At 71.3% G+C, this 112,055-nt stretch carries 102 protein-coding genes, 10 pseudogenes and 1 riboswitch (2 of these 113 cut by a window edge); of the genes and pseudogenes, 55 read left to right on the top strand and 57 right to left on the bottom strand.

Features of this window, described 5'->3' with window-relative positions; genetic code table 11:
* Window positions 1–94, top strand: partial view of a serine/threonine-protein kinase gene (locus ACKTSN_RS40955; protein WP_409473688.1) — the end only. 1,730 nt of this gene lie to the left of the window's left edge; 94 of the gene's 1,824 nt are visible here — the last part of the coding sequence; its start codon lies off the left edge, out of view; its stop codon occupies window positions 92–94.
* Between the two features lie 13 nt (window positions 95–107).
* A complete protein-coding gene (locus ACKTSN_RS40950) occupies window positions 108–278 on the top strand; it encodes a hypothetical protein (RefSeq protein WP_129796602.1) in 171 nt (56 codons plus the stop codon).
* Window positions 279–293: 15 nt separating this feature from the next.
* Here ACKTSN_RS40950 and ACKTSN_RS40945 read toward each other — a convergent pair whose 3' ends face one another.
* Genes ACKTSN_RS40945 through ACKTSN_RS40930 form a run of 4 tightly spaced genes read right to left on the bottom strand, consistent with a single transcriptional unit; the run spans window position 294 to window position 4,386 of the window.
* Window positions 294–1,499, bottom strand: a complete 1,206-nt coding sequence (locus tag ACKTSN_RS40945; protein WP_409473687.1) for a sensor histidine kinase — start codon at window positions 1,497–1,499, stop codon at window positions 294–296.
* Window positions 1,496–3,205: a cation acetate symporter gene (locus ACKTSN_RS40940; protein ID WP_409473686.1), complete on the bottom strand. Its 1,710-nt coding sequence runs from the start codon at window positions 3,203–3,205 to the stop codon at window positions 1,496–1,498. The genes ACKTSN_RS40945 and ACKTSN_RS40940 overlap by 4 nt, the downstream gene beginning before the upstream one ends.
* A 20-nt stretch (window positions 3,206–3,225) precedes the next feature.
* The gene (locus ACKTSN_RS40935; RefSeq protein WP_409473685.1) at window positions 3,226–3,621 is read right to left on the bottom strand and encodes a hypothetical protein; all 396 of its coding nucleotides are present in this window, start codon (window positions 3,619–3,621) and stop codon (window positions 3,226–3,228) included.
* Between the two features lie 9 nt (window positions 3,622–3,630).
* On the bottom strand, window positions 3,631–4,386 hold the full coding sequence (locus ACKTSN_RS40930) for a LytR/AlgR family response regulator transcription factor (RefSeq protein WP_409475044.1): 756 nt from the start codon (window positions 4,384–4,386) through the stop codon (window positions 3,631–3,633).
* Window positions 4,387–4,463: 77 nt separating this feature from the next.
* On the opposite strand from ACKTSN_RS40930, the gene ACKTSN_RS40925 reads away from it, so the two are divergent.
* From ACKTSN_RS40925 to ACKTSN_RS40905, 5 genes are all read left to right on the top strand, one after another.
* Window positions 4,464–4,967 carry an Lrp/AsnC family transcriptional regulator gene (locus tag ACKTSN_RS40925; protein WP_224738984.1) on the top strand — a complete coding sequence of 168 codons (504 nt, stop codon included), beginning with the start codon at window positions 4,464–4,466 and terminating at the stop codon, window positions 4,965–4,967.
* 124 nt (window positions 4,968–5,091) lie between these two features.
* Entirely contained in the window at window positions 5,092–5,904 is an 813-nt protein-coding gene (gene ddaH, locus ACKTSN_RS40920) for a dimethylargininase (protein WP_385508986.1), read from the top strand.
* The gene (gene rocD / locus ACKTSN_RS40915; protein WP_409473684.1) at window positions 5,901–7,127 is read left to right on the top strand and encodes an ornithine--oxo-acid transaminase; all 1,227 of its coding nucleotides are present in this window, start codon (window positions 5,901–5,903) and stop codon (window positions 7,125–7,127) included. The genes ddaH and rocD overlap by 4 nt, the downstream gene beginning before the upstream one ends.
* A gap of 155 nt (window positions 7,128–7,282) precedes the next feature.
* Complete coding sequence (locus ACKTSN_RS40910; protein ID WP_409473683.1) at window positions 7,283–9,886, top strand: SpoIIE family protein phosphatase; 2,604 nt, start codon at window positions 7,283–7,285, stop codon at window positions 9,884–9,886.
* A 505-nt stretch (window positions 9,887–10,391) separates the two neighbouring features.
* Window positions 10,392–13,178: an NACHT domain-containing protein gene (locus tag ACKTSN_RS40905; RefSeq protein WP_409473682.1), complete on the top strand. Its 2,787-nt coding sequence runs from the start codon at window positions 10,392–10,394 to the stop codon at window positions 13,176–13,178.
* A 56-nt stretch (window positions 13,179–13,234) separates the two neighbouring features.
* On the opposite strand, the gene ACKTSN_RS40900 is transcribed toward ACKTSN_RS40905, so the two are convergent.
* From ACKTSN_RS40900 to ACKTSN_RS40890, 3 genes are all read right to left on the bottom strand, one after another.
* A complete protein-coding gene (locus ACKTSN_RS40900; protein ID WP_409473681.1) occupies window positions 13,235–14,050 on the bottom strand; it encodes an SAM-dependent methyltransferase in 816 nt (271 codons plus the stop codon).
* Window positions 14,051–14,113: 63 nt separating this feature from the next.
* Window positions 14,114–14,326, bottom strand: a complete 213-nt coding sequence (locus tag ACKTSN_RS40895; RefSeq protein WP_409475043.1) for a DUF397 domain-containing protein — start codon at window positions 14,324–14,326, stop codon at window positions 14,114–14,116.
* A gap of 25 nt (window positions 14,327–14,351) precedes the next feature.
* Complete coding sequence (locus ACKTSN_RS40890) at window positions 14,352–15,182, bottom strand: helix-turn-helix domain-containing protein (RefSeq protein ID WP_409475042.1); 831 nt, start codon at window positions 15,180–15,182, stop codon at window positions 14,352–14,354.
* A gap of 306 nt (window positions 15,183–15,488) precedes the next feature.
* Here ACKTSN_RS40890 and ACKTSN_RS40885 point away from each other — a divergent pair, with 306 nt between their 5' ends.
* From ACKTSN_RS40885 to ACKTSN_RS40875, 3 genes are all read left to right on the top strand, one after another.
* Window positions 15,489–16,229, top strand: a complete 741-nt coding sequence (locus ACKTSN_RS40885) for an ATP-binding protein (protein ID WP_409473680.1) — start codon at window positions 15,489–15,491, stop codon at window positions 16,227–16,229.
* A gap of 142 nt (window positions 16,230–16,371) precedes the next feature.
* Window positions 16,372–17,097: a lysophospholipid acyltransferase family protein gene (locus tag ACKTSN_RS40880; RefSeq protein ID WP_409473679.1), complete on the top strand. Its 726-nt coding sequence runs from the start codon at window positions 16,372–16,374 to the stop codon at window positions 17,095–17,097.
* Window positions 17,098–17,155: 58 nt separating this feature from the next.
* A complete protein-coding gene (locus tag ACKTSN_RS40875) occupies window positions 17,156–18,184 on the top strand; it encodes an NAD-dependent epimerase/dehydratase family protein (protein ID WP_409473678.1) in 1,029 nt (342 codons plus the stop codon).
* A 54-nt stretch (window positions 18,185–18,238) separates the two neighbouring features.
* On the opposite strand, the gene ACKTSN_RS40870 is transcribed toward ACKTSN_RS40875, so the two are convergent.
* The 8 genes from ACKTSN_RS40870 to ACKTSN_RS40835 all read right to left on the bottom strand — a co-directional run bounded on the left by ACKTSN_RS40870 (window position 18,239) and on the right by ACKTSN_RS40835 (window position 25,346).
* Window positions 18,239–19,840 carry an alpha/beta hydrolase gene (locus ACKTSN_RS40870; RefSeq protein ID WP_409473677.1) on the bottom strand — a complete coding sequence of 534 codons (1,602 nt, stop codon included), beginning with the start codon at window positions 19,838–19,840 and terminating at the stop codon, window positions 18,239–18,241.
* A 130-nt stretch (window positions 19,841–19,970) separates the two neighbouring features.
* A complete protein-coding gene (locus ACKTSN_RS40865) occupies window positions 19,971–20,738 on the bottom strand; it encodes an urease accessory protein UreD (protein WP_409473676.1) in 768 nt (255 codons plus the stop codon).
* Window positions 20,726–21,403 carry an urease accessory protein UreG gene (gene ureG, locus ACKTSN_RS40860; protein WP_409473675.1) on the bottom strand — a complete coding sequence of 226 codons (678 nt, stop codon included), beginning with the start codon at window positions 21,401–21,403 and terminating at the stop codon, window positions 20,726–20,728. The genes ACKTSN_RS40865 and ureG overlap by 13 nt, the downstream gene beginning before the upstream one ends.
* A gap of 171 nt (window positions 21,404–21,574) precedes the next feature.
* A complete protein-coding gene (locus ACKTSN_RS40855) occupies window positions 21,575–22,249 on the bottom strand; it encodes an urease accessory protein UreF (protein WP_409473674.1) in 675 nt (224 codons plus the stop codon).
* Entirely contained in the window at window positions 22,249–23,970 is a 1,722-nt protein-coding gene (locus ACKTSN_RS40850) for an urease subunit alpha (protein ID WP_409473673.1), read from the bottom strand. Before ACKTSN_RS40850 ends, ACKTSN_RS40855 begins: the two co-directional genes overlap by 1 nt.
* On the bottom strand, window positions 23,963–24,274 hold the full coding sequence (locus ACKTSN_RS40845; RefSeq protein ID WP_224738827.1) for an urease subunit beta: 312 nt from the start codon (window positions 24,272–24,274) through the stop codon (window positions 23,963–23,965). The genes ACKTSN_RS40850 and ACKTSN_RS40845 overlap by 8 nt, the downstream gene beginning before the upstream one ends.
* Before the next feature lie 9 nt (window positions 24,275–24,283).
* A complete protein-coding gene (locus ACKTSN_RS40840) occupies window positions 24,284–24,586 on the bottom strand; it encodes an urease subunit gamma (RefSeq protein ID WP_224738826.1) in 303 nt (100 codons plus the stop codon).
* A gap of 112 nt (window positions 24,587–24,698) precedes the next feature.
* Entirely contained in the window at window positions 24,699–25,346 is a 648-nt protein-coding gene (locus tag ACKTSN_RS40835; RefSeq protein ID WP_409473672.1) for a TetR/AcrR family transcriptional regulator, read from the bottom strand.
* A 116-nt stretch (window positions 25,347–25,462) separates the two neighbouring features.
* Here ACKTSN_RS40835 and ACKTSN_RS40830 point away from each other — a divergent pair, with 116 nt between their 5' ends.
* The gene (locus ACKTSN_RS40830; RefSeq protein WP_409473671.1) at window positions 25,463–26,467 is read left to right on the top strand and encodes an ABC transporter permease; all 1,005 of its coding nucleotides are present in this window, start codon (window positions 25,463–25,465) and stop codon (window positions 26,465–26,467) included.
* Between the two features lie 82 nt (window positions 26,468–26,549).
* Here ACKTSN_RS40830 and ACKTSN_RS40825 read toward each other — a convergent pair whose 3' ends face one another.
* A complete protein-coding gene (locus tag ACKTSN_RS40825) occupies window positions 26,550–26,837 on the bottom strand; it encodes a type II toxin-antitoxin system Phd/YefM family antitoxin (RefSeq protein ID WP_409473670.1) in 288 nt (95 codons plus the stop codon).
* An 88-nt stretch (window positions 26,838–26,925) separates the two neighbouring features.
* Between ACKTSN_RS40825 and ACKTSN_RS40820 the strand changes: the two genes are divergently transcribed.
* The 3 genes from ACKTSN_RS40820 (at window position 26,926) to ACKTSN_RS40810 (ending at window position 28,894) form a co-directional block, all read left to right on the top strand.
* Complete coding sequence (locus tag ACKTSN_RS40820; protein ID WP_409473669.1) at window positions 26,926–27,561, top strand: ATP-dependent Clp protease proteolytic subunit; 636 nt, start codon at window positions 26,926–26,928, stop codon at window positions 27,559–27,561.
* Window positions 27,562–27,568: 7 nt separating this feature from the next.
* Window positions 27,569–27,877 carry a hypothetical protein gene (locus ACKTSN_RS40815; protein ID WP_385509008.1) on the top strand — a complete coding sequence of 103 codons (309 nt, stop codon included), beginning with the start codon at window positions 27,569–27,571 and terminating at the stop codon, window positions 27,875–27,877.
* 349 nt (window positions 27,878–28,226) lie between these two features.
* A riboswitch (cyclic di-AMP (ydaO/yuaA leader) is annotated at window positions 28,227–28,416 on the top strand.
* 4 nt (window positions 28,417–28,420) lie between these two features.
* Window positions 28,421–28,894 (top strand): C40 family peptidase, encoded by a 474-nt coding sequence (locus ACKTSN_RS40810; protein WP_409473668.1) that lies wholly within the window; start codon window positions 28,421–28,423, stop codon window positions 28,892–28,894.
* Between the two features lie 157 nt (window positions 28,895–29,051).
* Here the strand turns inward: ACKTSN_RS40810 and ACKTSN_RS40805 are convergent, their stop codons facing one another.
* On the bottom strand, window positions 29,052–29,510 hold the full coding sequence (locus ACKTSN_RS40805) for an ATP-binding protein (protein ID WP_409473667.1): 459 nt from the start codon (window positions 29,508–29,510) through the stop codon (window positions 29,052–29,054).
* A 212-nt stretch (window positions 29,511–29,722) separates the two neighbouring features.
* Between ACKTSN_RS40805 and ACKTSN_RS40800 the strand changes: the two genes are divergently transcribed.
* Window positions 29,723–30,580: a helix-turn-helix domain-containing protein gene (locus tag ACKTSN_RS40800; protein ID WP_409473666.1), complete on the top strand. Its 858-nt coding sequence runs from the start codon at window positions 29,723–29,725 to the stop codon at window positions 30,578–30,580.
* A 9-nt stretch (window positions 30,581–30,589) separates the two neighbouring features.
* Window positions 30,590–30,814: a DUF397 domain-containing protein gene (locus tag ACKTSN_RS40795; protein ID WP_385509014.1), complete on the top strand. Its 225-nt coding sequence runs from the start codon at window positions 30,590–30,592 to the stop codon at window positions 30,812–30,814.
* Window positions 30,815–30,908: 94 nt separating this feature from the next.
* Here the strand turns inward: ACKTSN_RS40795 and ACKTSN_RS40790 are convergent, their stop codons facing one another.
* Window positions 30,909–32,036: an 8-amino-7-oxononanoate synthase gene (locus ACKTSN_RS40790; RefSeq protein WP_409473665.1), complete on the bottom strand. Its 1,128-nt coding sequence runs from the start codon at window positions 32,034–32,036 to the stop codon at window positions 30,909–30,911.
* A gap of 147 nt (window positions 32,037–32,183) precedes the next feature.
* On the opposite strand from ACKTSN_RS40790, the gene bioB reads away from it, so the two are divergent.
* The 6 genes from bioB to ACKTSN_RS40760 all read left to right on the top strand — a co-directional run bounded on the left by bioB (window position 32,184) and on the right by ACKTSN_RS40760 (window position 37,743).
* Window positions 32,184–33,317, top strand: coding sequence for a biotin synthase BioB (gene bioB / locus ACKTSN_RS40785; RefSeq protein ID WP_409473664.1), 1,134 nt, complete (start codon window positions 32,184–32,186; stop codon window positions 33,315–33,317).
* Window positions 33,310–34,590 (top strand): adenosylmethionine--8-amino-7-oxononanoate transaminase, encoded by a 1,281-nt coding sequence (locus ACKTSN_RS40780; protein WP_409473663.1) that lies wholly within the window; start codon window positions 33,310–33,312, stop codon window positions 34,588–34,590. The genes bioB and ACKTSN_RS40780 overlap by 8 nt, the downstream gene beginning before the upstream one ends.
* A 1-nt stretch (window position 34,591) precedes the next feature.
* Window positions 34,592–35,320: a dethiobiotin synthase gene (bioD, locus tag ACKTSN_RS40775; RefSeq protein ID WP_409473662.1), complete on the top strand. Its 729-nt coding sequence runs from the start codon at window positions 34,592–34,594 to the stop codon at window positions 35,318–35,320.
* Complete coding sequence (locus ACKTSN_RS40770) at window positions 35,226–35,735, top strand: lasso peptide biosynthesis B2 protein (protein ID WP_409473661.1); 510 nt, start codon at window positions 35,226–35,228, stop codon at window positions 35,733–35,735. Before bioD ends, ACKTSN_RS40770 begins: the two co-directional genes overlap by 95 nt.
* A 2-nt stretch (window positions 35,736–35,737) precedes the next feature.
* The gene (locus ACKTSN_RS40765; protein WP_409475041.1) at window positions 35,738–36,802 is read left to right on the top strand and encodes a phytanoyl-CoA dioxygenase family protein; all 1,065 of its coding nucleotides are present in this window, start codon (window positions 35,738–35,740) and stop codon (window positions 36,800–36,802) included.
* Between the two features lie 224 nt (window positions 36,803–37,026).
* On the top strand, window positions 37,027–37,743 hold the full coding sequence (locus ACKTSN_RS40760) for a hypothetical protein (RefSeq protein WP_409473660.1): 717 nt from the start codon (window positions 37,027–37,029) through the stop codon (window positions 37,741–37,743).
* Here the strand turns inward: ACKTSN_RS40760 and ACKTSN_RS40755 are convergent.
* Window positions 37,695–38,681, bottom strand: coding sequence for a COX15/CtaA family protein (locus ACKTSN_RS40755; protein WP_409473659.1), 987 nt, complete (start codon window positions 38,679–38,681; stop codon window positions 37,695–37,697). The two genes, ACKTSN_RS40760 and ACKTSN_RS40755, sit on opposite strands and share 49 nt — an antisense overlap.
* 176 nt (window positions 38,682–38,857) lie before the next feature.
* Between ACKTSN_RS40755 and ACKTSN_RS40750 the strand changes: the two genes are divergently transcribed.
* The gene (locus ACKTSN_RS40750) at window positions 38,858–39,538 is read left to right on the top strand and encodes a class I SAM-dependent methyltransferase (RefSeq protein WP_409473658.1); all 681 of its coding nucleotides are present in this window, start codon (window positions 38,858–38,860) and stop codon (window positions 39,536–39,538) included.
* 9 nt (window positions 39,539–39,547) lie between these two features.
* Here ACKTSN_RS40750 and ACKTSN_RS40745 read toward each other — a convergent pair whose 3' ends face one another.
* Both ACKTSN_RS40745 and ACKTSN_RS40740 read right to left on the bottom strand, forming a co-directional pair.
* Window positions 39,548–39,922 (bottom strand): fic family toxin-antitoxin system, toxin component, encoded by a 375-nt coding sequence (locus tag ACKTSN_RS40745; RefSeq protein WP_409473657.1) that lies wholly within the window; start codon window positions 39,920–39,922, stop codon window positions 39,548–39,550.
* A gap of 4 nt (window positions 39,923–39,926) precedes the next feature.
* Complete coding sequence (locus ACKTSN_RS40740) at window positions 39,927–40,241, bottom strand: toxin-antitoxin system HicB family antitoxin (RefSeq protein WP_409473656.1); 315 nt, start codon at window positions 40,239–40,241, stop codon at window positions 39,927–39,929.
* Window positions 40,242–40,449: 208 nt separating this feature from the next.
* On the opposite strand from ACKTSN_RS40740, the gene ACKTSN_RS40735 reads away from it, so the two are divergent.
* The 3 genes and pseudogenes from ACKTSN_RS40735 to ACKTSN_RS40725 all read left to right on the top strand — a co-directional run.
* Entirely contained in the window at window positions 40,450–41,262 is an 813-nt protein-coding gene (locus ACKTSN_RS40735) for an ABC transporter ATP-binding protein (RefSeq protein ID WP_409473655.1), read from the top strand.
* A gap of 5 nt (window positions 41,263–41,267) precedes the next feature.
* Window positions 41,268–43,832: an FtsX-like permease family protein gene (locus ACKTSN_RS40730; protein WP_409473654.1), complete on the top strand. Its 2,565-nt coding sequence runs from the start codon at window positions 41,268–41,270 to the stop codon at window positions 43,830–43,832.
* A gap of 77 nt (window positions 43,833–43,909) precedes the next feature.
* Window positions 43,910–44,146 (top strand): annotated as a pseudogene (locus tag ACKTSN_RS40725) (GNAT family N-acetyltransferase); the annotation flags it as partial.
* Window positions 44,147–44,470: 324 nt separating this feature from the next.
* On the opposite strand, the gene ACKTSN_RS40720 reads toward ACKTSN_RS40725, so the two are convergent.
* The 3 genes from ACKTSN_RS40720 to ACKTSN_RS40710 form a co-directional block, all read right to left on the bottom strand.
* The gene (locus ACKTSN_RS40720) at window positions 44,471–46,240 is read right to left on the bottom strand and encodes an ATP-binding SpoIIE family protein phosphatase (protein ID WP_409473653.1); all 1,770 of its coding nucleotides are present in this window, start codon (window positions 46,238–46,240) and stop codon (window positions 44,471–44,473) included.
* Between the two features lie 620 nt (window positions 46,241–46,860).
* The gene (locus ACKTSN_RS40715) at window positions 46,861–51,036 is read right to left on the bottom strand and encodes a tetratricopeptide repeat protein (RefSeq protein WP_409473652.1); all 4,176 of its coding nucleotides are present in this window, start codon (window positions 51,034–51,036) and stop codon (window positions 46,861–46,863) included.
* On the bottom strand, window positions 51,033–51,458 hold the full coding sequence (locus ACKTSN_RS40710; protein WP_409473651.1) for a hypothetical protein: 426 nt from the start codon (window positions 51,456–51,458) through the stop codon (window positions 51,033–51,035). The genes ACKTSN_RS40715 and ACKTSN_RS40710 overlap by 4 nt, the downstream gene beginning before the upstream one ends.
* A gap of 486 nt (window positions 51,459–51,944) precedes the next feature.
* On the opposite strand from ACKTSN_RS40710, the pseudogene ACKTSN_RS40705 reads away from it, so the two are divergent.
* Window positions 51,945–52,145: pseudogene (locus ACKTSN_RS40705) on the top strand (GNAT family N-acetyltransferase); the annotation flags it as partial.
* Window positions 52,146–52,470: 325 nt separating this feature from the next.
* On the opposite strand, the gene ACKTSN_RS40700 reads toward ACKTSN_RS40705, so the two are convergent.
* The gene (locus tag ACKTSN_RS40700; protein WP_409473650.1) at window positions 52,471–52,821 is read right to left on the bottom strand and encodes a DUF1330 domain-containing protein; all 351 of its coding nucleotides are present in this window, start codon (window positions 52,819–52,821) and stop codon (window positions 52,471–52,473) included.
* Window positions 52,822–53,337: 516 nt separating this feature from the next.
* Here ACKTSN_RS40700 and ACKTSN_RS40695 point away from each other — a divergent pair.
* From ACKTSN_RS40695 to ACKTSN_RS40680, 4 genes are read left to right on the top strand one after another with little or no spacing between them, the layout of a single operon-like run.
* Window positions 53,338–54,645, top strand: coding sequence for a hypothetical protein (locus ACKTSN_RS40695; RefSeq protein WP_409473649.1), 1,308 nt, complete (start codon window positions 53,338–53,340; stop codon window positions 54,643–54,645).
* On the top strand, window positions 54,632–55,222 hold the full coding sequence (locus ACKTSN_RS40690; RefSeq protein WP_409473648.1) for a hypothetical protein: 591 nt from the start codon (window positions 54,632–54,634) through the stop codon (window positions 55,220–55,222). Before ACKTSN_RS40695 ends, ACKTSN_RS40690 begins: the two co-directional genes overlap by 14 nt.
* Window positions 55,215–55,871: a hypothetical protein gene (locus ACKTSN_RS40685; RefSeq protein ID WP_409473647.1), complete on the top strand. Its 657-nt coding sequence runs from the start codon at window positions 55,215–55,217 to the stop codon at window positions 55,869–55,871. The genes ACKTSN_RS40690 and ACKTSN_RS40685 overlap by 8 nt, the downstream gene beginning before the upstream one ends.
* Before the next feature lie 47 nt (window positions 55,872–55,918).
* Window positions 55,919–58,981: a hypothetical protein gene (locus tag ACKTSN_RS40680; RefSeq protein ID WP_409473646.1), complete on the top strand. Its 3,063-nt coding sequence runs from the start codon at window positions 55,919–55,921 to the stop codon at window positions 58,979–58,981.
* 59 nt (window positions 58,982–59,040) lie between these two features.
* Here ACKTSN_RS40680 and ACKTSN_RS40675 read toward each other — a convergent pair whose 3' ends face one another.
* On the bottom strand, window positions 59,041–59,493 hold the full coding sequence (locus ACKTSN_RS40675; protein WP_409473645.1) for a YbhB/YbcL family Raf kinase inhibitor-like protein: 453 nt from the start codon (window positions 59,491–59,493) through the stop codon (window positions 59,041–59,043).
* Between the two features lie 123 nt (window positions 59,494–59,616).
* Here ACKTSN_RS40675 and ACKTSN_RS40670 point away from each other — a divergent pair, with 123 nt between their 5' ends.
* Together ACKTSN_RS40670 and ACKTSN_RS40665 are read left to right on the top strand one after the other, a co-directional pair.
* The gene (locus tag ACKTSN_RS40670; RefSeq protein WP_409473644.1) at window positions 59,617–60,150 is read left to right on the top strand and encodes an NTPase; all 534 of its coding nucleotides are present in this window, start codon (window positions 59,617–59,619) and stop codon (window positions 60,148–60,150) included.
* Between the two features lie 302 nt (window positions 60,151–60,452).
* Window positions 60,453–61,304: an IS5 family transposase gene (locus tag ACKTSN_RS40665; RefSeq protein ID WP_409473643.1), complete on the top strand. Its 852-nt coding sequence runs from the start codon at window positions 60,453–60,455 to the stop codon at window positions 61,302–61,304.
* Between the two features lie 192 nt (window positions 61,305–61,496).
* On the opposite strand, the gene ACKTSN_RS40660 is transcribed toward ACKTSN_RS40665, so the two are convergent.
* The 7 genes and pseudogenes from ACKTSN_RS40660 to ACKTSN_RS40630 form a co-directional block, all read right to left on the bottom strand.
* Window positions 61,497–62,621, bottom strand: coding sequence for a hypothetical protein (locus ACKTSN_RS40660; RefSeq protein ID WP_409473642.1), 1,125 nt, complete (start codon window positions 62,619–62,621; stop codon window positions 61,497–61,499).
* Window positions 62,622–62,666: 45 nt separating this feature from the next.
* Window positions 62,667–63,149 (bottom strand): annotated as a pseudogene (locus ACKTSN_RS40655) (transposase family protein); the annotation flags it as partial.
* A gap of 1,005 nt (window positions 63,150–64,154) precedes the next feature.
* Window positions 64,155–64,709, bottom strand: coding sequence for a hypothetical protein (locus tag ACKTSN_RS40650; protein ID WP_409473641.1), 555 nt, complete (start codon window positions 64,707–64,709; stop codon window positions 64,155–64,157).
* A 280-nt stretch (window positions 64,710–64,989) separates the two neighbouring features.
* A complete protein-coding gene (locus ACKTSN_RS40645; RefSeq protein WP_409473640.1) occupies window positions 64,990–66,297 on the bottom strand; it encodes a serine/threonine-protein kinase in 1,308 nt (435 codons plus the stop codon).
* A 188-nt stretch (window positions 66,298–66,485) separates the two neighbouring features.
* On the bottom strand, window positions 66,486–66,752 hold the full coding sequence (locus ACKTSN_RS40640; RefSeq protein ID WP_409473639.1) for a MerR family DNA-binding protein: 267 nt from the start codon (window positions 66,750–66,752) through the stop codon (window positions 66,486–66,488).
* Between the two features lie 3 nt (window positions 66,753–66,755).
* Complete coding sequence (locus ACKTSN_RS40635) at window positions 66,756–66,896, bottom strand: MerR family DNA-binding transcriptional regulator (RefSeq protein WP_409473638.1); 141 nt, start codon at window positions 66,894–66,896, stop codon at window positions 66,756–66,758.
* Between the two features lie 381 nt (window positions 66,897–67,277).
* Window positions 67,278–67,532, bottom strand: a complete 255-nt coding sequence (locus ACKTSN_RS40630) for a hypothetical protein (protein ID WP_409473637.1) — start codon at window positions 67,530–67,532, stop codon at window positions 67,278–67,280.
* A 161-nt stretch (window positions 67,533–67,693) separates the two neighbouring features.
* On the opposite strand from ACKTSN_RS40630, the gene ACKTSN_RS40625 reads away from it, so the two are divergent.
* Together ACKTSN_RS40625 and ACKTSN_RS40620 are read left to right on the top strand one after the other, a co-directional pair.
* Entirely contained in the window at window positions 67,694–67,897 is a 204-nt protein-coding gene (locus ACKTSN_RS40625; protein WP_409473636.1) for a cold-shock protein, read from the top strand.
* Window positions 67,898–68,602: 705 nt separating this feature from the next.
* The gene (locus tag ACKTSN_RS40620; protein WP_409473635.1) at window positions 68,603–69,136 is read left to right on the top strand and encodes a cupin domain-containing protein; all 534 of its coding nucleotides are present in this window, start codon (window positions 68,603–68,605) and stop codon (window positions 69,134–69,136) included.
* Between the two features lie 33 nt (window positions 69,137–69,169).
* Here ACKTSN_RS40620 and ACKTSN_RS40615 read toward each other — a convergent pair.
* From ACKTSN_RS40615 to ACKTSN_RS40600, 4 genes and pseudogenes are all read right to left on the bottom strand, one after another.
* A pseudogene (locus ACKTSN_RS40615) lies at window positions 69,170–69,529 on the bottom strand (alcohol dehydrogenase catalytic domain-containing protein); the annotation flags it as partial.
* A 63-nt stretch (window positions 69,530–69,592) separates the two neighbouring features.
* Window positions 69,593–69,961: a DUF4232 domain-containing protein gene (locus tag ACKTSN_RS40610; protein ID WP_409475040.1), complete on the bottom strand. Its 369-nt coding sequence runs from the start codon at window positions 69,959–69,961 to the stop codon at window positions 69,593–69,595.
* Window positions 69,855–70,163 (bottom strand): annotated as a pseudogene (locus ACKTSN_RS40605) (DUF4232 domain-containing protein); the annotation flags it as partial. The gene ACKTSN_RS40610 and the pseudogene ACKTSN_RS40605, both read right to left, overlap by 107 nt.
* A gap of 94 nt (window positions 70,164–70,257) precedes the next feature.
* Complete coding sequence (locus ACKTSN_RS40600) at window positions 70,258–70,533, bottom strand: hypothetical protein (RefSeq protein ID WP_409473634.1); 276 nt, start codon at window positions 70,531–70,533, stop codon at window positions 70,258–70,260.
* A 100-nt stretch (window positions 70,534–70,633) separates the two neighbouring features.
* On the opposite strand from ACKTSN_RS40600, the gene ACKTSN_RS40595 reads away from it, so the two are divergent.
* Window positions 70,634–70,792: a hypothetical protein gene (locus ACKTSN_RS40595; RefSeq protein ID WP_409473633.1), complete on the top strand. Its 159-nt coding sequence runs from the start codon at window positions 70,634–70,636 to the stop codon at window positions 70,790–70,792.
* Window positions 70,793–71,240: 448 nt separating this feature from the next.
* Here the strand turns inward: ACKTSN_RS40595 and ACKTSN_RS40590 are convergent, their stop codons facing one another.
* Window positions 71,241–71,609, bottom strand: coding sequence for an SPW repeat domain-containing protein (locus ACKTSN_RS40590; protein ID WP_409473632.1), 369 nt, complete (start codon window positions 71,607–71,609; stop codon window positions 71,241–71,243).
* An 81-nt stretch (window positions 71,610–71,690) separates the two neighbouring features.
* Window positions 71,691–72,155 (bottom strand): copper chaperone PCu(A)C, encoded by a 465-nt coding sequence (locus ACKTSN_RS40585; RefSeq protein ID WP_409473631.1) that lies wholly within the window; start codon window positions 72,153–72,155, stop codon window positions 71,691–71,693.
* Between the two features lie 280 nt (window positions 72,156–72,435).
* Here ACKTSN_RS40585 and ACKTSN_RS40580 point away from each other — a divergent pair, with 280 nt between their 5' ends.
* Together ACKTSN_RS40580 and ACKTSN_RS40575 are read left to right on the top strand one after the other, a co-directional pair.
* On the top strand, window positions 72,436–73,530 hold the full coding sequence (locus ACKTSN_RS40580) for a PP2C family protein-serine/threonine phosphatase (RefSeq protein WP_409473630.1): 1,095 nt from the start codon (window positions 72,436–72,438) through the stop codon (window positions 73,528–73,530).
* Window positions 73,520–74,084, top strand: a pseudogene (locus ACKTSN_RS40575) (MarR family winged helix-turn-helix transcriptional regulator). Before ACKTSN_RS40580 ends, ACKTSN_RS40575 begins: the two are co-directional and overlap by 11 nt.
* A 37-nt stretch (window positions 74,085–74,121) precedes the next feature.
* Here the strand turns inward: ACKTSN_RS40575 and ACKTSN_RS40570 are convergent.
* From ACKTSN_RS40570 to ACKTSN_RS40555, 4 genes are all read right to left on the bottom strand, one after another.
* Window positions 74,122–74,667 carry a retropepsin-like aspartic protease gene (locus tag ACKTSN_RS40570; protein WP_409473629.1) on the bottom strand — a complete coding sequence of 182 codons (546 nt, stop codon included), beginning with the start codon at window positions 74,665–74,667 and terminating at the stop codon, window positions 74,122–74,124.
* A 950-nt stretch (window positions 74,668–75,617) separates the two neighbouring features.
* Window positions 75,618–75,743, bottom strand: a complete 126-nt coding sequence (locus ACKTSN_RS40565; protein WP_409473628.1) for a hypothetical protein — start codon at window positions 75,741–75,743, stop codon at window positions 75,618–75,620.
* A 23-nt stretch (window positions 75,744–75,766) separates the two neighbouring features.
* Complete coding sequence (locus ACKTSN_RS40560) at window positions 75,767–76,042, bottom strand: site-2 protease family protein (protein WP_409473627.1); 276 nt, start codon at window positions 76,040–76,042, stop codon at window positions 75,767–75,769.
* Window positions 76,043–76,484: 442 nt separating this feature from the next.
* Window positions 76,485–76,640 (bottom strand): hypothetical protein, encoded by a 156-nt coding sequence (locus tag ACKTSN_RS40555; RefSeq protein ID WP_409473626.1) that lies wholly within the window; start codon window positions 76,638–76,640, stop codon window positions 76,485–76,487.
* Window positions 76,641–76,731: 91 nt separating this feature from the next.
* Between ACKTSN_RS40555 and ACKTSN_RS40550 the strand changes: the two genes are divergently transcribed.
* The gene (locus ACKTSN_RS40550; RefSeq protein WP_409473625.1) at window positions 76,732–77,163 is read left to right on the top strand and encodes a MerR family transcriptional regulator; all 432 of its coding nucleotides are present in this window, start codon (window positions 76,732–76,734) and stop codon (window positions 77,161–77,163) included.
* Here the strand turns inward: ACKTSN_RS40550 and ACKTSN_RS40545 are convergent.
* A pseudogene (locus ACKTSN_RS40545) lies at window positions 77,111–77,687 on the bottom strand (tyrosine-type recombinase/integrase); the annotation flags it as partial. The gene ACKTSN_RS40550 and the pseudogene ACKTSN_RS40545 overlap by 53 nt on opposite strands.
* Before the next feature lie 709 nt (window positions 77,688–78,396).
* On the opposite strand from ACKTSN_RS40545, the gene ACKTSN_RS40540 reads away from it, so the two are divergent.
* The 6 genes from ACKTSN_RS40540 to mug all read left to right on the top strand — a co-directional run bounded on the left by ACKTSN_RS40540 (window position 78,397) and on the right by mug (window position 84,496).
* Window positions 78,397–78,825: a GNAT family N-acetyltransferase gene (locus ACKTSN_RS40540; protein WP_409473624.1), complete on the top strand. Its 429-nt coding sequence runs from the start codon at window positions 78,397–78,399 to the stop codon at window positions 78,823–78,825.
* A gap of 148 nt (window positions 78,826–78,973) precedes the next feature.
* The gene (locus tag ACKTSN_RS40535; protein WP_409473623.1) at window positions 78,974–80,302 is read left to right on the top strand and encodes a hemolysin family protein; all 1,329 of its coding nucleotides are present in this window, start codon (window positions 78,974–78,976) and stop codon (window positions 80,300–80,302) included.
* Window positions 80,299–81,312 carry a hemolysin family protein gene (locus ACKTSN_RS40530; RefSeq protein ID WP_409473622.1) on the top strand — a complete coding sequence of 338 codons (1,014 nt, stop codon included), beginning with the start codon at window positions 80,299–80,301 and terminating at the stop codon, window positions 81,310–81,312. The genes ACKTSN_RS40535 and ACKTSN_RS40530 overlap by 4 nt, the downstream gene beginning before the upstream one ends.
* A gap of 65 nt (window positions 81,313–81,377) precedes the next feature.
* Window positions 81,378–82,166, top strand: coding sequence for an SGNH/GDSL hydrolase family protein (locus ACKTSN_RS40525; protein WP_409473621.1), 789 nt, complete (start codon window positions 81,378–81,380; stop codon window positions 82,164–82,166).
* 309 nt (window positions 82,167–82,475) lie between these two features.
* Window positions 82,476–83,918: an adenylosuccinate lyase gene (gene purB / locus ACKTSN_RS40520; protein ID WP_409473620.1), complete on the top strand. Its 1,443-nt coding sequence runs from the start codon at window positions 82,476–82,478 to the stop codon at window positions 83,916–83,918.
* Window positions 83,915–84,496 (top strand): G/U mismatch-specific DNA glycosylase, encoded by a 582-nt coding sequence (gene mug, locus ACKTSN_RS40515; protein WP_409475039.1) that lies wholly within the window; start codon window positions 83,915–83,917, stop codon window positions 84,494–84,496. Before purB ends, mug begins: the two co-directional genes overlap by 4 nt.
* Window positions 84,497–84,514: 18 nt before the next feature.
* Here the strand turns inward: mug and ACKTSN_RS40510 are convergent, their stop codons facing one another.
* The 3 genes from ACKTSN_RS40510 to ACKTSN_RS40500 are packed head-to-tail and all read right to left on the bottom strand — an operon-like array spanning window position 84,515 to window position 86,518.
* The gene (locus ACKTSN_RS40510) at window positions 84,515–84,832 is read right to left on the bottom strand and encodes a hypothetical protein (protein WP_409473619.1); all 318 of its coding nucleotides are present in this window, start codon (window positions 84,830–84,832) and stop codon (window positions 84,515–84,517) included.
* A gap of 40 nt (window positions 84,833–84,872) precedes the next feature.
* Window positions 84,873–85,595: an ABC transporter permease gene (locus ACKTSN_RS40505; RefSeq protein WP_409473618.1), complete on the bottom strand. Its 723-nt coding sequence runs from the start codon at window positions 85,593–85,595 to the stop codon at window positions 84,873–84,875.
* Window positions 85,596–85,597: 2 nt separating this feature from the next.
* Window positions 85,598–86,518, bottom strand: coding sequence for an ABC transporter ATP-binding protein (locus ACKTSN_RS40500; protein ID WP_409473617.1), 921 nt, complete (start codon window positions 86,516–86,518; stop codon window positions 85,598–85,600).
* 108 nt (window positions 86,519–86,626) lie between these two features.
* Between ACKTSN_RS40500 and ACKTSN_RS40495 the strand changes: the two genes are divergently transcribed.
* The 3 genes from ACKTSN_RS40495 (at window position 86,627) to ACKTSN_RS40485 (ending at window position 89,731) form a co-directional block, all read left to right on the top strand.
* Window positions 86,627–87,796, top strand: a complete 1,170-nt coding sequence (locus ACKTSN_RS40495) for a sensor histidine kinase (RefSeq protein WP_409473616.1) — start codon at window positions 86,627–86,629, stop codon at window positions 87,794–87,796.
* Window positions 87,797–87,810: 14 nt separating this feature from the next.
* The gene (locus ACKTSN_RS40490; protein ID WP_385509034.1) at window positions 87,811–88,473 is read left to right on the top strand and encodes a response regulator; all 663 of its coding nucleotides are present in this window, start codon (window positions 87,811–87,813) and stop codon (window positions 88,471–88,473) included.
* A gap of 100 nt (window positions 88,474–88,573) precedes the next feature.
* Window positions 88,574–89,731: an ROK family transcriptional regulator gene (locus tag ACKTSN_RS40485; RefSeq protein ID WP_409473615.1), complete on the top strand. Its 1,158-nt coding sequence runs from the start codon at window positions 88,574–88,576 to the stop codon at window positions 89,729–89,731.
* A gap of 75 nt (window positions 89,732–89,806) precedes the next feature.
* On the opposite strand, the gene ACKTSN_RS40480 is transcribed toward ACKTSN_RS40485, so the two are convergent.
* Entirely contained in the window at window positions 89,807–90,568 is a 762-nt protein-coding gene (locus ACKTSN_RS40480; protein ID WP_409473614.1) for a GntR family transcriptional regulator, read from the bottom strand.
* 206 nt (window positions 90,569–90,774) lie between these two features.
* Window positions 90,775–91,659 (bottom strand): RNA polymerase sigma-70 factor, encoded by an 885-nt coding sequence (locus ACKTSN_RS40475; protein ID WP_409473613.1) that lies wholly within the window; start codon window positions 91,657–91,659, stop codon window positions 90,775–90,777.
* Between the two features lie 170 nt (window positions 91,660–91,829).
* Between ACKTSN_RS40475 and ACKTSN_RS40470 the strand changes: the two are divergent.
* The 3 genes and pseudogenes from ACKTSN_RS40470 to ACKTSN_RS40460 all read left to right on the top strand — a co-directional run bounded on the left by ACKTSN_RS40470 (window position 91,830) and on the right by ACKTSN_RS40460 (window position 95,975).
* Window positions 91,830–92,658 (top strand): annotated as a pseudogene (locus ACKTSN_RS40470) (alpha/beta fold hydrolase).
* A gap of 167 nt (window positions 92,659–92,825) precedes the next feature.
* Entirely contained in the window at window positions 92,826–94,400 is a 1,575-nt protein-coding gene (locus ACKTSN_RS40465) for an alkaline phosphatase D family protein (RefSeq protein ID WP_409473612.1), read from the top strand.
* Between the two features lie 147 nt (window positions 94,401–94,547).
* Window positions 94,548–95,975 (top strand): GNAT family N-acetyltransferase, encoded by a 1,428-nt coding sequence (locus ACKTSN_RS40460; protein WP_409473611.1) that lies wholly within the window; start codon window positions 94,548–94,550, stop codon window positions 95,973–95,975.
* Between the two features lie 64 nt (window positions 95,976–96,039).
* Here ACKTSN_RS40460 and ACKTSN_RS40455 read toward each other — a convergent pair whose 3' ends face one another.
* Window positions 96,040–97,215 (bottom strand): trans-sulfuration enzyme family protein, encoded by a 1,176-nt coding sequence (locus ACKTSN_RS40455; RefSeq protein WP_409473610.1) that lies wholly within the window; start codon window positions 97,213–97,215, stop codon window positions 96,040–96,042.
* Between the two features lie 60 nt (window positions 97,216–97,275).
* On the opposite strand from ACKTSN_RS40455, the gene ACKTSN_RS40450 reads away from it, so the two are divergent.
* Window positions 97,276–97,767: an Lrp/AsnC family transcriptional regulator gene (locus ACKTSN_RS40450; RefSeq protein ID WP_224737214.1), complete on the top strand. Its 492-nt coding sequence runs from the start codon at window positions 97,276–97,278 to the stop codon at window positions 97,765–97,767.
* 33 nt (window positions 97,768–97,800) lie between these two features.
* Window positions 97,801–99,492 carry a DUF885 domain-containing protein gene (locus ACKTSN_RS40445; RefSeq protein ID WP_409473609.1) on the top strand — a complete coding sequence of 564 codons (1,692 nt, stop codon included), beginning with the start codon at window positions 97,801–97,803 and terminating at the stop codon, window positions 99,490–99,492.
* Here ACKTSN_RS40445 and ACKTSN_RS40440 read toward each other — a convergent pair.
* Both ACKTSN_RS40440 and ACKTSN_RS40435 read right to left on the bottom strand, forming a co-directional pair.
* Window positions 99,493–100,375 (bottom strand): annotated as a pseudogene (locus tag ACKTSN_RS40440) (SDR family oxidoreductase).
* 98 nt (window positions 100,376–100,473) lie between these two features.
* Entirely contained in the window at window positions 100,474–100,992 is a 519-nt protein-coding gene (locus ACKTSN_RS40435; RefSeq protein WP_409473608.1) for a rhodanese-like domain-containing protein, read from the bottom strand.
* Window positions 100,993–101,113: 121 nt separating this feature from the next.
* On the opposite strand from ACKTSN_RS40435, the gene ACKTSN_RS40430 reads away from it, so the two are divergent.
* Window positions 101,114–101,560 carry an Lrp/AsnC family transcriptional regulator gene (locus tag ACKTSN_RS40430; RefSeq protein WP_129796659.1) on the top strand — a complete coding sequence of 149 codons (447 nt, stop codon included), beginning with the start codon at window positions 101,114–101,116 and terminating at the stop codon, window positions 101,558–101,560.
* Window positions 101,561–101,562: 2 nt separating this feature from the next.
* Here the strand turns inward: ACKTSN_RS40430 and ACKTSN_RS40425 are convergent, their stop codons facing one another.
* From ACKTSN_RS40425 to ACKTSN_RS40405, 5 genes are all read right to left on the bottom strand, one after another.
* Window positions 101,563–104,556: an AAA family ATPase gene (locus ACKTSN_RS40425; RefSeq protein ID WP_409473607.1), complete on the bottom strand. Its 2,994-nt coding sequence runs from the start codon at window positions 104,554–104,556 to the stop codon at window positions 101,563–101,565.
* Between the two features lie 28 nt (window positions 104,557–104,584).
* On the bottom strand, window positions 104,585–105,748 hold the full coding sequence (locus ACKTSN_RS40420; RefSeq protein ID WP_409473606.1) for an exonuclease SbcCD subunit D: 1,164 nt from the start codon (window positions 105,746–105,748) through the stop codon (window positions 104,585–104,587).
* 1,129 nt (window positions 105,749–106,877) lie between these two features.
* Window positions 106,878–108,797, bottom strand: a complete 1,920-nt coding sequence (locus ACKTSN_RS40415) for an FHA domain-containing protein (protein ID WP_409473605.1) — start codon at window positions 108,795–108,797, stop codon at window positions 106,878–106,880.
* A 61-nt stretch (window positions 108,798–108,858) separates the two neighbouring features.
* Window positions 108,859–110,745, bottom strand: coding sequence for a serine/threonine-protein kinase (locus tag ACKTSN_RS40410; protein WP_409473604.1), 1,887 nt, complete (start codon window positions 110,743–110,745; stop codon window positions 108,859–108,861).
* Between the two features lie 255 nt (window positions 110,746–111,000).
* Entirely contained in the window at window positions 111,001–111,129 is a 129-nt protein-coding gene (locus ACKTSN_RS40405) for a hypothetical protein (RefSeq protein ID WP_409473603.1), read from the bottom strand.
* 669 nt (window positions 111,130–111,798) lie between these two features.
* Here ACKTSN_RS40405 and ACKTSN_RS40400 point away from each other — a divergent pair.
* Window positions 111,799–112,055: pseudogene (locus tag ACKTSN_RS40400) on the top strand (ISAs1 family transposase) (its annotated part continues 305 nt past the right edge of the window); the annotation flags it as partial.

Here is a 112,055-nt window from a genome sequence, read left to right as displayed (position 1 = left end):
GACCGGTGAGGGTTCCTGGAAATCCGGCACTCATTTCGTCGTGTGCACCGTCCGGAAGCAGAACGGGGGCACCATGGAGGGGGACGAACCATGAGGAGGGTGTTGCGATGCCCGGTTCCACGGACGGTTCTACGAAGGCGATGGGGGTGCTCACCGTTGGTGGGCTCGTCGTGGTGACGGGCTACACGGTGGCGCTCGGCAGCAACGGCTGGCTGTGGTTCGGCTGGGTCGTGCTGGGTCTGATCACCCTCGGTATGGTCGCCACGCGCAGCACCTGAGCTCCCGGCGAGTCTTCACTCGCGGGTGAGCCGCCCCGCCGAGTGCACGCCCGGCTGGTATTTCGGCAGCCGGGCGGTGACTTTCATGCCCGCACCGACCGCGGTCTCGATGACCAGGCCGTAGTCGTCGCCGTAGACCTGGCGGAGCCGGTCGTCGACGTTGGACAGGCCGATGCCGCCCGACGGGCTGACCTCCCCGGCAAGGATGCGGCGCAGCAGGTCGGGATCCATTCCGGCGCCGTCGTCCTCGATGACGACCAGGGCCTCGGCGCCGGTGTCCTGCGCGGTGATGCTGATGTGGCACTTGTCGGACTTGCCCTCGAGTCCGTGCTTGACGGCGTTCTCGACGAGCGGCTGGAGGCAGAGGAACGGCAGGGCGACCGGGAGCACCTCGGGGGCGATCTGCAGGGTGACGGAGAGGCGGTCGCCGAAGCGTGCCCGCACGAGCGCCAAGTAGTGGTCGATGGCGTGGAGTTCGTCGGCGAGGGTGGTGAAGTCGCCGTGTCTGCGGAACGAGTAGCGGGTGAAGTCGGCGAACTCCAGGAGCAGTTCGCGGGCACGTTCGGGGTCGGTGCGGACGAACGAGGCGATCACCGCGAGCGAGTTGAAGATGAAGTGCGGGGATATCTGGGCGCGCAGGGCCTTGATCTCGGCCTCGATCAGACGGGTGCGGGACTGGTCCAGGTCCGCGAGTTCCAGCTGGACGGAGACCCAGCGGGCGACCTCGCCGGCCGCCCGGACGAGGACGGCGGACTCGCGGGGCGCGCAGGCGACGAGGGCGCCGTGCACACGGTCGTCGACGGTGAGGGGGGCCACGACCGCCCAGCGCAGTGGGCAGTCGGGGGCGTCGCAGGTGAGGCGGAACGCCTCGCCGCGGCCGGTCTCCAGCGGGCCGGCGAGCCGTTCCATGATCTCGGCGCGGTGGTGGTCGCCCACTCCGTCCCAGACGAGGACGTGGGTGTCGTCGGTGAGGCACAGCGCGTCCGTGCCGAGCAGGGTGCGCAGCCTGCGGGCCGACTTGCGGGCGGTCTCCTCGGTGAGGCCCGCCCGCAGCGGGGGTGCGGCGAGGGAGGCGGTGTGCAGGGTCTGGAAGGTGGCGTGCTCGACGGGGGTGCCCAGGCCTCCGAGGCTCTCCGGGCGGTTCGTACGCCGGCCCAGCCAGAAGCCCGCGGCCAGCAGCGGCAGAACGGCGACGCACAGGCCGGCCAGGAAACCGCTCATGCCTTCACCTCCGTCCGCAGTTCCTCCGGCAGATGGAACCGCGCCAGGATCGCCGCCGTCCCCGCCGGGACCCGGCCCGGGGTCGCCAGGGAGACCAGCACCATCGTGAGGAAGCCCAGCGGCACCGACCACAGCGCGGGCCAGGCGAGCAGGGCGTGCAGCGGGCCTGCCCCGGGGAGTCCGGCCATGGTCGCGCCCACGGCCAGGAACGCCGAGCCGCCGCCCACCAGCATCCCGGCGGCCGCGCCGGGCGGGGTGAGCCGCCGCCACCAGATGCCGAGCACGAGCAGCGGACAGAACGACGAGGCGGACACGGCGAAGGCCAGCCCGACCGCGTCGGCCACCGGCAGCCCGCCGACCAGGGCGCTCGCCGCGAGCGGCACCGCCATGGCGAGCACCGTGCCGAGCCGGAAGTGACGCACGCCGCGGGTCGGCAGGACGTCCTGCGTCAGCACGCCCGCGACGGCCATGGTCAGCCCCGACGCCGTGGACAGGAACGCGGCGAAGGCGCCGCCCGCGACCAGCGCGCCGAGCAGATCGCCGCCGACGCCGCCGATCATCCGCTCGGGCAGCAGCAGGACCGCCGCGTCCGCGTCGCCGGTGAGGGTGAGTTCGGGGGCGTACAGCCGGCCGAGGGCGCCGTACACGGGCGGCAGCAGGTAGAAGCCGCCGATCAGCGCCAGCACGGCCACCGTCGTACGGCGCGCGGCCACGCCGTGGGGGCTGGTGTAGAAGCGGACGACGACATGCGGCAGGCCCATGGTGCCGAGGAAGGTGGCGAGGATCAGACCGTACGTGGCGTACAGCGGGCGTTCCTCGCGGCTCTCGGCCCGGGAGGGCGACATGCCGCCGCCGGCCGAGTCGGCCGTGGGGACGGGATCGCCCTTGTCGAAGGTCAGGCGGGTGCTCTGCTCGATGCGGTGGGTGCCGGCGGGGAGCCGCAGGCTGTCGTCCTGGTACCTGCGGCCGTCGACCGTGCCGGTCACCGTCACCGTCAGCGGTTCTTCGAGCTTCAGGTCGAGGGTGTCGTCGACGCGGACGACGCGCTGTTCGCGGAAGCCGGCCGGTTCGTCGAAGACGTTGCGGGGGGCTCCGTCGCCCTGCCAGGCGAGGACCAGGAACAGGGCGGGGACCAGGAGGGCGGTGAGTTTGAGCCAGTACTGGAAGGCCTGCACGAAGGTGATGCTGCGCATGCCGCCCGCGGCGACGATCGCGGTCACGACGACGGCGACGATGATCCCGCCGAGCGAGTCGGGCGCGCCCGTCAGTACGGTCAACGTCAGCCCGGCGCCCTGGAGTTGGGGCAGCAGGTACAGCCAGCCGACGCCGACGACGAAGGCGCCCGCGAGCCGCCGCACCGCCGGGGAGGCGAGCCGGGCCTCGGCGAAGTCGGGCAGCGTGTAGGCGCCGGAGCGGCGGAGGGGGGCGGCGACGAAGAGCAGGAGGACGAGGTATCCGGCGGTGTAGCCGACGGGGTACCAGAGCATGTCGGGCCCCTGGACGAGGACCAGGCCGGCGATGCCGAGGAAGGAGGCGGCGGAGAGGTACTCGCCGCTGATGGCGGCGGCGTTCAGGCGCGGGCCCACGGTGCGGGAGGCGACGTAGAAGTCGGAGGTCGTTCGGGAGATGCGCAGGCCGAACGCGCCGACGAGGACGGTCGCGACGACGACCAGGGCGACGGCGGGGACGGCGTATCCGGAGTACACGGGCGTGGGCCTCGGCCGTCTCAGCGGTCCTCGACGAGACGGGCGAAGTCCCGTTCGTTGCGCTCTGCGCGCCGCACATACCAGCGGGCGAGCAGCACCAGGGGCGCGTACAGGCCGAAGCCGAGCACCAGCCACTCCAGACGGCGGGCGTTCGGGGTCGTCGCGAACACCAGGGGCAGCGGTCCGACCAGCAGGCCGAGCACGGCGAACACGGTGAGCGCGGCGCGCAGTTGGGTGCGCATCAGGGAGCGCACATAGGTGTGACCGAGGGTGGTCTGCTCGTCGATCTCGGTGCGGGGACGGTAGTAGCCGGAGGCATGGGAGTACCGCCCGCGCGAGCGAAGCCGAGCGTGGGGGAGGGTGCGGCGGGGCGGTCCGGTGACGACGACGCGGCGTTCGGTCTGGTCCTGGGGCATGCGTTCCCCCTAGCTCGTGGTCCGGCGCATCAGCAGGTCCCGCAGCTCACGGGCGTGGCGGCGGCTGACCTGGAGTTCCTCGGAGCCGACCAGGACGCTGACCGTGCCCGCGTCCAGGTGGAGTTCGCCGATGTGGCGCAGGGCGACCAGATGGCGGCGGTGGATGCGGACGAAGCCGCGGGAGCGCCAGCGGTCCTCCAGGGTGGACAGCGGGATGCGCACCAGGTGGCTGCCCTTGCCGGTGTGCAGTCGGGCGTAGTCGCCCTGCGCCTCGACGTGGGTGATGTCGTCGACGGCGACGAAGCGGGTCACGCCGCCCAGTTCGACGGGTATGTGGTCGGGGTCGGGCTCGTGCACGGGGATGCGCGGTGTGGTGCCGCGCAGTTCGGCGGCCCGGCGCACGGCCTCGGCGAGGCGCTCCTTGCGGACCGGCTTGAGCACGTAATCGACCGCCTTGAGGTCGAAGGCCTGGACGGCGAAGTCCTCGTGGGCGGTGACGAAGACGACCAGCGGCGGCTGGGCGAATCCGGTCAGCAAGCGGGCCAGGTCCAGTCCGTCGAGGCCGGGCATGTTGATGTCGAGGAAGACGACGTCGATGGCCTCCGGCCCGTCCGGCCCGGACTCCAGGGCGCGGTTGATGCGGCGCAGCGCCTCGGTCGCGTCGCCGGCGCCCTCCGCGCTGCTGATCCGCGGATCCGCGTTCAGCAGGTACACGAGTTCCTCGAGCGAGGGGCGTTCGTCGTCGACAGCCAGGGCGCGCAGCATGAACGTGGAGTCTAGGAGCATTCCGTACGCCTGCACACGGGCCGGACGTGGACGTTTCCGCTGGATACAGTGCCCGCATGAACAGCAGGCCGGCATCCTTCGACGAGCTCGACCGGAAGATCATCACCGCGTTGATGGCGAACTCCAGGACCAGTTTCGCCGAGATCGGCACGGCGATCGGGCTGTCCGCGACCGCCGTCAAGCGCCGGGTGGACCGGCTGCGCGAGACGGGCGTGATCACCGGGTTCACGGCGACGGTGCAGCCGTCGGCACTGGGCTGGCGCACGGAGGCGTACGTCGAGGTGTACTGCGAGGGCGCCGCACCGCCCCGACGGCTGGCGGAGGTCGTGCGCCATCACCCCGAGATCACGGCGGCGATGACGGTGACCGGTGGAGCGGACGCGCTGCTGCATGTGCGGGCGAGGGACGTGGAGCACTTCGAGGAGGTACTCGAGCGGATCCGTGCGGAGCCGTTCATCAGGAAGACGATCAGCGTGATGGTGCTGTCCCATCTGATCCCGGAGAGCCCTGAGGCGGGTGCCAGCCACCCTGCCCCGCAGGCCGCACCAGACGTGCGCTGAGGGCGTTCAGAACGCAGCATTCCTGCGCGGACACGCAGCTCTTGTTGCTTGTCGCCCGTCGCGGTCGCTTCCTACCTTGGTGTCACCCCTCAGTCGACACCGCTGGAAGCGGAGGTACCCCTCTGTGCCCACAAGCCGTGTGCCGCGCCGACGGCGCTTCCTCGTCTGCGAACCCAGACACTTCGCCGTGCAGTACGCGATCAATCCCTGGATGCATCCCGACGTCCGCGTAGACCTCGATCTCGCCCAGGAGCAGTGGCAGGCACTGATCCACACCTACCGGGCCCACGGCCACACGGTCGAGACCGTGCCGCCGGTGCCCGGGCTGCCGGACATGGTCTTCGCCGCGAACTCGGCGGTCGTCGTCGACGGCCGCGTCTTCGGCTCCCTCTTCCACGCACCCGAGCGCCGCCCCGAGTCCACCCACTACGAGACCTGGTTCAAGGCGGCGGGCTACGACGTCTACCGGCCCGAGAACGTGTGCGAGGGCGAGGGCGACCTCGTCTTCACCGGCCGGTACCTGCTGGCCGGCACCGGCTTCCGCACCACCCGCGAGGCGCATCGCGAGGTGCAGGAGTTCTTCGGCGTCCCGGTGATCTCGCTGACGCTGGTGGACCCGTACTTCTACCACCTGGACACGGCGCTGTTCGTGCTCGACGACGAGAACATCGCGTACTTCCCGGAGGCGTTCTCGCCCGGCAGCCGCGAGGTGCTGGAGCGGCTGTACCCGGACGCGGTGCTCGGCACCCGCGAGGACGCGATGGCCTTCGGGCTGAACTCCGTATCCGACGGACACCACGTCTTCGTCCCGCCCCGCGCCGAGGGCCTCGCCTCGCGGCTGGCCGACCGCGGTTACGTCCCCGTCCCCGTCGACCTGTCGGAGTTCCACAAGGCCGGCGGCGGCATCAAGTGCTGCACCCAGGAGATCCGCCCATGACCGCACCCGCCCGTACCCGTGACTCCGTAGAGCTGATCCGCGCCGAGGAGCCGGTGCTCGCGCACAACTACCACCCGCTGCCCGTGGTCGTCGCCCGCGCCGAGGGCACCTGGGTGGAGGACGTCGAGGGCCGTCGCTACCTCGACATGCTGGCCGGCTACTCCGCCCTCAACTTCGGCCACCGGCACCCCGCGCTGATCGACGCGGCGCACCGCCAGCTGGACCGCCTGACCCTGACCTCGCGTGCCTTCCACAACGACCGGCTCGCCGAGTTCGCCGAGCGGCTGGCCGGGCTGACCGGCCTGGACATGGTGCTGCCCATGAACACGGGCGCGGAGGCGGTCGAGAGCGGCATCAAGGTGGCGCGCAAGTGGGCGTACGACGTGAAGGGCGTCCCCGCCGACCGGGCCACGATCGTGGTCGCGGCGGAGAACTTCCACGGCCGTACGACGACCATCGTCAGTTTCTCCACGGACGAGACCGCGCGCACGGGCTTCGGCCCCTTCACGCCGGGCTTCCGGATCGTGCCGTACAACGACCTGGCGGCGCTGGAGGCGGCGATCGACGAGACGACAGCGGCGGTGCTGATCGAGCCGATCCAGGGCGAGGCCGGGGTGGTGATCCCGGACGACGGCTATCTGGCGGGCGTCCGCGACCTGACCCGTCGCAAGGGTTGCCTGTGGATGGCGGACGAGATCCAGTCGGGCCTCGGCCGTACCGGCCGTACCCTCGCCGTCGAGCACGAGGGCGTCGTCCCGGACGTGCTGCTCCTCGGCAAGGCGCTGGGCGGTGGCATCGTGCCGGTGTCGGCGGTGGTCGCGCGCCGGGAGGTCCTCGGTGTGCTGCGGCCGGGTGAGCACGGTTCGACGTTCGGCGGCAACCCGCTGGCGGCGGCGGTCGGCACGGCGGTGGTGGACCTGCTGGAGACGGGCGAGTTCCAGCGCCGGGCGGCGGAGCTGGGCGTGGTCCTGCGGGACGGCCTGGCGAAGCTCGTCGGCCAGGGTGTCGTCGGCTTCCGGGCGCGCGGGCTGTGGGCGGGCGTCGACATCGACCCGTCCCTCGGCACCGGCCGCGAGGTCAGCGAGCGCCTCATGCGGGAGGGCGTTCTGGTCAAGGACACCCACGGCTCCACGATCCGCCTGGCACCCCCACTGACCATCACGGAAGAGGAGCTCCGCTCCGCCCTCGACGCACTGGAGGCGGTGTTGCTGCGAGGCGCGTGAGGGCACCCACTCCGGCGAGGGCCCTTCATGAGCGAGGTCCGCTTCGATCCCACTCGTCTGCCCGGCACGTGCCTCCGCGCGGCAGGGGCGACGGGCGAAGGATGAAGATGGGTGGGAGAGGTGGTAGACCACTCTCAGCGACAGAGAGGTCGGCCGTGGGCACTTACGAGGACCGCGACGTCACCCGTCGACGGTTCGACGTGGCGGATGCCGCGCCCCTGCTGCTGGACGCACGGGGCGTGGTGACGAGCTGGACCCGGGACGCCGAGCGGATGCTGGCGTACGGGGCCGCCGAAGCCGTGGGCACCAACCTGGCCGACCTGCTGACCGCCGAGGACGCCCCGCGGGTGCCGGAGGTCGTCGAGCACTGCCGCAGGGACGGTGAATGGGCCGGGCTGCTGACGGCCCGGCGCAAGGACGGACTGCCCGTCCGGGTGATGGTGCGGATCACCTCCGGGCGGGAGACGCGCGGCCCCTCGCAGTGGCTCGCGCTGATGTCGGAGCTGGCGGACGCGCCCGGCTGGGACATGAGCCGCACCATGCTGGAACAGATCGTCGAACGCTCCCCCGTCGGCATAGCGATCGTCGACACGGACCTGCGCTACGTCTGGTCGAACGCGGCCCTCGCCCAGTTCGGCGGCGGACCCCCGCACCGTCGGCTGGGACTGAGGCTGGCGGACATCCAGCCGGGCCTGGACACCGAGGCGATCGAAGCGCAGATGCGGCACGTGCTGGTGACCGGCGAATCCGTGGTCGGGTTCGAGCACGTGGGCAGGGTCCGGTCCGCTCCGTTCCGGGAGACCTCGCACATGATGTCGTTCACCCGGCTCGACGACGGCCAGGGTCACCCGGTGGGCGTGTACTACGTCGTCGTGGACATCAGCGACCGGCACCGCGCCCGGCAGCGGCTGGCGCTGCTCGACCGGGCCGGCGAGCACATCGGCCGCACCCTGGACATCACGCGGACCGCGCAGGAGCTGGCCGACGTGGCCGTGCCGGAGCTCGCCGACTTCGTCACCGTGGACCTGCTGGAGTCGGTGCTGGGCGGCGCGGAGCCCGCCCCCGGGCCGTTGAGCGCCTCGGAACCCGTGCCGCTGCGCCGCGCGGGACACCGGTCGGTGGACGTGGTCCCGAGGGCCGTCCGCGCCGTCGGCGAGGTGGCCACGTATCTGGCGGGATCGCCCCCCATCCGCTGCCTGACGACGGGCAGCTCCTGGCTCGAGGAGCGGCTCGACCCGCTCGGCGAGGAGTGGGTCACGGACACACACGGTGGCCGGAGGTCCATCTTCCTGGAGCTGGGCCTGCACAGCGCGATGATCGTGCCGATCCGGGCACGGGGCGTCACCCTGGGTGTCACCTCCTTCTTCCGGCGCCGCCGCCACGAGGCCTTCGACACGGACGACCTGAGCCTGGCCGAGGACCTCGTCTCCCGGGCGGCCGTCTGTGTGGACAACGCCCGGCGCTACACCCGCGAGCGGGACGCGGCCCTGGTGTTGCAGCGCAGCCTGCTCCCGCACCGGCTGCCCGAGCAGGACGCCGTGGAGGTGGCGGCCTGCTACCGGCCCGCCGACGAGCTGACCGGCGTCGGCGGGGACTGGTACGACCTCATCCCGCTGTCCGGTGCGCGGGTCGCCCTCGTGGTGGGCGAGGTGGCCGGCCACGGCATCGACGCGGCAGCGGCCATGGGACGGCTGCGTACCGCTGTACGGACTCTGGCCGCCCTGGACCTGCCGCCCGAGGAGGTGCTCGGTCACCTCGATGACGTGGTGGCACGTTCCGATCACGAGGAGGGCATCGCACCGGACACGGGAGCGACGGACCGGGCCCAGGCGGGCGTACCGGATGCGGAGGGAGCGGCGCACGCCCGTGGACCGGACGCAACCGGCCCCGACGACACCACGGGCACCGCACCCGACGCCGAAGAGACCGACGGCACCCGCCCCTCCGCGCCGGTCACCGGCAGGCCCGCCGACGGGTCCGGCGCCGGATGTGTGTACGTCGTCTACGACCCGGTCGACGGGCGGTGCGCGATGGCCGCCGCCGGGCATCCGGCGCCCGCGGTGATCCTGCCCGACGGCACGGCCACCTTCGTGGAACTCCCCCAGGGGCCGCCCCTCGGCGTGGGCGGACCGCCCTTCGAGTCGGTCGAGGTGACGCTCCCACCGGGCAGCACGCTCGCGTTGTACACCGACGGGCTGCTCGCCGACGGGGTGGGGGCCTGGGCCGTCGACGCGGACCGGGACCGGCTGCGGCTGGCCCTGGAGCGGCCGGGGCCCTCGCTCACCGTCCGGTGCCGTTCCGTGGTCGACGCCCTGGTCCCCTCCCGCCCGTACGACGACGTGGCCCTGCTGATGGCCCGTACCCGCCGGCTCGGCGCCGACCAGGTCGCGGACTGGGAGCTGCCCATGGATCCGGCCGTCGTCGCCGAAGCCCGCAAGGCGGCCATGCGGCAGCTCGCGGAGTGGGGGCTGGAGGAGCTGGCGTTCACGACGGAACTCGTCGTGAGCGAACTGGTCACCAACGCCATCCGGTACGCCCCCGGCCCCATCCGGCTGCGGCTGATCAGGGGGCGGGCCCTGGCCTGCGAGGTCTTCGACGGCGGTGCGACCGCTCCGCATCTGCGCCATCCCCGCACCACGGACGAGGGCGGGCGCGGGCTGTTGCTGGTCGCGCAGCTCACCCAGCGGTGGGGCACCCGTTTCGTACCCGACGGAAAGATCATCTGGGCGGAGCAAACGCTGACGGAACCTCCTGCGTAACAGGGGGACACGCCGCGAACCAGTGCGCACAGCACCTCCGCAGACGCACCACCGCCGCGAACACCCGTCCCGTCGGTCACCCGTGGCGGCGAAGATCGTCGATCCTTCCCTTCGGGGGGCGAACCGCCGTGTGAGCGTGGTCGTGTGCTTCGCCGTCTCGGACTGGGAGTGGCCGGTGCCGCGTCGGTCGCGCTGGTCGTCGCCCTCGTACGCCACAGCGACGACAAGGACGCGGCCTCGCTGTGGGTCTCGGTGGTCTCCGCAGCGCTGGCGGTGTGCGCGTTCGCCGCGGGCCTCCTGCGTGGACAGAGTGGCGCCGAGACCGCCGCTGCGGGGAACCGGCGGCTGCAAGCGGCCGACGACCTCGCCGAGGCGGTGCGGGTCCAGTGGGCCGCGGAGGCCCGGCTGCGCCGGTTGCAGGACCCCGGCGCCACTGGACGTCCACTGGTCCCGCGTCGGTCCGCCGCTCGCCGACCACCCGCGCAACATCGCGTGCGGGCTGCCGTTGCCGGCACCACGCGACGGGGACGAGCGGCTCGACCGGATCGTCGGGACGTTCCGGGCCGTTCCCTCGGGCCGGCTCGTCGTGCTGGGCGATCCGGGCGCGGGGAAGACCATCCTCGCCGTGCGCTTCGTGCTGGGCTCACTCGCCGTACGGCGACCGGGCGACCCGGTGCCGGTGCTCTTCCCCCTGGCGAGCTGGGACCCCCGGTCCGCACCGCTGCGCGGCCGGCTGGCCGAGCGGCTGGCCGCGGAGTACCGGCCGCTGGCCGCCGTCCGTGACGGGCGCACGCTGGCCCGCGAGTTGCTGGACGAAGGTCTCGTGCTTCCCGTGCTCGACGGCCTCGACGAACTGCCGGAGGCCACCCGCGAGGACGCGCTGCGGCGCCTGAACGCCGAACTGGACGAGCGGCTGCCGGTCCTGCTCACCTGCCGCACCGCGGAATGGGCAAGCGCCGTGTGCGGCGGCGATGTGCTGACCGCGGCGGAGGTCGTACGGTTGCGACCGCTGGACTTCGACACCGCACGGAACTACCTGGAGCGCACGGCCCGTTCGAGCCCTGACGGCTCCACGGCGTGGACGCCGGTGCTGGCGGCCCCCACGCCACCGCTCACGGACGTACTGACCACACCCCTGATGGTGACCTTGGCGCGCACGGTGTACGGCGACACCTCCCGCGACCCAGGCGAACTGGCCGATCCCGGCCGCTTCCCCACGGCGCAGGCCATCGAGGAACACCTGCTGGACGCGTTCGTACCGGCGGCCTTCGCGGACGCGGAGGGCACCTGGCGCCCGGGCGCGGCCCACCACTGGCTGAGCCGCCTCGCTCGTGACCTCGGGCACCGTCGTCCCGGCTCGACGCCCACCTGGCGCCTGGCCTGGTGGGAGCTTCCGACGGCGATGCCGAGGGCGCTCGAGGTGATCGGACCCGCGCTGCTGGCGCTGCTCGCCACTGCCGCGCTGCTGGTGCCGCTGGCCGTCCACGGCGGAGGTGTGGTCGCCAACTGGGACAGCGGGCTGTCGGCCGTGCTCAACCTCGCGGGCATCGGGTCCGGCCTGTGCTTCGGACTCGCCTTCCTGCTGCCGGCCACCGCCGAAACCCCACAAGGGCCACGGTGGTTGGCGCGCACGGCGGCGCGGACGACCGCCGCGGCCACGGTCGTCGCGGTGGGTCTGGGCCTGCTGGTACCGCCCCTGGTCGGCGCACGCCTGGGGGCCGTGATCACCCCGAGACCCACCTGGTTCCTCAACGGGTGCTGCTTCGGACTGATCCTGGCGATGATGTTCGCCGTCGCCGGCCTGTCCCGGCGCCCCCTCCCGCTGGCCCTGCCCTGGGCGGGGAGTCCGAGCGGCCCCGTGGCCGTGCGCGTGGCGGGTGCCCTGGTCGTCTTCGCCGGTCTTGCGATCCAGGGCTATTACGGTGCGTTGGTCCCTGCCGCGACCTGCTGCGGGGCCGGGCTGCTGCTGTCCCTGGCCGGGCTTCGGCGCGGGGAACGGGTGGCAGCGCAGCATCCCGGTCCGGCCGCCGTGCTGCGCGGCTTTCGGCGCGGCCTGCTACGGGGCTTCGTCGCGTGCACGCTGATCGGCGTCACCGCCTCGGCGGTCGTCGGATGCGTCAGCGGCGCGTTCGCCGCGTACCGGATCCACTGGCCCGCTCACCGGCTTCAGAGCGGTGAGGTCTTCGAGGGCTGGCGGCTCCACGAAACGGACGACGGTGAACGCTCCGTCCGCTCGACGGGCCCGCGCGAGGTCCTGCTCGTGGAACGCGCGGCGCTCGACCGGCCGTTCGCCGTGATGAAAGGCGCCCGGATCTCGTGGGACGAGCGACTCGGAGGGCGGACGGAGGGCGTGCGGATCCGTGCGGGGAGCGACGGTTGGGTGGTCGACTGGACCGGCCCGCCCGACGAGTGGGACGGCAGACCTGTCGACGCACACAACCTGGTGGTCGCCCTGCCCGACCCCGTGAAGGTGTGGCTCGTGCACCGGCCCGCCGGAACGGTCGTGCGGGACGCCGTGGTCCCCCTCGTCTGGTTCGGGGTGCTGATCGGCGCCATCGGGGGCTGCGCCTCCGGTGTCTACCGTGTTCTGAACACACCGTCCGACACGATCCGCGCGGCCGGTCCGCAAAGCACCCTGCGCACCGACCGCGCCGCGACTCTCGCGCGCGGTGCGATCGCCGCCCTCCTGGCGGGCGGGGTCTGTCTGGTGCTGATCTCGGCGCTTCGGCGGGGCAGCACGCTGGGCACCATGCACACCGAACTGTGGGTGCCGGTCGGCACCTCCGCGCTCGCGCTCGGCGCCTGGGGGCGGATGGGCGCCGCCAGGATCTGGCTGGCCGTGACCGGGCGGGCGCCCTGGCGGCTGATGCGGTTCCTCGAAGAGGCGCACCGCCGTGGCGTGCTGCGGCAGTCGGGTGCGCACTACGAGTTCCGGCATCTGCGACTCCAGCACCGCCTCGCCGAGGTCGCCGGTGCGGGCGGTCGGCGCCGAGCCGAGATCCAGCGGGCCGCGCTGTGGGCCACCGCCGCGGGAACGGCCTGGCTCATGGCCTACCTGGCGGGCCGCCCCGTACTCGAAGCCCCTGCGGGCGATCGGCTGGACCCGTCGGAGACCGCCCAGGTGATCACGGCCGTCGGCGCACTGGGGACGGCGCTCGGTATGAGCGCGGCCGCGATCATCAAGGCCGTGGCCCTGCTGATCCACGCACGAGCCGACATGGAGCGGGCACGCACCGGCCAACCGCAGGTGCAGCCGGAACCGGAGCCGGTCTCCGGCGACGAGCAGGCCTGATCCGTCGCAGCCCGCGGGTGGGCCGGGGCCACAGGTCGGCCCCGGCCCGGGATGGTTCACGGCTTGCGGGCGACCGCCCCGTACATCGCGATGTCCTCGTCGCGGATGCCCTGCTCCCCCGTGCCGTCCGGGCGCCACTTGTGCACCTGGACGATGCCGGGGTCGACGAGCTCCAGCCCCTCGAAGAACTCGTGGGCCTCGTCGATGGTGCGCAGCCGCATCGGCATGTTGCGGGCCGCGTACTCGCGGGCGACGCGACCCACCTCCTCCGGCGCGAACTCGGCGGTGCCGATGGACATCGCCAGGTAGCTGCCCGAGGGCAGCGGCTCCAGCAGGCGGCGGACGATGCCGACGGCGTCGTCCTCGTCGAGGACGAAGTGGACGATCGCGATCACCGTGAGGGCGACCGGCTGCGTGAGGTCGAGGGTCTCGCGCAGTTCGGGGGCGTCGAGGATGCTCGCCGGGTCGCGGAAGTCGGCCTCGATGTACGAGGTGCGTCCCTCGGGGGTGCTGGCCAGCAGGCCCTGGGAGAGAGTGAGGACGATGGGGTCGTTGTCCACGTAGACGACCCGCGACCCGGGCGCCACGGCCTGGGCGATCTCGTGGAGGTTCGGGGAGGTGGGAATGCCGGTGCCGATGTCCAGGAACTGGCGCATCCCCGCCTCCTCGGCGAGCCAGCGCACGGCGCGGTTCATCCAGTCCCGGTTGGCCCGCATGTGGATGGGCAGGGCGGGCCACTCCCGGGACATGGCGTCGCCCGCCTCCTTGTCCGCGGGGTAGTAGTCCTTGCCGCCCAGAATGTAGTCGTAGATCCGCGCGGAGTGCGCGTTCTCGGTGTCGATGCGGTCGGCCGGCCATCCGTTGTCAGGCAACGCCGTGTCTCCCATTCGGGTCGTGGCTTGGGGTGCGGGGAACGCTCAGCAGTAGCAGGGGAGTCAGAGGAGGAAGTCGGCGTCACCCGCCTTGACACCCGTCAGGAAGCTCGACATCTCCAGCGGGGTGAAAACCAGCGCCGGACCGTCGGGATCGGTCGACTGGCGTACGGCAACGCGTCCGTCGGCGAGCTTCATCACTTCCACGCAGGCGCCTCCGGCGTCGTCGCTCCACGGCTTGGCCCAGCCGCGTGCGCCCAGTTCCCGGGACGGCATGCCGTTGCGTATGTGGTGGTGCACGTCAGAGCTCCTTGCGAATCGCCCCGAGGAGGGCCTCGGTCTTGCCGGCGGGCGTCGCCTGGGCGCCCAGCCGGTCCAGGGCCTCGCGATACACCACGACGTCGTCGCTCTTGTCCAGGTAGACAGCGCCCACCAAGCCGTTGAGGTAGACGATGTCGGGCAGTTCGCGGGCCCGGAACCGGAAGAGGTGGAACGCGCCCGCCCGCATGGCCGGGTGCGGACCGTTCGCGAACCGCATGATCTGCAGGGTCACCTGCGGCAGCCGGTTCATCTCGATCAGATGGTCGACCTGCGCGCGCATCACGTCGGCGCCGCCGACCGGCCAGCGCAGCACCGTCTCGTCCATCACGACCCACACCCGCGGCGGCTCCCGGCGGGTCAGCAGCTCCTGGCGCCGCATCCGCAGGGCGACCCGGCGTTCGGTCGCCTCGGCCGGGGCGTGCGGATTGCCGGCGCCGAGCAGGGCGCGTGCGTAACTCTCCGTCTGCAGCAGGCCGTGGACGAACTGGTTCTCGTAGGCGCGGATCTGCAACGCCGCCTGCTCCAGGCTCAGATACGCCGCGAACCAGTCCGGCAGCACATCGCGATAGGTGTGCCACCAGCCGCGCTTGTTGGCCTCACGGACGGACTTCAGGAAGGTGTCGATCTCCTGCTGGTCCGTCACACCGTAGACCTGGAGCAGCTTCTCGGCATCCGCCAGCCTGAGACGGGCCACCTTGGCGGCCTCCATCCGGCGGATCGTGGAGTGGCTGACCCCGAGGGCCTCGCCCGCCTGCTCGTACGTCAGGCCGGCCCGCGTCCGCAGCTCCTCCAGCTGTCGGCCGAGGATCATGCGCAGGACGGAAGGGGCGCCGCCCCAGTCGGTCTCGGTCACGCCTCACCCCCTCACGCCGTCAGCTCCCGGGTCACCGTCTCACGCGTTCACGCTTGCCTGGTCATTCGATCACTTCCTGGCGGAAGCAGCATGCACTTGAGCCATTGCAATTTTCAACTTGCAGGTTGCGAGCGGTAGTTGGCGGGTGCCACAGTGGGCTCACTGTCCTCGGCCAGCCGAAGAGAGTGACGGCTCGGTCCAGTTGGGGGAGACAGAGCCGCGACGACACCCGACGTCCGCACGGCACATGAAAGGCGTACGGCGATGGCTCCGTCCTCCCTCCCCCACCCGCTGGACAGACTGCCCGAGGACGAGCTTCACGGCCGACTGCCGGGGCGGACCGTTCGGCCGTCCGGCGCCGAGCCCTTTGCGCGCCTGCCCGGTGCCGGGCTTCCCCTCCGGCCGGCACAGACGCCGCACCCCCCACAGCCACCCGGAGGCGAGCAGCATCCTGGTCGACTCCCCGGGCCCTCGGGCCCCGACCGGCTCGCCTCCGGGGACCCCGCTCCCCGTCGAAGCCACACGTTCGTCCTGCCGGCGGCCCCGGAGTCGGTCGGCGCCGCCCGCAGAAGCGTGCGCGAGACGCTCACCGCATGGCACATCGGCGCCGAGGCCCGCGACAACGCCCTCGTCGTGACCTCCGAGCTCGTCACCAACGCTGTCATGCACTCGGCGAGCGAGCGGATCGTGTGCCGACTGCACGCCACCGCAGGCCGCGTCCGTATCGAGGTCGAGGACCAGAACCGCGGGCCCACTCTCCCGGCACCCCGGCAACCGGGTCCCGACGACCAGAGCGGGCGTGGACTCCTCCTGGTCGAGGTGCTGTGCGACGACTGGGGAGTCCGGGGCACCCCGCACCGCGACGGGCGCATCGTCTGGGCCGAGCTGACGACGGAACCGACGGATCCCGCCCCGGCCACACCGGCACCGACGGCCCTTCCCGCACGGTCCGTCCCCCACTCGGTCGAAGGACCCTTACCGCACGCTCCGACCGCACAGCCCTGACCTGCGACGGACCGAGCCCGCGTCCGGGGGCCGCACCGGTTCCCCATGACCACGCCTGCACCTAAACTGAACCCTCACGACATGCCGGTTGAGCTGCGAGAACGCGGCGGTGAGCCGAACCGACGGAGTGAGGAGCCACCCGTTGTTCTACTACCTGCTCAAATACGTACTTCTCGGACCGCTGCTCAGACTGGTCTTCCGGCCCCGGATCGAGGGACTGGAGCACGTGCCCTCGTCGGGTCCGGCCATCGTCGCCGGCAACCACCTGTCGTTCTCGGACCACTTCCTGATGCCGGCGATCCTCAAGCGCCGCATCACCTTCCTCGCCAAGGCCGAGTACTTCACCGGCCCGGGCGTCAGGGGCCGGCTCACCGCGTTCTTCTTCCGCAGCGCCGGGCAGATCCCGGTGGACCGCTCCGGCAAGGACGCGGGCCAGGCGGCGATCCGCGAAGGTCTCGGCGTGCTGCGCAAGGACGAGCTGCTCGGCATCTACCCGGAGGGCACCCGCTCGCACGACGGCCGCCTCTACAAGGGCAAGGTCGGTGTCGCGGTGATGGCCCTCAAGGCCGGTGTCCCGGTGATCCCCTGCGCGATGATCGGCACCTTCGAGGCCCAGCCGCCGGGCAAGGTCGTCCCGCGCATCCACCCCGTCGTGATCCGTTTCGGCGAGCCCCTCGACTTCTCCCGCTACGCCGGCATGGAGAACGAGAAGGCGATCCTGCGCGCCGTCACCGACGAGATCATGTACGCGATCCTGTCGCTGTCCGGGCAGGAGTACGTCGACCGGTACGCGGCCGTGGTCAAGGCGGAGGAGGCCGCGGCCCGGGCGGAGCGGGAGCGCAGGTTCCCGCGGATGCCGCTCGGTTGAGCTCTGCTGTGGGCCAAGTTCCCATGCCTGCCGGGTCGTTCCGTCCTAGGGTCGCCTCATGAAACGTGCTGTGGTGATCGGAGCGACGGGCCAGATCGGGCGCCCGGCCGTGCGGGCGCTCGCGCGGGACGGCTGGGCGGTGACGGCCGCGTCGCGGGGCGGGGGCCGGGACGAGTCGTGGCCCGACGAGGTGCGGACCGTGCGGCTGGACCGGGAGGACGACGCGGCACTGGCCGCGGTGATCGGCGAGGACTGCGACCTGGTGGTCGACATCGTCGCGTTCGGGGACCGGCACGCACGGCAGTTGACCGCCATGGCGGGGCGGGTCGGTTCGGCGGTGGTGATCTCCAGTGTGTCGGTGTACGAGGACGACAAGGGCCGGAACTTCGACACACAGGCCGAACCGGACGGCTTCCCCGAGTACCCGGTGCCGCTGCCGGAGACCCAGCGCACGGTGCCGCCCGGCGACACGTCGTACAGCACCCGCAAGGCGGCCCTGGAGCGTGAACTGCTCGCGGTCGGCGAGCAGTTGCCCACCACCCTGCTGCGCGCCGGCGCGGTGCACGGACCGCACTGCCGCACCCCCCGCGAGCTGTATTTCGTCAAGCGCAACCTGGACGATCGCCGACGACGTGTCCTCGCCTACGGAGGTGAGAGCCGCTTCCACCCGGTGAGCGTGCACACCCTCGCCGAACTCGTCCGCCTCGCCGCGGCACGACCCGCCTCCCGGGTGCTCAACGCCTGCGACGACGAGGCACCGACCGTCGCGGACATCGCCGCGGCGATCGACACCGTGATGGGCACGGAGACCGAGACGGTCCTCGTCGACGGTCCCCCGCCGGCTCCGACCGTGGGCGACAGCCCGTGGTCGGTCCCGGTCCCGGTGGTGTGCGACATGTCGGCGGCACAGCGGGAGTTGGGGTACCGCCCGGTGGTGCGGTACGCCGAGACACTCCCCGAGACGGTCGAGTGGATCGAACGCCAGCTTTCCGGGCGGGACTGGCGGGAGGCGTACCCGAAGATGGTGCAGGCGTACGGCGACCTCTTCGACTACGCGGCCGAGGACGCCTGGCTCGACCGGGCGTAGCAAAGGGGCGGCCGGCTGGCCGCCGGCCGCCCCCTCACCTCGTACGACTGCTGCTCACGGCTTGGGCGTGGCGTGCGGTGCGCAGGTCACGTCCTTCGTGTCCAGCCTGCCGGTGAGGAGGTAGGCGTCCACCCGGTCGTTGATGCACGGATTGACCAGGCCGGTGACGCCGTGGGAGCCCGCGTCCTTCTCGGTGATCAGGCGGGAGCCCTTGAAGCGCTGGTGCAGTTCGAGGGCCCCGCCGTAGGGGGTGGCCGCGTCACGTTCGGCCTGCACGATCAGCACGGGCGGCAGGCCCTTGCCGGTCTTCACGTCCAGCGGGGTGTTCTGCCGGGCGGGCCAGGTGGCGCAGGGCAGGTTCATCCATGCGTTGGACCAGGTGAGAAAGGGATGGTCACGGTGGAGGCGGGTGTTGTCCCGGTCCCACTTCTGCCAACTGGTCGGCCACTTGGCGTCGGCGCACTCGACCGCCGTGTAGACGGCGTTGCCGTTCTCGGAGGCGGCGTTGCCCACGGTGTCCGACAGGTCGGGGGCCGCCGCGTCGACGAGGGCCTGGGTGTCACCGGCGACGTACTTGCTGAACACCGTGGCGACCTGCACCCACGCCGAGTCGTAGTACGGGGCGCTCTGGAAGAAGCCGATCAGCTCGGCCGGGCCGACGACCCCGCCGATGGAATCCTTCTTTGCGGTGGCGCGCAGTTCGAGCCACTCCGCCTGGACCTCGGCACGGGTGTCACCGAGGTGGAAGGTGGCGTCGTTCTTCGCGACCCAGTCCTGCCAGTCCTGCCAGCGCATCTCGAAGGCGACGTCCTGGTCCAGGTTGGCCTGGTACCAGATCTTCTCGCGGGACGGGTTGACGACGCTGTCGACGACCATGCGGCGCACGTGCCCGGGGAAGAGGGTGCCGTAGACCGCACCGAGGTACGTGCCGTAGGAGACGCCGAGGAAGTTGAGCTTCTTCTCGCCGAGCGCGGCGCGGATGACGTCCAGGTCGCGCGCGGTGTTGGGCGTCGTCATGTGCGGCAGCATCGCACCGCTGCGCTCCTGGCAGCCCTCGGCGTACTCGCGGGCCAGCTTGCGCTGGGCGAGCTTGTCGGCCTCCGAGTCGGGCACCGGGTCCAGCTTGGGCGCCTTGACGAACTCCTGCGGGTCGACGCAGGAGATGGGCGCCGACTTGCCGACGCCACGCGGGTCGAAGCCCACGAAGTCGTATGCCTTGGCCGTCTTCGCCCACAGGGCGCTGTTCGTGGTCACCCGGCGCGGGAAGCGCAGGCCGGAGCCTCCGGGTCCGCCCGGGTTGTAGACGAGGGCGCCCTGGCGCTCCTCCTCCGTACCCGTGTTGCCGACCCGGTCGACGGCGATCCTGATCTGCTTGCCGTACGGCTTGGCGTAGTCGAGCGGCACCGTGACCCAGCCGCACTGGATGGGCTTCTCCAGCCCCCAGTCGGAGGGGCAGTCCTGCCAGTTCACCCCGGTCTGCGCGGCGCGGGCGGCGGCGATCGCGACGCCCCTGGCCTCGGGGTCCTGACCGTGACGGCTTTCGGCGCTCGCACTGGCCGTGGGCGCGGCGACGGCACCGGCTATCAGGGTCGCCGCGACGAGCACTCCGGCCGAACCGAGCGCCGCCGTCCGCCTCTTCGGTCTCTTGTCCCTCAAGTGGGGCCTCCCGTACGCCGTTTGGATGAGTACGGGTGATCCTGTCCGCTGTGAGGTTGCTGAGAACAGAGGCGACTGCGGTTCTTTGCCAATCCGATAACCGGAGAACGGCGTCCCGCTGAACGGAGAGCTACTCCAGGGAGGCCAACGCCTCGTCCAGCAGCCGCCGCAGCCGCAGCGCGTCCGGTGCGACGGCGGTCACCAGTGCGGCCGGCCCGGCGAGGGGTACGACCGCGGCCCCGTCGCCCAGCACCCGGGCCGGCACCGGCTGCTGCTCGAACTCCGGCCGTGCGACGACGAGTTGCCCGACGGCGCGGTGGCCCCCGAGTCCGGCGGGACCGTCCCAGCCGCCCGGTGCGCCCGGCCCGCAGGCCAGCTCCTGGTCGAGGACGATCCGCCCGGCGATCCGCAGGGAGAGACGGCTGGTGAGCCGCCCGGGTTCCTCACCCGCCCGCCCGAGCACTTGTTCCTCACGCAGGACCAGCGAAGCGGCCGGTCCGAGTTCGACGCGGGTGCGCACGTACAGGTCGCTGCCCCGCGCGGAGATCAACTGCTCGGGCAGCCAGTGCAGTTCGCCTCCGTCCGCCACGCTGAGCCGCACGTCGTACCGGGCCTCACCCTTGGCCTGTCCGGGCAGCGCGATGGTGGCGGCGGCCGACCCGACCCGCAGCCGGGCCCCGTCCGCGACGTCGGCCTCCACGGTGAAGTGGTCACCGCCGAGCGGCCCGCTCATCGCGCCGACGAGCATGACGTACGCTTCCGGGCCACTCCCCCGCGTACGCCGCAGGGCGATCGGTCCCTCGCCCTCCAGCACGGGCAGGGCCGTACCGCCGCGGCCGTCCTCACGGGCGCTGATCCTCGCGGTGGCCCGCACACCGGTCACGGTCACGCCTTCCATGAGGCGAGCTGCGCTCGTACCCAGTCGGCGACGTCCCCCACCCCGGCCTCGGTCCTCAGCGACTGGAAGACGACCGGCAGTTCGGCCCGCTGCGCCTTGGCGTCCGCCGCCATCCGCCCGAGGTCGGAGCCGACGTACGGTGCGAGGTCGGTCTTGTTGACAACGAGCAGGTCGGCCGTGGTCACCCCGGGTCCGCCCTTGCGCGGAATGTCGTCACCGCCGGCCACGTCGATCACGAAGATCTGCGCGTCGACGAGCCCTTTGGAGAAGGTGGCGGTGAGATTGTCCCCACCGGACTCGACAAGGATCAGATCCAGCGGCCCGACCTCGTCCTCCAGGTCCTCGACCGCTTCGAGGTTGGCGGAGATGTCGTCCCGGATCGCGGTGTGCGGGCAGGCGCCCGTCTCCACGGCGGTGATCCGCTCGGGCGGCAACACGGCTTCGCGCAGCAGGAACTCGGCGTCCTCGCGCGTGTAGATGTCATTGGTGACGACGGCAAGCGACAACTCGTCCCGCAGGGCACGGCAGAGCGCGGCGACGGTAGCGGTCTTACCGGACCCGACGGGCCCCCCGAGCCCGATCCGCAGAGCACGGCGACTGCCGTCGGGCCGGCGGGCATCGGCGCTGATGGCAGGGGTGTCGTAGTGGGTGTGGTCAAGGTGCATGGCAACAGCTCCAGTTTTCAGCGCACGTCGGCATCATTCAGCCCGTCCGGCGTTTGAGGACGAGGCCGTCCAGGCCGATGGGGGGTCCAGGGGGCACAGCCCCCTGGTGGGGTCGAAGGGGCGGAGCCCCTGGTAGCGGGAAGGGGAAGGGCGGCGGAGGCGAAGAACCCCTCAGGACGCAAACAACCGCACAGGCCACCCGGCATGCACCTCCGCCCCGATCTCCAACAGCGGAGCCGACCCCGCAGGCAGCGCATCAACCCCGTCGTCGACCACCCCCCGAGCCGCCTCCACCGCCCGATCCACAACCCGGTCCACCTCGGGCGCCAACCGAGCCAGCACCCCCGTGGCGTCGAACGGATCAAGACTCAACAACCGCACCGTCGCCGAAGCGGGCCCACTCACACTCTCGTACGCCGCGCAGTACGCCGCATCGACAGCCCCCAACCCAGCCGCCCGCGCCGCCACCCCCAGCACCACCGGCTGATGCGTCCCCTTGGGAAACTCCGCAGCAAGAGCGTCGAGTTCACCCGACGGCCAGGTCGCCCGCGCGGCCCGCATGAGCTGCCGCCCCAGCTTCCGAGCGGCGAGCCGAAGCGCCGGCGACGGCGTCCGCGCATCCGCCGCCGTGTCCAGCTCCACCGGATCGACACCGAGCGCGGCCGCCGCGGCAAGGCCGGCCGACACCAGCCCCGCCGTATGCAACCGCCCCCGGCAGAAGTCCTCCAGGCTCGCGGCGCCCGTGATCCGCCCGGCCTTCACCGCGGCCTCGGCCCCACCGGAGTGCGCATGCCCTCCGGCGGGAAACCGGCCGTCGGCCAGAACGAGTAGCGCTGCCCTGGACATCAGAAGAGGAAGTACCGCTGGGCCATGGGCAGTTCGGCGGCCGGAGTGGCCTCGACAAGCTCCCCGTCGATGTGCACGGCGAAGCTGTCGGGGTCGACCCGCACCTCGGGCCGCGCACCGTTCTCGCGCATGTCGGCCTTGGTCACCCCGCGGGTCGACTCGATGGCCACGAACCGCTTCCCGAGCCCGAGCCGGTCGGGCAGCCCGTCCTCGAGGGCGAGCGGCGCCACAAAGTTGAACGAGTTCGAGGCCGGTGCCCGTCCGATCGCCCCGTACATCGGCCGCGGCAGGATCGGCTGCGGTGTCGGGATGGAGGCGTTGGCGTCGCCCATCTGCGCGTACGCGATCTGCCCGCCCTTGATGACCAGCTGGGGCTTGACGCCGAAGAACGCCGGCTCCCACAGCACCAGGTCGGCGAGCTTGCCGGTCTCCACGGAGCCGACCTCGTGGGCGAGGCCCTGGGCGAGCGCCGGGTTGATCGTGTACTTGGCGACATAGCGACGTACGCGACGGTTGTCCGCGCGGCCGTCACCCGGCAGGGCGCCCCGCCGCCGCTTCATCACATGCGCCGTCTGCCAGGTCCGCATGATCACCTCGCCGACCCGGCCCATGGCCTGGGAGTCGGAGGAGATGATCGAGATGGCGCCCAGGTCGTGCAGGATGTCCTCGGCGCCGATGGTCGACGGCCGGATGCGGGACTCGGCGAAGGCGAGGTCCTCCGGCACCGCCGCGTTCAGGTGGTGACACACCATCAGCATGTCGAGGTGTTCCTCGGCGGTGTTGACGGTGAAGGGCCGCGTCGGGTTCGTCGAACTCGGCAGCACATGCGGCTGGGAGACGACCGTCATGATGTCCGGTGCGTGCCCGCCGCCTGCGCCCTCCGTGTGGTACGCGTGAATCCCCCGGCCGGCGATCGCTGCAAGGGTGTCGCCGACGAATCCGGCCTCGTTGAGGGTGTCGGTGTGGATGGCGACCTGGATGCCGGTCTGCTCGGCGACGGTCAGCGAGGCGTCGATGACGGCCGGGGTGGAGCCCCAGTCCTCGTGCAGCTTCAGGCCCAGTGCGCCGCCGCGGATCTGGGACAGCATCGCCTCGTGCGAGACGGTGTTGCCCTTGCCGAGGAAGCCGATGTTGAGCGGGTACTGCTCCATCGCCTCCAGCATCCGGGCCAGGTGCCAGGGGCCGGGAGTGACGGTGGTCGCCTTGGAGCCCTCGGCCGGTCCGGTGCCGCCGCCGACGAGGGTGGTGATGCCCGCGGACAGCGCCTCGTCGGCGATCTGCGGGCAGATGAAGTGGACGTGCGCATCGATGGCACCGGCGGTGAGGATCCGTCCGTTGCCGGCGATGACCTCGGTCTCCGGGCCGATCACCAGGTCCGGGTGCACCCCGTCCATGGTGTCCGGGTTGCCCGCCTTGCCGATGCCGGTGATCCGGCCGTCGCGGATGCCGACGTCGGCCTTGACGATCCCCCAGTGGTCGACGATCACGGCACCGGTGATGACGGTGTCCGGCGTGCCGTCTGCGCGCGTGGCGCGCGACTGCCCCATGGACTCGCGGATGACCTTGCCGCCGCCGAACACGGCCTCGTCACCGGCGAGACCGGGCCCGCCGCTGCGGTCCTCCTCGATCTCGACGACCAGGTCGGTGTCGGCCAGCCGGATGCGGTCACCGGTGGTCGGGCCGAACAGGTCGGCGTACGCGGCACGCGAGATCTCAGGCATCGAGGGCACCTCCGGTCTCCCCGCGCAGTCCGGGCACGACACGGGCGCCGGTGAGCGGTACGAGTTCGACGTCGACGGGGATCCCGGGCTCGAAGCGCACGGCGGTGCCGGCGGCGACGTTCAGCCGCTTGCCGCGCGCCGCGGCGCGGTCGAACTCCAGGCCGGGGTTGGCCTCGGCGAAGTGGTAGTGGGAACCGACCTGGACGGGCCGGTCGGCGGCGTTGAGGACGGTCATCCGGGTGACCTCGCGGCCCTCGTTGTAGGCAATCGGCCCGTCGGCGAAGAGGATCTCTCCGGGAATCATCGAGGCCCCTCAGACGATCGGGTCGTGGACGGTGACGAGCTTGGTGCCGTCCGGGAAGGTCGCCTCGACCTGGACGTCGTGGATCATCTCGGGGACGCCTTCCATGACGTCGTCCCGGGTGAGCAGCTTGCGTCCGGAGGCCATGAGTTCGGCGACGGTACGGCCGTCCCGCGCGCCTTCGAGGAGGTGCGACGTGATGAGGGCGACTGCCTCGGGGTGGTTCAGCTTCAGCCCCCGGGCCCGGCGCTTCTCGGCCACGTCGGCGGCCACGTGGATCAGCAGCCTCTCTTGCTCGTGCGGGGTCAGTTGCACGTCCCACCTCACATCCTCGCTCCGGGCCGTGCGGGGCCCGGTTGCCGCGGCCACCGGGAAAAGTCCCTGGTGGCGTGGATGGGCAGGCTAATCGCGGCGAGTTTCCGACACGTTAAACCGGCTGTGAGTCCCGTCCGCCGACCGCGCCGGGCCCGCCCACACTCATCAGGGCCCGCAGCCCGTCGCGCAGCGTGTCCTCCGAGACGTCGCCGAAGAGGACCATCTGCACGGCGAAGCCCTGCACAACGGCGATCATCACGCGCGCCATGGCGCGGGCGTCGGCGTCCTCGGGCACGAGTCCGGCGTCCCGGTAGCCCTCGACGACCTGCCTCCAGGCCTCCTCGACCCTGCCGAAGCCCGGTGTCAGCACCGCCCCCAGCTTCTCGTTGCGCAGGGTCTCGGTCCACACCTGAATCATCAGGCGGGGGAACATCCACTCGCCGTCGACCGTGAGGGGCCGCAGCTCCCGCATGCGCTCCAGCACCCTGAGAACCAGCACGTCCGGCAGAGGCGGCGGGCTCTCCGTGGTCGCCCCCTTGAAGATGTCGCCCAGGGTGGACAGCACCTCGGTGACGATCGCCTCGATCAGCTCCTCCTTGCCGCTGAAGTAGCGGTACACGGCCCCCGCGGAGAGATCGACCGCCTTCAGCACGTCCTGCATCGACGTGGCATGGAACCCGTTGCGGGCGAAGCAGAGGGCGGCGCCGTCGAGGATCTGCCGGCGGCGGGCGTCGAGGTGTTCCTGGGATACGCGGGCCATGCCCCCAACCTAAAACGAACATTCCTTCTTGACAAGCGACGCCAATGGACGCACGGTGGAGAACAGTTAAAACGAACGATCCTTCTTTTTAGTCATCCCATCCGAGGGGGGATCCCATGTCCATGCCAGCCCACATCCACACCCGCCGGCTGATCGCGACAGTCGTCCTCGTTCCGCTCCTCGCGACACTCGCCCTGTGGGCCTTCGCCTGGCCCGCCGCTCGCACCGCCCCGCGCGATCTGCCGCTCGGCGTGGCGGGACCGGCCGCCGCCACGGCCCAGGTCGAGCAGCAGCTGACCCGGCAGGAGGGCGCGTTCGAGATTCGCCGCTACGCCGACGAGGCCGCCGCCCGGGAGGCCATCGAGGACCGGACGGTGTACGGCGCGGTCGTCGTCACCGACCGGGGCCCCGAACTGCTGACCGCGTCGGCCGCGAGCCCGGCGGTCGCCCAACTGCTTCAGCAGGCGGTGGCCGAGCGGGCGTCCGCCGACGGGACCCAGGTCAGGACGGTCGACGTGGCGGCCGCTCCCTCGAACGACCCCCGCGGCGCGGCCCTGAACGCGAGCGTGCTGCCGCTGGCGCTGGCCGGGATCGCTGCGGGCGCGGCGGTGACCATGGTCGGGCTGCGCGGTGTGCGGGCCGTCGCCGCCCTGCTCGGCGCCTCGGCGCTCGTCGGCGTGGCCGCGGCGGCGATCGCGCACAGCTGGCTGGAGGTGCTCACGGGGAACTGGTGGGCGGAGGCCGGCGCGCTCGGGCTTTCCACGCTGGCCGTAAGTGGCGCCGTCGCCGGGCTCGCCGCACTCCTGGGCCCCGCCGGCGTGGGCATCGCCTCGGGCGTGGTGATGCTGCTCGGCAACCCGTTCTCGGCCGCGGGCTCGGCGCCGGAGATGCTGCCCGAGCCGGCCGGGACGATCGGTCAGTGGCTGCCGCCGGGAGCGGGGACGTCCCTGTTGCGCTCGGTGTCGTACTTCGACGGCGCGGCCTGGGTCGGACCCGCCCTGACGCTCACCTGGTGGGCTGCGCTGGGCCTGGGCGCGGTACTGCTGGGCAGCGCGCTGCAGGCCGCCCGCCCGAAGAGGGGCGGACTCACCACCGACCGGGAACCGGTGGTCACCGGCTGAGCAACCGCCCGGCCGTGTCAGGACCGTGCGCCCCGCTGCAGCGGAGCGGGGCGCACGGTCTCTTTCGCGCCCTGGACCCCCGTTACGAGGGATTCGGCCCCCGGTGCTCCGCCACGATGCCGAAGCGCTGATGTTCGCGGGGAGCGGACGCGACCTCGCGGACGCCGGAAACCGAGGTGATCACCTGCTCCTCCGGGGACTCCTGGGCCGCCTCGAGCGCATCGAGTCGTTCCAGATCAGCGGCGGAGACAAGGGCGACGAGGGGCTTGCCGTGCCGCGTGACGACGACGCGCTCACCGCCGTACACCACCCGGTTGATCAGATCGGCGAGCTCAGCCCTGGCTTGCGTCACCGGAATCTCGTAGGCCATGTCCCCATTCTAACGTCACGTACATCCTGTACATTTTTTACAGACAGCTCCGCCGGAGCCGGTTTCCGCCGCGAGGAGGGGGTTCGCCATGACCCGACCGTCCGCCCGTCACGCCCTGCCCGAGTTCACCGAACGCACGAGCTACGGGCACAAGACGATGGATCCGTACTCGAAGCTGCTGGAGGAACGGATCGTCTTCCTCGGGACGCCGATCGACGACACGTCGGCGAACGACGTGATGGCGCAGTTCATGCACCTCGAGTACCAGGACCCGGACCGGGACATCTCGCTGTACATCAACTCCCCCGGCGGCTCGTTCAGCGCCATGTCGGCCGTGTACGACACGATGCGGTTCGTGGGCTGCGACGTGGAGACGATCTGCCTCGGGCAGGCCGGATCGTCCGCCGCGGTCCTGCTGGCCGCCGGCACGCCGGGCAAGCGATACGCGCTGCCCGGCGCCCGGGTGGCGGTCCGTCAGCCGAGCCTGCCCGAGCCGATCGAGGGACAGGCCAGCGATCTCGCCATCCAGGCCGAGGAGTTGGCCCGCGTCCGGGCCCGCCTGGAGGAGATGCTCGTACGGCACACGGGGCGGACTCCGGAGCAGGTCGGCGCGGACATCGAGCGGGACAAGATCCTCACCGCCCAGGAGGCGCTGGAGTACGGCCTGATCGACCGGATCATCCCCAGCCGCAAGGCCTCGCGCACCGCGTCCGGCGCGAAGTGAGCCGCGGATGCTGCCACCGGAACTTCCGCCGCTGCCCGCACTGACCCGCGCCGAGGGCGAGGTGATCGACCGTTACCTGGACGTGGTGGACCTGCTCGGCCGGATCAATCCGGCCCACGAAGGGGACACCTACCGTGGACTGCGCGCCGCCCAGGCGCTGGTGCGCAAGGCCGTCGAACTGCGCGACGCGCTCGCACTGATGCACCAGCGGGGCGAGACCGAGCTGCACGCCCCGACCCTCGCGCGGGCGCTGCGCGTCCTGGACGGCGAACGCCGCACGGCGCGGGTCATCGTTCCACCGCGCTCCGACAGTTGACGCACCCCCAGTCGGCCCGGCTCGTCAACCCTCAAGATGCCGTCTCCGGGCCGGAGTTGAAACGGACCAAAAGGCGTACCCCCGCCCGGAGTATCCGAGCATACTTTTTTGGAGCCGCTGCACTTGCGCAACAGACATGCCTCCGGGGCGGAATAGAGCATTCCAGCGCTGGTCCGGGGGCTCGCAGCACCCTTGACATCCGCTCGAACAGCAGGCTGTCCACCCGAACGGGTGAGTGGTGAGTAACAACACAAACCCCGGTTCCGTTGGGATTTTCGGACATTCGTGAGTCAAGATCCGTGACGACGACAAGACCCCGCCGCGGCGGCGGGGCGATCCGGGCGGACGCCGAGTCCTGCCGCCGCCCGGATGACGGGTCGACAGGAGTGGATCGGCAGGAGTGGAGGACCCAGGCACGACGGGTCGCCGGAGCGCATGTTCCGAGCAGCCCTTGGGGTGAAGCCGCGATGACGCGGCCGGGCCACTTCGCCAGCCCGAATCCGACAGGTCATCCTTCACAGGCGGCTGACGAAGGGTTGCGCAATGACAGCGCTCAATCGTGTCCCGTCACTCATGGCCCGGGCCGGTACGGCCTCGGCCCTCACCCTGGCCGCGGTGGGCGGCTCCGTCGTGGTTCCGGGTGTCGCCTCCGAGGCCGCTGCCGCCTCGCCGGCGCACAAGGCGCTGCAGATCGCGGCGTCGAAGAAGGGCTCCCCGTACGCGTGGGGCGCCACCGGGCCGCGCAGGTTCGACTGCTCCGGGCTCACGCTGTACTCGTACAAGAAGGCCGGCAAGAAGCTGCCTCGTACGGCTGCCCAGCAGTACAACAAGACCCGCCACATCTCGGCCAAGAACCGCAAGGCCGGCGATCTCGTGTTCTTCCACTCGGGGTCCAGCGTCTACCACGTCGGGATCTACGCCGGAAAGGGGAAGATCTGGCACGCTCCGAAGACCGGGGACGTGGTCAGGCTGCAGAAGATCTGGACGAGGAGCGTCTGGTACGGCCGGGTCTCCTGACCCCTGGGGCGCGGTGGCGGCGGTGCCCTGACGCATCGCCACCGCCCCGCCCGTGCGCCCCGGCCCGCCCTGCACCTGGAGCAGGGCCGGGACCGCCCGCGCCGTCCATGACGCACCCGGGCACGGGCGGCGCACTGCGCTGCCTGGTGGACGCGCCCTACGGCTCCTGCGGCCCCGCCGCCGGCACCGGCCGCGCGGGAACGGTCCACGGCAGTTCGACGGAGACCGTCTTGCCGCCCTCGCGGGTGGGACGCACCCGCAGCCGCCCCCCGCACTCGTTGGTCAGCCAGCGGATGATGACCATGCCGCGGCCGTTGTCCTGCTGAACGGCGGCCGGCAACCGCTTGGGGAAGCGCGGGTGACTGTCGGTCACGCCGATGCGCAGCTGTTCGTCGCGGTCGAGTTCGATGTCCACCGTGAAGGTGGGTGACTGGCCGAAGGTGTGCTGTACGGCGTTGGTGGCGAGTTCGGAGACGATGAGCCGGATGGTGTCGGCCACCTCACTGTCCGGCGCCAGGCCCCACTCCGCGAGGGTGCTGACCACGTAGCCGCGAGCCGCGGAGACCGAGGCTGGATCGCTCGGCAGAGTGACGGATGCTTCCAGATGGTCTGCCATGGCGAGGTCGTCCCTTTCCCACGGGACCGCAGTCCGACACGGAGCGGATGGTTCGAGTACGGTCCCGGACTGGTGCTTCGTCGCCAGACTGCCACTACCGCGCCGGTCACAGTGGCGATCCACCAAGATATGCATATATCTGTCGCTCGAAGCGGTGAACTCTGCGACGGCAGACCGTATTTGGGCGGCTCAGAAGGAGTAAGGAGTCTCCCATGCAGCACGGCCCCGCGGTGCGCCGTCGGAAACTTGGTGCCGAATTGCGCACACTGCGCAGCCGCGCCGGCCTCACGAGCGGCGAGGCGGCCCGGCTCGTGGGCTGGCACCAGTCGAAGGTGAGCCGGGTCGAGACCGGCGCGAGCGGGGTGAAACCGGCCGACGTGCGGTTACTCCTGGATGCCTACCGGGTGACGGACTCCCAACTCCGCGAAGTGCTCATGACGTTGGCGGACTCCGGCGGCCACGGCCGGGACCACTGGTGGCACGCCTACCGCGGGGTGCTGCCGCCCACCTACCGGGACTTCATCAGCCTGGAGTCCCAGGCGAGCGCGATGCGCACACTGGAGACCTCCGTCGTCCCCGGGCTGCTCCAGACGCCCGAGTACGCGCGTGCGGTGACCCGGGCCGCGGTGGAGGGCCTGGACGAGGACCGGCTCGACGCCCTGGTGGAGGTACGCCTGGCCCGGCAGGACGTGCTGCGTTCGCAGCCACCCCTGGCGCTGAGCGCCGTACTGGACGAGACGGTGCTGCGCCGGGAGGTCGGCGGACCGGATGTCATGGCCCGGCAGCTGGAGCGGCTGGTGGAGGCGGCCCGGCTGCCCCAAGTGCGACTCCAGGTGTTGCCGTTCGCGGCCGGAGCCCACATCGGCATCACCGGACCTTTCGTTGTCTTCTCATTTCCGAGCACTTCTGATCTGGATGTGGTTGTTCTCGACCACTTGACGAGTAGCCTCTACCTCGAGCGGAAAGAAGACGTAGAGGCCTACACCGAGGCCTTCAACGTCCTTCAGTTCCATGCCCTTTCGCCCGAGGACTCGTTGGACTACATCGCCGGGATAGGTGACGGCGCGTAAGGAGGCACCATGACCGCACTGCCTCGGAACGTACCTTCCAGCACTCGACTGCTCGGTGTGCACTGGCTGCGCAGCAGTTACAGCACCGGAGCGAACAACTGTGTGGAGACGGCCCGGCCGGACCACGGCCCGGGGGCCGGACTGCTCGCCGTGCGCGACTCCAAGGACCCGGCCGGACCCGCGCTGCTCTTCTCTCCCGAGAGCTGGGCGGGATTCACGGCCTCGTTCCGGTGAGGCGCACCGATCCCTGACCACCCCGACCAGCGTCACCTCCTGATCGAATCTGATCAGGTCCGCATCGCGTGATGCACGGCCGTGGTACGCCGACTCATGGTCGCGTTTCGCCGATCACACGTACAGCGCGTTCGATCTGGTCCCCGGAGAGGTCCGCGCGGGCCGTCAGCCGCAGCCGGGAGATGCCGTCGGGCACGGAAGGAGGCCTGAAGCAGCCCACGGCGAGCCCCGCGGCGCGGCAGTCGGCCGCCCAACGCACGGCCCCCTCCGGGGACGGCGCGCGCACGGAGACGACCGCGGCGTCCGGGCGTACCGCCTCCAGACCCATGCCCGTCAACCGGGCGTGCAGTTCGCCCGCCACCGCGCGCGCCCGCGCCGCCCGTTCGGGTTCACGGCGCAGCAGCCTCAGTGCCGCCAGGGCCGCGCCCGTGGCCGCGGGGGCGAGGCCGGTGTCGAAGATGAAGGTCCTGGCCGCGTTGACCAGGTGGTCGATCACCCGGGCGGGGCCGAGCACGGCGCCGCCCTGACTGCCGAGCGACTTGGACAGCGTCACCGTCACGACGACATCGTCGGCGCCCGCGAGCCCCGCCGCGTACGGGGCGCCCCGGCCGCCGTCACCGAGCACACCGAGGCCGTGGGCGTCGTCGACGACCAGCCCGGCGCCGTGCGTGCGGCACGCCTCGGCCAGTGCGGCGAGCGGTGCGGCGTCGCCGTCGACCGAGAAGACCGTGTCGGACACGGCGACGGCCGGCCCCTCGTGTGTCTGCAGCGCCTTGCGCACCGCGTCGGGATCGGCGTGCGCGACGACCTGTGTCGTACCGCGGGCCAGTCGGCAGCCGTCGATCAGCGAGGCGTGGTTGCCGGCGTCGGAGACGATCAGGGAGCCGTGCGGCGCGAGCGCGGTGACCGCGGCGAGGTTGGCCGCGTACCCGGAGGAGAAGACCAGGGCCGCCTCAAAGCCGCAGAAGTCGGCCAGCTCGCGTTCGAGTTCGCCGTGCAGCTCGGTGGTGCCGGTGACGAGCCGGGAACCGGTGGCGCCGCCGCCCCAGGTGCGCGCGGCCCGCGCGGCGCCCTCGGTGACCTCGGGGTGGCGGGCCAGGCCCAGGTAGTCGTTGCTCGCCAGGTCCAGCAGCGGCGTGTCGGCGGAGCGGGGGCGCAGGGTCCGTACGAGTCCGGCGCGGCGGCGCAGTTCCGCCTGCTCGTCGATCCAGCCGAACGCCATGAGTCCTCCGGGACTTTTGTAGGTAATGCACAGACCCTAGCGGGACGCAACGCAGCTCAGTGTGTGGCAATACCCACACGACGAACTGCCAGAGCTGTGCGAACTCTCCTTGGCCGGAGGTGGTGCCTTAGGACAGGATCGGCTCTCATGGACCTGCTGAACACGCTCGTGGACAAGGGGCTTCGGCGCGAGCTGCCGACCCGCGAGGAAGCACTGGCCGTCCTCGCCACTTCCGACGACGAACTGCTCGATGTGGTGGCCGCGGCCGGCAAGGTGCGCCGCCACTGGTTCGGCCGACGGGTGAAACTCAACTACCTCGTCAACCTCAAGTCGGGCCTGTGCCCCGAGGACTGCTCCTACTGCTCCCAGCGGCTCGGATCGAAGGCCGGCATCCTCAAGTACACCTGGCTCAAGCCCGACGAGGCCTCGCAGGCCGCGGCCGCGGGGCTCGCCGGGGGTGCCAAGCGAGTCTGTCTGGTGGCCAGCGGACGGGGCCCGACCGACCGTGATGTCGACCGGGTCTCCGAGACCATCAAGGCGATCAAGGACCAGAACGAGGACGTCGAGGTGTGCGCCTGCCTCGGTCTGCTCTCCGACGGCCAGGCCGAGCGGCTGCGCGCGGCCGGCGCGGACGCGTACAACCACAACCTCAACACCTCCGAAGGAACGTACGCGGACATCACGACGACGCACACGTACGCCGACCGGGTGGACACGGTCCAGAAGGCGCACGCGGCCGGGCTGTCGGCGTGTTCCGGTCTGATCGCCGGAATGGGCGAGAGCAACGCGGACCTCGTCGACGTGGTGTTCTCGCTGCGCGAGCTGGACCCGGACTCGGTGCCGGTCAACTTCCTGATCCCGTTCGAGGGCACTCCGCTCGCCAAGGAGTGGCACCTCACCCCGCAGCGATGCCTGCGCATCCTGGCGATGGTCCGGTTCGTCTGCCCGGACGTCGAGGTCCGCATCGCCGGCGGCCGCGAGGTGCACCTGCGCACCATGCAGCCGCTGGCCCTGCATCTGGCCAACTCCGTCTTCCTCGGCGACTACCTCACCAGCGAGGGCCAGGCCGGCAAGGCCGACCTGGAGATGATCGCGGATGCCGGGTTCGAGGTGGAGGGCACGGACGAGGTGACGCTGCCGGAGCACCGGGCGACCGGCGGCTGCGCCTCGACGTGCGGCTCGGCGTCGGTGTCGGCGGCCGAGACGGTCCCCGAGGCGCGCACCGACCTGGTGGCCGTGCGCCGCAGAGGAGCCGGAACGGACCTCGCGCCCAATGCCTGAGCTGACCGTGCCCGAGCTGCTGGACCTCGACCGGCAGCACGTCTGGCATCCGTACGGGCCGATGCCGGGCCGGCAGGAACCGCTCGTCGTCGAGGCGGCGAGCGGGGTGCGGCTGAGGTTGGCGGACGGTTCGGGTGAGCTGGTCGACGGCATGTCGTCCTGGTGGTCGGCGATCCACGGCTACCGCCACCCGGTGCTCGACGAGGCCGCACGTGAACAGCTCGGCCGGATGAGCCATGTGATGTTCGGCGGGCTCACGCACGAACCCGCCGTACGCCTGGCAAGGCTCCTTGTCGACATGTCGCCCGACGGTCTGGAGCATGTCTTCCTCGCCGACTCCGGCTCGGTGTCGGTCGAGGTCGCGGTCAAGATGTGTCTGCAGTACTGGCGTTCACTCGGCCGGCCGCACAAGCAGCGCCTGCTGACCTGGCGCGGCGGCTACCACGGCGACACCTGGCAGCCGATGTCGGTGTGCGACCCCGAGGGCGGAATGCACGAGCTGTGGACCGGGGTGCTGCCCCGTCAGGTGTTCGCGGACGCGCCCCCGACGGAGTACGAGGAGTCGTACGCCGACCATCTGCGCGCGATGATCGAACGGCACGCCGACGAACTGGCCGCGGTGATCGTCGAGCCCGTGGTACAGGGCGCGGGCGGGATGCGTTTCCACTCCCCCGAGTATCTGCGGGTGCTGCGCGAGGCGTGCGACGCGCACGACGTGCTGCTGGTGTTCGACGAGATCGCGACCGGGTTCGGGCGTACGGGCGCGCTGTTCGCGGCGGAGCACGCGGCGATCGCGCCGGACGTGATGTGCGTGGGCAAGGCGCTGACCGGCGGCTACCTGACGATGGCGGCGACGCTGTGCTCCTCGCGGGTGGCCGACGGCATCTCGCGGGGTGAGGTGCCGGTGCTCGCGCACGGGCCGACGTTCATGGGCAATCCGCTGGCCGCGGCCGTGGCCTGCGCCTCGATCGAGCTGCTGCTCGGCCAGGACTGGTCGGCGGAGGTCAAGCGGATCGAGACGGGGCTGTGGGAGGGGCTGGCTCCGGCCGCGGACCTTCCGGGTGTGCGGGACGTCCGGGTCCTCGGCGCCATCGGCGTCGTCCAGCTCGACCACGCGATCGACATGGCCGCGGCGACGCGGGCGGCGGTGCGCGAGGGCGTGTGGCTGCGGCCGTTCCGCGATCTGGTGTACACGATGCCGCCGTACGTCACGAACGACGCGGACGTGGCGCGGATCGGGCGCGCGGTGTGCGCCGCGGCGCGGGAGGGATGACATGCCGGTTCTGGTGATCACGGGTACGGGCACGGAGGTCGGCAAGACGGTCACGACGGCCGCGGTTGCCGCCGCCGCACGGGCGGCCGGGCGTTCGGTGGCCGTGCTCAAGGCCGCGCAGACCGGCGTACGGCCGGACGAGCGCGGGGACGCCGACGAGGTCGCGCGGCTCGCCGGTGCCGTCACGGCGGCCGAACTCGCCCGGTATCCCGAGCCGTTGGCGCCGGGCACCGCCGCGCGGCGGGCCGGGCAGGCACCGGTGCACCCGCAGGAGATCGCCGAAGCGGCGGCCAAGCTGGCCACCGAGCACGATCTGGTGCTGGTCGAGGGTGCCGGCGGGCTGCTCGTACGGTTCGACGCGGCGGGCGGGACCCTCGCCGACGCGGCCGGGCTGCTCGCCGCGCCGGTGCTGGTCGTGGTGTCCGCGGGACTGGGCACGCTGAACACCACTGAGCTGACGGCACGTGAAGTACGGTCCCGGCGGCTCGACCTGGCGGGGGTCGTCATCGGCAGCTGGCCCGGCGAGCCCGACCTCGCCGCCCGGTGCAACCTCGCGGACCTGCCGGAGGTGGCCGGGGCCCCGCTCCTCGGCGCCGTGCCCGCCGGCGCCGGGGCGCTGGCTCCGGCCGGCTTCCGTGCGGCGGCACCAGACTGGCTCGCGCCGCGGCTGGACGGGACGTGGGACGCGGAGGCATTCCGGGTGCGTCAGGCACCTCCGGCTCGTCGATAGGCGTCTGCCGCCCAGGAGGGGCGCTCCGCTGCTCGCGGTCGGCCTGGGCCGACTGCTCATCGCCTGCTGCAAGCCGTACCGGCTGGAGAGGGTCCTGCGGGTCCTCGCCCGTGGCGCCGCGCCGGCGTCGTACGCCGAGGCCCTGCGTGCGCGCAGTGACGTGGTGTCGGTCAGCAGCCGCTGCGCGGGCCAGTACTGCCTGGAGCGGTCGGTGGCGGCGACGCTCCTCGCCCGGTTGCGCGGACGCTGGCCGGACTGGGTGTCGGGAGTCAGCCTCGTGCCGTTCGCCGCACACGCCTGGATCGAGGTGGACGGCCGCCCGGTCGGCGAGTCGCTGCGGCTGGACGGTTTCCAGAAGAACATCGTGATCGGGTGCCGTGGTGCGGCGGACCAGGCCGAAGGGGGGAGGGCGTGAGCATGGACGTCTCGGCGGTGGCGGCAGAGACAGCAGAACGGGGATTCGCGCTGGTCCCCGGTTTCCTGACCGGGGCGCACCTCGATCAGGCCGTCGCGGGCATCGAGGAATACTTCCCCGATCCCGAAGGCGACACAGACGGCTTCGTCGACGTCGACGCGTTCAAGCACGCGGTCCCGTTCCCGTTCTCCAGCAACGCCCTCAACCGGCTGCCGTTAGACCCGCGCGTCATCGACGTGGCCGAGCTCCTGCTGGGCACCGAGGATCTGCTGCTGACCAGCTCGTTCGCCCAGGCCAAGTACGGTACCGCGTACGGCGGGACGCACGACCAGTCGCTGCACAACGACACATGGGCCGTCAACAGTCTGTTGCCGCCCCGGACCGACGGGGCCTACCAGCGGCTGTTCGGCATCGTGTACCTCACCGACGTGACGGCCGACACCGCTCCCACCTATGTGGCGGGACGCGCCGATGACCTTGGAGTACCCCTGATCACGTCGGTCCGGAAGGCCACGTACAGCAGCACCGAGTACCCCGCGTTGTACGAGCGTGAGCGTCCCGTCGAGGCAGCGAAGGGCTCCCTGCTGCTGTTCACCGGAGACCTGGTGCACCGCGGTTCGGCCTACCGGGCCCGGCACGGCCGTCGGCTGGCGCTGTTCTTCAACATTCACGGCGGCGGCCCGTTGGGCCGGCAAGCGCCTGTGGGCGATGCTGCCGGCGTCGCCGGCCTGGGGCAACTTCCAGGAGTTGATGGTCGAGCTGTCCCCGAAGCAGCGGCAGTTGTTGGGGTTCCCGGAGGCCGGCGACCCCTACTGGACCGCGGACACCATCGGTCGCCTCGCCGAGTTGTACCCGGGCATCGATGTGACGCCGTACGTCTCCGCCGTCCGGGCGCCGGCATGACCGTCGGCGCGGACCCGGCCGTCGCCGTGCACGACCTGCCCGAACTCTCCGGGTACGGCGGGCGGGCCGTGCGCGGACTGACGTACCTCGGACGGCTTTTCGACCTGGGGCCGGGGTTCGCCGCCGCGGCCCGGGACGCGGTGGCCGTGCTGTTCGGCGGCTGAGCTCGGCGCACCTCGCGGGACATCGACGAGCCCGAGGCGGCACGCGGCCGGGCCCCTTTCGAGTTCTCCCTGGTCCTCGGGGACCAGCTGCCGGGGGTGAGGATCTTCTTCCGGCCCCTGTCCCCCCAGGAGCCAACCACGGCGAACGCCAGCTGGGAGCAGGGCTGGCGCACCCTGCGAGCCCTGGAGGGAGCGGTGTCGCATCCCTGACGCGGGCCCGCAGCGTGCGCGACCTCTTCGCCCCGCGCAGCGACCAGGCGGCGTTCGGGATGTGTGTCGCCGCAACGGTCCGCATGTCGGGAGTGGCCGACCCGAAGGTGTACTTCGACACGCTGGCGTCGGGTGCCGACGCGAACCGGCGCGTGATCGGTGCAGCCATGGAACGCCTCGGGCACGGTGCCGCGTGGCGGTGGTTGCAGCGGCACGACCCCGAGGGCATGGCGCGCCTGATGCCGGCGTTCTTCGCTCTCGACCTGCACGACTCGCCCCGGGCCCGGACCAAGTTCTACACGACCGTGGACGAGCGGTCCGGCGATGCGCTTCAGGACCGCGTCGGCCGACTGTCCCCGGCGGCCGGACGCGGTGCCGCCGACCTGCTCGAAGCCTTGTCCACCGACGGCAGCGCCTCGCTGGCCGCCCCGGGGACCCGTCCGACCCTGTGCTGGAACATGACGGAGGGCGAGCGCCCTGCTGACGCCACGCTCTATCTGCCGTTCCGGAGTCACACACCGTCCGGCCGCGAGGCACTGGACCGGCTGCGGCCGCTCGTCCGGCCGGAGCACCTGCACCGGCTGACCCGCTTGGTGACCGACGTACAGGACGAGGAGCCGGTGAACCCGTTCCACTGGGCGGCGGTCAAGCTGAACCGTTCGGCCCTTGGGCCGCTCACCCTCTACGTGTCGGCCGAGTTCGTGGACCGGGCGAGTGGTGCCGGGACCTGAGCGACCGGGGGGGCCGCCGCGGGCGCGCCAGTCGTCCCCCGCCCCACCGCGAGGCTGACGCGGAGCGCTCCCGCCCAGACGAGCGCCGATCCGAGCAGATGCAGGATGACCGCGACCGCGGGCAGACCGGTCAGCGCCTGGAACAGGCCGACGAGGCCCTGTGCCAGGAAGACAGCGAGGAACACCCCGGTGCGCCGGCGGGCCCGGGAGCCGCCCGGCAGGACGGTGAACAGCAGGCCGCCCAGCACGAGGCACACCACCGCGAGCACGCCGTGCACGATGGTGGCGCCGACCCAGTCGAACGGCATCCGGTCCACTTCGGAGGAGTCGCCCGCGTGCGGCCCGGAGCCAGTGACCGACGTGCCCACCACGAGCAGCAGTGCCGTCGACACCAGCAGGGCACGGGCCAGGACGGCACAGCGACGCGGCGGGACCGTCGGGGCGGACACGTCGTGGTCCGCCTCGCGCAGTCGCTCCCAGGTGACCACCGCCGCGGCCAGGAGCAGGGTCGCCGCGAGGAAGTGCGCGGCGACGATGTACGGGCTCAGCCGCATCCACACGGTGATTCCGCCGACGACGGCGTTGAGCACGACGACCCAGAACTGTGCCCACGCCCCGCGCAGTACCGGCCGGGAGGGTTCGCGCTGCAGCCGGGCGGCGACGATGAGCCATCCGACCACCGCGCACAGCACACCGGTGAGGAGGCGGTTGCCGAACTCGATCGCGCCGTGCAGTCCCATCTCCGCGGTGGGAGCGAGGCTGTTGCCGGAGCACGCGGGCCACTCGGGGCAGCCGAGCCCGGAGCCGGTGACCCGGACCACGCCGCCGGTGACGATGATCCCGATGGCGGCGACCACAGACGCCACGGCGGCCATGCGCACACTGCGCGGCCCCCAGGTGTATCGGCCGGCTAACCAGGACAGCGGTGTCTGCACCATGACTCCTCGATGACGGTGTGCGTGACCCGAGCCATCCACCCTAGCCCGGGGGTCGTGGGCCCCCTGCCGAGGCCCCCGAGGGCCTGCTGCCACGTTCGACAGCCGTAGGTGTGGGGCGTGATGGCGCCGTACGGGGGGAGAATCGCGGTACGGCCCGTCCTGCGAGGGAGGTCCTCATGCCGCTACGGTCCGCCGGCGCCCGCAGGGTGGCGCGGGATCCTGTGCACCACCCGTTGTTCGCCCGCTACTACGCCCGCGTCAGCGTGGCCGCCGAGCGCCGGCTGGGCATGGCCGGGGTGCGCGACCGGCTGCTCGCCGGGCTGTCCGGACGCGTGCTCGAGATCGGCGCGGGCAACGGCCTGAACTTCGCGCACTATCCCCGTACGGTCCCGGAGGTCGTGGCGCTCGAACCCGAGCGCAGTCTGCGGCAGTTGGCGGTGGAGGCCGCGCTGCGCGCCCGGATGCCCGTCGACGTGGTGCCGGGGGCGGCGGAGGCGCTGCCGGTCAAGAGCGAGGCCTTCGACGCGGTGGTGCTGTCGCTGGTGCTGTGCAGCGTGCGGGATGTGCCGCGCGCCCTGGGCGAGGTGCGCAGGGTGCTGCGGCCCGGCGGTCAGGTGCGGTTCTTCGAGCACGGGCGGGGCGGCGGCCGGGCGATGACGTTCACCCAGCGCGCGCTGGACCGCACGGTGTGGCCGCCGCTGAACGGCGGCTGCCATCTGTCCCGGGATCCGGTCGCCGCGCTCAGGGACGCCGGGTTCGAACTGGGCCCGTACCGGCGGATGCTGATGCCGGAGAAGGGGCCGACGCTGCCCACGTCGTTCTGCGTGCTGGGCACCGCGTGGCGCCCCGACGAGTAGGCCCGGGCGTCACAGGCTCCACTGCTGCAGTTCGCGCGCGATGTCGTGCACCGACGCCTCACCGCTTTTCACCAGCCGGGCCAGGTCACGCACCTGCACGGGCGAGGTGACGACCTTGACGCCGCTGGCGACCAGGTAGGCGTACGCGACCGCGGAGGCGAACAGGGCGTTGGAGCGCTCCAGCGCGGGGACGTGGATCAGCAGTTGGAGCAGGGCCGCGGCGCGCGCGTGCGGGGTGTCGTAGACGGGGACGTCGAAGATCTCGGCCTGGTGGCGCGCGACCGCGGCGACGAGGGCTCCCCAGTCGGTGACCTGGGGATCTCCCGGCGTCTTCTGTTCGGCGAGCATCAGGAGCCAGGCGAGGTCGATGGTGAGGCCGCTCAACGGATCAGTGGCGACCTTCGCTCGTGCGGCCTTGACGGTCCTCCCCGACTCTCGACTTCTCCCCCACGCTCGGCTTCGCTCGCGCGGGGGGACCCCCATGAGCGGGGGCGCCCCCGTCGAACTCCTCGGCGAAGACGGACTCGTACTGCTTCATGAAGTCGGCGGCGGCCTCCACGAAGGTGTGGCCGACCTCTCCGGTGTCCTGCCGCACGAGCTCTTCGATGTAGCGGTTGACGCTCATGCCGCGCGCCAGGGCGCGTTCGCGGGCCGCGCGGGCGGTGTCCTCGTCGACGCGGACGTTCAGCTGGGTCTTGGCCATACCTCGAAGCTAGCGCCCGAATGCTAGCAGCGGCAAGGTGTCACCCAGGGACAGTGAGTGCCCCTTACAACCACATCCGGGGCCCGACCTGGGACGGAGACCGTCCGCGACCTCGACGGGATACCGTTTGTGGTGCGGATCACATCGCCCTCGGCGCAGACACGGAACTCGGGACATCCACGAGCGAGGCGCGATCAAGGAGGCAGCCTTGTCCACACCTGCTGCGGAGCACGCCCCGGGGCTCGCACCGGCCGACGGGGTCGCGGCCCGCGCCCGCGGTCTCACCAAGGCCTACGGCTCGGGCGAGACGACGGTGCTCGCCCTGGACTCGGTGGACGTGGACGTCGCGCGCCGCCGCTTCACGGCCGTCATGGGCCCGTCGGGCTCCGGGAAGTCCACGCTGATGCACTGCCTGGCCGGGCTCGACACCGTCTCGGCCGGACAGGTGTGGCTCGGCGACACCGAGATCACGGGACTGAAGGAGCGCGAGCTGACCAGGCTGCGGCGGGACCGGATCGGGTTCATGTTCCAGTCGTTCAACCTCATCCCGACGCTGAACGCGCTCGAGAACATCACCCTGCCCATGGACATCGCGGGCCAGAAGCCCGACCGGGAGTGGCTGGACCAGGTCATCGACACGCTCGGCCTGCGGGACCGGCTCGGGCACCGGCCCTCGCAGCTGTCCGGCGGCCAGCAGCAGCGCGTCGCCTGCGCCCGCGCGCTGGCCTCCCGCCCCGAGCTGATCTTCGCGGACGAGCCGACCGGCAACCTCGACTCGCGGGCCGGCCTGGAGGTCCTCGGCTTCCTGCGCGGGGCCGTCGACGACCTCGGGCAGACCGTCGTCATGGTCACCCACGACCCTGGCGCCGCCGCCCACTCCGACCTGGTGCTCTTCCTCGGCGACGGGCGGATCGTCGACGAGATGGAGCGGCCGACGGCGGAGGCCGTGCTGGAGCGTATGAAGCGGTTCGACGTGATCCGCCGTCGGACCGACGACGTCACCCCCGTCCAGAGGGACTGAAACCCGTGCTCAGGGCAACACTCCGGAGTTTCGTCGCCCACAAGGGGCGGTTGCTGCTCTCGGCGCTGGCCGTACTGCTGTCCGTGGCGTTCGTCACGGGCAGCCTGATCTTCTCGGACACCGTCAGCCGCACCTTCAACCGGCTCTTCGCGTCGACCGCGGCGGACGTCACCGTGACCCCCAAGGAGACCCTCGACGAGGTGCTGCCGTCCGGTGCGACGGCCACGCTGCCCGCCGCGCTCGCCGACCGGGTCGCCCGGGTCGACGGCGTGGCCGCCGCCCGCGCGGAGGCCGAGGCCACGAACATCACGGTCGTCAACGCCGACAACGAATCGGTCGGCCCGACGACCGGCGCCCCCACGATCGGCACCAACTGGAACCCGAGCGACCGCAGCCCCGTCGAGCTGACCTCCGGCCACGCCCCGCACGGGCCCACCGAGGCGCTGATCGACTCCGAGACCGCCGACCGCAGGAACGTACGGATCGGGGACGTCGTGACGGTGATCGCCGCACCCGGCTCCTTCCGGGTCGAGGTCGTCGGCATCGTCACGTTCACGACCACCAATCCCGGTGCCGCACTGGTGTTCGTCGACACGCCGACCGCCCAGACGAAGCTGCTGGGCGTCAAGGGAGCCGCCACGAGCATCACCGTGGACGCGGCGGACGGCGTGAGCGACACCACGCTCAGGCAGCGCGTCGCGGCCGCCCTCGGCGCCGACCGCTACAACTTCCGGACCGCCGACGAGCAGGCCGAGTCGGACGTCGAACAGCTCGGCGGCTTCCTCGACGTCATCAAGTACGTGATGCTCGGCTTCGCCGGGGTCGCCGTCCTCGTGGGCGTGTTCCTGATCGTCAACACCTTCTCGATGCTGATCGCGCAGCGCACCCGCGAGCTGGGTCTGCTGCGCGCGCTGGGCGCCGACCGGCGCCAGGTGCGCCGGTCGGTGCTCACCGAGGCGCTGCTGCTCGGCCTGGCCGGCTCCACGCTGGGTCTGGCCGCCGGCATCGGGCTGGCCGCCGGCCTCATCGAACTGATGGGCCTGCTCGGCATGAACATCAAGTCCACCGAGATGGTCATCGGCTGGGGGACACCCCTCACGGCGTACGTCGTCGGTGTCGGCGTCACCTTCGTCGCCGCGTACCTCCCGGCCCGGCGCGCGGCGGGCGTCTCGCCGATGGCGGCGCTCTCCGACGCCGAGGTCGCCGCGGTGGGCCGGCCGCTCAAGGTGCGTGCGGTGGTGGGCGCGGTCGTGGGAGCGGCAGGCGCAGCAGCGCTCGCGGGCTGCGTGGTGTCGTCCGAGACGGGACCGGCGGCATCCCTGCTGGGCCTCGGGGTGCTCCTGACCCTCATCGCCACCGTGGTCGCGGGACCTCTCCTGGTCCGGCCGGTGATCCGGGTGCTGGGCGGGGCCTTCCCGGCGCTGTTCGGTTCCATCGGCCGGATGAGCCAGCGCAACGCCCTGCGCAACCCCCGCCGTACCGGCGCCACGGCGGCCGCGCTCATGGTGGGCCTCGCGCTGGTCGGCGGGCTGTCGGTGGCGAGCGCCTCGATCACTAAGTCGTTCGACCGGCAGATCGACCAGACGCTCGGCGCCGACTTCGTGATCCAGAACAACTTCGTGCCCTTCCCGCCGGAGGTCACCGACCATGTGCGCGGCACCGAGGGCGTGGGGCTCGTGGTGCGCTCGCGGTTCACGCCGATCGCGATCCTCCTGCCCGACGGCGCCCGCGTCGAGACGACCGCCGCCGGCTACGACCGGCGGCTCGACGAGGTCGCCAACATCACCTACGCCGGGGGCGACAGCGCCGCCGCGCTCGCCGCCGGTCACATGGCGATGGACCTGGACTTCGCGCGGGACCACGGCGTACGGCTCGGCAGCACGGTCCCCGTCGAGTTCCAGGGCGGACGCACCGCCGAACTGACCGTCGGCGCCCTCACCGACCAGGAGACCGCCGAGGGCTTCGGGCTGCAGGGCGGAATCTACTTCGGCCTCGCCACCCTGGAGCGGTACGCGCCGGGCGGGCAGGACTCCGTGCTGTACGTCAACGCCGCCCCGGGCACGAGCGACGACAACCTGCGCAGGAACCTGGAGCGGACGCTCGACGCGTATCCGCAGCTGCAGGTCCGGGACCTGGCCGACTACAAGCAACTGGTGCGCGACCAGATCTCCGTGCTGCTCTATCTCGTGTACGCCCTCCTGGGGCTCGCGATCATCATCGCCGTGCTCGGCGTGGTGAACACCCTCACCCTGTCGGTCGTGGAGCGCACCCGGGAGATCGGGCTGCTGCGCGCCATCGGGCTGGCCCGGCGGCAACTGCGCCGGATGATCCGGCTGGAGTCGGTGGTGATCGCGGTCTTCGGCGCGGTCCTGGGCCTCGCACTGGGCCTGGTGTGGGGGGTGTGCACCCAGCAGGTGCTGGCGTTGCAGGGCATGACGGCGCTGGCGATCCCGTGGGGCACGATCGTCGCGGTGGTGATCGGCTCGGCGGTGCTCGGCGTCGTGGCGGCGCTGCTGCCCGCTCTGCGGGCCTCGCGGATGAACGTGCTGGCGGCGATAGCGCACGAGTGACGCGGAGGTACGCCGGGCGTGCGTCCGGATGCTGAAATCGCGTGCCCCGCAGCGCCCGCCGGTGATGTGATCACGGTATGACGGACCTGCGGATACGGGCCGCGACGCCCGACGACCTCGACACCGTGCTGGCCTTCTGGAAGACCGCCGCCGAGGGGACGAGCATCAGCGACGACCGGGACGGCGTGGAGCGGCTGGTCGCCCGTGACCCCGAGGCGCTGATCGTGGCGATGGGGGTCCCCCCGCTCGAGCGCAGCCGAGAGTGGGGGATCGACGGTGAGCTGGTCGGCACGGTGATCGCGGGCTTCGACGGGTCGCCGACCGCGATGGCCTTGCTGCAGGCGGCCAGCCACCGGTCACCGTACTTCTTCCGCAGCCCGCGCACTGCCTGGGCGGCGCGGAGCCGGTAGAGCGCCTGACCTCCACCAGCTGGTCGATCACCTCCCGGCAGGTATCCCGACCTCGGACGCCTGACTGCCGAAGAAGCGGAAACCTTCCACGTGCGCCAGGGTCCGGGCGTGCTGGTTCATGTGGGTCATGAGGCGGACATCGCTGCCGCTCGCCTCGGTGGTGGCTGAGCACGCAGTGGTCGGTCAGGACACCTACGAGAGTGAGGCCCGGTTCGGTGAGGCTGAGCCTCACCGAACCGGAGTGGTCTGCCGATGGGCGGTCTGTGGCAGGTCGTGCTCGAACCAGGTGGTCTTCCCTGCCGGGGTAGGTACGCAACCCCACCGGGTGGCCAGGGCGTTGACCAGGCCGATGCCGCGGCCATGCTCATCCATGCCGGCCGGCTCCAGAAGCACAGCATGACTTGGATGGTCGTCGCTCACTTCGCACAGAAGCGTGTCAGTGGTGAGGACCAGGCGCAGGCCCACCGGCTGTGTGGCGTGACGTATGGCATTGGTGAGCAGTTCCCCGGCGAGAAGCTGTGTGACGTCGCGGAGATGGCCGAGACCCCACTTCGTGAGGGTGTCGCCGACAACACTCCGTGCCCTGCGTACTTCCTCCGGCTGGGGCGTGAAGAGCCAGCTGGCGACGCTGTCATGAGGAAGGCCCGTCAGCCGGGCCATCAGGAGTGCGATGTCGTCGTGGTGACCATCGGGGTGCTGCCGTCGCAGGAGAACGTCACACGCCTCCTCGAGCGAGGGATGGCGCTTGGTCAGCTCGTCACGCAAGGCGGCGAGACCTTCCTCGATATCCCGGTCCCGACTCTCCACCAGACCGTCGGTGTAGAGGACGAGGAGACTGCCGTCGTCAACGGACACCTCCAGCGTGTCGAAGCTGACGCGGCCCACGCCAATCGGTGCGCCGACCGGTACGTTGAGGAACTCCCTCTTGCCATCGGGGCCCAGAAGGAGGGGCGGCAGGTGACCGGCGCTGGCGAAAGTGGCCCTGCGTGCGATCGGGTCGTAGACGCCGTACAGGAACGTGGCCAGTCGCGAAGGGCCGAAACGCTGCACGAGTTCGCCGAGGTGAGCCAACAGCTGGCCGGGCGGCAGCCCGAGCATGGCCAGTGTGCGCACCGCCGTGCGCAGCTGGCCTATGGCGATGGCCGCATGAAGTCCGTGGCCGGCCACATCAGCGACGACCAGCCCTACTTTGTGTCCCGGCAGTGGTATGGCATCCAGCCAGTCGCCGCCGACCTGTGTGGTATGGCTTCCCGGGTGATAACGATAGGCGATCTCCATTCCTGGCAGCCGAGGCGGCAGTGCGGGCAGCAGGCTGCGCTGCAGCACGGCGGACGTCCTGGTCTCCTGGCTGAACAGACGGGCGTTGTGCAGGGACAGTCCCGCCCGGCCGGCCATGTCCTGGCACGCAGCCAGGTCAGCCGGACCGAACGCGGGGCGGCCCGGCCGGCGTCCGAACGCCATGAATCCCAGCGTCGCGCCGTGCGCTGACAGCGGCACCAGAATGACGGAGGAGTCCCGCAGCACCGACCTTGCGTCGGGACTGTCAAGCGCAGCGGGAAGCTGCGCCAAGACCTCTTCGTCCACCCCGGGGATAAGCAAAGGCTCGATGTTCGTGAGAAACCGGGCCATGGCTGTGCCGGGCTGGTAGACGAAGGTCCTTCCAGCGCGAAGCTCTTCGAGGCGTCCCGCATCGTCGTGGTGTGCGGTGGCCACGCGGCGCATCACCGCCGAGCCCGGCGCCTCACGCCGGGTGCAGTTCTCTTCTCCTGCGGCCACCTGCTCGTACAGATGGACGGAAGCAAAGTCGGCGAAGCCCGGCACGGCCACATCGGCCAGCCTGCGGACCATGTGGTCGAGGTCCAAGGTGGTACCGGTCTCGCGGTCCGCCCGATGAAGAAAGACCAGCCTGGCCGCGTCGCTTCCTCGGTTCTCGTCGGCTCGCCCTTGCCGGGCAGGACTGAGACGTTCCCGATCGCTTTTCTGTTCGCGCAGTGGCAATACGGGCCCCCTTGACCCTTTCACCCGGCTTGGCGCCCACATGACAGCCCGGAAGCTGGCGCAGACACCGCGACCGCCACAGAACCCTGCAGCACGACCCTATCGCCCGTGCTCATCCGGAAACGTCACCCGCAGGGGTGAACACACGCAGGTCGATTCCCTCCATCTCGGGGCCCACGCAGCCGCACAACGTCTGCCGCCACCTCCACCTCTCGCTCCGGTGGTACGTGTCCGCGCAAGACCCGCGCCGGCGAGCCACCGCCTGATTGGGGCGTCGATGCCAGCCGACGTGGTCAAGCGGGTGTAGGTCCCGGCGGTGTCCACGGTGACCTCACTGACGGTGTCGGCGCCGACGCCTCAGCGGCGGCGTGGACGGCCGTGTCGCCTTCGGGGCGGGGCTGGCCGAGGGTGACGTTCTCCCGGACAGGTCATGTCACCGGCGGTGTCGTCCTCGGGGTAGCCGCCGCTGATGCCCGGGACATGCCGGTCACCGGTGTATTAATGCCCACCCGCTGCCCCGGGCAGGCCCGGCGCCACAGATGGGTGCCCGTGGGGGACCCTGGCAGGGCGGTCGAGGTGCCCGTTCATCTCGCCGACCGGGAAGGCTCCCCGTCAGATGGTCAGGCCCGGTCGCGCCGTGCCCGGCGGCGCGACCGGGCCGACATCCTGTTGTACGTCTGCTCCGCGTCCTCGAGGTAGGCGGTGACCAGCCCGGGGGTCTGCTCGGCCAGGGCGCGCAGGACGGTGAGGGCTTCGGTGATGTGCTCCCGGGCCCGAGCCTCCGCGGTCCCGGCCTGCCAGTCGGCTCGGGCCTGCGCGTACAGCGAAACGGCGAGGCGCAGTCGGTGCGCGGTGGGGTCCACGGACACCAGCCGACGGCTCAGGGCGACCGCTCGGCCGGTGGCCTGTGCGGCCTCCTCGTGCCGCCCGGTCTCGGTCAGACGCAGGCCGAGGTGGGCCAGCCCCCACGCCACCTCGCGCTCGTGGGCCGCCGCGTCCTTCGCGGCGAGTTCCTCATAGAGGCGCACCGCATCGCGGGTCACCGCGAGGGCCGCAACGTGGTCGGCGGCGTCGGTGGCGAGATGGTGGCCGTAGGTGACCAGCAGGGCGGCCCGAGCGGACTGTGCCTCCTGATCCGTGCCCAGGGGCAGGTCGGCGGCCCGTGCGAGGAGGGGCAGGCCCCGGTCCGGCCGGGCGGTCTGTGCCAGGTGCGTGCCGAGGCCGGCCAGCGCCACGCTCTGCAGCACCTCGCGCGACAGGCCCAGCGCGTCGTCGGGCAGGTCGGCGACTATCTCGGTGGCCCTGCGCAGTATGTCCTCGGCCTCGGACTGCCCGTGGACGTGCTGCTGTCCGCCGAGCGCGCACAGGGCACATACGAGCAGGGACCGGTCAGCCGCATCTGGCGGAGGGAAGTCGCCCCAGACCCTGACCGCCTCTTCGGTGACCGGCAACGCCTCGCCGTGGCGACCCGCCTCGGTGAGGGTGTACGCCAGGGCGAGCAGTGCCTGGGCCAGTACCGGCCGGTGCCGCGTGTCCTCGGCCATCAGCTCCCGGTGGACGGCCGCCGCCCTGCCCAGCGGACCCGCCGCCTCGCCGTAACGTCCCCGACGGGCGAGGGTGACACCGAGCAGGGTCAGCTCCTCGGCGTAGTGCGTCCGGTGGGCTGCGGGATCCTGCTGTACGAGGGCTGCTCGGACCCGCAGCGTCTTCTGCAGGGCGTCCGGCACCTCGTCAGTGCGTCCCAGGACGACGAGCAGCAGGTGACGGATGGACAGGGCTGTGACGATCAGGGGCGCGTAGGCTTCCGGTTCCTTGCGCATCAGTCTCCGGTAGACGCCCACCGACTCCTCGACGGTGTGCAGTGCGTCCTGCGGCCGGTGCAGGCAGGACAGGCACACCGCCTTGTTCGCCAGTGCTGTGGCGAGTGTTCTGAGAGCGGGGTCGGCCGGGGGTGTGGCCGTCGCGCGGCGGCTGATGCCGATGGCCTCGTCAAACGCGTCCAGGGCCTCGGCAAGGTGGCCGAGGGCCTTCAGACGCAGGGCGAACGTGTTCAACGCCGTGCTCAGTGTGTCGAGATGGACTCGCGGGTGCTGGTCGGCCAGGACTCGGTAGAGGCTCACGGCCTCCCGGGCGGCCTCCAGTGCCTCGTCGCCGCGGCCCGCGTGCGCCAACTCGTCGGCGAGCGTGTTCAGCGCCATGGCGAGATCGGCCCGGTGCGCGCCCGGGTTCCTCGCGGCGATGGGTCGGTACAGGTCCACGGACTCCTGAGCGGCCGCCAGGGCCTGCGGTGCCCGGCCCGCCTTCTCCAACTGGCATGCCAGGGTATTCAGACTCATGGCCAACGGCTCCGCGTAGGCTGCCTGATCGCGCTGGGCGAGGGTCCGGTAGAGGCCGACGGCGTCCTCGGCCGTGGCCAGGGCCCGGGCCTGGTGCCCTGTCTCCGCCAGGTCGATCGCGAGGGCGTTCAGGCTGCGGGCCAGGTCGGGCAGGAAAGCGGCGGGGCGCTCGCGCGCCAGCTCGCGCCGGATATCCGCGGACTCCTCGGCGCACCGCAACGCCTCGGTGTGCCGACCGGCGCCGCGCAGGCACAAGGACAGGGTGCCCAGGCCCATGGCCAAAGCGGCACGGTGGGCGTCCGGACGGTCCTGTACCAGGGCGCGGTACAGCTCGACGGCCTTGTGTGCCTCACCGAGCGCCTCGTGCACGCGGCCGGTCTGCAGCAGGCGGTTCGCCTGATTGTTCAGTGCGTCCGCCAGGTCGGGCCGTAAGGCGTCGCCGTGCCGGCCGACGAGGTACCGGCGTACCGCGACGGCCTCCCGGTTCGCGGCCAAGGCCGCCGGCAGCCGTCCGAGTTCCCCCTCGGCGTTGGAGACGGCGTTGAGGGCGTGCGCCAGTTCGGGCAGGGACGCTCCACCGTCCCACCGCCCGACCCGCCGGTAGAGCCGGACAGCCTCGTAGGCGGGGAACACCGACGCCTCACGCCGCCCCAATGCGCCCAGCGCTATGGCGATGTTATGCAGGCATGCGGCGAGCTGCACCTCGTAGGTGAGCGGATCCTGGCGGGCAAGGGGCCTGAGCAGCCGCAGCGCTTCACGGGCCACCTGGTACGCCTCCGCCCAGCGCCCCGCGTCACCGAGCCGACGGCACAGCAGTCGCAACTGCCCGGCCAGATCAGGCAGACGCGCCGGGTCCTGTGCGGCCCAGTCCCGGTGCAGCCGCACCAGCCGCCGCGACAGGTGCAGTGCGAAGTCCGCCAGCCGGTGGGTGGGGCGCGGAAGGTGTCCGGCCAGCCGAAGCAGTTCCGCGGAATCCGAGTCAGGGGCGTCGGCCAGCCGGTACAGGGCCGCCAGCAGCGGGTCCGGCCGTTCCACCTGGACGGCCACCTCGATGGCCGCCGTGGCCAGCGTGTCCGCGTGACGGACACATAGCTGGGTGAGGCCGGTGTCCAGACGGCCGCGGTGGACGGGGTGGCCGGCGGCACGTGCGAAGACGGTCAGCAGGCGGGTGGCCTGGGCCCCGCCGGTGCCATCCAGCAGGCGCTCGGCCAGCCCGGGATCGCTGCGCAGACATCCCCCGACGAAGAACTCGGCGAGCCGGTCCGGGTGGAGGCTCCCCCAGACCTGCGTCCGGTCGGGCGGCGGATACAGCTGGGCGATCCATTCGCTGACGGTGCCGAGAGTGTCCGGGCTGTGCTGTTCCAGGCCCGGCACCCGGGCGAGGAGGGCGTGGGCCTCCTGCTGGTCGTTCGCGCCGTAGAGGAAGGCAGCGGCCAGCGCGGCCTCCACGGTCTTGGTCCGGCTCACGCCCGATGCCTCGCCGACAGCCCGCCAGTAGACCCGTTCGTGGCTCAGCAGCCGCTCCTCCGCCGACCCGGGCGCGGCGGCGGACGGCGGCGGGCGGTCACCGCCCTCAGCGACGGCGTCCGCAGCCGCGTCCAGCAGGTCGGCGAGGGCGGTCATGTGCAGGGTGAGCGCGCTCTCCATGCCCGAGCGTCGCAACCGGTGCGCGGGCAGGGCCAGCACGCGTGCCGCCAGGGCCGGCCAATCGTGGCCCTCCTGCCCCGGCACCTGCGGCAGGGCGCCGGCCAGCGCGTCGACGGCCTGGCGATAGGCGTCGACGCGGTCGGCGGCGTGCTGCTCCAGCGGCGGCAAGAACGTGCCCCGCACCGCGTACAGGTCCTCGATGCGGGCGCGGTCCTGGAACTCCGGCCACCAGTCGTCGGCGGTCCGGGCCAGCAGCAACACCTTGAACGGTGTCGTGTCCGGGCTGCGCAGGGCCGCTCGCAGCAGGGCGAGCAACTGGTCCGGGCGCGTTTCCGCGTAGTCGACGACCACGGCCACGGGGCCGGGCGGGCTGCTGAGCGCCGTCAGGTCGGCGACGGCGGCGTGCCGGCCGAGCCAGAGGACGTTCCAGTGCTCCTGAGCCAGCTCGTCGGTGAAGCGTCGGGAGAGCCGGGTCTTGCCCTGCCCGCCCGGCCCGTACACCAGGTGCACGCCGAAGCCCGGCTGAGCGCACCAAGCCGCCAACTCCTCCAGTACGTCCCCGCGGCCGCGGAAGGGGACCACCGCCCGGTGCGCCTCCAGCAGGGCCGACGGGGACCGGGGCGGTCGGGTCCTGCCGACCAGGTCGTCCCATTCCTGCCACCTCTGCTGCAGGCCCGGACCCGTGGGGTGGAAGGTCAGTGTGTTGTTGTGGCCGGTGACGACGGCGGAGGCGTTGCCGCCGATCGCCACGGCTCCAGCTCCGATGGCCTGCACAGTGGCGGGCCGGAGCAGGTTCCTCCACCACGCGGTCATGCCGCGCCTCCCTCGTCGCCGGTGTCGGCGAAGCCGACACTCCCGCCAGCGGCGATACTGCGCTCACCCGACGCCCGCACTGGCCCGGCCGGATCTCCGCCTGCGCCGCCCGGCGGGACGGGCGGCGCAGGCACGGCGGCTGGATCCACGGTGCGCGCGCCGGGGCGTCGATCACCGGTGACGGCGTAAGCGATGCTGCCCCTGACCGCGATCGAGCGGGATCCCCCCGCCTCCACCGGGCTGCCGCCGCTCGACTCGGCTTCAGTAATGCGGTGCAGGCTAAAGAGGGACACCACCAGCCCGGCAAATCCGACGATCGCCCCGATGACGCTTCCGGCCCGGTCGGCGGTGTCCAGGTCCACCATCAGTGTCAGGACCGTCAGCCCCACCGCAGTCAGGCCGCACAGCACCGTCAACGCCATAACAACGACCTTCGTCCTCCCCGTCATCCCACCATCCTCCCGGCCCGCACCCGGGTGTGGAAGCGAAACGGCGAAGGGCCCGTCGCAGGGGTCTCACCCGCTGTCTTCATTTGGTCAGCAAGGTGATCACTGACCTGCCCCGTCCCCGCGGCCAGCAGAGCGGACCGGTTGCGTGCTCTGCGCGTTGCAATCCGCTTATCTCCTCAAGCGAAAAGGCCGAGTATGCGCGCCGCCGGACGCCCCACCCTGATGTTCGACCGGCTCCAGGTCCGCCAATTGCGCGCCCTCGTCCGCCATCCGCCGGAGTGGGCTACTGCGTCCGGCTACGGCGGTGGGCCGAGCAGGGTGCAGTGAAGCATGAGGAATCGGCGCCGGGCTCGCGGCTTGCCCGCCCCCGGCGCCCTCGGGGCCAAACCCACCCCTCCGTCGATTCCCCGGCACGGAAACCGCTCGCCAGACAGGCCGGCGCTCTGCTTGGCTCGCCCCATGAGCGATCTCCACATCCGCTGCACCACCCCCTCGGACATCGACACCGTGCTGCAGTTCTGGCGCGAGGCCGCGGAAGGAACGAGCATCAGCGACGACCACGACGGAGTGGCCCGACTCATCACAACAGACCCCGAAGCCCTGCTCCTCGCAGAGCGCGACGGCATCCTCACCGGAACCGTCATAGCCGGCTTCGACGGGTCGCCGACCGCGATGGCCTTGTTGCAGGGGCTTCCAGGCGACGGCCGCCGTACTTCTTCCGCAGGCCGAGGACGCCCTGGGCAGCGCAGAGCCGATAGAGCGCGTTGACCTCCAGCAGCTGGTCGATCGCCCCCCGGCAGACGTCGCCGACCTCGGACGCCTGGGTGCCGGCACCAGATCGGCGTCCGCATCTGGAAGGCGATCTTCTCCGGCGGGTACTCGTTCTTGGGCCTGGCTCGACGACAAGTCCCGCGAGCTTCAATAGGCAGTTCTATAGCCGCGGTTGATGGCGCGAGGGACTTCGGGGGCGGCGGCGGAGGGGGAGTCACCGGCCCGGCCCGATGGCCGCCCTGAGCTCCGCCGCTGTCTTCTTCGCGTCATAGTCGGCCGCCACGCCGTCCACGAACAGCAGGTTGCCCTCGATGTGGTCTTTGCGTAGCGGAAGGATCTCCTGGTATGCGGGGGACGCGTACCACGCCTTGAGACGGTCCATGTCGGGGAACTCGACGACGATGATGTCACCGGGCCATTCCCCCTCCACCACTTCGGCCCGGGCGCCGTGGACGAGGAAGCGGCCGCCGAACGAGGCGAAGGTATCCTGGACCTGCTCGATGTAGGTCAGGATGTCCTTGTTCATGCCGGTCGGGAACAGGTTGCATATCGCGTACGCGGACATGAGCCCTCCTGCGGTAGGTGACACTCCAGTGGTCGGCAGTGCCGGAACGGTTGACGTGGATCTTGCCGTACCGCAGGAGGGCGGTCGATTACTTCCGGGGTAAGTCCCGCCGCGCAGACCTCTGGGGTAAGTCCTGCCGCGCTACTGCCTTCGTCACCGGCACGGTGGCATCCCTCCACCGATTCCTCGCGGCAGAGCCCCAAGCCAGAGTCCGTCTTGGAGAAACCCTCCCCCTCGTGATCTGGGCAAGCGGCTGCGCGACGGCCGCCGCCTGACGACCGAGGTCACCACGCGCCGGGCGATGTGCGCACCCCGCGGGCCCGGCGATGAGGTCCCCGCCCCGAGAGCGCCGTGCGCAGGAGCTGCCTCCAGCGGAGCTCCTTTCCGCTGTTGGCGGATCTCTCCGGCGAGGGCCCAGGCTGCATAGACGCCGAATGCACATCCGGTTATGGCTGGCAGGCCGGACGTGGTGCGGGGATGATGACACGGAGGGCCCCGGATGAAGGGGGCACCGGCGTGAGTCCCGTGCACGACGACAACACCCATGTCGACGCAAAACAGCGGCTGAGCGACGCGCAGCAGTCGGACAACCTGCGGACGTTTGTGGGAGCGGCTGCCCGGCACAGTGGGGGCACCGTTACCGACCGTATGCACCTGCGGATCACCCGGGATATCGCGGAAGGATTCGCGGCTCACAGCGCTCAGGGCGGGGTGACGAAGACCCAGGTGTGGGAGTGGATCACACAGCATGCTTCTCCCGCCTATTCGGTGGAGGCGTTCGAGTCCCGGTGGGAGGTTTTCGAGAGCGAGCGGCTCATTCGTCCCCATCGGTCCAAGAAGCACCAGCAGCGGCACTCTTTCCATCCGCTCGGCACGGTCTTCCTGATGATCTGCGACCGGCTGGAAAGCCGCGGCGGCATCGACGAGCTGATCGCCCTGCTGGACCGTACACAGGAGCTTCTCGACCGCGACCGCCCTGACCGTGAAGCGGTGGCCCACAACATCGTTTTCTGCCAGTGGGTGTTCCAGACATTCGCCGTGCAGCTGGAGGCGCTGGTTGTCGACGGCTCGCTGAAGGAGCTGATGGAGGACCAGTGGCAATACCGCCATCAGGACCTGGACCAGCGGGTCCTGCGCCTGAATCACGATGTGAACCGCCACTTCCCGAAGGACGTCGACCTCGTCCACAAGGCCGTCGTCATGGTCGAGGCCGAGCAGCGGTACGCGCACTGGGCCGCACAGGCTCTGCTGCGTGTGCTGGACCGCGCCGGGACGACGCTGGACTTCGATGTCCTGTCGGCCGAGGAGTACCTGGAGGCCGCCCGGAGCGCCCCGCCGGAGCAGCTCGCGGAGGCCGGCCTCGCGCTGGTGGCGGATGCGCCGCGGGTGTGGCTCGACGCCGGGGCTGTCGTGGACGCTTTGGAGGCGTTCGTGCCTCGTCACCGGGTGCGCTACCGGCCCCCGGTGCCCGAGGGGTCTGCCGACCGGGATCCGTTCGGCGCGGTGGCCGAGCGAGCGGTACGGGAACGGGCACGGCGCGAGCGGGCCGCCGACCGCATGCTCCTGGAGCAGGACCGGGCCGAGATGACGGAGGAGTTGCGTCGCTCGCGGTGGCCGCGGGCCGTCCGGCTCCTGACCGACCTGATCATGCTGGATGCCGATCCTCACGCCCCCTACCGGGTGGAGATGGGCACCGAGCTGATCATCGACCGTGAGGCGTGGGTGACCCACCTGCACCCGGTCACGGTGCACCGCACAAAAATCCCGGCGGTCCTGCCGCCGCCGGATCCGGTGGCAAGCGAGCAAGGTGATGAAGAACCCTGACGCGGCGCTGATCCTCGCCGCCGCCCGGGCAGACGGCGCACTCCCCCCTGACCGTTTCCCGGCGAGCCTTGTGGCGCAGGCCGACGAGGTGGCTCATGTCGCAGGGCGCAGTCTGATGGAGTGCGACTGCCCGTGGCCGGCACCGGCCGGTGCCGTCGGCCGTCCGAGCTCGCCTGGCCGCGCGCTCGTGTTGGGCTGGTCGGAGACTCCGGTTCCCGAGGAACTGGGCACCTACCCGGTCGCTCGGCTCACCCCGACCCAGACGATCACCTTTGCCCTGTGCCTGGCTCAGGCGTGGCCGGACCCGCGCCTGCCCCCGTACCCGGGCCGTCCTTTCGAGCGGGCCGAGATCCTGGACATGGCCGGTGACATCGGGCTGGACGTGAACTTCGCCAAGGCTGCCCTCGACGGAGAACTGCAATGGCTGTTGCTGATCGTCCGCGACGGTCCGCGGCTGCGGCTGGGGCCGGCGGTGGCCGCGCTGCCCGGCACCTTCGCCGAAACCATGCGGCGCTTTCACGACCGGCTCCCGGGCCCGGACGACGCCCCGCCGATGTGGGAGGACGAGGATGAATGAGGCACCGCTCTCCAACCACGACGAGGCACAGGTCCAGACCGCCGTCGCCGCGGTGGAAACCGCTGACGGGCTCGTGCCCCGCGAGGCGTTTCCCGCGCTGCAGAGCGATGCGCTGCGGGCGGTCGTCGCCCGCCGCCTGGCCGCGCTGGGCCGCGTGTTGCTGATCCGCGAGCACCACGGGATCAAGGGCTTCACCAGCGGCTACGAAGACAGCGTGGCCGAGCGCCTGGCCGCCGAGGGCATCGGGGTCCTGCCCCCGGTGGACCGGGCGGTGCTGGTGCTGGTGCTGCTGCGTACCGTGGCGGCCCCCAGAGCCCGCGGCGTGCACGGCTCGGCGACCTGGCTCACGGACGGGCCGGGCACCAGCGTCGAGGAGTTGTACGCCAACCCGTACTTCACCTACGAGCAACTCCGTCCGGCGATACGCCGCCTCAAGGCACGACGCCTACTGCGGGAAGGCTTCCACCGCACCCTGCTGCCCGGCCCCGCGCTGCTGCGTCTCACCGACGCGCAGTCCAACCGGCTGTGGGAGGACCTGGTCTTGGTCACCCGGCCCGATTCCATGTACGCACGGGCCATCCGCCGGCGCCGCCAAGAACAGCCGCACCCCGGCCGCCGGCCCGGCCCCTTGCGCGAGACAGCACCATGATCACCCTCACCCCGCCGCACGAAGCGCAGACCCCGGACGATGCCCCGATGAGCCTGGGGATCATCGGGGACCGGCAGCTGCTGTGCGTCCAGACCTTCGACATCGCCCGGCACCCCTCCACTGCGGTCGGGCTCATCCCCGGCTGCTTCGTCGCCGTCTCCGGGAAAGGCCCCAGGGATGCGAACGAGTCCGGGAAGACCAGCTGGCTGGCCTCCGTCGCCCTGCTCCTCGGCGATCCGGAATGGCGGATGCACAGCAGCGGTCCGGCCACCGTCGCGGACCTGCTCTTCGAGCCGCAGACCGCCGGAGTGGCCGCCCAGGGCTACGCACCCGCGACCACCGGCTACATCGCCGGGCTCTTCGCCGCCCCGGACGACGTCGCCGGCACCGCCCACACCATATGGATGAAGCTGTCCGCCACCCCGACCTACGTCGAGGTCCGGCACGCCCCCGGCATTCGCCTGGCCACCGCCCAGGACGACGACGAACGCCACCGTCAGGCCGCCGAGATCTACCGCGGACTGCCGTCGGCGTCCTCGCTGGGAGCCACCCGGTACGCGACCGCCCTGTACGGGCCCGTCCCCCGCTGCCTCGCCTTCCTGACCTCCCGGGGGAAACGGCGCGGCGGGCCCTCCCTGCTCAAGCTCGACACCGGCCTGTTCACCCCCGCCGGCATCGGCACCGCACTGATCGGACTCACCGGCCGCGCCTCCCTGCTGGACACCGACGCCTCCCTGCGCCATGACCTGAGCGAAGCGGAGCACGAGCTGCAGACCAGCCGGACCGAGGACGTCGACAGTCACGCGCTCGAGGAACGAGCCCTGCACGCCGTCACCCAGCGCAGCAACGCGCGCGAGGAACTCGCCCGCGCTCAGAACCTGTGGGCCCTGCACTACGCACGCGGGCTGCTTGACGCTCTTGAGCGCGCCGAGCAGCTGCAAACCGCGCTGGACGATCAAGCCGAGACGCTCGCACGAGCCCGGGAGGAGCGTGCATCAGCCGAAGCCGTTCAGCATGCACTCGAGGACCCTACGCGCCTGGAACGCCAGCGCAATGAGGCAGAACTCGCCAAGCAGACCGCCGAGCGGCTGCTGGACCAGGCCCACGTCGAGGAGAGCGGTGCTCGTCACCGGCTCGCCTCGCACAACCGGGCGCTCCAAGAAGCCGAGGACGCCGCGGCCGGGGCGCGCGGGGATCTCGATGACGCCCGCCACGAGGCTGGGCGAGCCCATCGGCACACCGTCGCCTGCGAGGTCCGCCTGGCCGAGGCCGACGCGCGGCTTCAGCACGCCCGCGACGACCTCTCCCGGGCCGGAGAAGGACGCTACGGCGCCACCGGACGGACGATCAGCACATTGAGCACGGCGGGAATCAGCGCCACAGGGCTGCTCGACGGGCTCGGCCTGCCCCCCGAGGAGCGCTTCGCATGGGAGCCGCGCCTGGCGCTGTACGGCGACGCCGTGTGTGTCAGGGCATCCGAGGTCCCCGTCGCCCGCAGAGCCCTGGCCGACCAGCCGGGTGCCGTCCTGATCGCCGTACCCGACGATACGGGTAGACACGTCGGCGACCCCGTGCGGGGCTTCCTGGATGCCCTGGCCACACGCATGCGCCTGGAACACAGCCCGGACACCGCGGTCGATGACGCCCTCGGCCTGTGCGTGCTGGGCGGGTTCACCGAACCGTTCACCGGCCGAGCCGCCCTCGTCGACCGCCTTCGCACCGAGGTGGCACAGGCGGAGCAGGACCTCGCCGCCGCGCACCGGCTGTGTGACCAGGCCAAGGAATCCGAAGCGCAGAGCGAGGAACTGGTCCGCCGCCTTCAGGCCGCCGCTTCGGCCGCTCACCTGCGGTCCCAGCGCCCCGCGCTCGAACGTGAACTCGCCGCTCTCCAGCGCAGGACAACGGCGCGTAAGCAGGTACGGGACGCTGCCGAGAGCGCCCTGCAGCAAGCGGTCGTCGCCCACGCCACCCACGCTCTCCAGCACGCTCAAGCCCAGAGCGTGATCGACAAGGCCCGGTCGGTCGAACGGCAGGCCGCCGAACAACACGCAGCCCTCGAGAAGCAGCTCGCCGCTCTCGACATCACCCACTGGCAAGAACACGGCGGCAGCCGCGAAGCCGCCCTCCGCGCCCTGCGCCGGCCCACGACCTCACCCGTGGTCGGGGGCCGACAGACCCCGCAACCCGAACGCCGAAGCGAGAGCACCCTGCGCCAACGGGCCGGCCGTCACCTCGACCACGCCCTCGAAGCGGTCGGTATCGACACCGACACCGGTGCCGGCGCGCCGACCACCGCACTCCAGGACGCCGTCCGGCGCCGCAACAATCTCAGCGACGACAGTGCCGGCCGCCCGTTCGCCGATGCCACCGCGTTCGAAGCGCCCGCACGCGCTCTCCAGGACTGGCTCGACCGCTTCGCCGACTCCGACACCTCGGCCGCCCAGCGCATCGCCGCCGAGCGCGCCGGGCGCTCCGACCGGATCGCCTTCGGCGAGCAGAAGGTCGCCGACCTTCGGATGAGCCTGCGCACCATGCAAGGCAGCATCGCCCTGCGGCTCGAACAGGCCCTGGACGACATCGAAGACGCCCTCGCCACGCTGAACCGCGACGCCGGCATGTACGGTGCCGAACTCCTCCGTGCGCTCACCCCGCCACCCTCCCCGCAGGACGTGTGGCGCTGCGAAGTGACACCGTACTGGCGGCGTACTCCTCACGGCCCCCTGCTGCCCTACGACAACATCACCAACTCGGCGCAGGAGAAGCTGTTCTCCATCCATCTGGTCCTGGCCGCGCTCCTCGCCTCACCCCATCCACGCGGCCGCGTGCTCATCCTCGACGAACTGGGCGATTCCCTCGGCACACACCATCGTCAGGAGGTCCTCGGAGCCCTGGCCAGGAGCACGCAGGAACACGGCATCACGGTGCTGGGCACCTGCCAGGAGTCGCTCCTGGACGACGCTGCCGAACACTGCGGCGAACTCCTCTACTTCACCTATCCCAGCCACACCGAGGCACTCAACGCGCCCACCCGCATGTTCGGCTACGACGCCAACGGCGAGCGCGTCGAGCTGATCACGGACACCCTGCTGGCCGGGCGCGCCTGGTGGTGAGCAAAGCGGCACGCGGGACCCGAACCCATGGGCATCTCCACCAACCTCCGCAATGATGGTCAGCGCTGGTACGTGCCCACGAGCGTGCTGCTCGCCAACTCCCTGCCCTTCACGGCACGATGCACTGCGTCGGCTGTCGGCCGACCGTGCAGGGGAAGCGACTCCGACACGGTCCACAGGCGGAAGAAGCAGCGGTGCACCCCGTGCCCCGGCGGAGGCATCGGACCGCTCCAGCCCATCCGGCCGAAACCGTTGGGCCACTCCCGGCCGCCGGGAGGTGGCTCCCCCTCCACCGCACCGGTACTCCCCGGATCGGTACCGGTGACCAGCCAGTGCAGGAACGTCCCGCCCGGGGCGTCAGGGTCCTCGCAGAGCAGGACCGACTCCGACGTACCGTCCGGCACCGCCGACCAGGTCAGCGGCGGCGAGACGTCGTCGCCCTCCCCGCTGTGACGTCGAGGGATCGCCGCATGGTCGCCGAACGCCGCGCTCGTGAGCTCAATTCCCGTCATACGCGCGGCCTTACCCGGAACAGCGCGGGCGGCACCGGCCCAGGCGGGCCAGACACCTCATTGGCCGAGTACGCCGACCAGCGCACCGGGAACCCGTAAGACGGACCTGATATGGAGCACGAGATGCCGACGAGAATCCTGCTCGAGGGACGTCCCGGCTCGGGCAAAACGACCATTGTTCGCCGATTGGCCGCGCTCCTGCGCACCCGTAGGGCTGTCGGCTTCACCACGGAGGAGATCCGGCACGGCGGTACCCGGAGCGGTTTCGCGCTGGAAACACTGGAGGGCGGCATGCGAGCCGTGCTCGCCCATGTCGACTTCCCGGGTCCACCGCGGGTGGGCCGGTACGGCGTCGATCTGGGCGTCATGGAGCGGCTCGCGCTGCCGCCGCTCAGGTCAGCGGCAGCGGATCCTGCTCCTGGAGATCTCGTGCTGATCGACGAGCTCGGGCGTATGGAGCTGGCGTGCACCGCGTTCCAGGACATGGTCCGGTGCCTGTTCGAGTCCGACATCGACATCGTAGCCACGGTCCACGCGCACAGTGACCCGTTCACCGACGCCCTCAAGCAGCGCCCTGACATCGCACTCGTCCAGGTGACCCGGACCAATCGGGACTCCCTCCCCGAGGATCTGGCAGCCCGGCTTGAAGGGCCATGAAGAAGAGCGCTGCCCATAATCCCGGGCCGGGCCCAGACCGGCCGTCCGCACGAGTTCGGCGAACCCCGCCAGCATCGCGCGTGACAGCGGGTCCATCGCGGCTGGAGGCGGGACGCGTTCGACGTAATCGGCGGCGACCGTGTCGTACGACTCGCGCACGGCGGTCAGAAAGGAGGGCTCAGCCATGCGGGCGACCTTAGACCGACCGGCAATAGGTACCCGGGCTCCGGGGTGGTTGCTGAACGGGCACGGGTCCACGTGATCATGGAGTTCTCTACGCTCAGTGATCACGAAGGACGGCCGTGCCCGCGCTGCCATCTTGCCTGCTCGAACCCCTCTGGGACCAGTTCGCCGCGCTCTTGCCCGTCCGGGAGGAGTACGCCGCGAGCCACCCGCTCGGATGCCACCGCCGCCGGATCCCCGACCGGACCGTCTTCGAGCACGTCGTGCTCGCGCTGGTCCACGGCTCCGGGTACGAGCGGATCTCCACCCCGGAATGCTCCGACCGGACCATCCGTCGACGCCTCAAGGAGTGGTCGCAGCAAGGGATTTCCAAGACCGTACACGCTCTCGCCCTGGAGGCTTACGACCGGATGATCGGCCTCGACCTGGACGAGATCTCGGTGGACGGCTGCATCACCAAGGCCCCGTCCGACGGGGAGAAGGCCGGCCGCTCGCCGGTCGACCGGGGCAAGCAGGGGCTGAAGCGCTCCACCGCCGGCGACGCCCGCGGCGTCCCGCTCGGCATCGTCTCCGCCGGCGCCAACCGACACGACTCGCCGCTGCTCGGACCCACTCTGGACGCCGCGAAGGAACAGGTCGGCGTGTTGCCGGACACCGTCAACGTCAACCTCGACCGGGGCTACGACAACAACAAGTCCCGCGCGCTGATAGCCGAGTTGGGATTCACGTCCGACATCGCCCGCAAGGGCGCGCCCGCCCCGATCCGGGCCAGTCGACGCTGGCCGATCGAGCGGACCCACGCGTGGATGAACGACTACGGCAAGCTCCGGCGCTGCACCGAGCGAAGCGGCAAGGTCGTGGACTTCTACCTCTACCTCGCCGCCGCTCTCGTCACGCTCCGCATGCTGATCCGCCAAGCACACAGCCGCTATCGCTGGGACGGCCGACCCACCACCCGACGCCTCAAGTGATCCATTTGCCGGTCGGTCTTAGACCAGGGAACTGACAGGCCGTGTCACGACCTTGAGTTGACCTGCGCGACATCCATCGCCGTAGACACCCGGCAGAACCCACCTCGGTGAAGGTTTTCGGTCACGGCACCAGCCAGCCAGGCGCGGGTGCTGCGCTGGGGGCGCGGTACGGACGGTGAGCACGCGGTGGCGCTACTGGCGGTCGTTCCTCTCTGTCTGGGGCGCGGTGGCTGTCGCCGGGAAGGTGCGGCGGACCTCCGCGAAGAGGTGGGGGTAGTCGGTGTCATGGGTGACCACCGCCGCGAGGAGGGCGTCCAGCGCCGCTTTGAGGGGGTCGGGGGCGGCGGCGTCCCAGAGCGCGGTGAGGGCGGCGACCTGGGGCAAGCCGGGGGTTCCGTCATGGGACTGTGGAACGCGTGCGTCGGAGAGCACGGCGTCCCGCAGCCGTCTTGAGTCGTCCAGGGGCGGCGAGTAGGGCTCGCCCCGGTCGAGTTCCGCCAGGCCGCGCGCCACCCAGTCGATTTCGCTGAGCCCTGCTGTCGCGCAGGCGCGGTGCGCTGCCCAGCGGGCGAGGGCGCGCTGTTCCTCGGGACCTGCGGCATCGATCGCATGCACGAGTGCGGCATCGAGGCCGACGAGGCCCTGGGGATAGCCCTTGACCGCCCGGAGCTTGTCCCGGACATCCCGCAGTCGGTCGCTGGGCAGGCGCCCGCCCCACGCGTCCATCTCCTTTTGAAGCTCGGCGTGCTCCTGCTCCTCGCGGGCCTGGTGCTCTGCCTCGGCCCGCTCCTCGGGGGTGGGGCCTGGGGGCTGTTTGCGCGCGAACTCGTGCCAATAGGCGGCGGCTCGGCTGGTTTCCTTGACCACGCGGTCCGGGGCCGGCGGGCTCGGCCAGAATCGCAGCAGATACTCCTCCAGCACGGGTTCGCCCGCGTCGCGTACCGCGTTGCGCGCCTCGTCCATGCCTCGGCAGTGGTAACGGACCCGGTACGAGGTCTCGGAGAGGGGGAGCGGATACCAGCGGCAGTCCCACTCCACGAGATAGGTCTTGTCCGATACGGGGCGGAACGACACCTCGACGATGTCCTCCCAGGCGTCGGCGTCCAGGGGCGGCTCCGTCTCGTGCAGCTCGACGGTCATTGGGACGGAGCCGGTGTGCGTTCCAGTCAGCAGAAAGAGATGGCCTGGCACTGCCCCGCCGCACAGCCCGGCCCGCTGCCCGGCGAAAGAATCTCCGAGGTCGAGGCCGTCGTCGTCGCTGCAGACATAGACCTGCCCGTAGGCCACGTGCACTTCGCCGCTGAAGAGGGTTCGCATAGATCAAGCGTGCCGCACGGTTCTGACAACGAGCTCTGTCCGACCTCACGCTGACGCGAGGTGAAGGGCAAGGACGGCCTTGACGATCTCGGTGATCCGATTGGTGCTGCAGCGCAGCTTGCGCAGCAGTCGCCAGCCCTTGAGAGCGGCCATGGCCTGCTCGCCGACGGCTCGGATCTTGGCATGAGCGGCGTTGACCGCCTGCTTGCCGGCGGAGAGGTTCTCGTGCTTGCCGCGAAACGGGACGCTCACGCTACCTCCCGCGCCTTGATACCCCTTGTCCGCGAAGCACTTGACGCCGGCCTCGGCGAGCGCATCGATGAGCTGGTGGGTGCGGGCGGCAGCGACGTCGTGGACCGCGCCAGGCAAGGCGGGCGAGGCCCAGATCAGGCCGCCGAACGGGTCGGTGATCACCTGCACGTTCATGCCGTGCTTCTTGTGCTTGCCGGAGCAGTACGGGCGGTCGGCGGCGATCCGGTCGATCGCAAGGAGTGTACCGTCGAGGATGACGAACGCCTTGGCCGACGCCGAACCCAGCAGCCAAGCGCGCGTAGGTGTCACCACTAGGTGTCACCACATCGCAGGTCACCGGGCCGGGGAGGGCCTCCCCAGTTCCCGCCGCCACCCTCGATACGTTCCGCGCCCCATACGCCGGGGAGTCCTTCACGGCTGCCCGTCCAGGATCTTCACCGCTTCCATGGCCTTCACCCCGATTTCGAAGGGCTCGGCACTCCCTCGTTCCACCCATACGAGTGGCTGAGTAACGACGCCGCAGGCTTCGCGTGATGCTACGGACCGCATCGTCGCTCCCCCTTGCAGGGCCTTTGACGCTGGGCTTCGACGTCGGCCGTTTCCCTCCGACGCCGCCAGCCTGCTACCGGGCCTCCTGGCAGCTACCCGGACCAGACTTCCACCGGCAGGCGACGACGAGCTTCCGAACAGCAAGAACACCGCTACGTCACGGTGTCACCTCCCGTTCTGCTGGGCGCACGGAAACAGCTCACTGTTTCCGGGACTTGGGGAGCCTCAGACGCTGGAGCGAGTTTCTTGTGTTGGCGGATTCACGCAGGTCAGGACCCCGTTGCAGGGTCGCTCGACGGCCCGGCTGACCTTCGGAAGACAGTCGCGACAAGTGCAGTGGCCTCTAACGCCGCTGCTCCGCGGAAACCGCATGTGACCTGCTTTGATGCGTCGGTTGGTGACGCACAACGCAAACGGTTTTGTGGGTCGTTGCTCTTTGCGCCCGGACGCCGCGGATCCGCCAGGTTCGGCGGCAAGGAGGAAGTCACGCCTTGGCGTCCTGAATCGCCTTCCTAAAATCAGTGCTTGTCCGTCGATTTCCCGCCTGCTGGGCTCCTCCCGCGTCTCCACCCCGCACAGCGTCGACGTCTTTGCAGCCGTCAGCACATGCCACACCGCTTGCCCTGAGGGGTCTGCGCGGCACCACATTTCGTGCATCCTCAACGCCCTGAGCCCGCGAGCCGCCTGGGCGGGTGGCGGGGTTACCGCATCCCCCGAGGGGAGGGGAAGGCTTCACCCGTCGGGGGAAGGACCCGGTACGGGGTCAGAGGGCAGAGTCAGGACAAGGCCAAGGACGGTCGCCAGGTCTGGTAGTCCGATCACGAGCAGGGCGATTGCCAGGACTACAACCCCTCGTCGCCAGACATGATCAGGAAGATCGCCCGGTGTCCATGTGCGGTTGTGTAGCGCCTCGATCTTGTTTGTGAGCTGTTCTGCGACGGAGTCTCGCGCAGCAAAGAGGCCGTCAACTGAGTCGACGACAACCGCCCACGGGTCGCCGTCGTCTCCGGCCACACGTCTAAGCAGAGCGCGGCCGGCCTCGCTCTGTTCCACCGTGTGCCGGTTACTGAGCACGTAATCGCGGATGAACTTGTGCGCTTCGGCGTCGGTTACTTGCTTCCAATCGTCGACCAGAATCCTGCCGATGTCGGCCGCGTCGGCCATATCGTCGTAGGTCATCCGGTCAGCGTTGAGCCGCTGCGTCCAAACCCCATCGAGGGTGAGCACACCGAACATCTGAGTGGCCCAGCGCTGAGCAGTGAGATCATTCTCGGTCGGATTTCGCATGTGAGCTCCGTGAGTCCTGTGCTCTCATGCAAGCCGGTCCGGTGTCGTGGCGCCTTGCAGCGTAGGCCGTTTGGGGGCTGGAGCGTGCTGCCGGGCGGCAAGCCTGAAGCCGCCCAGCTGCTTGGGACCGGACCGCGCCAACAAGCGGACCAGTCGGCCCTCTGGGGCCGGTGACCGGGCACTGGCCTCCTACGGCCCCGCTTGCGCGACCCGTTCGACCGGCTCGCCCGACCCGCGTCGACGCCGGCGTGCCATCGATCAGCGGGCGGTCGCGGCGTGGTCAGTCGTCCTTGTCCTCGCCCCGACGCTCCCGCCCCTCCTTGTCCTTCTTCTCCCTCGCCCCGCTGTCGCCTCCCACCCCTTCTGTCTCAAGGTCCTCGTCGTCCGCGAGAACGGAACTCGAAGGGCTTGGAGCAGAGCTGGAAGGGGCTGGCAATGTGCCGGCTGGGTCTGGAGTGATGCTCGGCTCGGTGGACGGAGCCGAGCGACTCGATGCCGGATCAGGGCTTGTGGTACCGCTGGGGCTCGTCCGAGAGGTCTCCGCCGCGCTGTTGTCAGGTGACCACCACATCATGCCGACGAGCATGGCCGCCAGGAAGATCACTGTCCCGGCGAGCGCACTCTCCAGCATCGGGCGACGTGAGGCGAGGTCTCGTACGTCCGGCCGCTGCCGGACGGCACGGCGAGATGGGCTGCCGGTGCGCCCCGAAGCGGACGGCAACATATACGTGGTCGCAGGTCCGATTTCACCGACCGGACCGTCCTGACCAGGTCCGAGCCCGGTGCTTGGTGCTGGGCCCGCCAGGGGCACCGTCCGCTGCCGGGACGTCGGTGCGGCGGCGGGCAGGGGCTCGGGATGGCCCTGCCATGCCCCGGTGGCGAACCAGTCGGCGGCCTGCTGGGCGGTGGGCCGCTCCTCCGGCTCCTTGGCGAGCAGGCCCAGCAGGTAGCTCTCGACCGCGGGCGGCAGCCGGATGCCGAGCTCGCGCGGCGGTACGGGCGGAGCGTCGAGATGCTGGTGCAGGATGGCGAGCGCGGTGTCGGCCTGGAACGGAGCGCGCCCGGTGAGTAGTTGGTAGAGCACGCAGCCCAGGGAGTACACGTCGGAGGCCGGTCCGGCGGACCGGCCCACGGCGCGTTCGGGGGCCAGGTAGAGGCTGGTGCCGACGATCTGCCCGGCGGCGGTGAGGGCGGCGGCCGAGTCGTCGAGGAAGCGTGCGATGCCGAAGTCGCCGATCTTGACGGTGCCGTCGGCGTCCAGGAGCAGGTTCGCCGGCTTGATGTCGCGGTGCACGATGCTCTGCCGGTGGGCGGCGGCGAGCCCGGCCGCGGCCTGGGCGGCGATGCGGGCGATCTGCTCGGCGGACAGTGGTCCGGCGGAGGCAAGGCGGCCGAGGCTATCGCCCGCGACCAGCTCCATCACCAGGAACAGCCGGTCCTCGTACTCCCCGAAGTCCAGCACGCCCACCACATTGGGGTGGTTGAGCCTGCCGGCGGTCTGCGCCTCCAGACGGAAGCGGGAGGCGGCGGTGGGATCGGCCTCCTGGGCCAGCAGGAGCTTCACCGCCACGGGCCGGCCCAGCGTCATGGGGCATCGAGGCCGGCGCGGCAGTCATCGCCGGTCATGGGAGCCGGGGCGACATCCTTGCTTCCCCCGAGGCGCACCTCGGCCCGTTCCTGGCCGCCGCCCCCGCCATCACCGCGACGTTCGTCGGCCCCCGGTGTAGTTGCCGCCACCGCTTCCTCAGCCAGCCGCTGGATGCGTCAGAGAACCGTTCACTGCCCGGTCTTGATGATCGCGCAGACGGCGACGGGTTCGTCACCGCTGCAGTCATCGGCACGTTGACGGGTCTCGGCGAGCGTCTGGCACAGGGCCAGGAGGTCGTCGAGGGCGGCGTCGATCTCACGGATGCGGGCGTCGAGCAGCTCGCGGACCGCGGCGCACGGAGGGGTGCCGCCGTCACGGATCGCGAGCACGGTGCGGACGTCGTCCAGGTGCAGGCCGAGGGGGCGGGCGCGGCGGATGAAGGTCAGCAGCTCCACGTCTCAGTCGGTGTAGAGCCGATAGCCAGCCGCAGTCCGCTCGGCAGCGGGCAGCAAGCCCCTCGCCTCGTACACCCGCATAGCCTTGCGGGTCACCCCCGCGGCCTTCGCGGCCTGCCCGATGGTCAGTGCTGGTTCAGCCATGTCCGTACCTCCTTCCTGCCAGTGTTGACCTGTCCCCAGGGGCCGAGTTCTAGCGTCGCGGGCGTGGGCACAGGAATGCGACCAGAGAGGCGAGCGCCATGCCGTTCCGCGAGGGAGAGGTCTACCGCTGCCCCGACGTGGCCTGCGGGTGCGAACTGACCGTGACCAAGGCGGCTCCGCCGACCTGCACGGGCCAGCAGAGCCCGACGTGCTGCTGCGGCAAGGCCATGGTCAAGAAGACCGAGCAGGTATCCGGCAGGGCGCGTGCCCTGCGATCCTGGGCACGCGCCCTGCCGGGGGACTCCCCCGCGCCACTGGGGCGGCCCGACCGTGGTTGCTGGGCGACCCGGGGCACGACGAGGTTCTGCTCCCTGCCCACGGCTATCCGGCTTCATCGTGCAGGCGGGCCGGGCCGAGGACGGTGGTGCGCCCGCGGGCGAGGCGGAACAGGTGCCAATCGGCACCGCCCTGGTTGACTCCGACATAGCCCTGCACCACAGCTGCGACACCATTCGGCGCTCCCGAGACCCCCTGGTACGACAAGACGAGGACGACGGTCCCCGAGGTGGCCGATGCCTGGGAGTACACCGACAGGCCGGACGCTGATACCGGCGCCTTCTTGGTAGCGAGTGCCACCACGCGGGTGTAGCGTCGTGATCAGTAGTCGTGGTTCCGAAGTCCCGTTCGCCCGTGATCGCCATCACGGGTGTTCTTGCTTTTCAGCGCCTCTCCGGACCAGGGCGATCACCTCCCGGGCACGCAGGGCGCGGGCCCGGTTCCCCTCGAAGGAGACAGTCATGGCCAGGGGCACGGTCAAGTGGTTCAACAGTGAGAAAGGGTTCGGCTTCATCGAGCAGGAGGGCGGCGGCCCCGACGTCTTCGCCCACTACTCCAACATCGCCGCCCAGGGTTACCGCGAGCTGCAGGAGGGCCAGAAGGTCGAGTTCGACGTCACCCAGGGCCAGAAGGGCCCGCAGGCGGAGAACATCCGCCCCGCCTGATCCCGCCGCTGCGGCAGGGCCCGGCATCCCGGCTTCGGGACGCCGGGCCCTGCCGTCTGTCGTAGTCGTCAGCAGGGCCGAGCGGGTCGGTGTCCTGGTGCGCACGATGAGCCGATGACCATCGGCAGGAACACGGCGGAAACGCTGGTGCGCCATCCCATCAACGGCGATCTCGCCCACGTCACGCCTGCTGACCTCAATGACTCGGAGCAAGGCGCCAGGCTGGCGCCGTTGAAGAGGTGGAAGTCGCCGGGTTCCGCCGGTCAGCGCACCCGGCTCTCTTCGAGCGGAGCCACGCGCATGGCCTGGCCGGCCTCGCTGGGCAGATGGGGGGGGTGTGGTTGACCAGGCGGGCGGAGTTGCCGACGACCCCCGAGAGCATCCGCGTCTAGACTTACAACCCAGAACGGGCAAGCGAGAACCACCCGTACACATCCGGCCCGGCTGCCGGAGGCTTTGGCGAACGCGTGCTGCGCACCCCTTTCACCTTGCATCCCGGTACCACCAGACACCTGAATCGCGGACCTCGTCACCGGCCCCGGCCCTGGGCCTCGGTGCCTGCCTTCACACCCGGAACGGCCCGTGCAGTCGCCGAAGCAGTCCACTCCGGGGCCCGGGAACAGCCGCTGACCGGCGGCCTTGAAGAGCCCACAGCGGAACTGCGACGCTCCGTATGCGCTGCTGAACTGTGCGGAAGGAACCATCATGACCTTCGACGTGCCCATTCCGGACGAGAACGACCCGCGGTGGACGCGGCGCGATGGCATCTTCGTGGGCCGCGACGACGGACCCACCAAGTGGCTCGCCGGCGACCTCACCACCGTCAAGATCACGGCGGTGCAGACCGGCGGCTCCCTCGGCGTGCTGGAGACGACGGTCTCACCGGGAAGCGGGCCGATCGCCCATGCACACGGCCGCGAGGATGAGGCGTTCTACGTGCTTTCCGGCGACTTCGAGTTCCTCAACGGGGACCAGACGATCGAGGCCGGCCCCGGCGACTTCCTCTTCATTCCGCGCGGAAACCGGCACCGGTTCACCAACATCGGTCCTCGTCCCGGGAATCTGCTCACGTTCATGCTGCCTGGCGGGCACGAGCAGTTCTGGCTGGACAAGGGAATCGACCCCGTGCCCGGCGAACCCCCGCCGGTATGGGGCCCCGACAGTATCGGCCCCCTTCTCGAGGAACTGGCCCGCCACCAGGTGACCATCATGCCGGAGGAGCCGCTCAGCGGATCCTGACCGCCGAGTCTCCACCTCACCCGGGGCAGTTCACTGCTTGATGCCCCGCTCGGTGTAGAGGCCGTTGCGGCACATGTCGAACCGGCCGTGGGCACACGCCCCGCACGGCACCGGATCCGGGCGGCGAACCACACCGGCCACCAGGTCGCCGGGACGGAACTCGGAACCGGCGGGTGCCTGGAGGACCCTGCCGAGCGACTCGTGGCCGATCACGAGCCGGTCGCGGCCCTCCGACGCGCTGCCGTGCCGCCCCTCGGTAATCTCCCGGTCGGTGCCGCGCACCCCCACCGCGACCCCCTCCACCAACAGCTCACCGGGCCTTGGCGCGGGATCGGGAAGGGTGTCCAGGCGCAGCGAACCCGGAAGTCCCGGAACGACTGTCAAAGCCTTCATGGCCGCCCTGAGTACCCCGGGCAGCGCGGACGACACGCAGGCGGGCCACTCCTTCGGGGCCGGTCAGGGGGGCTTGCCCGGCTTGACCGCATGGACCTCGAAGACATCGCCACAGACGCGGAACGAGTTCGCCGGTGCCCGCAGCGCCCAGGTCGATCCCGGCGGGTATGCCTGGACCTGTGCGGCGGGGGCCCAACAGGGTTTGTCGGTCACTCCTTCGGCGACGGTATGCAGGACCGCGTAGGCGCTGCCGCCGGGCTTGAGGATCACAGCGGGGGGCGTCTGGCCCCTGGGGCTCGGCGGGTTCGCCGATGCGGTCGCTGGCGGAGTCGCGAAGGGTGACGCCGGGGTAGCCGTGGAGCGAACAGGGCTCGGGGCCGGTGTTGGTGAAGACCAGTGGGGCGTAGCGGTTGCCCGCGCCCGGTGAGACACGGCCGAGGGAGAGATCGAGGTGGTCACGGGTGCAGCGGGCGGGCAGCGCGGAGGGCGACGCCGACGGGGTGGTCCCGCCGCTCGTGGCGGGCGTCGTCGGTGTGCTCGGAGAGGGCTCGGTGAGCGAGGGGGCGGGCGTCGTCGGCGTCGACCTCTCGGCGCCGTCGCCTCCGCAGGCTGCGGCCGCCAGAACGACGCCCACGATCAGATGCCCGTCTGCGGGCGGCGTACGCGGCCGCACCTGTCGGCCGGGATGGCAGCCGCGGGCAAGCCGTCGCCCTGCCGAACCGTGGACCTCATGACGGCCGCTCGGGCAGTCGGGGAAAGGGCGGGTACACGTAGCCGGTCCCCCAGAACGGGGCGTAGCCGTAGGGCTGGTAGACGCGGTCGTAGGACTCGCTCCGGTCCACGAGTTCCGGGTCGTACTCGGGTGCTTCGGCCACCTGCTCCCGGGTCCGGTCGATGCGCACCCTGTCTTCGGTGACGTCGGCGACAGCGTCGACCGGGATGTAGCTCTTCTTCTCGTCGATGCCCAGGTCGAGCGTGCTCGTGATGCGGATCGACGACACCATCACCCCCCTCCGGGGCGCACGCGGCGTCGGCGGGCGCCTACATCGCGCTGTCTGCGCACGTCGCCGCCATGGCGCCGGGTACGCACATCGGGGCACGCCGGTGACCGGGCAGGGCGAGGAGGCGAGCGACAAGGTCGTCAACGACGCGGTGGCCTTCGCGGTCGCGATTGCCGAGCAGGGGGGACGCAGCACCGAGTTCGCCCGGGACATGGTCCGCGGAGTCGGCAGCTACGCGGTCGTGGTCACCACCCCGCAATGACACCCGGGACGCCAAGCATCCGGTCAGGCACCTGGCTCACGAGCCCAAAGGAGGCCGCACGAGCCGCGCCAGCGGGTCGTCGGAACCGGGGGGCCGACAGGTGTCGCCGACCGGCACCATCACGCGGGCGACGGCGGTGGACGCGCGCCCCGCCTCCGGGACGCATCGGTGTCTCCCTTCTCCGAGCCGAGAGACCGAGCACATCGTGCGCTTTCCGGAGGGGGCCGACGGTTCGCACCACGGCCCGGCAGGTCACCGGTCCCCCAGGCTGTTTCCGCAGGGCACGCAGGAGTGACCCTCCGCCGTCTGGTGCAACAGAAGCCGCCGCAGGCGGCGTGTTGTCCTAACGTGAGTCGCGGCTGGCGTACTCCCAGACAGTCCGGCCAGGGCCCGGTCGGCAGGATTCCGCAACCTCTCTGCACCGGCCGGGCACCAAGCCTCCGGCCCCCTATCGGGATCGGCTTGCCGGCGCCCGCAGCCACAGAGCGAGGGAGAGGGCGGCAAGCATGACAAGCAGGCTGCCGGTGGCGATGTCGTTGACGCGTGCGGCGTCGGCCTTTGCTGTATCGCCGTAGCTCAGCGCAAAGGGGACGGCGATCAGCCACCCGCCGGCTACGGCGATGAGCAGGTCGGAGCACACACGGCGGGGCTTGATCAGGCGTGCCAGGGCGGTCAGGAACACGATGACGCCGACGATCATCTCGTGCAGGCGGGCGTCGACCGTCGGCTCGTCGAACGGGTAACCGATGAGCCAGCCGCCGATGAACAGCCACAGGCCCGACGCCAGCATCACCATGCTGATGACAGAGGTCCTCACCCAGCCGGTGCGCCACCCCTGGGCCGGATGTGGGCGAGTGGCTGGTGCAGCGGAGCGGTCCTGCACGGTCCTCGTCTTCCGTCACTTGGCGGGGGTGGGGCTGGGGTCGTAGACCGGGACCTGGGCCTGGATGTTGAAGGTGACCGAGCCGGCCTTCTCGAAACGCAGGGTGATCTTCATGAAGTCGCCACCGCGCACCACCTCGCGCACATCCCGCAGCAGCAGGTGCTCCTTGCCGGGCTCCAGCTGCCGCAGCTGGTTCGGTGGCAGCTCGACCCCGCCCGGCAGCGGCTTGCCCTGGCCGTCCACGATGCTCACCGAGGCGGCATTGGGGGTACTCGCGCCGACCAGCCGGTCAGGCTCCCGGCCCTCGTTGAACAGCCACAGGTAGGCCGGCACATCAGCACCGCGCTTCCACGGCTCCCCACGAGGTTCCGCCACATGGGCGTAGCGGATCAGTACCGACTCGATCCGGGCGTTCTGGCCCGGCGCGTCCCATGTCTGTGGGTCGAACGCCTCGTCCCCTACGCAACCGCTCAGCCCCACAGCGAGAACAGTGGCAGCAGCTGCGGTAACAAACGGTGGGCGGCCCGTCGGTGAGTCAGCGCCATGACGCCTCCCTGACCATTCCGATCTACCGCCCCGGTTGCCCTCGGCCCAGGACACAAACAACTGCCACCACGCGGCGCACACCGGCCACTTGCTCTGATGACGCTCGCCCTCGGCACGCCGGGTTGCCTGCCCACTGTCGGGCTTTTGCATAGGCTAAACGTGGGAGGGGCGCCGTCGGGCGGCTCTCAGTGTTGCCGCACTGCTGGAGTACGCCATGACCGGGAAGAAACCGCCGTCCAGTACCAGGGTGCTGTCCTGGATGCCGGTGGCCGTGATGACGGTGGTGGCCGTGGTGGACGTGGTCGCCGGGCCGGGGGTCGGGTTCTTGCCACTTGTTTCGCTGGGGCCGGCCTTCGCCAGCATGGTGGGCGGCTGGCGCCGTACGGCGGTGATCGGCGCCGTGGCTCTGGTGCTGTGCGTCGGGCTGGGGATCTCCGGAGAGCTGATCGCCTCGCGCCGGTGGTACACCGCCATGGCGTCGGTGGCGGGCGTGACCGGAGTCGGGATCGCCGCTGCCGTGATGCGTTCTCGCCGGGAGGCGGAGCCGGCCAGCGTGCGATCGATCGCGGAGGTCGCGCAGCGGGTGCTGCTGCGGCCGGTGCCGCTGACCGCCGGTCCCCTGCAGGTGGCGGTGTCGTACACCTCCGCCGTCGCCGAGGCGCGCATTGGCGGTGACCTGTACGAGGTGGTCGCCTCACCGCACGGAGTCCGAGTGATCGTCGGAGATGTGCAGGGCAAGGGCCTGGCCGCGGTGGAGACGGCGGCCGTGGTGCTGGGCGCGTTCCGGGAGGCGGCCCACGACGAGCCGGATCTGGTCCGGCTCGGTGAGCGCCTCGAGCGCAGCGTATCCCGGGAGCTGGAGGGCGAGAGATTCGTGACAGCGATCCTCGCCGAGGTGGGCAGCGCACACCAGGTGGTGTTCCTCAACTACGGCCATCCGCCGCCCATGCTCGTACGGCAGGAGGGCACCGTCGACTTTCCGGAGCCGCCCTCGTACGCACTCCCCCTCGGCCTGGGCGCGCACGGGGGGGGCGAGGGCCCGCGCCCCTTCCGCGTGGACTTCGCGCCGGGCGAGCAGTTGCTGCTCTACACCGACGGCGTCACCGAGACCCGCGACGAGACCGGCCGCTTCTACCCGCTCGCCGACCGGGCGTATCTGCTCAAGGACCCCGACGCGCACGGCGCTCTGCAGGCACTGCGCACCGACCTGGTGCGGCACGCCGCCGGACCACACCATGATGACGCCGCAATGCTCTTACTGCGCTACCACGGTCACCACGACCGGAACGAGAACGGCCATGGGAACTGAGTCTGCGGGTGCCCCAACCAAGCCGGACACCGCAGCCCCCACCGCGGGCGCGGACGATGTCGATGCGGTGACGGGCGCGGTACTGACCGCCTCCCGGCTGCTCGTCGCGGTCTCCGCCCGCTCTCTCGCAGCGGTCGAGGAGCGCGTGACACTCCCGCAGTTCCGCATGCTGGTGGTGCTCTCCACGCAGGGCGCCACCACGCTGGTCACGCTCGCCGACCTGCTCCAGGTGGCACCGTCCACCGCGATGCGGATGGTCGACCGGCTGATCGCCGCCGGGCTCGCCGACCGGCAGACCAACCCTGACAACCGTCGCGAGACGCTGCTACGGCTCACTCAGGGGGCGGCGCACCGCCGAAGACGTCACCGCGCGCCGCCGGGCCGAGATCGCCACGATCGTCCAGCGGCTCACGCCCGGGCAGCGGGCTGCGCTGATCGAGGCGCTCACCACGTTCAACGAGGCGGGCGCAGAGCCCCTCGCTCCAGCGTCGACGGCTGATCCTCACCCGTATCCCCTGGGCTGGTTGGATGTCGAGCTGGGCCGAAGCGCCTGACCCCGCGGCCACCGCTGCCGTCATGCTTGTGCCCGGCTCAGCCGGATGGCAGCCGGAGCACCTCGTCGTCGTAGTCCACGGTGATCCCTCCGAAGTCGCTGAGCACGTCCGAGCCCAGCAGTCCCTCCAGGGGGCGGTCACTGCGGGGTGCGTCGAGGTCGACGACGATCGCCTCGACCGGTGGCAGGCGAACGTCTCCGACCTGCCAGCCACGCACTTCGACGACGGGAACCACGTCCTGGCCGATCACCCCAGTGATGGGCTGCCGCTCGCCGGTCCTCGGCAGTCGCAGCTCGCGGGCCACGTCGTCGTCTACGGCGCTGGAGGAGGCGCCGGTGTCCAGAACGAACGTGAAGGGCCCCTCGCCGTGGATGCTGACGGGCGCGAGGACCATGGTCTGCCCGCTGCGTTCGATCACGTTGAGGGGGACCTCGCGCATGGCCCTCGGCGACCGGTCCGCGGAGCCGGGCGGGTCATCGGCGCAGGACGTCGACAGCGCCGCGACGAGCAGCACCGCGCCCCCGAGCGCGATCCGACGGGCGGCACAGCTGGAGGGCCTGCCGACGGGCGAGTAGTGCAGCATGACGACGGCTCCTGGTCCGCATCGTGCGGGCCGCTGTTCTCTGGCGTTTCCTGACGCGGTATCCACACCCACCCGGCGCAAACGTGCCCTGCTCCGGGAACCCAGCAGCGTGAACGGCTGCCGTAGAGGGCCCTGCGCCGGGTACTCCTGCCGCACACCACACAACCGGTGCCGTGACGGCCGCCCGCCTGACGGAAAGGCTCATCGGAGGGCCGTGAGCGGCTGGGAGCGCTGGGCGGCAGTCGCTGTCCTCGTGGCCACGTACGCGCTGATCATCAGCGAGAAGATCCACATTCCTGGGGCTTCAGGTACCCACACTTGAAGAGTGCATATGGGTGACTGGCGGGAGGTGCCTCATGGCCCGCAGCCACCGTTTCCACCTCGACCGGGACGGGCATTCGGTCACGGTTCAGACGGGCCAGGCGTCCGCCGCCGTCGAGCTCCTTGTCGACGGCAAAGTGGTCGCTTCTCGGCGGAGGCGCCCCAAGGACGTCACTGTGCTGGCCGCCGAGCTGCCCGGCGAACCGCCACGACCGTTCACCGTCCACGTTGACCCGTCGAAGGAGGCAGGAGGCCGGGGCAATCATGCGTCACGACGCAGGGGCAACTCCGCGTGCACCGCCGTTAGAACCCTGGTGACGATGCGTCGCCCGAGCGATCCGCTGTTCGTTCCTGAGTCATCTCAATACGGGCTCCCCGTGCCACGGAGTGCGTGGCGTTCGACGATCCGTGAGATGTCACGAGCGGTGATGATGCCCGCCAGGTGCTGCCCGTCCGTGACGAGGATGGGCAGCACCTGACCGGGGAGAGCCGGGGGAGGTGAAGCACGCCGCTGGGGCACCCTTCGAAGTCGGTCAGGACCAGTGTGGAGTGGCGGGCGCTCGGGGCCACGTCGTCGACGTATCGCTGCACGGTCAGCCAGTCGTGACACGTCTCCGCGGGACTCGACATCACATCCGCCGCACGCATTCCCGCAGCGCCGGGGCCAGCTTGGCGCGCTGGTGTTCCGCGCTGGCGACGACCATGACGAAGAATCCGATGAGGGCCGGCCAGATACCACCCAGAACTCCGCGCACGAGGGCGATCCACCCGAGGCCGATCAGCAGGATGCCGAGGACCTGCCCGGCGCGCGCGGACGCTCGGCGCGGTCCTGGTCTCCGGTGCGCCACCACATCAGCGCCTGCACCACTCGTCCTCTGTCGAGCGGCGCGGCCGGCAGCAGGTTGAACACGGCGAGGACGAAGTTCACCCATCCCAGCCAGACCAGGACGGCTGCGGGCACCGCCCAGCCGGACAGCGCGTCGAGCCCGATGCCCGCGGCCAGCGCCACCCCACCGACGACCCACTGGCGAGCGGCCCGCTCACGGCCACCCAAAAGGCGGCGCCGGCCGCGTGGCCTGAACGCCGCCCGGATCGGGCCACGAGGTAGAGGGTGCACACATCATGATCGGCGATACGAAGTTCGTCGGCACAGACCACTCTCTCAGCCTGGTGCCGCGCCTGTTCGCCCCAGACCGGGGCTCCGTGCGGATCAACGGCGTCAACGTCGGCGACCTGGACCCGGCAGTCCTGGCGGCCACGGTCGGCCATGCGCCGCGGCTGCCCTACCTCTTCTCCGGCACCATCGCCTCCAATCTCCGCTACGGAAACCCGGAGGACCACCGACGAAGAGCTCCGGCGCGCTCTGGAGATCGCCCAGGCACGCGACTTCGTCGAAGCGCTGCCCCAGCCGCTCTACGTACCCATCAGCCAAGGCGGACACAGCGTCTCCGGCAGCCCGCCCGGGGACTCCCACCACCGGGCGGCGCGACGGCCGGTCATCCAGCCTTGACCATCGTCTTGCCGCAGCAACACGTCGGGGTCTGCTGAGCCTGGCAGGTCACCGGGGCGCCCTTGGTCACCGTCAGCTCGCAGCCGCAATTCTCATCCGGGCAGCGATAGACCTCTTCCTCTCGAAACGGCACGGCGCTCACCTCCTCGTTCTCGTGTCCCTGTCCGTCACGAGCGACGCTGGAACCTGGCCCCTGAGTCAAGGTCAAGAATGGAGGGTGAGAAGGAGCGATCATGGCACTGCAAGGTATGACCATCGGGCAGGCCGCACAGGCCGCAGGGCTCACTCGCAAGGCCGTCCGGGTCTATGAGTCCAAGAGCCTGCTGCCTGCGGCAGACCGCAGCACGGCCGGCTACCGCCTCTATACCTCGGCCGACGTCGAGCTGCTGACCTTCATCCGGGCCCGCACCCTCGGACTCCACCTCGATGACGTCCGCGAGGTACTGGAGATCCACCGCGGCGGCACACCGCCCTGCAATGCCGTCCGCGACCTACTTGATGCCCGCATCGCCGAGATCGACACCACCGTCAAGGAACTCCTGACCCTGCGGCAGACCCTCGCTGAAACCCGCAAGGCCGCCGACGACCGCCCCTGCACAGACTCCTCGCCATACCGGCCAGCTGGGCGACCTCGGCCGGGTCCGCGCCCACGCACAGCCACGTAGACAGCGCCGAATGCCGCAGGTCATACGGTCGTTTCGCGAGCCGGGTGCTGGTGAGTGCAGGCGGCAGGGCGAGGGCGCGGGCTTCGTGCCACACGCGGTGGTAGGTGGTGTAGGTGAGGATACGGCCGCGTTCGCTGAAGAAGAGCCGACCGTCTTCGGCTGTGCCGAAGGTGGTGACGTGCTCGCGCCACAGGGCCACCAGGTGCGGCGGGAGCGGCACCACCCTGATGTCGCCCGGGGGGCGGTTCTTCAGCCCGCGGTCGTCGTGGTACTCGCCGGTGTCGGTCCACCGTCTGTCCGCCTGCGGCCGAGTGCGATGCACAATCAGCCGCCCAGCCGGCTCTGGGCAGACGGCAGTCCGGCAGCGCCGCCGCAACCGCCTCCTCCGGACGCAGACCCGCGTAGTACATGCCAGCAAAGAACCCGACCAGCGGACGGCCGCGGGCCCGGCGGTAGCCGCCCACATAGGAGACGGCGCTCAGCAGATCCCGTGCCTGGTACGGGTTGGCCACCACCCGCGGATCTCCGACCGCCTGGCGACCTTCGCCTGTACCGCCTCCACCGGCCCCGGCTCCACCAGAGCGGAGTGCATTGGGCGGCCAGGCCGACATCGATCAAGAGGTGGAAGGAGCCAGAGGTCCGCGACCGCCCACCTCCGCAGGTCACGGGGTTCACTCTGCCGGGACAACTGTCCACGGCAGAGTGGGCCGACGAAGCGCTCCGCCCAACAATCACTCAGCGTGCCTACGGCGGCCATCGTTTCCCGCGCACCACTGCACGTGACAGCGGCCTCCCCGGGGAGAATCCGGGGAGTATCCACGCCTCTGGGGAGCGCGTGGGGAGGATCGACCACATAAAACGGCACGCCCGTGAAAGACGCTGAAAGACTCATCTCCCCGGGTCAGCCAAGGGTGTAGCCGCATCACCGCAGGTCCACGCCACTAGCTGGACAACTTCACGACGAAGTCGTCCAGGCTCAAGCGACCCGTCGACCGGAATCTGCTGGAGTGGGCTACTGCGTCCGGCTACGGCGGTGGGCCGAGCAGGGCGCAGTCCGACTCGGTAGGGCGCCACCCTGGATGGCTTGCTCCTCAATCCGGTGAACCCGTGAAACATGAGGATTCGGCGGACGGGCTCGCGGCTTGCGGAAAACCGGGACCAAGCCCCCCTCCGTCGATTCCCCGGCACGGAAACCGCTCGCCAGACAGGCCGGCGCTCTGCTTGGCTCGCCCCATGAGCGATCTCCACATCCGCTGCACCACCCCCTCGGACATCGACACCGTGCTGCAGTTCTGGCGCGACGCCGCGGAAGGAACGAGCATCAGCGACGACCACGACGGAGTGGCCCGACTCATCACAACAGACCCCGAAGCCCTGCTCCTCGCAGAGCGCGACGGCATCCTCACCGGAACCGTCATAGCCGGCTTCGACGGATGGCGATGCTCCGCCTACCGCCTGGCCGTACACCCCGACCACCGCCGACAGGGCATCGCCACCGCCCTGCTGGAAGCAGCCGAACAACGCTTCATCACCCTGGGCGGGCGACGGGTCGACGCCATGGTCCTGGAAGCGAACGAACGGGCACACCACACGTGGGTCGCGGCTGGCTACCAGCGCGAGGACCACTGGCGGCGCTGGGTCAAGCCCCTCACTCAGTCCTGAACACCTTTGCCGACCCTTTACTCTTGGAGGACCACTCGGTCTTCCAAGAAAGGTGTGAGCGTCCGCCCATGGGCGAGCCTCCCAGTACCAGTCGCAGTCATCGCGCGTTCCACCCCGCCCTGCCGGACCATGGGACGGGGGTGACCCGATGACCGAAGTGCTCCTCCTACTCGTGGCGATCCTGCTCTGCTTCGCCTGTGGCGCCTTCGTCGCCGCGGAGTTCTCGCTGACCACGGTCGAGCGCAGCGCACTGGAGCGTGCCGTCGAGCGCGGCGAGCGCGGCGCGTCCGGCGCTCTGAAGGCCGTACGGAAACTCACCTTCCAGCTCTCCGGTGCGCAGCTCGGCATCACCGTCACCAACCTGGTGGTCGGCATGCTCGCCGAGCCGTCCATCGCCCGGCTGATCGCGGGCCCGCTTCAGTCGCTGGGCATCTCCCGCTCCACGGCCTCGTCGATCGCCCTGGTGCTGGGCACCGCCCTGTCGACGGTCTTCCTGATGGTGGTGGGCGAGCTGGTGCCCAAGAACTGGGCGATCTCCTCACCGCTGGCCGTGGCCAAGCGGGTGGGCAACGCCCAGCGCTGGTTCAGCGCGTTGTTCCGCCCGTTCATCACCCACCTCAACAACACCGCCAACCGCATGGTGCGCCGCCTGGGCCTCGAACCCGCCGAGGAGCTGGCCTCCGCGCGCGGTCCGCAGGAACTGGCCGCCCTCGCCCGGCACTCCGCCCGCGAGGGCGCCCTGGAGCCGGACACCGCCGAGCTGTTCGTACGCACCCTGAACCTCGCCGACCTGACCGCGGAGAACGTGATGACGCCGCGTGTGCAGGTCGTGGCCCTCGACGCGCAGGCGACCTGCGAGGACGTGGCGAACGCGACCCGGGCCACCGGGCTGTCGCGGTTCCCGGTCTACCGCGGCAGCCTCGACTCGGTCGTGGGCACCGCGCACGTCAAGGACGTCCTGGCCGTGCCCGCCGAACGACGGCCCCGCGTGCCCGTCTCCGAGCTGATGCGCGAGCCGCTCCTCGTCCCGGAGTCCCTCACCGTGGACCGGCTCCTGGACCGGCTGTCCGGCAAACGGACGATGGCCGTGGTCATCGACGAGTACGGCGGCACGGCGGGCGTCGCGACGCTGGAGGACATCGTCGAGGAGGTCGTCGGCGAGGTGCGCGACGAGCACGACCCGCACGAGACACCCGACCTCGCCCCGGCCGGCACGGACGAGGACGGCCACGCCCTGTACTCCGCCGACGGTGCCGCCCGCAGGGACCAGCTCGCGCGCGTCGGCCTGCGGCCGCCCGAGGGTCCCTACGAGACACTGGCCGGACTCGTCGCGACCGAACTGGGCCGGATACCCGCCGCCGGCGACACGGTCCAGGTGGCCGGCTGGCGCCTGGAAGTGCTGGACGCCGCGGGGCGCAGGGCGGCACGGGTGCTGCTGCACGCGCCGCTCGACGACGAGAAGGAGGCGCAGGCGTGACCGCCGTACAGCTGCTGATCGGTCTGGCGACGCTGGTCGTCAACGCCTTCTTCGTGGGCGCCGAGTTCGCGCTGATCTCCGTACGCCGATCCCAGATCGAGCCGTACGCCGAGCAGGGCGACCTGCGGGCGAAGAGCGTGCTGTGGGGCCTGCAGCACGTGTCGGCGCTGATGGCGGCGGCGCAGCTGGGCATCACCCTGTGCACGCTGGTGCTCGGTGTGGTCGCGGAACCGGCGATCGCGCATCTGCTGGAGCCGGTGTTCCACGCGATGGGTGTGCCGAGCGGGGCGGGACACGCGGTGTCCTTCGTGATCGCGCTGACCCTGGCGACGTATCTGCACATGCTGCTCGGCGAGATGGTGCCGAAGAACGTCGCGCTCGCGGAGCCGGTGCGCAGCGCACTGCTGCTCGGGCCGCCCCTGGTGGCGCTGTCCCGGGCGCTACGACCGGTGATCTTCACGATCAACGCGTTCGCGAACGGGCTGCTGAAGCTGCTGCGGATCGAGACCAGAGACGAAGTCACGGCGGCCTTCTCCGACGCCGAACTGGCTCGCCTGGTCAAGGACTCCGGTGCGGCCGGGCTCATCGACGACCGCGCGCAGGAGCGGCTGCACGATGCCCTGGAACTGGGCCGCCGGCCCGTGCGGGACGTCGTGCTCCCGCTGGAACGCGTCTTCTACGCGCGCGTGGGCGTCACGCCGGAGGAGCTGGAGCAGTTGTCGGCCGAGTCCGGGTTCTCCCGCTTTCCCGTCGTGGACGAGGGGCGCCGGATCGTCGGCTACCTGCATGTGAAGGACGCGCTGGACGCCTCGCCGCGGGATATGCCGTTCCGGCTGCGCGACATGCGGTCCATCGCGCGCGTACGGGAGACGACACCGCTGGACGACGTCCTCACCGCGATGCGCGGCAGCCGCACGCACCTGGCGGCCGTGCTCGGGTCGGACGGGCGGCTGGCAGGGCTGGTGACCATGGAGGACGTGCTGCGGGAGCTGTTCGGGCAGCGTGCGTAGGGGCGGTGGGTGAAGGGGCCCGACCGACCGTCGGGTATGCGCCTCGGGATACCATCTCGAACGCCATGCAGACGAACCCCTCTCCCCAGTACACCAGCCTGGTCGCGGTGGGCGACTCCTTCACCGAGGGCATGTCGGACCTGCTGCCCGACGGCACCTACCGGGGCTGGGCCGACCTGCTCGCGGCACGGATGGCCGCCCATACGCCCGGCTTCCGGTACGCCAACCTGGCCGTGCGCGGCAAGCTGATCGGGCAGATCGTCGACGAGCAGGTGGATGTGGCGGCCACGATGGGCGCCGATGTCATCACGCTCGTCGGCGGGCTCAACGACACCCTGCGGCCCAAGTGCGACATGGGCCGGGTGCGCGGGCTCCTGGAGGAGGCCGTGGAACGGCTGGCTCCGTCGTGCAAGCAGCTCGTCCTGATGCGGAGCCCGGGACGGCAGGGCCCGGTCCTGGAGCGGTTCCGGCCGCGCATGGAGGAGCTCTTCGCCTGCGTCGACGAGCTGGCCGCGCGGCACGGCGCGGTGGTGGTCGACCTGTACGGGGCGCCCTCGCTCGGCGACCCCCGGCTGTGGGACGTGGACCGGCTGCACCTGACCGCCGAGGGGCACCGGCGGGTCGCGGAGGCGGTGTGGCAGACGCTCGGATACGACCCCGGGGACCCGGACTGGCACACGCCGATGCCGGCGACCCTGCCGCCGGGCTGGGCAGCGCGCCGGGTCGCGGACGTGCGATTCGCCCGACAGCACCTGCTGCCGTGGATCGCCCGCCGTCTGACGGGCCGGTCGTCCGGGGACGGCCTTCCACCGAAACGACCGGAGCTCCTGCCGTACGAGGGCCCGGTGGCGTAACCCCGCGCGGGGATGCCTGCCGAAGCGAGGTGCGGGGGCGGCAACCCCCAGCGAGGGGTACAGGGGACGCAGTCCCCGTCGCGGTCTGGGGCGGAGCCCCAGGGCTTCCCCCCACCACCCCGCCCTGCCTTCCATCCGACCGCTTCTGCCCCAGGGTCCAGGGGCGCGGAGCCCCTGGGGATGGGACGGGTAGGGGCGGCGGGGGCGAATACCTTCCGGCCGACTCCCGGGCGTGACCCGGATCTCGTAGGTTCCACCAAACGCATCCGTGGCGCTGGCCTGCACAAACCGCCAGTAGAATCCGTTTACGTGACTTCTGCGCCCGCCAAGCCCCGCATCCCGAACGTCCTCGCCGGACGCTACGCCTCCACCGAGCTCGCCACGCTCTGGTCGCCCGAGCAGAAGGTGAGGCTGGAGCGTCAGCTCTGGCTCGCCGTGCTGCGGGCCCAGAAGGACCTCGGGATCGAGGTGCCGGACGCGGCGATCGCCGACTACGAGCGCGTCCTCGACCAGGTCGACCTGGCCTCCATCGCCGAGCGCGAGAAAATCACGCGACACGACGTGAAGGCGCGGATCGAGGAGTTCAACGACCTCGCCGGCCACGAGCAGGTACACAAGGGCATGACGTCCCGCGACCTGACGGAGAACGTCGAGCAGCTGCAGATCCGGCTCTCGCTGGAACTGATGCGCGACCGCACGGTGGCCGTCCTCGCGCGCCTGGGCAAGCTGGCGGGTGAGTACGGCGAGCTGGTCATGGCCGGCCGCTCGCACAACGTCGCCGCGCAGGCCACGACCCTCGGCAAGCGGTTCGCGACCACGGCCGACGAGCTGCTCGTCGCGTACGGGCGGGTGGAGGAGCTGCTGGGCCGCTATCCGCTGCGCGGCATCAAGGGCCCGGTCGGCACGGCGCAGGACATGCTGGACCTGCTCGGCGGGGACGCGTCGAAGCTCGCGGAGCTGGAGCAGCGGATCGCCGACCACCTGGGCTTCTCCACGGCCTTCACGTCGGTCGGCCAGGTCTACCCGCGCTCGCTCGACTACGAGGTCGTCACCGCGCTGGTGCAGCTGGCGGCGGCGCCGTCCTCGCTGGCGAAGACGATCCGGCTGATGGCCGGGCACGAGCTGGTCACCGAGGGCTTCAAGCCGGGCCAGGTCGGCTCCTCCGCCATGCCGCACAAGATGAACACCCGCTCCTGCGAGCGCGTCAACGGCCTGATGGTGATCCTGCGCGGCTACGCCTCGATGACCGGCGAGCTGGCGGGCGACCAGTGGAACGAGGGTGACGTGTCCTGCTCGGTGGTGCGCCGCGTCGCGCTGCCGGACGCTTTCTTCTCGCTGGACGGGCTGCTGGAGACGTTCCTGACGGTGCTCGACGAGTTCGGCGCGTTCCCGTCGGTCGTGGCGCGCGAGCTGGACCGCTACCTGCCGTTCCTGGCGACGACGAAGGTGCTGATGGCCTCGGTGCGCGCGGGGGTCGGCCGTGAGGTCGCACACGAGGCGATCAAGGAGAACGCGGTGGCGTGTGCTCTGGCCATGCGCGAGCAGGGCGCCGAGCGCAACGAGCTGCTGGACAAGCTCGCGGACGACTCGCGCATCCCGCTCGGCCGTGTGCAGCTGGACGAGCTGATGGCCGACAAGCTGTCCTTCACGGGCGCCGCGGCCGACCAGGTCGGCACCGTCGTCGGCCGGATCGAGGAGCTCGTGAAGCAGCACCCGGAGGCCGCGGGCTACACGCCGGGAGCGATCCTCTGACGCGCTTCACCGCACAGGAGTTGGAGGCCGCTCGCGACCGCCTGGTACCGGACGTGGTCGCGGACGGCCTCCGCGTGCTGTTCTGCGGCATCAACCCGGGCCTGATGACCGCGGCGACGGGCCACCACTTCGCCCGCCCGGGCAACCGCTTCTGGCCGGTGCTGCATCTGTCCGGGTTCACGCCCCGGCTGATGAAGCCGTCGGAGCAGGGCGAGTTGCTGACGTACGGGCTCGGGATCACCAATGTGGTCGCGCGGGCGACGGCTCGGGCCGACGAGCTGAGCGCCGAGGAGTACCGCGAGGGCGGGCGCCTGCTGTCGCTGAAGGTGGCGCGGTTGCGACCGCGCTGGCTGGCGGTGGTGGGGGTCACCGCCTACCGGGCCGCGTTCGACGACCTCCCCCACTCTCGACTTCGCTCGAGCGGGGGGACCCCCATGGCCCAGGTGGGGCCGCAGGCCAGGACGATCGGGAACACGCGGGTGTGGGTACTGCCGAATCCCTCCGGGCTGAACGCGCATTGGACTGCGGCGACGATGGCGGAGGAGTTCGCGCGGTTGCGGGCGGCGGCGGAAGCCTGACGGTCCCGGTCGTGTTCGTCACGGCGGGTCGGTCGCGGTGACGACCGCGAGGAGCCGGGCGGTGTCCGACTCGTCCCGGTCGGCCACACCGACGGCGACCCAGCGGCCGGTGCCGCGCGCCTCCCACACGTACACATCGTCCATGAGAACGCTCACCGTCGCCCACGGCTCCGGTATCTCCTCACCCCGTTCGCCACGCACCTCAGGGTCACCGGCTCCTGACTCCGTCAGGTAGTAGCCCGGCCTCTCTCGTCCGACGTCCGACCAGCCGTGGGCCGCGGGCAGGGGACTCGCACACAGCCGGCCGATCGTCTCCAGGCACCGCACGATGTTCACGCCCCCAGTAAACCCGGGGCCACTGACAATTGGCGTCGCGTCAGGCGTCCCGGCGCCGCACGCTCCACGCGCCCGCCACCAGGGCCGCCGCCGTCCACAGGGCGGTCACGGCGAGGCCGGTCCACGGGCCGAGGGTGCCGTCCGAGGTCTCGTGGAACACCACCTGACCGGCCTTGTCGGGCAGGAGGTCGGCGACGGTGCCGGACATGTCGCCGATCACGAAGGACACGATGAGCAGGAACGGGATCAGCACGCTCAGCGTGGCCACGCCGCTGCGCAGCAGAGCGGTGAGTCCGGCCGCGAACAGCGCCATCAGCGTGAGGTAGACGGCACAGCCGACGACCGCGCGCAGCCCCTCGCTCCAGGAGAGACCGTCCGCCTCGTCCCCGAGCACGGCTCTGCCCACGCCCAGGCTCGCCGCGCCCGTGACGAGGCCGGCCGCGAGGACGGGGGCGGCGATCGCCACCGCCTTGGCCGCGAACCACCGCCCGCGCCGTGGCACCGCGGCGAACGTGACGCGCAGGGCACCGCCCTGGAACTCCGAGGAGACGGCCGTCGCGCCGAAGGCGATCGCGGCGATCTGCCCGAAACTGACGCCGAAGAATGCCGCGAACAGGGGGTCGAAGTCCGCGCCGCCGGTGTCCAGACCGCCGAGCGCCGAGAACAGGGTGGTGACGAGCAGGACGGCGCACAGGGCGCCGAGGAGCGACCGCAGCGTGCGGATCTTGATCCACTCGGCGCGGAGCACGGGCGTGAATTCCATGGTCAGGCCTCCTGGGGCTGTGCGGTGAACTCGGTCTCGGCCGCCGTCAGGTCGAGATAGGCCTGCTCCAACGTGCCCTCCTCCGCGGCCAGTTCGAGGATCGGCACGCCCGCGGCCGAGGCCATGCGCCCGATGTCGTCCACGCGCGCTTGGGGCACGGTCCAGTGCCCGTCCTCGTGCTCCACGGCGTCGTGACCGTGCCGGGCGAGGGCGTTTTTGAGGGCCGCGGGGTCCGTCGTGCGGATCCGCACGCGCGGCTGCACGCGCGCGTGGATGAACTCCCGCATCGGGGTGTCGGCCAGCAGGCGGCCCCGGCCGAGGACGACGAGGTGGTCGGCGAAGGACGCCGTCTCGTTCATGAGGTGGCTGGATACCAGGACCGTGCGCCCCTCCCCGGCGAGCCGGCGCATCAACTCCCGGATCCAGATGATGCCTTCGGGGTCGAGGCCGTTGGAGGGTTCGTCGAGCATGACCACCTCGGGGTCGCCGAGGAGGGCTGCGGCGATGCCGAGCCGCTGGCGCATGCCCAGGGAGTACGTCTTCACCCTGCGGCGCGCCACCGACGCGAGCCCCGTCTCCTCCAGCATCTCGTCGACGCGCCGGTTCGGGATGCGGTTGCTCGCCGCCAGGACGCGCAGGTGATCGCGGCCGGTGCGGGAGCCGTGCGCGGCCTGGGCGTCGAGCAACGCGCCCACGTGACGCAGGGGTTCGCGCAGGGTTGCGTAGGCGCGGCCGCCGATGGTGGCGGTGCCGGAGGTCGGCCGGTCGAGGTCGAGCACGAGCCGCATGGTGGTGGACTTGCCGGCGCCGTTGGGGCCGAGGAAGCCGGTGACGCGGCCGGGGAGGACGGTGAAGGTGAGGTCGTCCACGGCTCGCCGGATGCCGTACTCCTTGGTGAGGGCCTGGACTTCGATGCTGGTCATGCCGGCAGCCTGGCCGCTGGGGCGCAGGCGGTTCCTCCCCCGCGGGTGGAGATCGTCTCCCCCGTGCGGGGGAGGCTCGTTGTCAGTGGCGGCTGGCACGATGACGGAATGGTCCGCTGGCTGCGCCCGTTCGGCAGGGCGGTGACGTACACACGATTGCTGCATCTGTTCATCGCCATCGTGTGGCCGTCCATGTGGCTGTTCATCAAGGAGGCCTGGTGGACCTGGCTGGTGGCGGCCGCGGTGCTCGCCCCCGTCGGCCTGGTGCCCGCGATGCGCACCGCGGAGGGGATGCAGGCCAGGCTGCTGCTGACCGGTCACCGGCACGACAGTGAGGGCACCGACATCGTCGTCGCGCCGTCCGCCTCCTGGAGAGACCGGGGGCGGCTCGTGGTGTGGCTGGAGACGCGGCTGCTGCTCGGCTGCGCGACCTCGCTGTTCACCGTCCAACTGCTCCTCGCCTCGGTGGACTTGGTGTCGGCGGCGTTCGGCCGTGACGTCGAGGAGGGCGTGCTGCTGCTCCTCGACGGCCACGAGTGGTGGCACGTCCTGCTCGTGCCGCTGGCGCTGGTCACGCTGGCGGTGACCGTGGTCGCCTCGGGCCACCTCATCACCGCACTCGCCCACCGTCTCCTGGGCCCCTCCCCTGCCGAGCGCCTCGCCGCCATGGAGGAGCGCACCGAGCAGCTTCTGGAACGTACCCGCATCGCTCGCGAACTCCACGACTCCATCGGCCACGCCCTGACCGTGGCGGTGGTGCAGGCGGGTGCCGCGCGCGCGGCAGGCGACCCCGCCTTCACCGACCGGGCCCTGGATGCCATCGAGGAGACCGGCCGGGCGGCCCTGGAGGACCTGGATCGCGTCCTCGGCATCCTGCGTGAGTCGGAGCGGCCGGTCAGCAGCCGGCCGACGCTGACGGACGCGGACCGTCTGCTGGAGTCCGCGCGTGCCTCCGGTGCAAAGGTGGAGGTCGAGATGACGGGGCCGCTGGAGACCGTGCCCGGCCCGGTCTCCCGGGAGGGCTACCGCATCCTCCAGGAATCCCTGACCAACGTGCTGCGGCACGCGGGGTCCGTCGCCGTCCGGGTCCGCCTCGCCGTCGCGGGCGGCACCCTCACCCTCGAGGTGCGCAACCCGCTCACCGCCGACATACCGGGGCCCGGTCGGGGCAGCGGTCTGCGCGGCATACGGGAGCGCGCTGCCCTGCTGGGCGGCCGCGCGCGGACGGGGCCCGACGAAGGTGACTGGCAGGTGCGTGTGGAGCTGCCGCTCGGCTGATCTACGCTGGCCGGATGCCGGTCACCGTTCTCCTCGTCGACGACGAGCCCCTCGTACGGGCGGGCCTGCGGGCCGTGCTGGAGGCGCAGCCCGACATCGAGGTCGTCGGGGAGGCGGCCGACGGGGCCGCGGTGATTCCGTTGGTGCGGCAACTGCGGCCCGATGTGGTCGCCATGGACGTACGGATGCCGCTCCTGGACGGCATCGAGGCCACGCGCGCGGTGCTGCGGACGATCGACGAGCCGCCGAAGATCCTGGTGGTGACGACGTTCGAGAACGACGAGTACGTCTACGGGGCGCTGCGGGCCGGCGCCGACGGGTTTCTGCTGAAGCGGGCCCGGCCGGCCGAGATCGTGCACGCGGTGCGGCTGGTCGCCGAGGGCGAGTCGCTGCTGTTCCCTGCGTCGGTACGGCAACTGGCCGCGGAGTACGGCGAGGACGGCGGGAATCGTGCGGCTCGGGCGGTGCTGGAGCGGGCCCAGCTGACCGAACGGGAGGCGGAGGTGCTGCGCTTGATGACGCGCGGGCTGTCCAACGCGGAGATCGCCGGGCAGTTGGTCGTCGGTACGGAGACGGTGAAGTCGCACGTCAGCGCGGTGCTGGCGAAGCTGGGGGCGCGGGATCGCACACAGGCGGTCATCACGGCGTACGAGTCGGGGTTCGTGTCGCCGGGCTGACGGTGGCCGTCGCACCGGACCGCAGGCGTCCGCCTCTCGCCCGGCTCCCCCGCGCCGAGTACCATCCGGCCAACACGCGCACGAGCTGGGAGGACGGACGGTGGGGCGGCTGACCGGCGGGGATCCCTCGCTGTTGCGAAGGATCAATTCCGCGGTGGTGCTGCACGCGCTGCGTGCCACGGACTGCGCGACGCTGACGGAGATCACCCGGGTGACCGGGCTGTCCCGGCCCACCGTCGAGGGCGTCGTCGAAGGGCTCATCGAGGCCGGTCTCGTGGTGGAGAAGGCGGCCGAGGAGGGTGCCGCGCGGCGTCAGGGGCGGCCCGCGCGGAGGTTCCGGTTCCGGGCCGAGGCCGGTCATCTGCTGGGGCTGGAGATCGGGGCGCATCGCGTCGCCGCGCTCCTCGCCGACCTGGACGGGCGGGTGATCGGCGCGCAGGCCAAGGACGTCGACGAGACGGCGCACGCGGACGAGCGCCTGGAGCGGCTGCGCACCGCGGTCGCCGAGCTGCTGCGGCGGGCCGGGGTGGCGCGCGGATCGCTGCGGGCGGTGGGGGTGGCCACGCCCGGGATCGTCGAGGCGGACGGCACGGTACGGCTGGGTACGGCGCTGCCTGGGTGGACGGGGCTGCGTCTCGGGGAACGGCTGGGCCGCTCCTTCAAGTGCCCGGTCCTGCTGGAGAACGACGCCAACGCGGCGGCCGTTGCCGAGCACTGGAAGGGTTCCGCCACCGAGTCCGACGACGTCGTGTTCGTACTGGCGGGGTTGAGCCCCGGCGCCGGTTCGCTGATCGGCGGGCGGCTGCACCGCGGTTTCGGCGGGGCCGCCGGTGAGATCGGTGCGCTGCATCTGCTGGGCCGGGACGTCACCCCGGAGACGCTGCTGTCCACGACGGACGAGCCGCTGCATCCGCTGGACGAGCAGGCGGTCGCCCAGGTCTTCGCCCAGGCCCGCCAGGGCGATCAGCGGGCCCGGGCCGCCGTGGACCGCTTCATTCAGCGGCTGGTGCACGATGTCGCCGCGCTCGTGCTGGCCCTCGATCCGGAGCTGGTCGTCATCGGTGGCTGGGCGGCGGGACTGGACGGCGTACTGGACCCGCTGCGGCGCGAGCTGGCGCGCTACTGCCTGCGGCCGCCGAAGGTGACCCTGTCACTGCTCGGCGAGGCCGCGGTGGCGACAGGGGCGCTGCGACTGGCCCTGGACCATGTGGAGGAGCAGCTCTTCGCGGTCGAGAGCACAGTGACGGCACGCCACTGAAGCGCACGCCGACGGGCCCGGAAAACCCCGCGTACCCCCGGGCGCCTTCCGAGCGCGAGACGTCGGGACCGGCGGTCAGGATGCCCGACGCTGTGGGTCCTGGTGGATCTCCACGCCGCCCGAGTCCCCAAAGGTCAGTCGGCAGGTGTCCGCGCGGTAGGTGGCAACGGAGAGCGCGGCGGTGCGGCCCTCGGCGAAGTAGCGGGTGGTGACGACGAGTACAGGCGCGCCCGGCAGCCGGTCGAGTTCCTTCGCGTCGTCGGCCCGGGCCGAGCCCAGCTCCACGGCGCTGTCCTGGCCCTCCAGCTCCATGCGCTGCAGCTCACGCAGCAACGCACGCACGCGTGCCGGTCCTGCCGGGGCGTCGATGGCGGACAGCTCGGGCACGGACGACTCGGGAATGTACAGCAGCTCGGCGGCGACCGACTGGCCGTGTGTCATCCGGGTGCGGCGCACGATGTGCACGGGTTCGTCACGGCCGGTCTCCAGGGCGCCGGCGACCGCCGCCGGCGGCGCCGCCGTCGTGCAGTCGACGGCCTGCCAGGCATCGCCGGGCGCGCCCGGCCAGGCGTGCTGTTCGGTGCCGACGGCCACTCCCACGCGCGGCGGCGCGACGGTCGTACCGACGCCGCGGCGGCGTTGCAGCCGGCCTTCCAGTTCGAGCTGTTCCAGGGCCTGACGCAGCGTGGCGCGGGCGACGCCGAAGCGGGCGGCGAGGTCGCGCTCGTTGGGCAGGATCTCGCCCACGGAGAACTCGGAGTCCAGTGCCTCCGTGAGCACGGTCTTGAGGTGCCAGTACTTCGGTTCCGGCACCGATTCCAGCTGCGTGGTCCCCACCCTGTCCTCCGCAATCGCCGTGATCCGGCGGCGTTTTAGCGCCCTTGTTTATTAAAGGTTGTTGCACTTATCTGCGACCATAGGACGGCCCTCCCCCTTGGTCAAGACCAATCCTCGATCCCTTGGGCGCCGTACGGGCGGACCGACGTGAAGCATTCACGGGGCGTTCGTAAAACGCCGCATAGGTGGCATGGCGGCAACGGCGGCTACTCGCCGGCCAGCCTCCGCAGCTTGTCCGGGTTGCGGATGACGTAGACCGAATGGATGCGCCCGTCGAGGACGTCCAGCTGGAACACGGAGTCGGGCTCGCCCCCGGACAGGACCAGCACCGCGGGGCCGCCGTTGAGTTCCAGGAACCGGAAGGACGCCGCCGCAATGCCCTTGCGGGCGGCGCCGACAAGGAAGCGGCCCACGTTGTCGGCGCTCTGAAGCACCCGCAGGGGCGCCTTCGCCTTGCCGCCGCTGTCGCCGACGAGCCGGACGTCGGGGGCGAGCAGCGACATGAGGCCCTCGAGGTCCCCGTCCGCCGCGGCGGCGAGGAACCGCTCGGTGAGATCACGGCGCTGGACGGGGTCGACGTCGTAGCGCGGTCGGCGCTCGTCGACGTGCTTGCGGGCTCGGCCCGCCAACTGCCGTACGGCCGGCTCAGCCCGGTCGAGCATGGCGGCGATGTCCGCGTACGGGTATCCGAAGGCCTCCCGCAGGACGAACACGGCCCGCTCCAGCGGCGACAGCGACTCCAGGACGACGAGTACCGCGAGGGACACGGAGTCGGCCAGCATCACCCGCTCCGCGGCGTCCGGAACGGCGCCGCCGAACTCGGTGACATACGGCTCGGGCAGCCAGGGGCCGACATACGCCTCGTTACGCGCCTTGATCTGACGCAGCCGGTCGACGGCGAGGCGGGTGGTGACACGCACCAGGAACGCGCGCGGTACGCGCACTTCGGACCGGTCGGCGCCGGACCAGCGCAGCCAGGCCTCCTGCACCACGTCCTCCGCGTCGGCCACGCGGCCGAGCATGCGGTAGGCGACGCCCAGGAGGACGGCGCGGTGCTCTTCGAAGACCTCGGTGGCGGTGTCGGTGGTCACGCCCTCATCCCATCCGACGTGTCCGGTCGTGTCCAGGCGGATTCCGCGGGCGGGACTTCGCGGTCCGTACGGCTGAGCGGCTGACGGCGACCGTGGGCTACCCGACGGTAGCTATTGCTGACAAGGTGTCTACACCACGTCCGGCGCACGAGTCCTCGCCAAGGAGCTGTATGTCCGCCACCGTCTCCTTCAAGGTTCCCACCCCGCACGGCCCGCGGAGCGTATCCGTCTCCTACGCGCGCGGGCACCGGTGCACCGCTGCTCCTGCTGCACGGCATAGGTCACCACCGGCAGGTGTGGGACCCGGTGATCCCCGCCCTGGCGCCCGGGCGCGATGTGATCGCCGTGGATCTGCCGGGCTGCGGGGAATCCCCGGCGCTCCCGGCCGGGCTGACGCACGACCTGCCGTCGATGACCGCCGTACTCACCGCGCTGTGCGAGGCGCTGGATGTCGAACGGCCGCATGTGGCGGGCAATTCGCTGGGCGGTCTGCTGGCGTTGCAGCTCGGTCGCGACCGGCTCGTCCGGTCGGTCACGGCACTGTCCCCGGCCGGCTTCTGGTCGCCGGTCGAGCGGCGCTACGCCTTCGGTGTCCTGATGACGATGCGGCAGATCGCGCAGCGGATGCCGCTGCCCGTGGTCGAGCGGCTCGCCCGCCCGGCGCTCGGCCGTACGCTCCTGACGAGCACCATCTACGCCCGCCCGGCCCGCCGTTCCCCCGAGGCCGTGGTCGCGGAGACGCTCGCGCTGGCGCGTACCGAGGGCTTCTCGGAGACCCTGCGGACCGGAAGGGACGTGCAGTTCACCGATGACGTTCCGGGGATTCCGGTCACCGTGGCCTGGGGCAGCAGGGACCGGCTGCTCGTGCCCCGACAGGGCGTCCGCGCCAAGTACGTCATTCCCCGGGCCCGGCTGGTCCGGCTACCCGGCTGCGGTCACGTCCCGATGAACGACGACCCGGCGCTGGTCGCGCGGGTCCTGCTCGACGGCAGCCGCTGAGCGGAGACGGTCCGTCAGGAGGCTCTCCTGTTCTTGTGCCCCCGGTCGCCGCCGCTTTCCCGTGCGCCCACGGTCAGTTGTTCACTTGTGGTTTCCGTGTGCGCTGCGGCGCACCAGTAGTTGTGGCATCGCAACTGGCCGGAACCGTCCTGTCCTGGAGGCGCCCCATGTCACACCGTCCCTTCCCCACCCGCCGCAGCGTCCTGCGCGGCTCCCTCGCCGCGTCGGCGGCCCTGACCCTGCCCGTCGGCCTCGGCGCGGCGCCGGCCCTCGCCCGGTCGGGGCGCCCCTCGGCGGGCTGGGGCGTACAGACGGGCGACGTGACCGCGCACTCCGGGCTGGTGTGGGTACGGTCCGACCGGCCGGCCCGGATGATCGTCGAGACGTCTGCGACAGAGTCGTTCCGCAACCCGCGCAGATGGCAGGGCCCGCTGCTCGGCGCCGGCACGGACTTCACCGGCACGACCCGGCTGCGCGGACTGCCGTCCGGCGAGCAGATCCACTACCGCGTGCTGCTCGCCGACCCCGACGACCCGCGTCGCACCGGCGAGCCGGTCACCGGCACCTTCCGCACGGCGTCCGACCGGCGGCGCGACGGGGTGCGGTTCGTCTGGTCCGGCGATCTGGCCGGACAGGGCTGGGGCATCAACCCGGAGCTCGGCGGTTACCGGATCTACGACGCGATGGCCGCCCTCGACCCGGACTTCTTCATCTGCAGCGGTGACAACGTCTACGCCGACGGTCCGATCACCGAGACCGTGGCCCTGCCCGACGGGCGGATCTGGCGGAACGTCATCACCGAGGAGAAGTCCAAGGTCGCCGAGACGCTGGCGGAGTTCCGCGGCAACTTCCGCTACAACCTGCTGGACGAGAACCTGCGCGCCTTCAACGCCCAGGTGCCGTCCATCATCCAGTGGGACGACCATGAGGTCACCAACAACTGGTACCCGGGTGAGATCCTCACCGACACCCGGTACACCGAGAAGAACGTCGACGTGCTCGCCGCGCGCGCCCGGCAGGCGTTCTCGGAGTACTTCCCGATCTCGACGCTGCGCCGCCCCGACAGCCGGGTCCACCGGGTCCAGCACCACGGCCCGCTGCTCGATGTCTTCGTCCTGGACATGCGCACCTACCGCAACGCGAACTCCACGGACGACCAGACCACCGACCAGCAGGGCATCCTCGGCCGCGAGCAGTTGGAGTGGCTCAAGCGGGAGCTGTCCCGCTCCCGAGCGGTGTGGAAGGTGATCGCCTCCGACATGCCGCTCGGCCTGGTCGTGCCGGACACCGGGGACGGCAGACCGAACATCGAGGCGGTCGCGCAGGGCGACCCCGGGGCGCCGCTCGGCCGTGAGCTGCAGATCGCCGAGCTGCTGCGGTTCGTCAAGCACCGGCGGATCACGGGCACGGTGTGGCTGACCGCCGATGTGCACTACACCTCGGCGCAGCACTACCAGCCGTCGCGGGCAGCCTTCACCGACTTCGAGCCGTTCTGGGAGTTCGTCTCGGGCCCGCTCAACGCGGGCACCTTCCCCGCCAACACGCTCGACAACACCTTCGGCCCGGAGCGGGTGTTCGTGAAGGCGCCGGCCACGGCCAACGTCTCACCGGCCGGGGGCTATCAGTTCTTCGGCGAGGTGGACATCGACGGCCACAGCGGGGAGATGACGGTGCGGCTGCGCGAGCAGGACGGCACCGTGCTGTTCACGCAGGTGCTGCAGCCGGGCCGCGTCGGCCAGTAGATTCGGTACACGCGGCCGATGTCACCTCGTTGACACCTCTGACGCAACACACTCGCAAAAAGAACTGCAAAACGGACAGAACCATGCTTTACCGAGCAGTCACAAAGCGTTCGTGATCACGCAACACCTTTCCTTCACAGTGGCTGCATGAGTCGAGACATCTCTGATGTGACGCGTGCAAAAAACGGGCGTCCTGTGCACCACTGGCGACGGGACGTCGTCGAACTCGCCGCCCTCTTCACCGCCGTCGCGGTGGCCGATGCCGTGGCGAACCTGATCGGGCACGGACCCGACGGTCCGGCGCTGCTGGTGATCTCGGCGGTCGTCCTGCTCGCCACGGCCGCCTTCCACATCTGGTGGGCACGGCGCCACGGTCACGCTCCTCCGAAGAGCGATACCGGCGCCCGGCCGCGCTCCCCGGAGCAGCAGGCCGGGCCGTCCGCGAGCCCTGAGTCCGAGGCCGGGGAGGACACGCTGTGGCGGATGCGGACGACGGTGAAGGACGAACCGGGCTCGCTGGCCGCGCTGTGCACGGCCCTCGCCGGGCACCGGGTCGACATTCTGAGCCTGCAGACGCATCCGCTGGGCGACGGCACGGTCGACGAGTTCCTGCTGCGGGCTCCCGCAGAGCTCGCGGCGTCCGAGATCACCCGGGCGGTCTCGCGGGCGGGCGGTACGGACACCTGGATCGAGCGGGCCGACGCCCACGACCTGGTGGACGCGCCGACCCGGATCCTCGGCCTTGCCACCCGCACCGCGCTGGACGGCGCCGAACTGCCGTTGGCGCTACGGCAGTTGCTCGGCCGGTGCACCATCCGTTCGCTGCCCGCCCCGGCAGGGGGCGACCACGGGACGGACGGCATTGCGGTGGAGGGAGCCCTGGAGGACACCGCGATGCGGCTGCGCGCACCGGAAGGCGGAGTGATCACCGTCGAGCGGCCGTATCTGCCGTTCACACCGACCGAGTTCGCGCGGGCGCGGGCGCTGGTGGAGCTGGACGCCCGGCTCGGGCCGCGCATCCCGCGCAGCCAGGACGTGCTGACGCTGCCGCAGGGCAGTGCCATCACGGTGCGCCGGGCCGACACGAGCGACCTCGAGGCCGCGAAGGAGATGCACGAGCGGTGCTCGAAGAGGACGCTCGCGATGCGGTACCACGGTCCGGTCGGTGACGCGGACCGCTACCTCAACCATCTGCTCAGCCCGCGCTTCGGCCGGACGCTCGCCGTACAGACCGCGTCGGGCCACATCATCGGGCTCGGTCATCTGCTGTGGGACGGGGACGAGACGGAGGTCGCGCTGCTCGTCGAGGACGAGTGGCAGCGGCGCGGCATCGGCGGCGAGCTGCTCGGCCGCCTGGTGACGATGGCGGTGGAGGCGGGCTGCGAGAGCGTGTACGCCGTGACGCGGTCGTCCAACACCGGCATGGTCGCCGCGATGCGCGGACTGGGCCTGCCGCTGGACTACCAGATCGAGGAGGGCACGTTGGTGATCACGGCCCGACTGGACGCGACGCCGGTCAGCTCGCGACTGCCGTACGACCACGACGAGGCCGGACAGCCCAGCGTGCGGGACTGACCCCTGCCACCTCCGCAAGGAACGGCCCGGTGGTGAACACCGGGCCGTTTGCGCGTGCCCCGGATCAGCCGCGCGCTGCCGCGGTTCGCTGCTGCGGCGGCGACACCCGTTCCCCCAGGGCGCGGTCCAGGTCGGCCCACAGGTCGTCGACGTCCTCCAGGCCCACCGACATCCGCAGCAGCCGGTCGCTGACGCCGGCGCCCCGGCGGTCGTCCGCGTCGACGATGCGATGGCTGATGGACGCCGGGTGCTGGATGAGGGTGTCGACGCTGCCGAGGCTCACGGCGGGAGTGATCAGCCGGACGCCGCCGATGACCGCGTGCGGGTCGCCGGTCACCTCGAAGGCGATCATCGCGCCGCCGATGCGGGGATAGTGGACGCGGGCGACGCGCGGGTCGGCGGCGAGGCGGCGGGCGAGCTCGGCGGCGTTCGCCGACGCGGCCCGCACCCGGACCGGAAGGGTCGAAAGGCCGCGCAGCAGCAGATAGCCGGCCAGCGGATGCAGCACCCCGCCGGTGGCGAACCGCACCTGCCGCAGCCGCCGGGCGAACTCCTCGTCGCAGGCGACCACACCGGCCATGACGTCCCCGTGCCCGCCGAGGTACTTGGTGGCACTGTGCAGCACCAGCCGTGCGCCCTGCTCGGCGGGACGCTGCAGCACCGGCGTGGCGAAGGTGTTGTCGGCCAGCAGCGGGACGGAACCGCAGGCGTGGGCGACGGCCCGCAGGTCGAGTTCGGCGAGGGTGGGGTTCGCCGGGGACTCCACCATGACCAGCCCGGTGTCGGGGCGCAGCGCGTCCGCGATGCCGGCCGGGTCGGTCCAGGTGACCTCGCTGCCGAGGAGTCCGGCGGTGAGCAGGTGGTCGCTGCAGCCGTACAGCGGGCGTACGGCCACGACGTGGCGCAGCCCCATGGACCCCCGTACGAGAAGGACGGCGCTCAGCGCGGCCATGCCGCTGGCGAACGCCACGGCCGACTCGGTGCCTTCGAGGCGGGCCAGGGCGGTCTCGAAGCGGGCGACGGTGGGGTTGCCGAGCCGGGCGTAGACGGGCGCGCCGTCCGGTTCCGCGCCGGTGGCGGCGAAGGCGTCGATGCGGGCGGCCTCGCCGCGGCTGTCGTACGAGGGATAGGTGGTGGACAGGTCGATCGGCGGGGCGTGCAGTCCCTGACGGGCGAGGTCGTCGCGGCCGGCGTGCACGGCCTCGGTGGCCAGTGCTCTCGATGCGATGGGCGTGTCCATGGAGGGAAGGGTGAACACTGACCGGGTCGCTTGCCGCAGAGGCCGTGATATGTTCGACAGATGGCCGAATCTGTCGTACTGGATCCGGTGGATCTCGATCTGCTGCGGCTGTTGCAGAACGACGCCCGGACGACCTACCGCGATCTCGCCGCCCAGGTCGGGGTCGCCCCGTCGACCTGCCTGGACCGGGTGACCAGGCTGCGCCGCGCGGGCGTGATCCTCGGCCATCAGCTGCGGCTGGATCCGGCCAAGCTGGGGCGTGGGCTGCAGGCACTGCTGTCGGTGCAGGTCAGGCCGCATCGGCGGGAGTTGGTGGGACCGTTCGTGGAGCGGATCCGGGCGCTGCCGGAGTCGCTGACCGTCTTCCACCTCACCGGTCCCGACGACTATCTCGTCCATGTCGCGGTCGCGGACATGGCGGATCTGCAGCGGCTGGTCCTGGACGAGTTCACGTCCCGGCGTGAAGTCGCCCGCGTGGAGACCCGGCTGATTTTCCAACAGTGGGACTGCGGCCCGCTGTTGCCGCCTTCGCCGTCGGCTCAATCCGGGTGACGCGCGGCGGCACCTCGTATGAGGATGGTCCGCATGTCACAGACCAACAGCCCGCTGCCCCGTGAGGTAGCCGACGCCTACGTCGACGAGCTCATCGCCCTCGATCCGATCACCGGTACCTATCTCGGCGTGCAGGAGAGTTCGAGCCGCCTGCCCGACACCTCGCCCGCGGGCCAGGAGGCGCTCGCGGAGTTGGCGCGCAGGACGCTCGCGCGGCTCGACGAGGCCGAAGGCCGACCCGGCGCGGACAGTGACATCGAGCGCCGGTGCGCACGCCTGCTGCGCGAGCGGCTCACCGCCGAGCTTGCCGTGCACGAGGCCGACGAGGGGCTGCGCCGGGTCGGCAACCTGGGCACGCCTGTGCACTCGGTGCGCGAGGTGTTCACCGTGACCCCGGCGGAGACGGAGGAGGACTGGGCGGCCATCGCCGAGCGGCTGCGGGCGGTGCCGGCCGCGCTGGCCGGCTACCGCGAGTCCCTCGCGCTCGGTCTGGAACGCAAGCTGTACGCGGCTCCCCGGCCGACGGCGACCCTGGTCGAGCAGCTCACCGAGTGGTCGGACACAGACGGCACCGGCCGCGGCTGGTTCGAGGACTTCGCCTCGGCCGGCCCCGAGTCGCTGCGCACGGAGCTGGACGACGCCGCCCACGCCGCGACAGCGGCCGTCGTGGAGCTGCGGGACTGGACGCGCGACGTGTACACACCGACGATCGAGGGCGCACCGAACACCGTGGGCCGGGAGCGCTACGCCCGCTGGTCGCGCTACTTCAACGGCACCGACCTCGACCTGGACGAGGCGTATGCGTACGGCTGGGCCGAGTTCCACCGCATCCTCGCGGAGATGAAGCAGGAGGCCGAGAAGATCCTGCCCGGCGCGAAGACGCCGTGGGTGGCGCTCGCGCACCTCGACGAGCACGGCCGGCACATCGAGGGCGTCGACGAGGTCCGGCAGTGGCTGCAGGACCTGATGGACCAGGCGATCGAGGCGCTGGACGGCACGCACTTCGAACTCGCCGAGCGGGTCCGGAAGGTGGAGTCGTGCATCGCCCCGCCCGGCAGCGCGGCCGCCCCCTACTACACGCCCCCGTCGGAGGACTTCTCGCGTCCGGGCCGCACCTGGCTGCCGACCATGGGCCAGACCCGCTTCCCGGTGTACGACCTCGTCTCGACCTGGTACCACGAGGGCGTCCCCGGCCATCACCTCCAGCTCGCCCAGTGGACGCATGTCGCCGGAAACCTCTCCCGCTACCAGGCCACGATCGGCGGGGTCAGCGCCAACGCCGAGGGCTGGGCGCTGTACGCGGAGCGCCTGATGGACGAGCTGGGCTTCCTCACCGACGCGGAGCAGCGGCTCGGCTACCTCGACGCGCAGATGATGCGGGCCGCGCGGGTCATCATGGACATCGGTATGCACCTGGAGCTGGAGATTCCGGCGGACTCACCCTTCCACCCGGGTGAGCGCTGGACCCCCGAGCTGGCCCAGGAGTTCTTCGGCGCGCACAGCAGCCGGCCGGCGGACTTCGTGGAGAGCGAGCTGACCCGCTATCTCACGATCCCCGGCCAGGCGATCGGCTACAAGCTCGGTGAACGCGCCTGGCTGCTGGGCCGCGAGAACGCCCGCAAGCGGCACGGTGACGCCTTCGACCTCAAGGCCTGGCACATGGCGGCCCTCTCCCAGGGCTCCCTGGGCCTGGACGACCTGGTGGACGAGCTGTCCGCCCTCTGATCAGCGCCGGAATCCGCCCTCGGAGTCGATGACCTGACCGGTGATCCACGCCGCCTCGTCCGTCGCCAGCCAGGCGATGAGACGGGCCGGGTCGTCGGGCATGCCCCACCGCCCGGCGGGGAACCGCTCGGCCACGGCCGCGTGGGCCTCGCCGGTCAGGTAGTCCGTGTCCACGGGGCCGGGGTTGACGGTGTTCACCGTGACCGCCTGCTCGGCGAGCGTCGTCGACAGGGAGCGGGTGATCGAGGCGAGGGCACCCTTCTGGAGGGCGTAGGCGATCTCACCGGGCATCCCGCCCGCGATGTCCTGCCCCGAGGTCATCATCACCACGCGCCCGCCCGGCGTACGCGGCGGCAGCCCGGCCCGCAGCCGCGCATACTCCTGCACCAGCAGCAGGACCGAGCGGGTGTCGACCGCCCAGTGGGCGTCGAGCATCGTGGCGTCGATCGTGTCCAGGGTGCCGTCCGAGCCGCTCAGGGCGTGATTGGCGACGAGGACGTCGAGCCGTCCGCCGAGCTCCCCCACGCTCGAACAAAGCTCGCGCGGGGGCACCCCCATCGGCGGCGGTGGCGATCAGCTCGGCGGGCGCGCCCGGGTCGGAGAGGTCGCCGGGCCCGGCGACGACCCGGGCGTCCGGGTCGCCGAGCGCCCCGCGCACGGAGGCGACCACGTCCTCCGGCCGGTCGGCGCCCCAGGGCATGGCGGCGTCGTGCGGCACATGGTGGTGCAGATAGACGCTTGCCCCGTACGCGGCCAGCCGCCGGGCCACGGCATGCCCGATGCCGCCTCGTCGGCTCGCCCCGGTGACAAGCGCGGTCCGGCCGTGCAGGGGCAGGGGGTCGCGGCGCAGCTCTTCGGGGGCGGGGTGCGGAAGTTTCGGCATGACGACCATGCTCGGGAAGCTGCGGGCGGGGCGCACATGAATTTCCGCACCGGGCGTGTGGCGTCAGCCGCCGCAGTCCTCCCCCTGCACAGGAACCGTCAGCACCCGCAGTCCTCCGCGTCGACCGGCGCCGATGGGGGCGCCCCCGCGCGAGCTTTGTTCGAGCGTGGGGGAGGGTCGGCGGGGCGTCGCTCGCGGCCCTGCCAGGTCTCGTACTCGAAGCCCTCGCGTACCCAGTACTCGAAGCCGCCGAGCATCTCCTTGACCTGGTAGCCGAGTTCGGCGAGGGCGAGGGCGGCACGGGTGGCGCCGTTGCAGCCGGGGCCCCAGCAGTACGTCACGACCGGCACCGACCGGTCGAGGAGCTGCTCGGCCTGCTCCGGGACGAGCGCGGTCGGCAGGTGGATCGCGCCGGGGACATGGCCCTGGTCCCAGGACTCGGTGGAGCGGGAGTCCACGACGACGAAGCCCGCTTCGCCGCCGGCCGCGAGCGCGGCGGCCACGTCGGAGACATCGGCGTGGAAGGTGAGGCTTGCGCGGAAGTAGGCGGCGGCCGCGGCCGGTGCGGCGGGGGCGACCCGCAGGACGGGGTTGACGGCGGTCGTGCTGCTGCTCATCTCTGGCCTTCCGTTGCGAGCTTCGTCGACCGGAAATCTACGCCTGGTGATCCCCTTCCTTAAGGAGCGATCCACGGCGTTCCCCTTGATCAGCCGGGGTTTCCCCTGCTATCCATCGGGGATGACCGCGTTTTCCCCGGACGCCACCGACTGGCGCATCCTCGATGTCCTGCAGCGGGAGGGCCGGGCCAGTTTCGCCGAGCTGGCGCGTGCCGTCTCGATGTCCGCGAGCGCGGTCACGGAACGGGTGCGGCGCCTGGAGGAGGCGGGGGTCATCCAGGGGTACGCGGCCGTCGTGGACCCCGAGCGGCTGGGACTGCCGGTCCTGGCGTTCGTGCGACTGCGCTATCCGAACGGCAACTACAAGCCGTTCCACGACCTCGTCGCGGCGACCCCCGAGATCCTGGAGGCGCACCATGTGACGGGCGACGACTGCTTCGTCATCAAGGTCGCCGCGCGCTCGATGCGCCATCTGGAAGAGGTGTCCGGCAAGATCGGCGCACTGGGCTCGGTGACCACGAGCGTGGTCTACTCGTCCCCCCTGCCGCGCCGCCCGTTGGGACGGTGAGCTCAGCCGACGCCCCGCTGCCGCAGCACCGACCCCGATCTGCCCTTCACCACCTCCAACTGGGCATGGATGCGCCGCCGCAGATCGGGGACATGGCTGACGATGCCGACGCTGCGGTCCCGCTCGCGCAGGGAGTCGAGGACGTCCAGGACCTCATCCAGCGTCTGGTCGTCGAGGCTGCCGAAGCCCTCGTCGATGAACAGGGTGTCGAGCCGGACCCCGCCCGCCTCGTCGGTGACGACGTCCGCGAGACCGAGGGCGAGCGCGAGCGACGCGAAGAACGTCTCGCCGCCCGACAGGGTCGCCGTGTCCCGCTCACGCCCGGTCCAGGCGTCGACGACGTGCAGCCCGAGGCCGCTGCGGCCGCGGCCGGTGCGGTCGTCGGAGTGGACCAGGGTGTAGCGGCCGGAGGACATGCGTTGCAGTCGTACGGTCGCGGCGGCGGCCACCTGTTCCAGGCGGGCCGCGAGGACGTACGACTCCAGGCGCATCTTGCGCTCGTTCTCGGCGGAGGTGCCGGCCGCGAGCCCGGCCAGCCGGGCCACCCGGTCGTACTCCTCGCGCAGCGGCCCCAGCCGTCGTACCCCGGCGGCGGCCCGCGCGGAGAGCCGGTCGAGTTCGCTGCAGCGGCGGGCGGCGGCGTCGCATGCGGAGGCCGCGTCACGCATCCGCTGGGCCGCCACCGCTGAGGTGCGCTCGGCCGTGGCGAGGTCGGCGCGCGGCTGCCGGGCGGCGGCCGCGGTGTCGGCCTCGGCCAGGACCGCGCGCACGGCGGCCTCCTCGGACTGCCAGGCGTCGAGCCGTCGTTGCAGCTCACGGTGCGCGGTGTCGTCCAGCAGGGCGGCGGCCGCGGCCTGCGGGGTGTCGAAGCCGGCGCGGAAGGCGGCGTCGGCGAGCCGGGCGTCGGCGTCCTTGAGCCGCTGGGCCGTGTCCTCGGCGACGCGGGCCGCGTCGGCCGCCTCGGTGAGCCGGGCCACCTGCAGCTCCAGTTGCGCGGCGCGCGCGGCCACACTGCCCGAGGAGCCCCGCGCCTGTGTCAACTCCCCTTCCAGGGACGCCTTTTCACGGTCCAGAGCCTCCCGGCGGGCCAGCCGGGAGGCGGCGCGCAGCTCTGCCTGTCGCCGGGCGGTGGTCCGCCGCTCGTGTTCGTGCTCGGCGCGGCGCAGCTCCTCGCGCGCGGCGTGCAGCCCGGACGCGTCCCGGCGGGCCTGTGCGAAGAGCCGCTCCAATTCCTCGGCCTCGCCAGCGAGTTGATCCGTCGGGGCGTCGCCCGCTTCGGCGGTCGCGGCGGCGAGGGCCTCTCGTACGAGGGCGAGACGCCGCTCGTCCTCGGTGTGCGCTTCCTCCGCACGCTGGTAGGCGGTCAGCGCCCGCTCCTCCGCCTCGCGGTCCACGTGCCCGGCGATCTTCCGCGCGGGGGCGGGGTGTTCGGTGGCGCCGCAGACGGCACAGGGCTCGCCGTCCTCGAGGTTCGCGGCGAGTTCGGCGGCGATGCCGTTGAGACGCTGTTCCTTCAGGTCGAGCCAGTGCGCCCGGGCCCGCAGCGCACGCTCTCCCGAGGCAAGGGCCTGCTGCTGGGCCCGCTCCGTGTCCCCGGCCAGTTGGTCGCGCAGCCGCGCGGCGCCGAGCCGCTGCTGCACGGGCTCGCGCTGCACGGCGAGCTGCTCGGCCCTGGAGACGGCCTCCAGCGCGGAGTCGATGCGCGCCTGCAGCCCGACCCGGGTCGTCTCCCACTCGGCCAGCCAGGCCTCCGCCTCCCGGAGGGCGTCCTCGTCGGCGCGCTCCTGGCGGCCGAGGTCGGCGCGCTCCTCACTGAGTGCGGCCAGGCGCTGCTCGGCGCGGCGGGCGGATTCGAGGCCGCCCAGCTCCTCGGCGGTCCGGCGCGCGGCGGCCGCGAGCCCGACCGCGCCCGCTTCGGCGAAGCCGTCCGGCAGCGCGGCACGCGCGCGTGCCTCGGCCGTCGCCGCCTGCCGGTGTTCGGCACCGGCGGACTCCCGCAGCTCCAGGGCGGGCGCCACCGCCTCGGCCTTGCGGCCCCGCTCCATGCGCTGCCGGTCCGCCCGGTGGGCCTCGCTTCTCTCCTCCAGCAGCCGGGCCCGCTCCTGGGCCTGTGCGAACCGCTTCTGCAATCGGTCCACTTCGCGTACGCCGTCGAGCGCGCGGTCGGCGGCGGCCTGGGCGGCCTCGGCGGCGGCGAGGCCGCACCGCGCGACGGTCAGCTGCTCGCGGGCGGTGCTGCGGGCGACGGCGGCGGCGGTCAGAACGGCCTCGGCCAGGCCGGGATCGCCGGGCGCCAGCTCGGGCAGCTCCATGGAGTCGGCCGCGGCCTGCTGCATGCGGTGCGCCTCGGCCAGCAGCGCCGCGTCCCCGTCGCGCACCCCGGCCTCGGTCGCACGCCGGCGCTCGGCGAGCCGCTTCTCGACCTCCGCGAAACGGTGGGTGTCGAAGAGGCGGCCCAGCAGCCTCCCGCGGGCCTCGGCGTCGGCGCGCAGGAAGCGTGCGAAGTCGCCCTGGGGCAGCAGGACGACCTGGCAGAACTGCTCGCGGCTCATGCCGAGCAGCTGGGTGATCTCCTCGCCGATCTCCTGGTGGGAGCGGCTGAGGTCCTTCCGGCTGCCGGCCGTGGCGTCGTACTCGCGCAGCCAGGTCTGCGCCTTGTCCAGTGTGGTGCCGGTGCCGCGCTTCTTGGGGCGCTCCCACGGCGGCTGCCGGGTGATCTCCAACCGGCGCCCGGCGACGGTCAGTTCGAGGGTGACCGACGTGCGCGTGGCGGCTGCGGCGTGGTCGCTGCGCAGGGTCGCGCCCTGGCCGTTCTGCCGGGCGCCGGGTACGGAGCCGTAGAGCGCGTAGCACACGGCGTCCAGGACGGACGTCTTGCCGGCGCCGGTCGGTCCGTGCAGCAGGAAGAGTCCCGCGGCCGACAGTTCGTCGAAGTCGATGGTCTGGGTGCCGCCGAAGGGGCCGAAGGCGGTGATGTCCAGCCGGTGCAGCCTCATCGGGCCCCCTCCACCATGATGTACGGCATCACCGCGCCACCTCCCGCACGGCCTGGTCCGCGCGCACCGCGTCGAACGCGTCGCGCAGTACGGCCTGTTCGTCCGCGTCGGGCCCCGCGCCGCGCACATGGGCCACGAAGTCCTCCGCGATCTGCTGGTCGCTGCGGTCCGCGAGGCGCCGGGCGTAGGACACCTCGGGCTCGTCGGCGGCCCGCTCGGGGTCGAAGACGAGGCTGAGGGTGTGCGGGAACCGCTCGGTGAGGCGGGCCATGGGGTCGGCCGGGCGGACCGGGTCGGTGAGCGTCGCCTCGACCCAGGCCGCCTCGTGCGGCGCGAGCGCCGGATCGGCGAGCAGCTCTTCCAGCCGGCCCCGGATCCGGGCGAGCGGGCGCGGCACCGGGCAGTCGACGCGCTCGGCGGCGACCGAGCCGTCGGCGTCGAGGTCGACGAGCCACATGCTCTTGCGGTGCGCGGTCTCCGAGAAGGAGTACGCCAGCGGGGAGCCGGAGTAGCGCACGCGCTCGGTGAGGGTCTGGCAGCCGTGCAGATGCCCGAGCGCCACATAGTCCACGCCGTCGAAGACGGCCGCCGGCACCGACGCCACACCGCCGACGGTGATGTCCCGCTCGCTGTCACTGGCCTCGCCGCCGGTGACGAAGGCGTGCGCGAGGACGACGGACCGCGTGCCGGGTGCGCGCGTGGCGAGGTCGGCGCGGACCCGGTCCATGGCAGCGGCGAGCACGGCTTCGTGCCCCGGCTTCTCCACCCCGAACTCGTCCTTCACCAGGGCGGGTTCGAGGTAGGGCAGGCCGTAGAACGCCACGTCTCCGTGCTCGTCCGCCAGGATCACCGGCATCCCGGCCGCGGAGGGATCGGTGCACAGGTGGATGCCGGCCCGCCCGATCAGCCCGGCACCGACCCCGAGACGGCGGGCGGAGTCGTGGTTCCCGGAGATCATCACCGTCGGCACACCGAGGTCGGCGAGCCGGTGCAGGGCGTCGTCGAACAGCTCCACCGCGGCCAGCGGCGGTACGGCCCGGTCGTACACGTCTCCCGACACGACGACCGCGTCCACGTCGTGCTCACGCACGGTCGTGACGAGGTGGCCGATGAACTCGGCCTGGGCGCCGAGCATGCTCACCCGGTGGAACGCCCGGCCGAGATGCCAGTCGGAAGTGTGCAGCACTTTCATGAAATCGCCCTGACCTGCATGTTTACCCCTACTGCGCCTCTAAAACCAGCACGAACCAGCACGGGGCTCGCCGTCAAAACACCCGCCACGCTAACGCATATCACCCCCCTGATCCGCCACTCACCTCAGATCACCCTCGTAATTGAAAGTCCTGGAAGATGCCCGTTCCGTCGGCCCGCTGCAGGAGCGCGCTGCGATCCTCGGCCACCCCGGAGGGCGACCGCCAGGTGGTGCGGAGCACGCTCAACGCCCACAGGGCGGTGTGGAGGGAAACCGCCGCGTGGCACAACTGCCCGATCTCGGCGGCCCGGAAAGCAACCGCCGCGCTCTCGCCACAGGCACGCCGGCCTCCAACTCTCCGTTGCGATCCTCGGTCCGCCCCGAAGGGCGACCGCCACCAGGGAAGACGACGGGCCTACGAGTGGTGCTGCGTAGTTGCGGTCCTCGGCCGCCCCAGAGGGCGCGACCGCCACTGGCGCGGAGCACGCTCAAGGCCCACAGGGAGGTGCGGAGGGCAACCGCCACATGACCCAACTGCCCGACGCTGGCGCGGTGTTCGTGTTGCGATCCTCGGCCGCCCCGAAGAGCAACCGCTACCCTGCCCCCCGCTCAGGTAAAGTGGCACCTCCTCCATGTTGCGAGCCTCGGTCACCCCGGAAGGTGACGGCTACCTCCCGCAATTGCAGCCCCGTGCGTCGAGTTCGGCGTTGCGCCCTCGGCCGCCGCGCATGGCGACCACCACCCGTGGTCAGGGGACCCCGTCAACGCCGGTGCTCGTGTTGCGATCCCCAGAAATCCTCCACGGCGGGCACCGTGCTTCGATCGACCGTGGGAATCTCCCCTTTTGGAGCGATGCACCGCAACCTTAACCGGGCGGTCTGAGGGCAGCAAGTGACAGCACGGGAGAGCGAATGTCGTCAACCATTCGATCGGTTTCTTGAATTCCCGTTCAATTGAATTGAATTTCCGCGCCAAACGCCCTGTGCGTGAACAGCGGCCGGGAATCACCCGGTTCCCCTTCCGCACCCAGGCGATCAACATTCCATCGAGCACCCCGCCCGGCCCCGCCCCATGGCCCGGTCCCGCGTCGGCGGACGCGGGACCGGGCACGGGGCGGGGTGTCGGGCGGTCAGGCCGGCGTGCGCGGGTCCACGAACTGGCCGGTCGCCTGCCGGGTCGCGGGGACGAAGACCGGGGCGTTCTCCTGGTAGAAAATGTCGATGTCCGCCTCCTCGCCGCCGACGATCAGCGTGTCCCACGCGCCGCTCTCCTGGAGCGTCCGCAAGGTCGTCGGGGCCAGCGTCGAGAGGTGGGCGCGCAGTTCCTCGTCGTCGGGCATGCCCGGCAGTCGTGCCGAGAGGCGGTCGCGGATCCCGCGCATGCGGTCCAGGAGGATCTCCAGGTCCGCCCCGGCCGTACCGGGGGACGCCGGGTCCGCCGTACCGTCCATGCTGCGGTCGATGATGTCCTTGATCGCCCGGGTCACGCCCCGCTCGTCCGTCGTGACCATGGCGTTCCACGCGCGGCTCTTGTGACGGTACTGGAGCATCGACATCGCCGCCTCGTGGCGGATGAAGTCGGCGTCGCGCAGCGGCCGGCCCTGCCAGACGCGGCTGAGGGAGCGGGCCAGGGAGACGGCCGAGGCGAGGCCGCTGTTCAGGCCGCGCCCGGGCCAGAAGTGGATGGCGTTGGCCGCGTCGCCCAGCAGGAAGCCGTACGTCCCGGGGCGGTCGGCGGTCGGGCGGGTGAGCTGCGCGGTGAACCGCGGGCGCTGCACCATGTCCAGCCGGAACGACGTGACCGCGCTGAGGTCGTCCTCCGCGACGCCGAACAGCCGCAGTCCCTCCAGGATCCGCTTCCACAGCGGCGAGCCGCGCAGCAGCGCGGGCAGGAACAGCGTGCCGTGGGTCGGGCAGACGAACTCGTTGTCCTCATGGCGGCTCATCACGCACGGCCGGGCCGCGATGCACTCCTCGAAGACCTGCCGCACCGGGTCGATCCCGATGACGTTGCGCGCCTCCTCGCGGGTCAGCCGCATGTTCAGGAAGCCCTCGCCGCGCAGCGAGTTGAGCAGGAACCGGTTCTGTGCCACCGTCAGCAGGACGCTCATCGGGTCCGAGAGCCGGGACTTGACCCGCAGCCCCAGCACCACGTCCTGGAGGTGCTCTCCGTCCAGGGAGTAGATGGAGGCGTCGGCCGCGCCGAAGCGGTCCGCGAAGTACTCACGGGTACGCGAGCGGCCGCCCTCGCAGATCACCAGCACGTGGTCGCCAGAGATGAGGTGTTCGTGTTCCGCCGGGTCGAACCGCTGGGGCACCAGCCGGATCGCGGACTTGCAGTTGGCCAGCTCCAGCAGCCGGTCCTCGATGTAGGCGATCCGGATGTTGCGGGGCGGCCGCCCGTCGACGGAGTCGGGGCCGAGCGGCCACATCTCCGAGAACTGGCCCTCCCCGAACAGCGCCGACCGCATCTCCTCCGTCAGGGCCAGGTACTGCCGGCTCTGGACGGTGACGACCTGCTGGCGGCGGACGTTGCCGAGGGCCTCGTCCTTCCAGACCACCTCTCTTCCGCTGCGAACCCACCGGCCGTCGTAGACGGTGACGGAGACCCGGCCCGGCAGCGCCTCCTCCAGCAGCAGGGCGAAGGCGAGGCCGACCGGGCCGCCGCCGGTCACCGTGACCCGCAGCACGCCGGGATCCACGGCCGCGTTGGCACGGGGCAGGGCGAGCTGGGAGAGGTCCATGACCGTCTCCACGGCCTCCTGTGTCTCGAACAAGAACGTCTCGTCGCCGATGCGTATGGTGTCGCCCGGCGTCAACTCGTGCCGGGTGACGCGCTTGTCATTGACGTACGTGCCGTTCCTGCTGTCGCGGTCGTGGAGCACGTACGCGCCGTTCTCCGTGACGATCTCGGCGTGCAGCCGGGATGCGCTGACACTGACGATGATGACGTCGTTGTCACTCTTGCGTCCGAACGTCAGCGGAGCGTCGCCGAGTACCACACTCTGACCGGCGAAGGGACCGGTGCGTCCCACGATGACCGACAACACGGATGACTCCTTAGGGAAAGCCGGGGTGGTTCAAGTATGTACGACGAGTTCGGCCGGTCAGTCACTCGCCGCCGGGGCGGCAGGTCACCGAGAACGGCACCGAGTTGGACCTGGCGTCGAACGGCGATTTGATCTCCACCGCCATGGCGCTCTGCAGCGTCCCCTCCTGCGCGTACGTCGTCAGCCGCACCGTCTTGTGCTTGGTGGTCGGCTCGCCCTCCCGGAACGAAAGCGTCCGCCACTGCCGGTCGACCACCGCCCCGTTCTCCGAGACCCACCGGTAGGAGAACTGGAGGGGAGACTGATGCGTCGAGAACGTAGCGGTGAACCAGGGCGCCTGTGCTTCGCCCGGAGGGCAGCTCCCGTCGTAGGTGGTGGCGCCGCCCTCCACCGTCACGGACACGGGCTGCGCGAGGCTCCCGCCCTGCCCCTTCCCGCCGTCCTCGTCCCCGCCGTCCTGGCCCACGAGCGCGTAGGTCAGGCTCCCGCCGAGCAGCACCAGCACGGCCGCGCCAGCCCCGATCAGGTAGGCCGTACGGCGGTTGCGCCGGGCGGGAGCGCGCCCGATGCCCGGGCCGGCTGCCGGGATCACGGGCCCGAATCCCGCGCCGCCGAGAGGCGGACCGAACGACGGCGCCGGGGCGGGTGCGGCAGCGGCGGCCTCCGGCAGGGGGGCGGTCGCCCCTCCGCCGGTCGTCGTCCCGCTGTTCGTCGTTCCACCCGGCGTCGCCGAGCCCGTCGTCGTCCCGCTGTTCGTCGTTCCACCGAGCGTCGTTCCACCGAGCGTCGTTCCACCCGGCGTCGCCGAGCCCGTCGTCGTCCCGCCGGTCGCGGGCGGCTCCGCCGTGGGTCCGCTCACCGGGGGAGTGGTGCACGTCGTCCCGGCCGTGGCGACGGCGGCCGTCGTGGCCTCGACGGCCGCCGTCGGCGCGGTCACTCCAGGGGCGGACGCGGCGACGGGCAGTTCCTCCGCCGCGGTGACCTCCACCGTCACACCCGCCGTGAGCGCGGTTGTGGGCCTGGGTGTGGTCGTGCCGACGGTGGTGTCGGTCGTGCCGCCGTCGGTGTCGCCGGTGGTGCGCGTCTCCTCCGCCGGGCCCGCCGACTGCCCGGCGGCCAGCCGCAGTGCACGCCCGGCCTCCTCGGCCGTCATCCGCTCCTCGGGGTCCTTGCGCATCAGGCCCTCGATGACCGGCGTGAGCGGCCCCGCCCGGTGCGGCGGCGGCAGTTCGTCGTCGACGACGGCGCGCAGCGTCGACAGCGCCGTCGTCCGCCGGAACGGCGAACGGCCCTGTACGGCCGCGTAGAGGAGCGCGCCGAGCGACCACAGGTCGGACGCGGTGCCCGGGTTCCGGCCCAACGCCCGCTCCGGCGCCAGGTATTCGGGCGAACCGACGACCTCGCCGGTCATCGTCAGCGCCGTGTCCCCCTCCACGGTGGCTATACCGAAGTCGGTCAGCACGACGCGGCCCTCGTCGGCGAGCAGGACGTTGGCGGGCTTCACGTCGCGGTGCAGCACCCCCGCGCCGTGCGCCGCGCGCAACGCCGCCAGGACCTCGACGCCGATGCGCGCGGCCTCCTTCGGCGGCACGGCGCCCTCGGCGCTGATCACGTCGGCCAGCGACCGGCCACGGACAAGTTCCATCACGATCCATGGCCGGCCGTCGAAGGTGGCCACGTCGTAGACGGTCACCACACCACGGGCGTTGACCCGCGCCGCCGCCCACGCCTCCCGCTCCAGCCGGGTGTACATCCGCGCGGTGCGCTCCGCGGGCAGTTCGACGGAGGCGCGTACCTCCTTGACCGCCACCTCCCGGTGCAGCACCTCGTCGCGGGCGCGCCACACGGTGCCCATGCCGCCCTCGCCAAGCACGGACAGCAGTCGGTATCGCCCGGCGACAAGCCGTTCGTCACCGCTTTCCGGTGAGGCCGCGTCCTGGTTGTGCATGGGGGTCAACTCCCTGTCTCTGCGAACTGCTCGGGACAGTATGCTGAAAGAGCACACGATCACTAATCACACCGGGAGAAACAATCTCCGAGGGCGTCGGACGGTCCTGTTCGTGCTGCACACCGGCACCCTTCGAGAACATCCGCCGCACGAGTTCGCAACCCGGCCCTCCTCTCGGTACGACGTGCGGGCCGTGACCGGATGAGCCGGTGTGGTGCCGATGGTGGAGGCCGTCTGCCTGAACGTGACGGTGTGTCACAGCCGGTGGATGCGCGGCACCGCCGTCAGCAGAGGGAGGGTGAACTCGCCGTGGGTGGTCTCCGGCCAGCTTGCGAGGAACCCGCGGATCCGCTCGAGCGTGGTCCGTTGTTCCTGTTCCGGCATGACCAGCACTCCCGCGCGCGTCGCGAGGGGCGCGACGAGGGAGTCCGCGGCCTGGCGCTGACTGTGCGGAACTCGGCCTACTCCGGTGAACCGAACCGGGCGCAGCACCGTTCCCGGGAAAGTGTGCGTCGGCCGTCTCGGCGCGCCAGCTCGCGGGTGCGTCACGTGGGCCGACAGCCGCGGCGCCGCCGGCCCGCGCGAGCCCGGAGGCCCATTCGACCCCGTCGTCCATGACGGTCCACAGGCCGGCCAGCACGCCGCCGGGCGTCAGGACCCTGGCGGTCTCGGGGCCGACGACGGCCAGGTCGAACCAGTGCATGGCGTTGCCGGCCAGCACGGGTCGACCGACGCGTCCGACAGCGGGATCACCTCGGCACTGCCTGGCAGGGCACGGACGGCCGACTGGGAGCGCCGCAGCTCGGCCAGCATCGGAGGACGGTTCTTACGACCTGTGCCAGATGGGACCGTCACAGCTGAGGGACGGTGGTCACCACCCCGCGTGGCCGATCTCGCTGTCCACGGCCGGATGCAGATGCCGTCGGATGCATGGGCCTTCAGGACGGCATGGGTGTCCGTGCCAACGGGCTGGGCATCAGCGATTCCCCGCGCCAGTGCAGAAGCCCGGCCTGCAGACGATACGCACCACAATCCCTCACGCAGCGGCCCGCCAACTCGGTGCGTTCCTCAGACGTTCCGCTGATGCCCGACAGCGGCCCAGAGCGCGAACAGCGGCGCCCACCGCGCTGCCGTCCGAGCCGACCCGGTGCGCCGCAGACGCCAGGCGATCGCGGTGGACGGCAAGTGCCTGCGCGGCGCACGACATCTCGACGGCAGTCGGGTCTTCGTGCTCTCCGCGGTCCGCCACGATGACGGCATCACCCTGGCCTCCCGCGAGATCGGCGCGAAAACAAACGAAATCCCCGAGT

This window comes from Streptomyces flavusporus (assembly GCF_046267975.1).
GTDB lineage: Bacteria > Actinomycetota > Actinomycetes > Streptomycetales > Streptomycetaceae > Streptomyces > Streptomyces flavusporus.
This window is presented reverse-complemented; position numbering and strand designations above follow the sequence as displayed.

Coding starts and splice junctions, on each gene's coding strand:
- ACKTSN_RS40950 (WP_129796602.1), top strand. CDS start 108: ATGCCCGGTTCCACGGACGGTTCTACGAAGGCGATGGGGGTGCTCACC.
- ACKTSN_RS40945 (WP_409473687.1), bottom strand. CDS start 1,499: ATGAGCGGTTTCCTGGCCGGCCTGTGCGTCGCCGTTCTGCCGCTGCTG.
- ACKTSN_RS40935 (WP_409473685.1), bottom strand. CDS start 3,621: ATGCCCCAGGACCAGACCGAACGCCGCGTCGTCGTCACCGGACCGCCC.
- ACKTSN_RS40930 (WP_409475044.1), bottom strand. CDS start 4,386: ATGCTGCGCGCCCTGGCTGTCGACGACGAACGCCCCTCGCTCGAGGAA.
- ACKTSN_RS40925 (WP_224738984.1), top strand. CDS start 4,464: ATGAACAGCAGGCCGGCATCCTTCGACGAGCTCGACCGGAAGATCATC.
- rocD (WP_409473684.1), top strand. CDS start 5,901: ATGACCGCACCCGCCCGTACCCGTGACTCCGTAGAGCTGATCCGCGCC.
- ACKTSN_RS40895 (WP_409475043.1), bottom strand. CDS start 14,326: ATGCCGTCCCGGGAACTGGGCGCACGCGGCTGGGCCAAGCCGTGGAGC.
- ACKTSN_RS40890 (WP_409475042.1), bottom strand. CDS start 15,182: ATGATCCTCGGCCGACAGCTGGAGGAGCTGCGGACGCGGGCCGGCCTG.
- ACKTSN_RS40885 (WP_409473680.1), top strand. CDS start 15,489: ATGGCTCCGTCCTCCCTCCCCCACCCGCTGGACAGACTGCCCGAGGAC.
- ACKTSN_RS40875 (WP_409473678.1), top strand. CDS start 17,156: ATGAAACGTGCTGTGGTGATCGGAGCGACGGGCCAGATCGGGCGCCCG.
- ACKTSN_RS40865 (WP_409473676.1), bottom strand. CDS start 20,738: ATGGAAGGCGTGACCGTGACCGGTGTGCGGGCCACCGCGAGGATCAGC.
- ureG (WP_409473675.1), bottom strand. CDS start 21,403: ATGCACCTTGACCACACCCACTACGACACCCCTGCCATCAGCGCCGAT.
- ACKTSN_RS40855 (WP_409473674.1), bottom strand. CDS start 22,249: ATGTCCAGGGCAGCGCTACTCGTTCTGGCCGACGGCCGGTTTCCCGCC.
- ACKTSN_RS40850 (WP_409473673.1), bottom strand. CDS start 23,970: ATGCCTGAGATCTCGCGTGCCGCGTACGCCGACCTGTTCGGCCCGACC.
- ACKTSN_RS40845 (WP_224738827.1), bottom strand. CDS start 24,274: ATGATTCCCGGAGAGATCCTCTTCGCCGACGGGCCGATTGCCTACAAC.
- ACKTSN_RS40835 (WP_409473672.1), bottom strand. CDS start 25,346: ATGGCCCGCGTATCCCAGGAACACCTCGACGCCCGCCGCCGGCAGATC.
- ACKTSN_RS40830 (WP_409473671.1), top strand. CDS start 25,463: ATGTCCATGCCAGCCCACATCCACACCCGCCGGCTGATCGCGACAGTC.
- ACKTSN_RS40825 (WP_409473670.1), bottom strand. CDS start 26,837: ATGGCCTACGAGATTCCGGTGACGCAAGCCAGGGCTGAGCTCGCCGAT.
- ACKTSN_RS40820 (WP_409473669.1), top strand. CDS start 26,926: ATGACCCGACCGTCCGCCCGTCACGCCCTGCCCGAGTTCACCGAACGC.
- ACKTSN_RS40815 (WP_385509008.1), top strand. CDS start 27,569: ATGCTGCCACCGGAACTTCCGCCGCTGCCCGCACTGACCCGCGCCGAG.
- ACKTSN_RS40810 (WP_409473668.1), top strand. CDS start 28,421: ATGACAGCGCTCAATCGTGTCCCGTCACTCATGGCCCGGGCCGGTACG.
- ACKTSN_RS40805 (WP_409473667.1), bottom strand. CDS start 29,510: ATGGCAGACCATCTGGAAGCATCCGTCACTCTGCCGAGCGATCCAGCC.
- ACKTSN_RS40800 (WP_409473666.1), top strand. CDS start 29,723: ATGCAGCACGGCCCCGCGGTGCGCCGTCGGAAACTTGGTGCCGAATTG.
- ACKTSN_RS40795 (WP_385509014.1), top strand. CDS start 30,590: ATGACCGCACTGCCTCGGAACGTACCTTCCAGCACTCGACTGCTCGGT.
- ACKTSN_RS40790 (WP_409473665.1), bottom strand. CDS start 32,036: ATGGCGTTCGGCTGGATCGACGAGCAGGCGGAACTGCGCCGCCGCGCC.
- bioB (WP_409473664.1), top strand. CDS start 32,184: ATGGACCTGCTGAACACGCTCGTGGACAAGGGGCTTCGGCGCGAGCTG.
- ACKTSN_RS40780 (WP_409473663.1), top strand. CDS start 33,310: ATGCCTGAGCTGACCGTGCCCGAGCTGCTGGACCTCGACCGGCAGCAC.
- bioD (WP_409473662.1), top strand. CDS start 34,592: ATGCCGGTTCTGGTGATCACGGGTACGGGCACGGAGGTCGGCAAGACG.
- ACKTSN_RS40765 (WP_409475041.1), top strand. CDS start 35,738: ATGGACGTCTCGGCGGTGGCGGCAGAGACAGCAGAACGGGGATTCGCG.
- ACKTSN_RS40755 (WP_409473659.1), bottom strand. CDS start 38,681: ATGGTGCAGACACCGCTGTCCTGGTTAGCCGGCCGATACACCTGGGGG.
- ACKTSN_RS40750 (WP_409473658.1), top strand. CDS start 38,858: ATGCCGCTACGGTCCGCCGGCGCCCGCAGGGTGGCGCGGGATCCTGTG.
- ACKTSN_RS40740 (WP_409473656.1), bottom strand. CDS start 40,241: ATGGCCAAGACCCAGCTGAACGTCCGCGTCGACGAGGACACCGCCCGC.
- ACKTSN_RS40715 (WP_409473652.1), bottom strand. CDS start 51,036: ATGACCGCGTGGTGGAGGAACCTGCTCCGGCCCGCCACTGTGCAGGCC.
- ACKTSN_RS40710 (WP_409473651.1), bottom strand. CDS start 51,458: ATGGCGTTGACGGTGCTGTGCGGCCTGACTGCGGTGGGGCTGACGGTC.
- ACKTSN_RS40700 (WP_409473650.1), bottom strand. CDS start 52,821: ATGTCCGCGTACGCGATATGCAACCTGTTCCCGACCGGCATGAACAAG.
- ACKTSN_RS40690 (WP_409473648.1), top strand. CDS start 54,632: ATGAAGAACCCTGACGCGGCGCTGATCCTCGCCGCCGCCCGGGCAGAC.
- ACKTSN_RS40685 (WP_409473647.1), top strand. CDS start 55,215: ATGAATGAGGCACCGCTCTCCAACCACGACGAGGCACAGGTCCAGACC.
- ACKTSN_RS40680 (WP_409473646.1), top strand. CDS start 55,919: ATGAGCCTGGGGATCATCGGGGACCGGCAGCTGCTGTGCGTCCAGACC.
- ACKTSN_RS40675 (WP_409473645.1), bottom strand. CDS start 59,493: ATGACGGGAATTGAGCTCACGAGCGCGGCGTTCGGCGACCATGCGGCG.
- ACKTSN_RS40670 (WP_409473644.1), top strand. CDS start 59,617: ATGCCGACGAGAATCCTGCTCGAGGGACGTCCCGGCTCGGGCAAAACG.
- ACKTSN_RS40660 (WP_409473642.1), bottom strand. CDS start 62,621: ATGCGAACCCTCTTCAGCGGCGAAGTGCACGTGGCCTACGGGCAGGTC.
- ACKTSN_RS40650 (WP_409473641.1), bottom strand. CDS start 64,709: ATGCGAAATCCGACCGAGAATGATCTCACTGCTCAGCGCTGGGCCACT.
- ACKTSN_RS40645 (WP_409473640.1), bottom strand. CDS start 66,297: ATGACGCTGGGCCGGCCCGTGGCGGTGAAGCTCCTGCTGGCCCAGGAG.
- ACKTSN_RS40635 (WP_409473638.1), bottom strand. CDS start 66,896: ATGGCTGAACCAGCACTGACCATCGGGCAGGCCGCGAAGGCCGCGGGG.
- ACKTSN_RS40625 (WP_409473636.1), top strand. CDS start 67,694: ATGGCCAGGGGCACGGTCAAGTGGTTCAACAGTGAGAAAGGGTTCGGC.
- ACKTSN_RS40620 (WP_409473635.1), top strand. CDS start 68,603: ATGACCTTCGACGTGCCCATTCCGGACGAGAACGACCCGCGGTGGACG.
- ACKTSN_RS40600 (WP_409473634.1), bottom strand. CDS start 70,533: ATGGTGTCGTCGATCCGCATCACGAGCACGCTCGACCTGGGCATCGAC.
- ACKTSN_RS40580 (WP_409473630.1), top strand. CDS start 72,436: ATGACCGGGAAGAAACCGCCGTCCAGTACCAGGGTGCTGTCCTGGATG.
- ACKTSN_RS40570 (WP_409473629.1), bottom strand. CDS start 74,667: ATGCTGCACTACTCGCCCGTCGGCAGGCCCTCCAGCTGTGCCGCCCGT.
- ACKTSN_RS40550 (WP_409473625.1), top strand. CDS start 76,732: ATGGCACTGCAAGGTATGACCATCGGGCAGGCCGCACAGGCCGCAGGG.
- ACKTSN_RS40540 (WP_409473624.1), top strand. CDS start 78,397: ATGAGCGATCTCCACATCCGCTGCACCACCCCCTCGGACATCGACACC.
- ACKTSN_RS40535 (WP_409473623.1), top strand. CDS start 78,974: ATGACCGAAGTGCTCCTCCTACTCGTGGCGATCCTGCTCTGCTTCGCC.
- ACKTSN_RS40525 (WP_409473621.1), top strand. CDS start 81,378: ATGCAGACGAACCCCTCTCCCCAGTACACCAGCCTGGTCGCGGTGGGC.
- ACKTSN_RS40505 (WP_409473618.1), bottom strand. CDS start 85,595: ATGGAATTCACGCCCGTGCTCCGCGCCGAGTGGATCAAGATCCGCACG.
- ACKTSN_RS40500 (WP_409473617.1), bottom strand. CDS start 86,518: ATGACCAGCATCGAAGTCCAGGCCCTCACCAAGGAGTACGGCATCCGG.
- ACKTSN_RS40495 (WP_409473616.1), top strand. CDS start 86,627: ATGGTCCGCTGGCTGCGCCCGTTCGGCAGGGCGGTGACGTACACACGA.
- ACKTSN_RS40490 (WP_385509034.1), top strand. CDS start 87,811: ATGCCGGTCACCGTTCTCCTCGTCGACGACGAGCCCCTCGTACGGGCG.
- ACKTSN_RS40465 (WP_409473612.1), top strand. CDS start 92,826: ATGTCACACCGTCCCTTCCCCACCCGCCGCAGCGTCCTGCGCGGCTCC.
- ACKTSN_RS40460 (WP_409473611.1), top strand. CDS start 94,548: ATGAGTCGAGACATCTCTGATGTGACGCGTGCAAAAAACGGGCGTCCT.
- ACKTSN_RS40455 (WP_409473610.1), bottom strand. CDS start 97,215: ATGGACACGCCCATCGCATCGAGAGCACTGGCCACCGAGGCCGTGCAC.
- ACKTSN_RS40450 (WP_224737214.1), top strand. CDS start 97,276: ATGGCCGAATCTGTCGTACTGGATCCGGTGGATCTCGATCTGCTGCGG.
- ACKTSN_RS40445 (WP_409473609.1), top strand. CDS start 97,801: ATGTCACAGACCAACAGCCCGCTGCCCCGTGAGGTAGCCGACGCCTAC.
- ACKTSN_RS40435 (WP_409473608.1), bottom strand. CDS start 100,992: ATGAGCAGCAGCACGACCGCCGTCAACCCCGTCCTGCGGGTCGCCCCC.
- ACKTSN_RS40430 (WP_129796659.1), top strand. CDS start 101,114: ATGACCGCGTTTTCCCCGGACGCCACCGACTGGCGCATCCTCGATGTC.
- ACKTSN_RS40425 (WP_409473607.1), bottom strand. CDS start 104,556: ATGAGGCTGCACCGGCTGGACATCACCGCCTTCGGCCCCTTCGGCGGC.
- ACKTSN_RS40420 (WP_409473606.1), bottom strand. CDS start 105,748: ATGAAAGTGCTGCACACTTCCGACTGGCATCTCGGCCGGGCGTTCCAC.
- ACKTSN_RS40410 (WP_409473604.1), bottom strand. CDS start 110,745: ATGCACAACCAGGACGCGGCCTCACCGGAAAGCGGTGACGAACGGCTT.
- ACKTSN_RS40405 (WP_409473603.1), bottom strand. CDS start 111,129: ATGCCGGAACAGGAACAACGGACCACGCTCGAGCGGATCCGCGGGTTC.